The organism is Comamonas sp. MYb21 (genome assembly GCF_037479395.1).
In the GTDB taxonomy this organism is placed as follows: Bacteria; Pseudomonadota; Gammaproteobacteria; order Burkholderiales; family Burkholderiaceae_C; genus Comamonas.
The window spans coordinates 1-111,952 of the sequence record NZ_JBBGZC010000012.1 but is presented as its reverse complement, the minus strand read 5'-3'; the positions used below and the strand labels follow the sequence as shown (position 1 = coordinate 111,952).

Genomic DNA, 111,952 nt, shown 5'->3' with positions numbered 1-111,952 from the left:
AGGCTCTTGGTGATGGGTTGCTGGGGACGGGTGAAGACATCGATGACCGAGCCCATCTCGACGACCTTGCCAGCCTCCATCACCGCCACGCGGTCGGCGATCTGCTTGACCACCTGCATCTGGTGCGTGATCAGCACCACGGTCAGGCCCATGTCCTTGTTGATCTGCTTGAGCAGCGCCAACACCGAGCGGGTGGTTTCCGGGTCCAGCGCCGAGGTCGCCTCGTCGCTCAGCAGCACCTTGGGCTCGCTGGTCAATGCACGGGCAATGCCCACGCGCTGCTTTTGGCCGCCCGACAATTGCGCGGGGTAGCGGTCGCTCAGCGCAGCCAGGCCCACCAGGTCCAAGAGCGGGTCCACGCGCTTTTTGATGGCGGCCTTGCTCATGCCGGCCAGCTCCAGCGGCAGCGCGGCATTGTCAAACACCGTGCGCGAGGACAGCAGGTTGAAGTGCTGGAACACCATGCCGATCTCACGGCGCGCCGCACGCAGCTGCGCATCGTCCATCGCCGTCAGCTCCTTGCCATTGACCACCACCTGGCCGGTGGTCGGGCGGTTGAGCAGGTTGATATTGCGCACCAGCGAGCTCTTGCCCGCACCACTGCGTCCGATGATGCCAAACACTTCACCAGCGGCAATGCTCAGATCGACACCGCGCAGCGCATGGACCGGGCCGTTTTTGCCCGGGTAGGTTTGGGTGATACCCCGTAGTTCAATCATTGGAATAAAGAAAGCGCCCTGCAGCTTGAGGCGGGCGCTCGAAAAACCGTGAATAGCCGTACTGTAAGCGATGCGACAGACAGCCGCAAAGAACGAAATTTTAGTTCTTTACAACCGCCGGTTATTTCACCAGGTCTTTTTTGTCATCAAAAAGCAGATGAGCCGATGAGCGGAAGGCTAGCGTGGCGGGTTCTGGCTCTCGCGCAAAATGCGGGCCACCGCATCGGCCACCGCCTCGCGGATGGTGCTGTCAATCTCCAGCTGCAGCGACGATTGCAGCAAGGCCGTCTGCTGCTCCACCACCTTCAGCACGGCTGCCGACAGGCGCGTGTCCAAGGTCTCTTGCACACGCCGGGTGACGCGGCGGGTGATCGCGTCTTCCAGCGCCTGCGCCGTCTCGGCCGCGGACTCGACCAAGTGGCTGGTCGCATCCGACACGGCCATGCCCTCTCCGCCCAGCGCGTTTTGCACCAGGCCGGGGTTGCCCTGGCCATCGCTGTCATCCACCACCGCCCCAGCGCCTGCGGGCGGCAAGGCGGCCGCTGGGCCCACGCCCTGCACCATGTTGGGAAGGCTGTTGCTGTCCGCTGCAGGCGGATTGGGGGCAGCAACAGCTTGCGCGCCGCTGCCCAGGGGCAGTGCTGCATCGGCCTGCTGCGCCCAGCCGCTGTAGGTGGGCAGGTCGGCAATATCGGCAGCGGGCTGCGCCCACGCGCCCGAGGCCGGCACATCCACATCGCGGCGCCTGCGCAGCACATCCAGGCCAGGCGGTGTGCTGTCGGGCACCACCTGGGGCAGTGCGTCAGCGGCGTCCTGTGCGGCTTCCTCGGTCAGGGTGGGCACAAACTTGGGGGGGATTCTGGACTCGGTCATGGCTCAGTCCTCCGACTTCATCACCAGATCGCGGCGCTCGATGGCATAGCCCATGGCGGCATAGGCACGCCAGCGCGCCCTGGCCTGCTGCCGGTCCTGCTCGTCATCGGCGCTGACCACTTCAATCACCCGCTCGAAGCGGGTGACATCGGCGGGCATCTCCGCGCCCAGGTTCAGCAGCACACGGGTATGCGGCAGGCTGCCGGCCAGCTCGCTCAGCAGCACCGTGGGCGAGCGCTGCAGCACCTCGGGCTCTGCATCCCCCCGGCAGTGGGCCAGAAACTGGCTGGCACCGCCAAAGGACCACAGCGCCTCGTCGAGTTGGGCCACCATGGCCGGCTCGCCGAGCACCACCAGCGGAATATCCATGCGCTGGAGCTTGCGCGCCAGCTTGCAGGCATAGGCCAGCTTGCTGGGCGCGTTGAAGTGAAAGGCTACCGTCGTGGAGGTCGTCATAAGGCAGGCTGTGCTTACTGGGCGTCCGCCTTATCAGCGCCGTCCACATTGACTGCCGCCTTGCCGGGCTTGGCCGCTGCGGCAGGCTTGTCGGCCTTGCTGGCCTTGGCCGGCTTGACCGTCTTGGCCTGCTCGGCAGGTGCTGCGCCTTGGGCGCTGCCAAGCAGGTACTGCAGCAGCAAGCCCACGGGGCGGCCGGTGGCGCCCTTCTTGGCGCCGCTGCGCCAGGCGGTGCCGGCGATATCCAGGTGCGCCCAGGCCATGCTGCCGACAAAGCGTTGCAGGAACTTGGCGGCCGTGATGGCGCCGGCCGGCCGGCCGCCGACATTGGCCACATCGGCAAAGTTGGTCTTCAGGCCTTCGGCGTATTCGTCATCGAGCGGCATGCGCCAGCAAGTGTCTTGCGCCTGCTCGCCAGCGGCTTGCAAGGCCTGGGCCAGCGCGTCGTTGTTCGAGAACAGGCCGCTGCGCTGCGCGCCCAGCGCAATCACGCAGGCACCGGTCAAGGTCGCGATATCGACCACGGCGCTGGGCGAGAAACGCTCGGCATAGGTCAGCGCATCGCAGAGCACGAGGCGGCCTTCAGCGTCGGTGTTCAGGATCTCGATGGTCTGGCCGCTCATGCTGGTGACCACATCACCGGGCTTGACCGCGCCGCCATCGGGCATGTTTTCGCAGGCGGGGATCAGGCCGACCACATTGATCTCGGGCTTGAGTTCAGCCAGCGCACGGAAGGTGCCCAGCACGCTGGCAGCGCCCCCCATGTCGTACTTCATCTCGTCCATGTCGCCCGCAGGCTTGATGGAGATGCCACCGGTGTCGAAGGTGATGCCCTTGCCCACCAGCACCACCGGTTGGCTGTCCTTGTCGGCGCCGTGGTAGTGCAGCTCGATAAAGCGCAGCGGCTCCTTGGAGCCCTGTGCCACGGCGATGAAGGCGCCCATGCCCAGCTTGGCCACATCTTCGGGCTTGTGGATCTTGCACTTGATGCGCTTGTGCTCTTCGGCCAGCGATTCGGCCGCATCGGCCAGCAGCTTGGGCGTGGCGTAGTTCGCAGGGCGGTTGGCCCATTCACGGGCAAAGGCCACGCCCTGGGCGGTGGCCTTTGCCACCTCAAAAGCGCGCTCCAGCTCTGGTGCATTGGGCGCGCCCAGCACCACGGACTTGAGCGCCACGGCCTTGGCCGATGGCTTGGTGGTGCGGTAGAGGTAGGCGCTGTCGGCCAGGCATTGCAGCAGCGCATGCAGGGAGGCGCCCGCCAGCGGCTGGGCGCTCACAACGGCTGCGCGCTCGATGCCCTCGCGCGTCAGCGGGCCAGAGACGGCCGCCAGCGCCTGGCGCACCGCCTGCGGCGAGCCATCCCCAATGCCCAGCAGCAACAAATGCCGGGCTTCGATGGCGGGCACCGCATACATGGCCAGCAACTTGCCGGTTTTTGCCTCAAAATCACCATTTTTCTGCGCGTGCGCAATCAGGGTGGACAATGCATCACTGGTTTTGGGCTGCTTGTCAGCCACCAAGACGACCAGCAGGTCGCCAGACTGCAATGCGGCCGAAGCCAAATCCAGAGTTTTGAGTTCAAAGTTCATAATCGGTGCTTTCCTTCTCGCCAATGTTATTCGATTCCTCGATCCGTAAAGAGCTATCCCGCAGCTTTGGTGCCACCTTGGTGGTGCTGGTGACTGTGGTGATGACGATGATGCTCATCAAAGTGCTGGGCCAGGCCTCGCGTGGCAGCGTCAACCCTTCCGATGTGTTGCTGGTGATGGGCTACACCGTGCTGGGCCAGCTGCCCACCATTTTGAGCCTCTGCCTTTTCATTGCGGTGGTGGCGACTTTGTCGCGCATGTACCGCGACAGTGAAATGGCCGTGTGGTTCAGCAGTGGTCAAAGTCTGCTGAGCTTTCTGCGCCCGCTGATGCGCTTTTCCTGGCCCATCATGGTCGTCATTGCCGTGCTGGCCTTGCTGGTATGGCCCTGGGCCAACCAGCAGATTGTGCAGCTTCGCGCGCAATATGAACAGCGCGGTGACGTCGACCGCATCGCACCGGGGGAATTTCAGGAGTCGTCCGACGGCTCGCGCGTGTTCTTCATCGACCGCGACCGCAACTCGGACCTAGAAGCAAGCAATGTCTTTATCGTGACCAACGAAGAGAAGAAGGACACCGTGACCAGCGCCAAGAGCGCCCACCTTGAAGTGCAGGAAAACGCCCGCGTTGCCGTGCTCAATGACGGCCAGCGCATCGAAAAAACCAAGGACAACCCCGGCCTGAAGGTCAGCGACTTCAAGGAATACGGCACCCGTATCGGCAGCGCCGCCACGATTGACCCGAATGACATGGGCGCGGTGAAGAACATCCCCACGCGCCAGCTGATGGCCAGTGCAGAGCCCCGCCTGCTGGGCGAGCTGGGTTACCGCCTGGGCCTGGCGATTGCCGCGATCAATTTTGTCGTGTTGGGCCTGGCCATGGCCAGCGTCAACCCGCGCGCAGGCCGCAGCAGCAGCCTGGTGTTCGCCCTGTTTGCCTTTATCGTCTATTACAACCTCATGACCTTTGCCCAGAACTGGGTGTCTTCGGGCAAAGCCTCGCTGCCGCTCTCCTTCGTCCTGATCCACGGCTTGACGGCGCTGCTCGCCTGGACCTTGCTGCTCAGCCGCAACCAGCAGTTCTCGCTGCTGCAATGGGCACGCCGCCAGGGGAGCCGCGCATGAAGACCTTTCGCAAAATGATCTACCGGGACATTGCCGTGACCGTCGGCTTTGTCACCCTCGCCTTTCTGGCGCTGTTCTTTTTCTTTGACCTGGTCGACGAGTTCCGCTGGATCGGCACCGGCACCTATGAGCTCAAGGATGCGCTGTTGAGCGTGGCGCTCAACATCCCCAACCATATCTATGAGCTGCTGCCCATCACCGTGCTGATCGGCACCATCTTTGTGATGGCGCGCATGGCGCAGACTTCCGAGTTCACTATTTTGCGCACCAGTGGCCTGGGCCCCTGGCAGGCGCTGGGCAGCCTGCTGAGCATTGGCCTGGCCTTTGTCGTGCTGACCTTTGCGATTGGCGACTATGTGGCGCCTGCCGGTGAGCAGGCCAGCCAGCTGGTGCGCGCGCAGCGCTTTGGCCAGCTGAGCACGGGCCGCACTGGCGCCTGGCTGCGCGAGAAGCGCGAGGACGGCATGGCCGCGATCAATGTGCGCGCCATCTCGCCCGAAGGCGATCTGCAGCGCGTGCGGGTCTACAACTTCGACGACCAGGGCCGCATCCAGATGCAGCTCACCGCCGCTGGCGGCAAATTTGGCAATGGCGTCTGGCACCTGCACCATATCCAGGAGCAGCGCTACTACCTGGGCGACCAGCGCCAGGCGCGTGTCGAGGTCAAGAACCTGGAGACCCTGGACTGGCCCACTGCGGTGACCAGCAGCATGGTCGCTGCCGCCGTGCTCAAGCCCGACCAGATGAGCACCTACGACCTCTTCCTCTACGTGAGCCATTTGCAGGCCAATGGCCAAAGCGCACAGCGCTACGAGATCGAGCTGTGGCGCAAGGTGTTCTACCCCATCAGCTGCCTGGTGATGGTCGTGCTCGCCCTGCCCTTTGCCTACCTGCATTTCCGCTCGGGCGGCATCACCGGCTATGTGTTTGGCGGCGTGATGGCCGGTATCAGCTTCTTCCTGCTCAACAACGTGTTTGGCTTTGCCGGCAACCTGCAGAACTGGCACCCGATGCTGACCGCTGCGGCGCCGGGGCTGATCTACTCACTGCTGTCGCTGGGCGCCTTCAGCTGGCTGGTGCTGCGAAGGTAGCGGGGCCACGCGCCCCGCTCCACACCCAGGACGGCTCTACGCATCCTGAAGCACAAAGCCCTGCTGTCGCAGGGCTTTGTTTTGGGCCATGCCCATCACCCAACGTTCGCCTCAGGTGTCTTCGTGCGGCAGCGACAGCGCCGCTGCCATCTCGCGCACCAGGTCAGTCTGGGAGATGATTCCCACCAGCTTGCCCTGCCGATTGACAACGGGTACATGGTGAAGCTTGGCGCGCGAGAAGATCGCAATCAGGTCAACCAGGCGGTCATAGCTGCCCACCTTGGAGACCTCGGCCGTCATCAGCTCGCCCACCAACTGGCCGGCGTCCTTCTTGCGCAGCACCCAGTGCTTGAGCTTGCTGCTGAGGGCAGCCGGGGTGGCGGTCAGCGCATGGTTGAGCAGATCGGTGGCGGTGATGATGCCCACCACCCGCTGCGCCTCATCGACCACTGGCAAGGCCTTGACCCCATGCTGCTGCATCAGGGCCCAGGCATCCTTGACGCTGCTCTGCGGCCGCGTCGCATGCACCGGGTGGGACATCACATCCTCGCAGCGCACATTGCCCAAGGTGCGCTTGAAGGCCGCCTGGCTTGCGCCTTGCAGCAGCGCTTCCAGATCGGCGCGGCTGACATCGAGCACGCCGTTGAAGCGCTCCAGCGCCTCATCCAGATCGCTGCCCTCGATGCGTGCGCTGGATTCGCGCGAGGCTTGCGCGGCCTGCGCCTTCTGGCTGTGCTGGGGTGCGGGGTAGCGCTTGCCGGTCATGCGGTTGTAGGCCGTGGCCAACAGCACCAGAACGACCAGGTTCAGCGCCACGGGGTTGAGCAGCACCGATACATCGTGCCAGCCCTGAATCGCCATCCACATGGCCAGCGCAGCGCCCGGTGGGTGCAGGCAGCGCAGCACCACCATCACCATGATGGCCAGGCCCACCGCCACGGCGGCAGCCAGCAGCGGATCGGGAAACACCAGCACGGCCACCCAGCCCGCCAGCGCCGACAGCATCGAGCCGCCGATCACCGGCCAGGGCTGGGCCATGGGGCTCGACGGCGTGCCGATCAGCAGCAGGGCACTGGCGCCCATCGCGGCAAACAGCCAGGGGCTGTGGTCATGCTGACCCCAGGTCTGGCTGGCCATGCCTGTGAGCCAAAGCACGACCATCGCGCCCACGACCATGCGCGCCAGCTCCAGCCCGTTGACATGCGCGGCCGACGGCAGAAAGTTGCGCAACCACAGCTGCAGCCGGGCGCGGCGGCTGACTGTGCCTGGCGCAGATGCTGGTTGGGACGGAGGACGTGCTGGAGACATGGCGAGACAGAAGGCGAGCTGAAAGCTGGAGGTCCGTCATCATAATCAGGCGCCGGACTACAAGCACAGCTGCCACTGTCGCCCCTGCTGGCAGCATCGGCATCCAAGCCCAGGCATTTGGCGACAAATTGTCAGCATATGGCCGACAAAAGCTGCATTTCACAACGCAATTTGTCATGGGTACGACACAGTGTCGATAGAATCGGCGGTTTACTGTGACGGCCCTGACCATGCGCGATCGAATTGCTGTTTTGCCCCAATACCTGCTGCCCAAGAAATGGATGACCGCGCTGGCCGGCACATTGGCATCGGCAGAGCTGGGCGGCGCAACCACCCGCTTTATCCGCTGGTTTGTTGGCAAGTACCAGGTCAACATGGATGAAGCGGCGCAGCCCGATATTGCGCAGTACAAGAGCTTCAACGACTTCTTCACCCGCGAGTTGCGCGCCGGCGTGCGCCCCATGGCCCAGGCCGACCTGGTCTGCCCCGTCGATGGCGCCATCAGCCAGTGCGGTGCGATTGCGCAGGACCAGATCTTCCAGGCCAAGGGCCACAGCTACAGCACCGCCGCCTTGCTCGGCGGCGATGCGCAGCTGGCCGCGCAGTTCAACAACGGCCAGTTCGCCACCATCTACCTCAGCCCGCGCGACTACCACCGCATCCACATGCCCTTGCGCGCCAAGCTGCAAAAGATGGTCTATGTGCCCGGTGACCTGTTCTCCGTGAACCCGCTGACCGCGCGCGGCGTGCCCGGCCTGTTTGCCCGCAATGAGCGCGTGGTCTGCGTGTTTGAATCGCGCATTGGCCCCGTCGTGATGGTGCTAGTGGGCGCAACGATTGTCGGCAGCATGTCCACCACCTGGCACGGCCAGGTGAACCCGCCCCGCTCGCGCAAGATTCGCAGCTGGGACTACCAGACCCAGCCCATTGTGCTGGAGCAAGGCGATGAGATGGGCCGCTTTTTGCTGGGCTCGACCATCGTGCTGCTGCTGCCCGAAGGCAAAAGCGCCTTTAATGCCGACTGGGCCGCGGCCAAGCCGGTGCAATTGGGCGAGGCCATGGGGTCGTTCAGCCGCTAAGGCCAACTACCCTACCCTTACCACAAGCCGCCGCTGGGCGGCTTGGTTGCTGCTAGTCAGCCAGGGGCAGCAACTGGCGCCGGCTGCGAAACACATGCGCCTGCCCCGTGACCGGATCGCTAAAGCGCAGCTCACGCGCGAGCAGCTGCAAGGGCCGCGAGAAGTCGCCCTCGGGCGGGTCATTGACCTCGGGGTAGAACGCATCGTTGCGGATCGGCAGACCCAGGGCCGCCATGTGCACGCGCAGCTGGTGGCGTTTGCCGCTGACGGGTTTCAAGGCATAACGCGCCCAGGCGCCCTGCTGCTCCAGCAGCGCCATATGGCTGTGGCTGTTGGGCTCGCCTGGCACCTCATGCATCAGAAAAAAACGCTGGCTCTCTTCCATGCGGCTGCGGTGCTCACGCGGAAACACCAGGTCCGCCCGCCAGGGCGCCACCGCCTCATAGCGCTTGTCCATCGCCCGGTCACGAAACAGGGCCTGGTACTGGCCACGCGTGGCCGCATCCTTGGACAGCAGCAGCAGGCCGGCGGTATCGCGGTCGATGCGGTGCAGCGGTGAGAGATGGGCATTGCCGGTCGCATTTTTCAGCCGCACCAGCAAGGAGTTCTGCACATATTTGCCCGTCGGCAGCACCGGCAGAAAATGCGGCTTGTCCACCAGCAGCAGGCGCTCGTCCTCGTACAGCACCTCGGCATCGAAAGGAATGGGCAGCTCCTGCTCGACCTTGCGCCAGTAGTACACCCGCATGCCGGGCACATAGACCTGCGCCGGCCCCAAGGTCTGGCGTGCGCCATCGACCACATCGCCCGCCTGCAGGCGTTCGAGCCACTGCGCAGCGCTGACCAGCGGCAGGCGCTGGGCCAGAAAGTCCAGCAGCAGGCCCTCTCCGCGCGAGGGCAGCACCACGCAGCTGGGGCTCACGCCGTCGCGCATCCAGGTAGAAGGGTCCGTCTGTATCGTCATCTCGCAGGCGATTGTAGTCATCTCTTTAGGGGCATGAAGGCTGGGCACAATAGCCGCACTTGCAGGCGCCCGGACTGCCTTGCACTGCAACCTAACTACAAGCACTTCAAACAATAACAGGCCATGACCGCCAACGCTTCTTCCGCCTCCAACTTCGCCCTCCATCCCGTCGCTCAAGAGGAGCGTGTTTTCAACGGCTGGCATCTGGCCTCGCTGTGGTTCAGCCTGGGCGTGGGCCTGCTGGTGATGCAGGTGGGTGCCTATTTGATGCCAGCGCTGTCCACGTCTGAGGCACTGATGGCCATTGTGGGCGGCTCGGTCGTGGGGGCGGGTCTGCTCGCCTGGGTGGGCAAGATCGGCTGCGACACGGGGCTGTCGAGCGCCGGACTGATCCACCATGTCTATGGCCGCCACTTTGCCAAGCTGCCGGTGCTGCTCAATATCGTGCAGCTGCTGGGCTGGGGCGCGTTCGAGCTGGTGGTGATGCGCGAATCGACCGTGGCCATTGGCCGCCAGGCCGGTGGCATGCAGGCCGCGTACTGGCCCTGGCTGGCCACCTTGCTCTGGGGTGGCCTGCTGGTGGCACTGATGACGGGCTCCATGGTGCGGCTGGTGCGCCAGCTGATCGCGCGCGTCGCGCTGCCGCTGGTGGTGCTGTCGCTGCTGTGGCTGAGCTGGCAGTTTGTCGGCATGGCCTTGCAGCAAGGCCTGCCTGCGTTGTGGAGCCGGCCAGGAGCGGGCGGCATGGGCGTGATGCCCGCGCTCGACCTGGTGGTGGCCATGCCCATCTCCTGGCTGCCGCTGGTGGCCGACTATGCCCGCTACGGGCGCAATGGCCGCAGCGCCATGGCCGGCACCTGGATTGGTTTTGGCATTGCCAATATCTGGTGCTATGCACTGGGCGTGCTGGTGGCTCTGGTGCTGCCCAGCACCGACCTGGTCGCCGCCTTGCTGCTGGCCCAGGGCGGTTTGATCGCACTATCACTGGTGCTGCTGGACGAAGTGGACAATGCCTATGGCGATGCCTACTCGGGCGCGGTATCGGCCCACAGCCTGCTGCCGCGCTGGGGTGTGCGCGGCTGGGGCATTGCGATGGCGGTGTGCAGCACGGCGCTCGCCATGGTGCTGCCGATGCACAGCCTCGAGCCCTTTTTGCTGATCCTGAGTTCCGTCTTTGTGCCGCTGTTTGGCGTGATTTTGGGCCGGCTGTCCTGGGGCGGTTACCAGCCCGCCCGCACGCAGGCCGGCGTGCACCTGCTGCCGCTGGCCCTGTGGCTGGGCGGCATCGCGCTCTACCACGGCCTGGCCGCCTGGGCGCCGCAAGCGGGATCGGCCTTGCCAACCCTGGCGCTGAGCTTTGTGCTGGCCTTTGCCACCCGCCCCAAGGCATGAACGCCAGCCCGAAAAAGGTTTAGACGGAATCCTCGTCAAACAGCGAGGCCTCAAAGCTGGAATTGACAAAGCCGTCTGTCGACTCCAACACCGCGGCCACCAGCTGCGCGGTGGTCTTCGCTGCGCCCCGGTGCGCCTGGGCGAACTGCAGTGCCGCGCGGCGCATGCGGCTGTGGCGGCTCGTATCACTGGCAATGGCCACGGCCTGCTGCAGGCCCTCGTCCATGCCTGGCACGCGCAAGCTGGCACCGGCCTGCACGCTGCTGTCCGCCGCCTGCGCAAAATTGAAGGTATGCGGCCCCATGACGACCGGGCAGCCGCAAGCGGCCGCCTCAATCAGGTTCTGGCCGCCCAGCGGCGCAAAGCTGCCGCCCAGCAAGGCCACATCGGCCAGTCCGTAGTACAGCTGCATCTCGCCCATGCTGTCGCCCAGCCAGACATCGGCGGGCTCGGGCCCGCTCTGCCACTGGCTGCGGCGCGATACCTGCAAACCGGCGCCCTGCAGCAGCTGCACAATCTCGTCAAAACGCTGCGGGTGGCGCGGCACCAGCAGCCATTGCACGCTTGCGGCGGCTTGCGGGTCGCTGCCGCGCAGCTGCGCCAGTGCCTCTAACCACAAGGCCTCTTCGCCCTCACGGCTGCTGGCCAGCATCACCACCGGTTTGCCCGCCGCCTGGTGCCAGGCCTGGCCCTGGGCCAGTTGCGCCGCATCGGGCTCGACATCGAATTTAAGATTGCCCAGCACCGCAGTCACCTCGGCGCCAGCGGCGCGCAGCCGGCCGGCATCGGCCTCGGTCTGCGCGATCACCGAGCGCAGGCTGCGGTAGGCCGGGCGCGCGAGCCAAGCCAGGCGCTGGGCGCCGCGCAGCGATTTCTCATTGAGTCGGGCATTGGCCAGCACCAGCGGTACATGTTCGCGCTGGCAGCCAGCGGCCAGCCCCGGCCACATCTCCGTCTCCATGAGGATGCCGATGGTGGGGCGGAAATGGCGCAAAAAGGCGCTGACACTGGCACGGTCATCCCAGGGCTGCCAGACCTGGATATCGCCAGGCAGCAGCAGCTTTTGCCCCTCTTCACGGCCGGTGGCCGTGCCATTGGTCAAAAGCAGGCGCAAGGCCGGTATCTGCAGCCGCAGCTCGCGCAGCAAGATGGCAGCCGCCCGCGTCTCGCCCAGCGATACCGCATGGATCCAGACCAGCGGCATCTCAGGCACGGCCTGGTAGCGCGGCAGGTCGCCGTAATCGCCAAAGCGCTGCTCCACCATCTGGGCGTAGCCGGGCTCCTGCACCGCGCGGCGCGCCAGCTTGCGCCGCACCAGCGGGCGGGCAAGCCTTGCGACCCAGCCGTAGAGCGTCAGGCTCAGACCCATGGATGCGGCCGCGCCTTAGTGCGACGCACTGCCAATGACGGCATCGGGCTTGACCTTGAGCAGCAGCGCCTTCATCTCGTTCTGGATGCGGTGCAGCGCTGCCTGGGTATGGCCTTCAAAGCGCAGCACCAGCACGGGCGTGGTGTTGCTGGCACGGATCAGGCCAAAACCATCGGGCCAGTCCACGCGCAGGCCATCAATGGTGTTGATCTGGGCCGGCGCACTGAACACATCGGCCGCCATCTCCTGGAGCTGGGCGCTCAGCTTGTGCGGCTCGCCCTCCTGGCATTCCACATTGAGCTCAGGCGTGCTGTAGCTGCTGGGCAGCGCATGCAGCAGCGCGCAAGGGTTCTGGGCCTTGCTCAGAATCTCCAGCAGGCGGCAGCCGGCGTAGGTACCGTCATCAAAGCCGTACCAGCGCTCCTTGAAGAAGATATGGCCGCTCATCTCGCCGCCCAAGGGCGCATTGGTCTCGCGCATGCGCGCCTTGATGAGCGAATGCCCGGTCTTGTACATCACCGGTTTGCCGCCGGCCGCCTCAATGGCCGGCGCCAGGCGCTGCGAGCACTTGACGTCATAGACAATCTCACCACCGGGCACGCGCGATAGCACGTCCTGGGCAAACAGCATCATCTGGCGATCGGGGAAAATATTCTGCCCATCCTTGGTCACGATGCCCAGGCGGTCGCCATCGCCATCAAACGCCAGGCCCAGTTCCGCATCACCGGTCTGCAGTGACTCGATCAGGTCACGCAGGTTCTCGGGCTTGCTGGGGTCGGGATGGTGGTTGGGGAAGTTGCCATCGACCTCGGAGAACAGCTCGGTCACCTCGCAGCCCAGCGCGCGGAAGATGCCCGGCGCGGTGGCACCGGCAATGCCGTTGCCACTGTCCACGACGATCTTCATCGGGCGCGCCAGCTTGATGTCCGAGACGATGCGCTCGACATAGGCGGCCGTCACATCGGCCTGGCGCAGCTTGCCGCCACCCTGGAAGCGCCAGCATTCCTTCTCCATGATCTGGCGCAGTTTCTGGATCTCTTCGCCATAGATGGCGCGGCCGGCCAGCACCATTTTGAAGCCGTTGTAGTCCTTGGGGTTGTGGCTTCCGGTCACCTGGATGCCGCTGTGGCACAAGGTGCTGGCGGCAAAGTACAGCATCGGCGTGGTCACGCGCCCCACATCGATGACCTCGATACCGGCTTCCACCAGGCCTTGCATCAGCGCGCGGCTGAGCGCATCGCCTGACAGGCGTCCATCACGCCCCACGGCGACCACCAGCTCGCCAGCGGCAATCGCCTGCTGGCCAAAGGCCCGGCCCAGCTTCAGTGCCACGCTCTCGTTGAGCGTGCTCGGCACAACGCCGCGGATGTCATAGGCTTTGAAGATTGCAGAAGAAATCGGCACAGAACTCACCTTGTTGTTGGCGCAAAACAGGCATGAAAAACGGCCTCTGTCAGAAGCCGCGCCTTTGCTGCGAGACAGCTATTGTAGGCACGCTCGAGGCGATGGCCGGCCAGTTGTCCATATGGCGACCAGGGCGCCGCGCTGCCAGACGCACAATGGGACCCAGCCAGACGCGGGTTTGCCGCGCCGACGCTGCGCTTTCACGGCTCCTTGCACGGCGCGCATCAATACACCGCAAGAATGTCACCAATGGCAAGCACGGTGCCCGCTAGCATGCTGTCTGCCCTTGCGAGATCCTATGCGCCCCACCCCATCCTCTGCTGCTGCGTCTGTCCCTAGCCCCACCCTTGCCTCGGCTGCGCCGAGCGCCAGCCGCTGGCTACCCCCCTTTGTGCTGCTGGCGGTGCTCTGGGGCGCGTCCTTTCTGTTCATGCGCCTGGGCGCCTCGCAGTTTGGCGCGGTGCCCACGGCCGGCTTGCGCGTCATCCTGGCTGCGCTGTTTTTGCTACCGCTGATGCTGCTGCGCGGCGAATGGCCCGCGCTGCGCCAGCACTGGAAGCCGGTGCTGTTCTCGGGCATCATCAATTCGGCCATTCCTTTCTCGCTGTTCGCCTATGCGGTGGTCTATATGCCCACGGGCATGGCCTCGGTGCTCAATGCCTGCGCCCCGCTGTTTGGCGCCTTGGTGGCCTGGCTCTGGCTGGGCGACCGCATCACCGGCCTGCGCGTCACCGGCCTGCTGATCGGCTTTACGGGCGTGGCCCTGCTCGCGCTGCATGACAAGCCCGCCACCGCAGGCGCGGCCAGCTGGAGCGCCTATGCCGCGATCGCCGCCTGCCTCTGTGCATCACTGAGCTATGGCGTGGCTGCCAGTTTCGCCAAGCGCTACCTGGTGGGCGTGCCGCCCCTGGCCACTGCCACCGGCAGCATGGTCGGCGCCAGCCTCTGCCTGCTGATCCCGACGATTGTGATGTGGCCCAGCCAGACGCCGTCCTGGGGCTCGTGGTTGGCCGTCGCGGCCCTGGCGCTGCTGTGCACCAGCGTGGCCTATATCCTGTATTTCCACATCATCCAGACGGCCGGCCCCAGCCGCGCGATTGCGGTCACCTTTTTGGCGCCAGTGTTTGCGCTGGTCTATGGCAACTGGTTTTTGGCAGAACCCATCACCGCCTGGATGCTGGGCTGCGGCGCCGTCGTGATTGGCGGCACCATGCTGTCAACGGGGCTTATTGGCCGCAAGCGGGCCTGAGCGGAGATCAGGATTTTTTGGGGTCGTGCTTGCAGTCGGCGCACAGGCCCTGCAGGCGCAGCTCGGTCTGCTCCGGCGCCAGGCCCTGCTCCTGCAGCACCTGCAGGTACTGCGCCATCGCCTGGTTGACCTGGGCCGTGGCAGCGTCGCCGGCACGCTCCTCCAGGCTTTGCACCGAATGGCAGTCGGTGCATTCATAGCGCACCTGCAGCGGCTCCTGCGCATCGGCGCGCAGCGCATAGCGCGTCAGGCGCTCGGCATCCACACTTTTGACCAGCTTGCCGGCAGCGGCCAGGCGGTCGAGCAGGCGGTAGCTGGTGACCCGGTTGACGTCGACGCCCATCTTCTGCAGCCGGGCCTGCACCTCGGCCACGGACCACTGCATGCCCGGCTGGCTGCCGACCAGAGCCAGCAAGGCCTTGGTGGCGCGCGTGGCACGCATGCCGGGCGGCAGGGACTGCACGCTCAAAGCGGCAGTGGCGGGGGATGGAGTGCGGGCGGACATCGGTGGCTGGGAGCAATGGCTTTGATGCAATTGTGTTGCATTATGCCCATCGCCCGCGCCCGGCAGCCAGGTGGCCCTACTTCAACCAGTCTGCAAAGCGGGTTTCCAGCTTGTCGACCTTGGGCGCCACCACATAGGTGCAATAGGGTTGGCGCGGGTTGTTGTCGAAATAGTCTTGGTGGTAGGCCTCGGCGTTCCAGAAATGCTGCAGCGGCTCCACCTCGGTGACCACCGGCGCGCCCATCTGGCCGGAGGCATTGAGCTTGTCGACAAAGGCTTGGGCCTGGGCCAGCTGCTCGGGCGTCGTGGTGTAGATGCCGCTGCGGTACTGCGGGCCCACATCGTTGCCCTGGCGATTGAGCGTGGTCGGGTCATGCGTCGCAAAGAAGATATGCAGCACCTTGTCCAGCGGCAGCACCTGCGGCTCGAAAGTCAGCTCCACGCATTCGGCATGGCCCGTCGTTCCCGTGCAGACCTGCTCGTACGTGGGATTGGCGATCTGGCCATTGGCATAGCCGCTGACGACCTTGACAACGCCACGCACCCGCCCGAACACGGCCTCGGTGCACCAAAAACAACCACCGGCGAGATAGATTTTTTCCACGGGGGACTGGGCTTCATTTGACATCATGACTCCGGCAACAAAAGGGCCAAACATTCAGGGGCAGGCGCGCAAAAACTGCCGCTGGCTGGTTTCATTTTTAACAGAGAAAAAGACAGCCATATGCCAATGCGTTCTCTATTTGTATCACCACGTTGTGCTTGACTTGTCGCGGGCAGCCGCCTACATTACTAACCCACTGGTCATTAACTGTTAAATTGCGCTGCCCACCGTGTCCACCCCGCCTCCCCCCCCTGCTTTGGCTACGCCTGCGCCCCGCCGCAGCCGCCGCAAAGAGGCCCGGCCCGGCGAGCTGCTGGATGCGGCGCTGGACCTGTTTGTCAGCAAAGGCTATTCGGCCACCAAGGTCGAAGAAGTGGCCCGGCAGGCCGGCGTCTCCAAGGGCACGCTGTTTTTGTATTTTCCGAGCAAACAAGAGCTGTTCGAGGCCGTGGTGCGCCATGTGCTCAGCAGCCGCTTTGCCGAGTGGGATCTGGAGCTCGACAGCTACCAGCACGACACTGCCACCCTGATCCACTACTGCTACGAGGTCTGGTGGCAGCGCATTGGCTCGACCAAGGCCTGCGGCCTGCCGCACCTGGTGATGGCCGAGGCGCACAACTTTCCCGAGATCGCGGCCTTCTACCGCCAGGAAGTGGTGCTGCCCGGCAACCGCCTGATCGAGCGCGTGCTGCGCCGGGGCATGGAGCGCGGTGAGCTCGCCCCGCTGGACCTGGACTATGGCGTGACCCTGGTGCTGGCCCCGCTGATCTTTTGCGCCAGCGTCAAAAGCACCGGCGGCTTTTGCCTGCCCAACCCGGATTTTGATGTGCCCCGCTTTTTGCAGATGCAGGCCGATGCACTGATGCATGGCCTGGGCTGCCGACGCCAGGGTGGCGCAACATGAAGCGCGTACTGCCCTGGCTGGCGGCCGCCGTTGTCATCGCCCTGCTCACCAGCGGGCTGTGGCGTGGCCTCCAAACCCAGCAGCAGCGCCAGCAAGCCCTCGCCCAGGCCGAGCAGGCCAAGGCGCAGGCGGTCTACCAGCTGGCCGCCAGCGACGCGATCACCGTGGCGCCGCAGACCCTGGTGCTGAGCCTGCCCATCAGCGGCACGGTGCAGGCGGTGCACACCGCCATCATCAAGGCCCGCATTGCCGGCGAGCTGCAGCAGCTGCAACTGCGCGAGGGCGACCCGGTGCAGGCCGGCCAGGTGGTCGCCCGGGTCGACAGCACCGAGAGCCAGGCCCGCCTGGCCCAGGCCCAGCAACAGGCCGATGCGGCGCGCGCGCAGCAAGATATTCAGCAGCGCCAGTACGACAACAACCGCGCCTTGGCCAACCAGGGCTTTATCTCGGCCACCGCTTTGGAGTCGTCGCAGTCGCAATGGCAGGCCGCACAGGCCAATTACCAGGCGGCACGCTCGGCCGCCGATGTGCTACGCAAAAACCTGAGCGACACCGTGCTGCGCAGCCCGATCCAGGGCCAGGTGGCCCGCAAATGGGTCAGCAATGGCGAAAAGGTCGGGCCGGACGCCAATGTGCTGGAGATTGTCGACCTGCGTGAATTGGAGCTGCAGGCCCAGATGCCGGCGGCCGATTCGCTGCAGCTGCGTCTGGGCCAGACGGCGCAATTGCAGGTTGACGGCAGCGGCCAGACCGTCATCGCAGAGGTGGTGCGCATCAACCCGCAGGCCGATGCCAACAGCCGCAGCGTGACGGTGTATTTGCGTATTGCGCCGCCAGCGGCATCCGCAGGCGCTGCCGCACCTGCGCTGCGCCAGGGGCTGTACCTGCAGGGACAACTGGCCACCGGCGAGCTGCAGACGCTTGCCGTGCCGCTGGCCGCCGTGCGCACCGACAAGCCCGAGCCTTATGTGCAGTTGCTGAGCCCAAACGCCGGATCGGGCGAACCAGGCGATACTCTGCGGGTACAGCACCAGCCCGTGGTGCTGGGCGCGCGCAGCCAACTCCAGGGCAAGACCTGGGTGGCCATCCGCCAGGGTCTGCAGGCCGGCCAGCGCATTCTCGGCGGCCAGGTTGGCCAGCTGCGCGAGGCCACGCCCGTCCGCTTGGCGCCCGAGGCCGCACCCGCCAAAGCCGCATCGCCCGCGTCCTGATCCATGTGGTTCACCCGCCTCAGCCTGAACAACCCGGTGCTGGCCACGATGATAATGGCCGCACTGGTGGTGCTGGGCCTGTTCTCACTGCAGCGCCTCAAGGTCGACCAGTTCCCGAATATCGATTTCCCGGTGGTCGTCATCACGGTGGACTACCCCGGCGCCGCGCCGGAGATTGTCGAGAGCGAAGTCACCAAGAAGATCGAGGAAGCGGTCAACGCCGTGGCCGGCATCAGCGCCCTCACCTCGCGCAGCTACGAGGGCACGGCCGTCATCATCATGGAGTTCCAGATCTATGTGGACGGGCGCCGCGCGGCTGAGGATGTGCGCGAGAAGATCGCTGCCGTGCGCCCCTTGCTGCGCGACGAGGTCAAAGACCCGCGCGTGATCCGCTTTGACCCGGCAGACGCCGCCGTCTGGTCGTTAGCCCTGCTGCCTGACCCGAGCCGAGGCACGCCGCCCAGCGCGATTGCGATGACCTCCTGGGCCGACCAGGTGCTCAAGAAGCGCCTCGAGAATGTACGCGGCGTGGGGGCCGTGAGCCTGGTGGGTGGCACGCCACGCGAGATCAATGTCTACCTGAACCCGCAGCAGATGGAGGCGCTGTCCATCTCGGCGAGCGAAGTGGCCGATGCCGTGCGCCGCGAGAACCAGGATCTGCCGCTGGGCTCGGTGCGCTCGCGCGAGCAGGACCGGCTGGTGCAGATCGACTCGCGCATGAAGCGGCCCGAGGACTTCAACCAGATCATCGTGGCCCGCCGCAATGGCGCGCCCATCTACCTGCACCAGGTAGCGCGCGTGCAGGATGGCGCGCAGGAGCTGAAGAACCTGGCCTTGTACAACGGCACGCGCACCCTGCTGCTGTCGATCCAGAAATCGCAGGAGGAAAACACCATCGAGGTGGTGGACGGCCTGCGCCGCGCAGTGGCCGAGATCACGCCCGAGCTGCCGCCGGGCCTGCGGCTGGAGCCGATTGCCGATGCCTCGCGCCCGATCCGCGTGGCCGTCGACAACGTGCGCCAGACCCTGGTCGAGGGGGCGGTGCTCACCGTGCTGATCGTGTTTCTGTTCCTGCACTCCTGGCGCTCGACGGTCATCACCGGCCTGACCCTGCCGATCTCCATCATCGGCACCTTCTTTTTCATGTATGCCTTTGGTTTCACCATCAATATGGTGACCCTGATGGCCTTGTCGCTGTGCGTGGGCCTGCTGATCGATGACGCCATCGTCGTGCGGGAGAACATCGTGCGCCACCTGCAGATGGGCAAATCCGCCTACCGCGCGGCGCTGGAAGGCACGCAGGAGATTGGCCTGGCCGTGCTGGCCACCACCTTGTCGATCGTCGCGGTGTTTCTGCCCATTGGTTTTATGGGCGGCATCATCGGCAAGTTCTTCCATGAGTTTGGCCTGACCATTGTGGTCGCCGTGCTGCTGTCGATGTTTGTCAGCTTTACCTTGGACCCGATGCTCTCCAGCGTCTGGCATGACCCCAGCGTGCACAAGGGCGGCAAGCCCGCACGCAACGGGCTTGCACGGGCGCTCGACCGGGCGCTGGCTGGCTTTGAGGCCGCCACCGAGCAGCTGAGCGCCGGCTACCAGCGCCTGCTGGCCTGGGCGCTGCGCCACCGCTTGACCAGCCTGCTGGTGGCGCTGGCGATCTTTATCCTCAGCCTGCTGCTGCTGCCACTGCTGGGCACCGAGTTTGTGCCGCGCGCCGATTTCTCCGAGACCCAGATCCGCTTCAATGTGCCGGTGGGCGCGTCGGTCGAAGCGACCGAGGCCCGCGCCCGCCAGGTCGAGGACGTCGTGCGCCGCAACCCGGCCGTGCGCTACACGCTGACGACGATCAACACCGGCAATGCCAACGGCAAGAACTACGCCAGCATGTATGTGCGCCTGGTGGACCGCAGCGAACGCAGCCAGGATGTGCAGCAGATATCGGCCAGCCTGCGCGCGGAGCTCAACCAGATCGCCGGCATCCAGGTGACGCACGTGGGCCTGCTCGAAGCGGTGGGCGGCCAAAAGCAGGTGGAGTTCTCGCTGCAAGGCCCGGATCTGCAGGAGCTGGAACGTCTGGCACGCCAGGTGAGCGAGCGCCTGCAGCATATCCCCGGCCTGGTGGACCTGGACAGCAGCGTGCTGGAGCGCGAGCCCATCGTGCAGCTGCAGTTCAACCGCGATGCCGCGTCCGACCTGGGCCTGCCGATGGGCCAGGTGGCCACCGCATTGCGCACCCTGGTCGAAGGCGACACGGTGGGCAACTGGCGCGCGGGCGACAACCAGACCTATGACGTGCGGGTGCGCCTGGCGCCCGAGGCGCGCGAAAACCCGCAGATGCTGGCCCAGCTGCCACTCACCGCCATGGGCGCCAATGGCCAGCCCCATACGGTGCGCCTGAGCCAGCTGGCCACCTTGACCGAAACCACCGGCCCCAACCGCATCAACCGCCGGGCGATGAACCGCGAAGTCGCCTTCAATGCCAACGCCAACCAGCGCAGCGCCGGCGAAGTGGCCGCCGATATCCGCGCGGTGCTGGCGCAGACCACCTTCCCGCCCGGCTACCGCTATGAATTTGCCGGCAGCACCAAGAACATGCAGGAGTCCTTTGGCTACGCGCTGTCGGCACTGGCCTTGGCGGTGATCTTTATCTACATGATTCTGGCCAGCCAGTTCCGCAGCTTCTTGCAGCCGCTGGCGCTGATGACCTCGCTGCCACTGACCTTGATTGGCGTGGTGCTCACCTTGATGATGTTTGGCACCACCTTGTCGATGTTCTCCATCATCGGCGTCATCTTGCTGATGGGCCTGGTCACCAAGAATGCGATCTTGCTGGTGGACTTTGCGATACGCGCCCGCCAGCCCCAGCCTGGCGAAGACGGCCAGATGGTGCCCGGCCTGCCCCGTGAGCAGGCACTGCTGCTGGCCGCCCAGGTGCGGCTGCGCCCCATCTTGATGACCACCCTGGCCATGGTGTTTGGCATGGTGCCGCTGGCCTTTGCGATGAGCGAAGGGGCCGAGCAGCGCGCGCCACTGGGCCAGGCGGTGATTGGCGGGGTGATCACCTCGTCGCTGTTGACCCTGGTGGTGGTGCCCGTGGTGTACTGCTACCTCGATGATTTTGCGAAATGGGCCGCCCAAAAGTGGCGGCGTCCCGCTATGGAACCCTAAGCGGCCTAAAATAAGGGGTTTTTTCTTGCCCCACCCCCAACAAGCCAACCGGAGTCTGCAATGAGTTTGCCACTGAACATGTCCCCCAGCACGGATGATAAATACCGCGCAGCACGCTACAACATGGTCGAGCAGCAGGTTCGCCCCTGGAGCCTGGGCGACGAACAGGTGCTGGCGCTGATCGGCACGCTGCGCCGTGAAGAATTTGTACCCGATGGCCTGCAGGACATGGCGTTCATGGACATCCAGCTGCCACTGCTGGGCGATGACGGCGAAGAAGCCGTTGCCAATGGCCACTGCATGCTGCCTCCCCGCGTCGAAGCACGCGTGCTGCAGGATCTGAAGCTGCAAGCCCATGAAAACGTGCTGGAAATCGGCACCGGCTCGGGCTACATGGCCGCGCTCATGTCGCGCCTGGCCAAGCAGGTCACCTCGCTGGAGATCGAGCCTGCGCTGGTCGAGCTGGCCCGCGCCAACCTGCACCGCGCCCAGATCAAGAATGTCGATGTGGTGCTGGAAGACGGCTCCAACGCCCAGGCCATCGGCGGCAGCTATGACGTGATCGTGCTGAGCGGCTCGGTCTACGAAGTGCCAGCGGCGCTGCTCGACAAGCTCAAGGAAGGCGGCCGTCTGATCGCTTTTGTGGGCACCGAGCCGATGATGCGCACCACCGTCTACACCCGCACGCAAGGCAAGCTGACGATCAGCCAGCCTTGGGACACCGTGGTGGCACGCCTCAAGGGCTTTGCCGAGGCACCCCGCTTCAAGTTCTGATGACCCCCGCAGCGCGGCGGCCTGGGGGCCGGCTGCGCTGCAGAAAGTGATGTATGGAGCAAATCCGCCCCGCGCAACTCAATGAATGGCTGGCCCAGCATGCTGACCAGAACCCCCTGGTGCTGGATGTGCGCGAGCCCTGGGAGCTGCAGACTGCCTCGGTCAAGCCCGAAGGTTTTGAGCTGCTGAATATCCCGATGCAGCAGATTCCCGCGTCGCTCAACCTGCTCGATGAAGACCGCCCCATCGCCTGCCTCTGCCACCACGGCATGCGCAGCATGCAGGTTGCCGTGTTCCTGGAGCGCCAGGGCTACAGCCAGATCAGCAACCTGACCGGCGGCATCGACCTCTGGACGGCTGAGCGCGACCCCTCGGTGCCGCGCTACTGACCTGCGGCCCGCGCCGTTTGCGGCGCGGCATCGGCCTCTGCCCTGGCCGCGCCTCCCCTTGTACCACCCCCTTCTGCACCATGCGCCAAGCCCCTGCCCTGCCTCGTCTGAGAACAACCTGCGCCGCAGCTGCTGCGCTGCTGCTGGGCCTGGCCCAGTGGCCGGCCCAGGCCCAGAGCCTGATGCAGATGGTGGAGCAGGCCAGCGGCTATGACGCGCAGTGGCAATCGGCCCGCGCCAACCTGGATGCGGCCATTTCCCGGGGCGAGCAGGCACGCGCCGGTTTGCTGCCCCAGGTGGGCCTGCAGGCGCAGTCGCAGTACAGCCACACGGCCATCAACAACCCCGAGCTGCACCTGAACGGCCCCGACCACCAGATCGGCATCACGGCCAGCCAGCCGCTCTACCGCCCGGCCAACCGCATTGCGCTGGAACAAGGCAAATTGGGCGGCGATATCGCCCGGCTGCAGCTCGATGCCGCGAGCCAGGATTTGCTGGTGCGGGTGGCCCAGGCCTACTTCGATGTGCTGGCCGCGCAGGACAGCATGGTGTTTGTGCAGGCCCAAAAGGCTGCCGTCAAAGAGCAGCTGGCCGCTGCCAAGCGCAACTTTGATGTGGGCACGGCCACCATCACCGATTCGCGCGAAGCCGAGGCCCGTTTTGACCTGGTGCGCGCGCAGGAGATCGCCGCCGAGAATGACCTGACCGTCAAACGCCTTGCGCTGGACAACGCCGTGGGCACACCCGGCAACCAGCCCTGGCCGCTGAAGCAGCCGGTGCTGCTGCCGGCGACCACGCCCGACAATGTGCTGATGTGGGTGGACCAGGCCCAGAGCGAGCAACCCCAGATCCGCATTGCCCAGCTGGCTACCAACAATGCCCGGCTGGACACCAAGAAGGCCGAAACCGGCCACCTGCCCACCGTGGACCTGCAGGCCACCGTGGGCCGCCAGCTCTACCCCAAGGGCAGCATCACCATGCCCACCCATGGCTACAACGCCAACCAGGCGACCGTCGGCGTGGTGCTCAATGTGCCGCTGTTTGCCGGTTTTTCCGTGCAGAACCGGGTCAAGGAAACGCTGGCACTGGAGAGCAAGGCCGAGGCTGACCTGGACAATGCCCGCCGCACCGTAGCGCAGAACGTGCGCAGCGCCTTCTTTGGCCTGCAGTCCAACGCCAGCCAAGTCAAGGCATTGGAAGCCGCCGAGGCATCGAGCCAGCTCGCGCTCGATGCCAACCTGACCGGCTACCAGGTGGGTGTGCGCATCAATATCGATGTGCTCAATGCCCAAAGCCAGCTCTACCAGACCAAGCGCGACCTGGCCCTTGCCCGCTACAACACCTTGCTCGGCCAGCTCAAGCTCAAGCAGGCGGCCGGCACCTTGGCGCTGAACGATATCGAGGTGCTGGACCGCAGCATGCTGACCAGCACGGCGCCCGCCGCCGCAGCTCCCGGCGCGTTGCCTGCGACCCAGCCCGCCCCCTCATCCGCACGCTAAAGCGCTCCACGCGCCTGGGCAGGGCCGCACTGCGCGCCATCAAGGCAGGTTGCCAAACAAGGCCGGCCGCGCTGCATCAGAGGGCAGCACACAGGCGACATCATGGGCGCAGCCCGGCACGATGGACAGCGGCTGCGGGCGCGCTGGCTGCAGCACCTGGGCCACATAGGCGGCATAGCCCTCCCCTCGCTGGCGGCGAAACGGCCCTTGCAGCATGGCGGCGCAGGATTTATCGAGCGCGCCATAGCTCGTGCCCTTGCCGGCATGGTTGTCGAGGGCGCCTTCCAGATAGTGAATATCCGCCTGGCGGTAGCGCTCGCGCGCCTGCGCAGCGGTGGACCTCAGGTTGGACGGCAGCGCCTGCGTGCCGTATTTCCAGTCGTGGTAGCCCGGGCAGGATGCCTCTTGAGGCAGTTGCATGCGGTAGTCGCAACCACCATCGCTGCAGGCAGCCCAGTCCACATCGCGGCCCGCGCGCTGGGGCTGCGGGCGCGGTGGATCGAAATACAGCCAGGTGCCGGGGTCGGCGACGACATAGCGCAGCGATACAGCGGCAGGCGGCTGCTGGGCAAAGCCGATGCTGCGCTGGAGCATCTGCCCACCGGCAGAAAAGCCCGCTAAGGTGATGTGGCGCACGCTGGGCCAGCGCTGGTGGATATGGGCAACCAAGGCATCGAGCGCGGCAATCGCGTTGATCGGGGTCCTGCCAGCACCGGCCTGGGAGTTTTGCCCGGCCAGCCAGCTGCCGCAGGTCCACAGCGCATCACCCGGCTCCGGCGCAGGCGTGCCCTTGGTGCGGCAGCGCTCGGCCTTGTCGCTGGCCACCTGGTAGAGCGGCGCAATGACCAGGGTCTTGTCCAAGCGCCCTGCCCTGCGTGCGGCATCCAGCGCGGCATTGAAGCTGCGGTTGGCATCGCGCGGGTGCCCATGCATGATCAAGAGCGCCGTTTGCGGCCCGCCAGATCCATCGGCATTTTCGGCTTGCGGCGCTTGCGAGGCATAGAAATGCATGCGCCCGGCCTGGCCTGGCAGCGCAAAGCCTTGGTAACAGGCGTCTGAAGCCTGTTCGGTACAGGTCTGTGGCGCCGATGCTGGGGTGGATGGCGGGCTTGAAGCTGCCCAGCCACTGCCAGCCAGCAAGGCGGCCAGGCCAACACCAAAAGCGAGTGTGCGAGCGGTCATATCGGTACCGTGGTAGTCCCAAGACCTGCCATCCTAGGCCTTTGTGGCCCAGCGGTGCAGCACCGGGGCGGGATTTACCTGGCAGCGACAGGCCCGATACATGAACGGCGTGGTGGACTGCGCTGCAGCCTGCGCAGCGCATGCACAAGCGCGCAAAAACAAAAAACCTCTTGAACATCACATTCAAGAGGCTTGTTGTTTGGTGGGTGATACATGGATCGAACATGTGACCCCTGCCGTGTGAAGGCAGTGCTCTACCGCTGAGCTAATCACCCCAGGCACGCCCCAAAGAGGCCTACCGAATCTAAATTGTGGTGGGTGATACATGGATCGAACATGTGACCCCTGCCGTGTGAAGGCAGTGCTCTACCGCTGAGCTAATCACCCCAAGCATGCCCCAAGGGACATACCGCAACGACGATGGATTGGTGGGTGATACATGGATCGAACATGTGACCCCTGCCGTGTGAAGGCAGTGCTCTACCGCTGAGCTAATCACCCAAAATCTCTCGCCGTCAAGCCCTCTATTATGACAGCAAATATTTGCTGGCTGTGAGAATTAGGCCAATTTTCTCCAAATAGTTTTGCCGCCGCTGGATTTGTCCAGCTGCGTCAGCACCTCGTCATGGGCAGCGAGCTCCGCGTCCGACGGCTGGATCACCGGCAGATCGAACTGCGCAAAATCCACTTTCTTGACCACCATCGCCGCGTTGGACTTGCTGTTCGACGCCATGCTGTCGGACGACAGCAGCTGCTCCTGGCCGCGCGTCATGTTGATGTAGACGTCAGCGAGCAGCTCGGCATCGAGCAAGGCGCCATGCAGGTCGCGGCCGGAATTGTCCACTTCCAGGCGGTCGCACAGCGCATCGAGCGAGTTGCGCTTGCCCGGGAACAGGTCGCGCGCCATCAAGAGCGAATCGAGCACACCGCTCACCATGCTGACCAGAGGCGGCATGCCCACCCGTTCGAACTCCTTGTTCAGGAAGCCCATGTCGAATGGCGCATTGTGGATGATCAGCTCAGCGCCTTCGAGGTAGGCGCGGATCTCTTCGGCTTTCTCGTGGAAACGCGGCTTGTCGGCCAGAAACTCGCTGGTGATGCCGTGCACGCGCAGCGCGTCTTCATGGCTTTCCCGGTCGGCATTGAAGTACAGGTGCAGGTTGTTGCCGGTGAGCTTGCGGTTGAGCAGCTCGACGCAGCCGAGCTCAATGACACGGTCACCATCAACGACTGACAGACCCGTGGTTTCCGTATCCAGAACAATTTGGCGCGACATCTACAGCTTCCTCGACTCAAAACACCGATTGTAAAAGCCGGTCGCACCTGCGCGCCCGGCCCGGCCCACGCTCAGTGGTTTTCCTTGGCGTGGTTGATCGAGTACTTGGGGATCTCCACGGTCACATCCTCGCGCGCCAAAATGGCCTGGCAGGACAGGCGCGACTGCGGCTCCAGGCCCCAGGCGCGGTCGAGCAGATCGTCCTCTTCCTCCTCGGAAGGGTCCATGGAGTCGAAACCCTGGCGCACGATCACGTGGCAGGTGGTGCAGGCCCGGCTCATGTCGCAGGCGTGTTCGATGTTGATGCCATTGTCCAGCAGCGCCTCGCAGATCGACGTTCCGGTGGGCGCCTTGATCTCGGCGCCTTGGGGACAGTATTCGGCATGGGGCAGGATTTTGATGATAGGCATGGGAATGTGGTTCTTCTTGCTGTAGTCGGTTAAATGGATTGCACGTTCTTGCCAGCCAGGGCCTGGCGGATGCCACGGTTCATGCGCTCGGCGGCAAAGGCCTCGGTGCCCTTGGCCAGAGCATCGGTGCTGGCCTCGATCTCGGCGGCACTCTCGCTGCTGGACAGGGCCCGGCGCAGCTGGTCCATCAGCGCGTCGACCTGGCTGCGCTCGGCGTCAGTCAGCAGGTCGCCATCGGCATCGAGCGCGCTTTGGGTGGCAATCAGCAGGCGGTCGCCATCCACGCGCGCTTCGACCAGCGCACGGGCCTGCATATCGGCCTGGGCGGTGCTGAAGCTGTCGCGCAGCATATGGGCAATCTGGTCGTCCGAGAGGCCGTACGAGGGCTTCACATCGATATGCGCTTCGACACCGCTCACCAGCTCTTGCGCGCCTACGCTCAGCAGGCCATCGGCATCGATGGTGAAGGACACGCGGATGCGTGCAGCGCCCGCTGCCATTGGCGGGATGCCCCGCAGCTCAAAGCGCGCCAGGCTGCGGCAGTCAGCCACCAGATCGCGCTCGCCCTGCACCACGTGGATGGCCAAGGCCGTCTGGCCATCCTTGTAGGTGGTGAAGTCCTGGCCGCGTGCGGTCGGAATGGTTTCGTTGCGGCTGACAATGCGCTCGACCAGGCCGCCCATGGTCTCGATGCCCAGCGACAGCGGGATTACATCGAGCAGCAGCAGGTCGCCATTGGTGTCGTTGCCGGCGAGCTGGTTGGCCTGGATCGCAGCTCCCAGGGCCACCACCTCGTCGGGGTTCAGGTTGGTCAGCGGGGGCTTGCCAAAGAAGTTGCCGACTGCAGTCTGTACCTGGGGCATGCGCGTCGAGCCGCCCACCATCACCACGCCTTGCACCTCGTCCTTGGCCAGCTGGGCATCAGCCAGCGCGCGGCGCACGGCCGTCAGGGTGCGGGCCGTCAAGGCCTGCGTGGCCGCATCAAAATCGGCCCGGCTCAGCGGCAGCGCAATATCCTGGCCCGACAGCTGCGCGGAGAACGTCACCTGGTCGGCATCGGTCAGCGCCTCTTTGGCGGCCTTGGCAGCGAGGCGCAATACCGCCTTGTCCTGCGCGCTCTGCACCGCGCCGCCGGTCTTCTCCAGCACCCACTGGCCCAGTGCGGCGTCATAGTCGTCACCGCCCAGTGCCGAGTCACCGCCGGTGGCGATCACTTCAAACACACCGCGCGTCAGGCGCAGCACGGAAATATCAAAGGTGCCGCCGCCCAGGTCGTAAACGGCGTAGATGCCTTCGGACGCATTATCGAGACCATAGGCAATCGCCGCAGCGGTGGGCTCGTTGATCAGGCGCAGCAGCTTGATGCCGGCGAGCTGGGCCGCATCCTTGGTGGCCTGGCGCTGCGCATCGTCAAAGTAGGCTGGCACGGTGATCACCGCGCCGTACAGGTCATTGTCGAAGGTGTCTTCTGCGCGGTAGCGCAAGGTGGCCAGAATCTCGGCGCTGATCTCCACCGGGGTCTTGAGGCCGGCCACGGTCTCGATGGCCACCATGCCGCTGCCCTCGGGCTGCACCAGTGCATAGGCCAGTTGCTCGGGCGCATGGATATCGGCCAGGTTGCGGCCCATCAGGCGCTTGGCCGAGGCAATGGTGTTGGCAGCATCCACGCCGGGATGGGCGAGCGCCGCATAGCCGATATCGCGCTTGCCATTGGCGTGGTAATGCACCACCGATGGCAGCAGCACCCGGCCTTCGTCATCCGGCAGGCATTCGGCCACGCCGTTGCGCACGGCAGCGACCAGCGAGTGCGTGGTGCCCAGATCAATGCCCACCGCAATACGGCGCTGGTGCGGATCAGGAGATTGGCCAGGTTCTGAAATTTGGAGCAGTGCCATGGATGCGATCTATCTTGTGTTCTCTTGCCTGCGGCCCGCGCGGGCGCGCGGAGGCAGCGGTCTCAATGGGGGTGTCGCCAAGGCATGCTGTGCGGCCTGGTGGGCCGCCCTGCCTTGGTCAAAAGCCTATTGTCCCAGTTGCTCGCGGCGGCGGTCGATGTCGCCGCTAAATCGCGCAACAAACATGAGGGCTCTCACCTGCTGGGCCGCTTGCGCGTAGTCGCGCTCCACATCCAGCAGCTGCTGGCAGCGGGCCAGCATCGTGCGGCGCGCGCTGCCGACCTGGTCATCCAAGGCATCAACGTCGGTCTGGCTCTGCGCGTCTTCCAGTGCCTCGCGCCACTCCATCTGCTCCATCAGAAAAGCAGTGGGCATGGCGGTGTTGTCCTCGGCGCGGATGGGCGCGTCATGCATCTCGCACAGGTAGGCAGCGCGCTTGAGCGGGTCCTTCAAGCGCTGGTAGGCCTCATTGATGCGCACCGACCACTGCATGGCCACGCGCTGGGCGGCAGCCCCTTGCGACGCAAAGCGGTCCGGATGGGCCTGCTTTTGCAAGGCCTTCCAGCGCTCAGCCAATTGCTGGGCATCTTGCGCAAACTGCAGCGGCACGGCGAACAGTTCAAAATCGTTGGATTGCAGATTCATCATGAAAAAACCGCCTGGCAAAAGCACAGGCGGTTTGCAGTTTTGGCATCAGCGATGCCGACAAACAAGGCCGGGTCAGCCCATGAAGGCCAACCGGGCGCCTGAACCTGAGGCCTCAGATCCTGAAGCTCTCGCCACAACCGCAGCGATCACGCTCGTTGGGGTTGTGGAACTTGAAGCCCTCATTGAGGCCTTCGCGCACAAAGTCCAGCTCGGTGCCGTCGATGTAGGCCATGCTTTTGGGATCGACCAGCACCTTGACGCCATGGTCTTCAAACACCACGTCCTCAGGCGCTGCCTCGTCCACATACTCGAGCTTGTAGGCCAGACCCGAGCAGCCGGTGGTCTTCACGCCCAGGCGCACACCCACGCCATGGCCGCGACGCGACAGGTAGCGGTTGATGTGGCGCGCAGCCGACTCAGAAAGCGTGACAGCCATGGCGTTTTAAGCCTCCGCCTTGGCGCTGTGCTTGGCCTTGTAGTCGTTGACTGCCGCCTTGATCGCGTCTTCAGCCAGGATCGAGCAGTGGATCTTCACCGGTGGCAGCGCCAGCTCTTCAGCGATCTGCGCGTTCTTCAGCGCGGCGGCTTCGTCCAGGGTCTTGCCCTTGACCCATTCGGTCACCAGCGACGACGAGGCAATCGCCGAGCCGCAGCCGTAGGTCTTGAAGCGTGCGTCTTCGATCACGCCGGTGTCGGCATTGACCTTGATCTGCAGCTTCATCACGTCGCCGCAAGCCGGAGCGCCGACCATGCCGGTGCCCACCGATTCATCACCCTTGTCGAACGAGCCCACGTTGCGGGGGTTTTCGTAATGATCAATCACTTTGTCGGAATATGCCATCTTGGTACCTCTTTACAGTTAGCGGCTGCGCCGGCTTTAGTGGGCAGCCCACTGGATGGTGCTCAGATCAACACCGTCTTTGTACATTTCCCACAGGGGGCTCAACTCGCGCAGCTTGGTCACGTTTTCACGGATCGATGCCACGGCGTAGTCGATGTCTTCATTCGTCGTGAAGCGGCCAAACGTCATGCGCAGGCTGCTGTGGGCGAGCTCATCGCTGCGGCCCAGCGCGCGCAGCACATAGCTGGGCTCCAGGCTGGCGGAGGTGCAGGCCGAACCCGAGGACACGGCCAGACCCTTGATGCCCATGATCAGCGATTCGCCTTCGACGAAGTTGAAGCTGATGTTCAGGTTGTGCGGCACGCGGTGGTTCAGGTCACCGTTGACGAACACTTGTTCGATGTCCATCAGACCGTCCAGCATGCGCTGCTGCAGCGCCTTGGCATGGGCGTAGTCCTTGGCCATGTCTTCCTTGGCGATGCGGAAAGCCTCGCCCATACCGACGATCTGGTGCGTCGCCAGGGTGCCCGAACGCATGCCGCGTTCATGGCCACCGCCGTGCATCTGCGCTTCGATGCGCACACGGGGCTTGCGGCGCACGTACAGCGCGCCAATGCCCTTGGGACCATAGGTCTTGTGCGAGGCCAGGCTCATCAGGTCGACCTTCAGCGCGGTCACATCGATCTCGACCTTGCCGGTGGCCTGGGCCGCATCGACGTGGAAAATGATGCCCTTTTCGCGGCAGATGTTCCCGATGGTGTCGATGTCCTGGATCACGCCGGTTTCGTTGTTCACGAACATGACGCTGACCAGGATGGTGTCGGGGCGAATCGCCGCCTTGAACACGTCCAGATCCAGCAGACCGTCTTCCTTGACGTCCAGGTAGGTGACCTCGAAGCCTTCACGCTCCAGCGCACGCATCGTGTCCAGCACGGCCTTGTGCTCGGTCTTGACGGTGATCAGGTGCTTGCCCTTGCCCTTGTAGAACTGCGCAGCGCCCTTGAGCGCCAGGTTGTCCGACTCGGTGGCACCGCTGGTCCAGACGATTTCACGCGAATCGGCATTGATCAGCGCGGCGACTTGCGCACGGGCCTTTTCAACCGCCTCTTCCGCCGTCCAGCCCCAGGCATGGCTGCGCGATGCAGGGTTGCCGTAGTTCTCGGACAACCAGGGAATCATCGCTTCAACCACGCGGGGGTCCACGGGCGTGGTGGCGCCGTAATCAAGGTAAATAGGGAAGTGTGGGGTCGTGTCCATATCTGGCTCTACTGGCGCGTGCTGGTGGGCACCCGCAAAAACTCAAAACGCAATCATCGAATGAACTTGCCGCACCCGGTTCAGGGCGTAACAAGGCCTCCCGGCACCGCGAAAGGCACCGGGGGATGCGGCGACCAGCGCCGCATCAACAATCAGGATTTGGCAAACACATTGCCCAGTGCAAACACCGAGTTCGGTGCGGTGACACGGATGGGCTTGACAACCGGCGTGGTCGAGATAGCGCGGCGCACGATGGGCTTGTCTTCGATCTGGATACCCTTGGCCAGTTGGTCATCGACCAGCTTTTGCAAGGTGACTGAATCGAGAAACTCGACCATGCGCTGGTTCAGCGATGCCCAGAGTTCGTGCGTCATGCAGCGACCGGCCTCACCCATACAGTTTTCCTTGCCGCCACACTGCGTGGCGTCAATAGGTTCATCTACCGAGACAATGATGTCGGCAACTGTGATCTCAGCGGCCTTGCGGGCCAGGGTGTAGCCGCCACCGGGACCACGGGTGGACTCCACCAGTTCATGGCGGCGCAGCTTGCCAAACAGCTGCTCCAGATACGACAGCGAGATCTGCTGACGCTGGCTGATCGCAGCCAAAGTTACCGGGCCATTGTTCTGGCGCAAAGCCAGATCAATCATTGCAGTCACTGCAAATCGGCCTTTGGTGGTGAGACGCATAATCGTTCCTTAGAGGTCAGGCTTGATAACCATAGACGCCCAATGCAAGCAAGCCACCCGCAATGACATCGTCGTAGCCTGTCGCTCCACCCTGCATGCAGGGTAGGTCCCATTCATCGATAGGCTTTTTTCTTGTTGTTGAGTAATTTGTGTCAGTATAGCACAATGCCCCCTGAATTCGCTCGGGTAAGCAAAGATTACTTACAGAAACTGACATCCCTAGAGGCTGCGGGTATTCCCTGCCTCTGGAGAGGCCCCACCAAAAGCCCTTTGTTTCAATATGGTTAATTGGTCGCGCGCCTGGGCTGCGGCCTCGAATTCGAGGTTGCGCGCCGCCTCCAGCATCTGCTTTTCCAGGCGCTTGATTTCCTTGGCAATCTCTTTCTCGGACATGTCCTCGACCTGGGCGCGGCTCATCGCCACCTGCTGGGCGCGGTCCATGTCGTCGCTGGCCTTGGTGCTGTAGACGCCATCGATCAAATCACGCACTTGCTTGACAATGCTGCGCGGCACGATGCCATGCTCCGCATTGAAGGCCATCTGCTTCTCGCGGCGGCGACTGGTCTCGTCCATCGCCTTGCGCATCGAGTCGGTGATGCGATCGGCATACAAAATCGCCTTGCCATTCATGTTCCGTGCCGCACGGCCAATGGTCTGGATCAGGCTGCGCTCGGCACGCAGAAAGCCTTCCTTGTCGGCGTCCAGGATGGCCACCAGCGAGACCTCGGGGATATCGAGGCCTTCGCGCAGCAGGTTGATGCCCACCAGCACATCAAAGGTGCCCAGGCGCAGGTCGCGGATGATCTCGACGCGCTCGACGGTCTCCACATCGGAGTGCAGGTAGCGCACCTTCACGCCGTTGTCGGTCAGGTACTCGGTCAGCTGCTCGGCCATGCGCTTGGTCAGCGTGGTAATCAGCACCCGCTCCTGCACCTTCACCCGGGCATGGATTTCCTGCAGCACATCGTCGACCTGGTGGGTCGCAGGGCGCACTTCCACCTCGGGATCGACCAGGCCGGTGGGCCGCACCACCTGCTCGACGATCTTGCCCGCATGGGTCTTCTCGTACTCGGCCGGCGTGGCCGAGACAAACACCACCTGGCGCATGCGCTGCTCGAACTCGCCAAACTTGAGCGGGCGGTTGTCCAAGGCGCTGGGCAGGCGAAAGCCATACTCGACCAGGGTGGTCTTGCGCGCCTTGTCGCCGTTGTACATGGCATTGAGCTGGCCGATCATCTGGTGGCTCTCGTCAAGAAACATCAGCGCGTCCTTGGGCATGTAGTCCGTCATCGTCGGCGGCGGATCGCCCGGCGCCGCGCCCGAGAGGTGGCGGCTGTAGTTCTCAATACCCTTGCAGTGCCCCACCTCGGTCAGCATCTCCAGGTCGAACCGGGTGCGCTGCTCCAGGCGCTGGGCTTCCACCAGCTTGCCCTCGCCCACCAGCTGCTTGAGGCGCAGCGCCAGCTCTTCCTTGATGGTCTCGACGGCCACCAGCACCTGGTCGCGCGGGGTCACATAGTGGCTGCTGGGGTAGATGGTGAAGCGCGGCACTTTCTGGCGCACGCGGCCGGTGAGCGGGTCAAACAGCTGCAGGCTCTCGACCTCGTCGTCAAACAGCTCGATACGCACCGCCATCTCGCTGTGCTCGGACGGAAACACATCGATGGTGTCGCCCCGCACGCGGAAGGTACCGCGCGAGAAATCTGCATCATTGCGCTTGTACTGCATGCGCACCAGCTGGCCAATCGCATCGCGCTGGCTCAGCTCATCACCCACGCGCAGGATAAAGCGCATCTTGGTATAGGACTCGGGCGAGCCGATGCCGTAGATGGCCGAGACGGTGGCCACGACGATGGTGTCGCGGCGCTCGAGCACGCTCTTGGTGGCCGACAGCCGCATCTGCTCGATGTGCTCGTTGATGGCGCTGTCCTTTTCGATGAACAGGTCGCGCTGGGGTACATAGGCCTCGGGCTGGTAGTAGTCGTAGTAGCTGACGAAGTACTCCACCGCGTTCTTCGGAAAGAACTCGCGGAACTCGCTGTACAGCTGCGCGGCCAGCGTCTTGTTGGGCGCAAACACGATGGCCGGGCGCCCGGTGCGCGCGATCACATTGGCCATCGTGAAGGTCTTGCCCGAGCCCGTGACGCCCAGCAAGGTCTGAAAGGCCTCACCGTCATCAATGCCTTCCACCAGCGCATCGATGGCCGCCGGCTGGTCGCCCGCAGGCGGATACGGCTGGAACAAGGTGAAGGGCGAGCCCGGATATTGGATGAATTCCCCCTCGCGGGGTGCCTCTGGAGTGACTTCGTGCATAGGTCGGGTATGCCACGCGCGAGCGGGCGTCGCTAGAATACGGGGTTAACCCCAAAGCGTACTGCAAAATTGCGGTGGAGGCGATGGCCTCTTGTTTGGCATTTGGGGGTACAAAGCCAGATTTCTACCTACCAAGGACTACACATGTCTCTTTTCTCTTCCGTCGAAATGGCCCCACGCGACCCCATCCTGGGTCTCAATGAGCAGTATGCCGCCGACACCAACCCGCAAAAAGTGAACCTGGGCGTGGGTGTGTATTTCGACGACAACGGCAAGCTGCCGCTGCTGCAGTGCGTGCAGGCCGCAGAGAAAGCCATGATGGACAAGCCCACGCCCCGTGGCTACCTGCCTATCGACGGTATCGCTGCCTATGACAACGCCGTCAAGGCCCTGGTGTTCGGCGCGGATTCCGAAGTCGTGGCTTCCGGCCGCGTGGCCACCGTGCAAGCCGTGGGCGGCACTGGCGGCCTGAAGATTGGTGCGGACTTCCTCAAGCGCCTGAACCCCCAAGCCAAGGTGCTGATCTCGGACCCCAGCTGGGAAAACCACCGCGCGATCTTCCAGAACGCCGGTTTTGAAGTGGCCAGCTACCGCTACTACGACGCGGCCAACCGCGCCATCGATTTCGACGGCATGATCGCCGACCTGAACGCCGCCGCCGCTGGCACCGTGGTGGTGCTGCACGCCTGCTGCCACAACCCCACCGGCTACGACATCAGCGCCGCCCAGTGGGACAAGGTCATCGAAGTCGTCAAGGCCAAGAACCTGGTCGCCTTCCTGGACATGGCCTACCAAGGCTTTGGCCACGGCATCGCCGAAGACGGCGCCGTGATCGGCAAGTTCATCGCTGCGGGCCTGAACATTTTTGTGTCCACCTCATTCTCCAAGAGCTTCTCGCTCTACGGTGAGCGCGTGGGCGCGCTGTCCGTGGTTGCCACCGACAAGGAAGAAGCCAGCCGCGTGCTGAGCCAGCTCAAGGTCGTCATCCGCACCAACTACTCCAACCCACCGACCCACGGTGGTGCCGTGGTGGCCGCCGTGCTGAACAACCCCGAGCTGCGCGCGCTGTGGGAAAAGGAACTGGGCGAAATGCGCGTGCGCATCAAGGAAATGCGCCAGAAGCTGGTGGACGGCCTCAAGGCCGCTGGCGTGAAGCAAGACATGGGCTTTATCACCACCCAGATCGGCATGTTCTCGTACTCGGGTCTGAGCAAGGACCAGATGGTGCGCCTGCGCTCCGAGTTCGGCGTGTACGGCACGGACACCGGCCGCATGTGCGTGGCTGCGCTCAACAGCAAGAACATCGAGCACGTCTGCGCATCGATCGCCAAGGTCGTCGCTTAATTCTCTGACCGCCTTCCGGACTGGGCCCTTCGCGGCCCGGCTCGGCCAAAAGCAGCCCGCGCCGGCAACGGCACCGGCTGCTTTTTTCATACGCATGACAGCGCCAGTTCACCGTTGTTTATGACGTAAAGCCGCAGGATTTGAAGCCTTCTCCTACAAACAGCCTTAAAGTGCCTTGGTACGCTTCAGGGCGTATTGGCCAGGGCCGCCTCAACCCGAGGCACTGGCGTTCACAGCTCAACGGAGAACCACGCATGTCCATCATTGGAACCATTTTCATCGGCCTGATTGTTGGCCTCATTGCACGCGCCATCAAGCCCGGGGACGACAAGATGGGCTGGATCATGACCATCCTGCTGGGCATTGCCGGCTCGCTGCTGGCCACCTACGCCGGCGTGGCGATGGGCTGGTACCAGGAAGGCCAGGCAGCAGGATGGATCGCCTCCATCGTCGGCGCCATCATCTTGCTGGTGCTCTACGGCCTGGTCCGCAAGCGCTAAGCACCCGGCAGCCTGCGCCAGCCGGGGCCACCCGCTGCCGCAGGTTTTTTTCCGCTTTTGACCTCACTTCCTGACCCCCATGAAACTTGGACGCAAGCCCCGCCCCCTCTCCGCACTGCAACTGGCCGCCCAGACCGGCAACCCTGCGCTGCTGGAGGCGGTTGAGCAGTCCCAAAAGCTGCTGCACCGCAAAGCCCTGATGGCCGCTCTGGCCAGCGCCACGCCGGTGCCCGGGCTCGACATGGCGGTGGATGCCGCCTTGCTGTCGCGGCTGATTCCGCAAATCAGCAATTACTTTGGCCTGAGCGACGAGCAGATTGCGCGCCTGACCCCTGCCAAACGCGCCAAGGTGCAAAACACCGTCAACATGCTCGGCGGCGTTCTGGTGGGCAAGCTGATCACCAAGGATGTGATCATGCGCGGCGCCAAGGCACTGGGCATGCGCCTGACGGTGCAGCAGGCCAGCAAGTATGTGCCGATTGCCGGCCAGGCCGTATCGGCCGCCCTGGGCTACGCCACCTTGCGCTACCTGGGCGAGCAGCACCTGCGCGACTGCGTGCGCGTGGCGCATGAAGCGGGGATTGTGCTGCCGGTGGTCTATGCGCCTGCGCTGGACCAGGACAAGCGCTAAATCTGCGCCAGGCTGGCTCGGTGCTGCGCCGCGCGCCAGTGCATTTCTCCCTCCCCTCCCACGCCTGCGCCACGCCGCCACAGCAGCCGCTCGCCGCCACAGGTAAAATGCCGCATGCTTATAGATTTTGAAGAATCCCAGCTGGTGCTGGTTGACTACCAGGAAAAACTGATGCCCGCCATTTTTGATGGCGCGCAGGTGTTGAAGAACGCCACCCTGCTGGCCCAGGTAGCCCAGCAGCTGCAGGTGCCCGTGTTCGGCACCGAGCAAAACCCCAGCAAGCTCGGCCCCAATGCGGCGCAGCTGCGCGGCCTGTGCAACAAGACCTTGGCCAAGATGTTCTTCAGCGCCGTGCCAGAGGGCCTGAACGAATGGCTGCGCCCTCCCGCCAAACCCCAGGGCGGCAATGCCCGCAGCCTGCCCAAGCACCTACAAAAACCGCAGCAAGCCGCGCCTGAGCGCAACAGCATCATCATTGCCGGCTGCGAGGCCCATGTCTGCCTGCTGCAAACCGCGCTGGAGTTGCTCGAAGACGAGTTCGATGTCTGCGTGGTCACCGATGCCTGCAGCAGCCGCACCGAGCGCAACCGCGATGCCGCCTTTGACCGCCTGGCCGGCGCCGGCGCCGAGCTGGTCACCACCGAGATGGTCATCTTCGAATGGCTGCGCAGTTGCGAGCACGAAGACTTCCGCGAAATCTTGCAGATGGTCAAGTAAGACCTTGCTGGATCCTGTCCAGCCAGTCGCCCACCCAGGCTGTCCCAGAGACAGCCTTTTTTTCGCCGGTACTTCGTGCCGTTTCTATATATAGAGGGGTGCAGGACTGAGGCCCTCCCCCCCACGACGCAGACCAGCCAACCGCACCGCGCAGGCCACAAAAAAGCTTCCCGAAGGAAGCTTGGTTCGTTTGCAGCGCCTGCTGCAGATGACTTGGCGCTCAGTTCACGCGCATATTGGCTTTGGACATCACGCGGCCGATCAGGTCCTGCGCTTCCGCACCATCGAGGTTGACCTGCTGCATCAGCTTGGTGCGCGCCTCGTCGCTCAGCTCCACACGGCGGGCGCCGTCAAAGCGCTTTTCCCAGTAGGCAATATCCATGCTCTCGACCCGAACGGTCTTGCCGGTGCGGGGTGAGTGGATGAACTTGCCATCCCCCATATAGATCCCCACATGGCTGAAAGCCCGGCGCATGGTGTTGAAGAACACCAGATCACCGGGCTTGAGCTCCGCTTTTTCAATCTTGTCGGTCGCAGCCGCCTGCTCTTCTGCGCGGCGCGGCAGGATCTTGCCCCAGCTCTCCGCATACACAGCGCGTACCAGACCACTGCAGTCAAAACCCGTCTCTGCGCTGTTACCGCCACGGCGGTAAGGCACACCAATGAGGCTCAGCGCATTGCTGATCAGCACATTGGCCTGGTCCTTGACCTGGTGATGCACCGAATCGAGCTTGGACAGACTGCTTTGGCCAATGCCCAGCAGCAAATCCAGATCGGATGGCTTGTGTTCGCTCTCGGGGGCGGCATGTGCGCTGACAGACGCGGCGACGATGAGGGTGCAAATCCATTTCGGTGACATAGCGGGCGACTTTAGCACGGTTTATTTTGAAGACAATTCATAAATATGTAACAAAATCCAAACCAGTTATTCCCCAAATTACCGGGGTTTTCCCGTGGAATTTTGTGAAATTATGCATGAGCTTTGGCTTAACCACTCCATAACCAATTGTTTTTATTGATTTTCCGCAATTCATCAAGCTTTCACACAGAACCCTTGGTTGTTTCTATATGCAACCATAGTTACTACGCCAAAGACTGTAAAGATATTCCTACAGGCCTGCCTGCTCAGCGCCCGCTTTCGCTTGTTGACAGTTATGCAAGACTCATGCCACCCAGGCGCACACGGGGGAGCTGTGATGCAGTACAGCGACAGCTCCCCTCGCCCACTTCCTTCCAGGTCCTGCCCATGCTCATCCACGGCACATGCCATTGCCAGGCGGTTCGCTTTACCGCCTTGATCGACCCCAGCCAGGGATGCTCTGCAAAACCCTCGCCAAGCGGGATGGGCGCGGATCGGGATGAGCCGCAAGGCGTCTTTTGCAGTCAATAGCGAGCTATTGACAAGGAAGACAACGCAGCGGATCGCCCGAGCCCGCGTTCAGACCACGGCAGGGAGTTTTGCAGAGGATCCCTGGGTCAGCGTATGCCATTGCAGCGACTGCCAGGTGCTCTCGGGCGCACCGATGCGGGCGATTGCCAAAGCCGCGATCACCGATTTCTCGCTGCAAGGCGCCGTACAGACCTATACCAAGACCGCGCAAAGCGGCCAGCGCCGCGACCAGGTCTTCTGCCCGGTTTGCGCAACGCCGCTGTATGGCTGCGCCGCACAGAACCCGGAGTTCGTGGTCATCCGCCTGGGCTGCGTGGAAGAGCGCGCGCAGCTGCCGCCACAGCGGCAGATCTGGACCGCATCAGCGATGCCCTGGCTGGCTGATTGCGTGGCGCCATCCGGGGCTGCATGATCGCAGCAGATCTGCTGCAGATCTGCTGCAGGCCGCAGCCTGGGTCTGCGACAATCGCCAAATGCCTCGCCAGTTTGAATTTGCCGACTCCGAAATCAGCCGCATCCACCCCACTGCGGGAGGCTGCAGCATCGAATTCTCAGCAGCGCTGATCAGCGAGCGCCAAGGGAGCGAGACCCAGCGCTGCTACAGCAATGGCCTGCGCCTGGTGCTGACCCCCTGCCCGCCCACACTCGCACACGAAACGCAAGCCTTTGGCTTGCTGGCCGGCGGCTGGCTGCAGTTGGGCCAGCAACGGCTCAGCACGCTGCCAGTGCCCAGCGATTACCAGGCAGAGGCGCTCAGCCTGCAGCTGCAATTTGCCAATGGTCTGCAATTGCAGCTGAGCGGCAGCAGCCTGCGCTGCGAGGCCAGCGCGCAGGCACAGCAGGTGGAGCTGCTGGCATGCTGAGGCCCGCGCTCCCCAAGGTGCTGGTCAGCGGCTGCCTGCTGGGCCAGCCCGTGCGCTATGACGGCAGCCACAAATGGGCGCAGCATGCGGTGCTTGACCGCTGGCTGGCACAGCAGCAGGTGGTGAGCCTCTGCCCCGAGATGGCGGCTGGCCTGCCCACGCCCCGCTTGCCCGCCGAAATCGTTGGCGGCACCAGCATCGCGGTGCTGCGCCATGCCGCCCAGGTGCGCGACAGCGCGGGCAACGATGTGACCGACGCCTTTGTGCATGGTGCGCACCTGGCGCTGCAACTGGTGCAGCGCCATGGCATCCGCGTGGCGGTGCTCAAGGAGTTCAGCCCGACCTGCGGCTCCAGCCAGATCTATGACGGGCAGTTTGCCGGCCGCACCGTGCCCGGCGAAGGCCTGGCCTGCAGCCTGCTGCGCCAAGCGGGTGTTGCCGTTTTCAGCGAGAACCAATGGGAAGAAGCCGCTGCGCAGCTGGAGGCCTATGCTGCTTGAAGGCACCCTGCAATCCTGGAACGATGAGCGCGGCTTTGGCTTTATCGCCCCCGATGGCGGCGGCCCCCAGGTGTTTGTGCATATCTCCGCCTTCCAAAACCCTGCCGCCCGGCCCCAAGCCCGCCAGCGGCTGAGCTATGTGCTGGACAAGCCCGCAGGCGACAAACCCCGGGCCAGCCGCGCCCGCGTGCTGGGCGCCAGCACACCGGGTGCATCAGCATCGCAGTCACCACATGCCACTCGCCCACGGGCCGCAGCGACGCGCCCTCAGCGCCAGGCTGCCAGCACCGCCAGACCAGGCCCATCCGGCGGCGCAGCCCTGCTGTTCATCCCCGCATTGGCCGCGCTGCTGCTGGTCCTCGGCCTGAGCTTTGGCTCCACCTGGCGCGCTGCAGGCTGGTATCTGCTGGCTTCGCTGGTCACCTTTGCCTGGTATGCCTGGGACAAGGCTGCCGCGCAGCAAGGGCATTGGCGCACCCCGGAGAAGCATTTGTGGCTGCTGGGTTTGCTGGGCGGCTGGCCGGGCGCCTTGCTGGCCCAGCGCTGGCTGCGCCACAAATCCAGCAAGCGGGATTTTCTGCAGGTGTTCTGGCTGACGGTGCTGCTCAACCTGGTGGCGCTGTGCCTGCTGTTTTCGCCACTGGGCCAGCGGCTGGGGCTGCCAACGTTCTAAAGCCGCAGGCCTAAACAGCCAGCTGCCGGATCTGCGCGGCCAACTCGCCAATGCGCGCATCCGACAGGTCATCGGTCTGCAGGCTCTGGCGCGCGGCCCAGCGGGCAAAATTGCGCGCCTGGCTGCGCTCGTAATGCGGGTCGTAGTGCAGGTCCATCAACTCGGCAAACAGCGGCGCGAGCTCGCCTTGCGCTGCCCAGCCTTGCCAGCGGCCCACGACTTCCTTGCCTTGCAGCTCCTTGAGGTAACCGAGCTTGGTGGCCAGCACACCGGCATCGGCACCCAGGTAGGCATAGTCGCGCAGCAAATAGGCCAGGCGGGCTTGTGCGGATGCCTGCACCTCAATGACCGGCGCTTGGCGCATATGCTCGACCAGGGCCATCGGCACGGAAATGCGGCCAATCTTGGCGCTTTCGCCTTCGATAAACACCGGGCGCTCCAGATCGAACTGGCCGATCTGCGTGGCCAGCAAGGTCTCAAAGTGCTTCTGGCTCGGCTGCTCCACGCCAGGCAGCTGGCCCAGCAGCGAGCCCTTGTGGCTGGCATAGCCTTCCAGGTCAATCACCTGCGCGCCCTGCTCGGCCAGCGCATGCAGCACCCGGGTCTTGGCGCTGCCGGTAGCGCCGCAGAGCACCTGCAGGCGCAGGCGCGGCACCAGTGACTCCAACCGCCCGATCACATGGCCGCGAAAGCCCTTGTAGCCGCCGGCCAGCTGCTGCGCATCCCAGCCCACCAGGCGCAGCCAGGTCACCATCGAGCCGCTGCGCAGGCCACCGCGCCAGCAATAGACCAGCGGCTTCCAGTTCGCGGGCCGGTCGTGGAAGGTATCGTGCAGGTGGCGGGCCAGATTGGCGCTCACATAGGCAGCGCCCAGGCGCTTGGCCTCAAACGGACTGACTTGCTTGTAGATGGTGCCGATCTGGGCGCGTTCTTCGTTGCTGAGCACCGGGCAGTTGATCGCTCCGGGAATGCGGTCCAGCGCGAATTCGGCAGGGGAGCGGGCGTCGACAATGGTGTCGAACTTGTGGATGTCGCTGATGCGAACAGGCTGGCGATGGGACATAAGGCAGATGCTGGCAGCGAAGTGCCATTCCAAGGATCAGGGCAAGTGCCGCGGGCAACCCAGAGGTTGCGCGGCCACTGCGCAGAGTGATCGAGCCTCGATACAGCCATCGCAAGCCGGTGCGGTCGATTGACCAGCGCCGGGCCTGCGCTGCGCGAAAAAAGTGATTATCCCATGGCAGCGTGGGCTGCTGTGGGTGGCGCACGGCTAGTGGTGCACGGCCAGTGGCGCACGGCGAGTGGCGCACGGCCAGTGGCGCACGGCCAGTGGCGCGCGGCAAGCGGCGCGCGGCTAGCGGTGCACGGCCAGCGGCGCGCGGCCAGCAGTGCGCGCCCAGCAGCCTCAGCCGTCTACCGGATTCGCCGGCGTTTGCAGCAGCAACTGGTACAAGGCCAGGTCCAGCCAACGCCCAAATTTAAAGCCCACCTGGGGCATCAGGCCGACGGACTTGAAACCCAGCCGCTCATGCAAGGCGATCGAGCCGGCGTTGTCCGCATCGATCGCGCCCACCAGTGCATGCACATCCTGCTTGCGCGCCTCGTCGATGATGGCCTCCATCAGCTGCAGGCCCAGGCCCTGGCCGCGCTGGTCGGCGCGCACATAGACCGAATGCTCCATCGTGTACTTGTAGGCTGGGTAGGCGCGGAAGGCGCCATAGCTGGCAAAGCCCAACAGCTCGCCGGCGGCATCCTCAACACCAATCACCGGGTAGCCGCCCTTGAGCTTGGCGTCAAACCAGCTACGCATATTGCCCGCATTGCGGGGCTGGTAGTCATACAGCGCCGTGCTGTTGACGATGGCGTCGTTCAGAATCGCCAAAATTGCCGGCGCATGCCGGTCGTGGGTGCAGCGCACCCAGTGTCTCTCAGTCATCCATCTCTCCAGGAAAAACCACAGGCAAGGCCGGCAGGCTATCACCCAGCGCCGCTAGCGCCAGCAAATAGCGGGCGGGCTCGGGGCCGGGATTGCTAAATACCAGGGTTTGGTCGAGCACCATGGCCAGGCAATCGCCTGCCTGCAAATGCCAGCTTTGCGTGCCCAGGCTCAGCTGCAGCTCGCCTTGCAGCAGCCACAGCTGCTGGTGCAAGGGCTGGCTGCGCAGGCCGTTGTCAAAAGCCACGCGCTGGCCGGGCGGGAACACCACCTCCACCATCTCAAACGGCGCAGGAAACCCCACCGGGCTCAGCTGCCGGCGCTCATAACCGGTCGCAGGGTCGCGCCAGCGCGGCTGCGCATCTGCGCGCGCCAAGGGCTGCGGCGGCTGTGCCTGGCGGTCATCGGCAAACAGCGCTGCCAGCGGCACCTGCAAGGCCTGGGCCAGCTTGCCCAGCACTGCGGCGGTGGCACTGGTCTGCCCGCGCTCGATCAAAGAAATCATCGAGCGGCTGACACCGCTGCGCTGCGCCAGCACCTCCAAGGTGTGGCCACGCTGTTTGCGCAGGGCACGCACCTTGGCAGAGAGCAATTCGTCAACCGTCATGCATCCATTTTAACAGAAATTAATTCCTGTATATTGGATTTTTGAAACCGCGCACGACTCTTGCCGTATCGTTAATGGCGCGACGGACAAGAGAAATATGAGGGGAGTGTCAGGGAATCTGGCGACGAAGTGCCTCAAAGAACAGCGTCGACTGCAGGCGCTCGCCATTGGCCTGCTCGGCCACGCGCGCGGCCAGTGCCGGATCGCAGGGCGCCAGCGGCACACCGGTCGACTGCGCCAGCACCTGGGACTGGCAGGCACGCTCCAGGTAGTACAGATCGTCAAACGCATAGTCCATGCGTTCACCGCAAACGATGATGCCGTGGTTGCCCAAAAAGCTGATGTCCGCACCCTGCATGGCCTGTGCAATGCGCGCGCCCTCGCTGTCGTCCAACGCAAAGCCGTTGTACTGCGCGTCAATGGCCAGGCGGCCGTGGAAGCGCATGGCGTTCTGGCTCAGGGTGGTGTCCAGCGCGCGCTGCGTCGTCAGAGTCAAGGCGGTGGCATAGGGCATATGGGTGTGCAGCACACAGGTCTTGCGTGCAATGCGGTGCACGGCGGCATGGATGAACATTGCGGTCGGCTCAACCACATGGCCGCCAGCAACCACGCTGCCCTGGGCATCGACCATCACCACATCGTCCGCCTGGATCTCGCTCCACATCAGGCCGCGCGGGTTCAACAGAAAATGCTGGCCATCAGGCAGCGCCATGCTGAAATGGTTGCACACGCCCTCCCCCAGGCCAAAATGCGCAGCAGCCCGCAAGGCCAGCGCCATGTCTTCGCGCATGCGCAGCACATCGGGGCGGATAAACAAAGGGTGGGAGAGATCGGCGGGCGCGAAGGGAGCGTTCATGGGGCTGAAGATTCTTTGCAGGGATATGCGCAGTATGTCGTCTGCGCCCTGGCCCGGCAATGGGGAAAGCGACAGCCGCTGCCCGCCCATGAAAAAAGCCCGCCATCGGTCGATGGGCGGGCCCGCTCGTGCTGTGCCAGCCCGCAAGGGCTGGGCGGCTGCGCTTACTGGATCAGGCTGACGCCGGTCTTGGACTGCACGTCGTCAAAGCTGACTTCGGGAGCCAGCTCGACCACCTTCAGGCCTTCGGGCACCACATCGAACACACCCAGATCGGTGATGATGCGGTCCACCACGCCCACGCCGGTCAATGGCAGGGTGCAGTCCTTCAGGATCTTCAAGTCGGTGGTGCCGTCCTTCTTCTTGGCTACGTGTTCCATCAGAACAATCACGCGCTTGACGCCGGCCACCAGGTCCATCGCGCCGCCCATGCCCTTGACCATCTTGCCTGGAATCATCCAGTTGGCCAGGTCACCCTTTTCAGACACCTGCATGGCGCCCAGGATGGACAGGTTGATCTTGCCGCCACGGATCATCGCAAAGGACTGGTCCGAGCTAAAGATGGACGAGCCGGCAATCGTCGTCACCGTCTGCTTGCCGGCATTGATCAGGTCGGCGTCGATGGCTTCTTCCGTTGGGAAGGGGCCGATGCCCAGCATGCCGTTTTCCGATTGCAGCCACACTTCCTTGTCACCGGTGTGGTTGGCCACCAAGGTAGGAATGCCGATACCGAGGTTCACATAGAAGCCGTCTTCCAGCTCTTGCGCCGCACGTGCGGCCATTTGGTCTTGGGTCCAAGGCATGACTGGCTCCTTAGTGCTTTTCGGTAATGGTGCGCTTTTCGATGCGCTTCTCGGGAGTGGCGTTGAGCACCAGGCGGTGCACATAGATGCCCGGCAGATGGATCTCGTCGGGCTTCAGGGCACCGACTTCAACAATCTCCTCGACCTCGACGATGCAGACTTTGCCGCAGGTCGCTGCTGCCGGGTTGAAGTTGCGTGCCGTCAGGCGGAACTGCAGGTTGCCGCTCTTGTCCGCGCGCCAGGCCTTGACCAGCGATACGTCCGCGACGATGGAGCGCTCCATCACATAGGTCTCGCCATCAAACTCGCGCAGCTCCTTGCCCTCGGCCACTTGCGTGCCCACACCGGTCTTGGTGAAGAAGGCGGGGATGCCGGCGCCGCCAGCGCGCATCTTCTCGGCCAGGGTGCCCTGGGGGGTGAACTCCAGCTCCAGCTCGCCGGCCAGGTACTGGCGCTCGAACTCCTTGTTCTCGCCCACATAGGACGCGATCATCTTCTTGATCTGGCGCGTCTCCAGCAGCTTGCCCAGGCCAAAACCGTCCACACCGGCATTGTTCGATGCCACCGTCAGGTCCTTCACACCGCTGTCGCGCAGCGCTTCGATCAAGGCCTCGGGAATCCCGCAAAGGCCAAAGCCGCCCACGGCCATTAACTGCTTGTCTGCCACCACGCCTTTGAGCGCGTCCGCAGCACTGGGGTAGATCTTATTCACACTTGTCTCCTGATAAGAAGGGCTTGTTTCGCCAATCAAGCATACTACGTATTAGGATACGTAGTATTTCGTAAAGGGGACAATTTTTGCCATGGCAGTGACACCACTCGACTACCGACAAGCCTTCGAAATGGCGCCTGTGGGCCTGGTGGTGTCCCACCGGCGGGTCATGATCGACTGCAATGAGCAGGTCTGCGATATGTTCCGCACCTCGCGCGAGCTGATGATGGGCCAGTCCTTCCAGATCCTCTACCCCAGTGCCGACGAGTTCGAGCGCCTGGGCCGGCGCATCGCGCCCATCATGGGCGCGCACGGCCTGTACTCGGACAACCGCATCATGAAGCGCGCCAATGGCGAGATGTTCTGGTGCCATGTGATGGGCCGCGCCTTCAACCGCGAGGACCCGCATGAAGGCGGCGTCTGGAGCTTTGAGGACCTGAGCGCGCTGCGCCCGGTGCGTGCCGAGCTCACGGCCCGCGAACGCGAGGTGGCCGCCCATCTGCTCGAAGGCATGACCAGCAAGGAGATTGGCCGGGGCCTGGGTATCAGCCACCGCACGGTCGAAATCTACCGCACCCGGCTGATGCGCAAATATGGCGCCGATTCATCGGCCGAGCTGGTGCAAAAGCTGCTGGCTGGCGGCAGCTCGCTCGATATCGTGCTCGGGCCGGACGATATCTGAACGCCACGCAAAAAACTGCCTGGACCTGCCAGGCAGTTCTGCATCAATGCAGCTTCATGCGGCCCGATACGCGTTGCTGCAGCAAACGGGCCAACGCCAGCACCGCCGTCTTGCCGGTGCCCAATATGGCGCGGTGGTGCATCAGGTGCAGGGACATATACATCCACTTGGCAATGAGGCCCTGCACAAAGAAGTTCTTGCCCGAGAGCCCGCCCATCAGATTGCCCACGCCCTTGTTGTCGCCCAGCGAGACCAGCGAACCAAAGTCCTGGTAGACAAACACTTCGTTGAACGAGCGCTCCTTGAGCGCGGCAAACAGCAGCTTGCACAAATAGCTGCCCTGCTGGTGCGCCGCCTGCGCGCGGGCGGGCACGGTCTTGCCTTCAGTCCAGGTGGCAGCGGCGCAATCGCCCATCGCATAGATGCGGCTGGCACTGGTGCGCAGGTGGTCGTCCACGACAAACTGGTTGATGCGGTTGACCTCCAGCCCCAGGCGGGCATTGCTGTCGGCGGCCTTGATGCCCGCGGCCCAGACGATCAGATCGGCCGGCACCTCGCCGTTGGAGGTGATCACCTGGCCCTGCGCCAGCGACTGCACGCGCGTACCGGTCATCACCCGCACGCCCTTGCGCTCCAGCGCCACACGGGCCTGCTCCGAGATGCGGGGCGGCAGCCCGCCCAGAATCCGCTCGCCGCCTTCGATCAGGCTGATATCGAGCCTAAAGCGCTGGCTGTCCGACAGGCTCTCGAGCAGCATCTGGTGCGCCTCGATCAACTCGGCCGACAGCTCCACGCCGGTGGCACCGGCGCCCACAATGGCGACGGCCAGCGAGCGCGGCTCGGCATACGAGGCATGGGCGCAGGCGCCAAGCCAGTCGGCATGGAAGCGCTGCGCGTCGCGCACGCTCTCGAGCAAATAGGCATGCTCAATGCCAGGCGTACCAAAAGAATTGGAGCCGCTGCCCATCGCCAGCACCAAATGCTGGTAGCTGATGACGCGCTCGGGCACCACCTGCTTGCCGGCATCGTTGATCACCGGTGCCAGCACAATGCTTTGCTTGGCGGCATCGAGCCCCATGCATTCGCCCATCGCAAAACTGAAATGGTTGCGGCGCGCCAGCACGGTGTAGGACAGGCCTTCCTGGTGCGCATCCAGCGTGCCAGCGGCCACTTCGTGCAAGGTGGGCTTCCAGATGTGGAAAGGCATCTTGTCCACCAGCAAGACGCGCTCGCGCCCTTCGCGCGCGCCCAGTTTGCGCCCCAGTTGTGCGGCCAGTTCCAGTCCGCCTGCACCGCCGCCCACAATCACCACGTCATAGTGCATGTACGATTCCTCAAAAGATGGCTGCCATTGTTGACCATTGCCAGATTTTCTGCACCTGCGCGCCCGGATTCACAATGAAAATCCAAGGCATTCCCCTCCACTGCAACCAGGCCCACCATGCTTGAACGGATCACCGACGACCTCTGGAGCGCCACCCAACAGATCAGCGTGCACGGCCTGCCGGTACGCACGCGCATGACCGTTGTGCGCCTGCCCGGTGGCGCGCTGTGGCTGCATTCGCCCATTGCGCCCACGCCCACGCTGCGCGCAGCGCTGGATGCCCTGGGCGATGTGCGCTGGATCGTTGCGCCCAACCGCATGCACAATCTGTTTGCCGGTGCATGGCAGGCGCATTACCCGCTGGCAGCGCTATGGGGCGCAGCGGGCCTGGCGGCCAAACGTCCCGACCTGCCCCAGCTGCAAAGCCTGGACCAGGCATTGCCCGCAGCCTGGCAGCCCGCTTTGCAGATGCAGGCGTTTGCAGGCCTGCCCATCCTGAATGAATGCGTCTGGCTGCACCAGCCCAGCGCCAGCCTGATCGTGACCGATGTGCTGCAGTACTACCCGCAGGATCTGTCGCTGTCGGCGCGCCTGTTCAACAGCCTCAATGGCACGCGCAGCCGCCTGGCGATGCCGCGTGCGCTGCGCTTTGCGATCCGGGACCGTGCCGCTGCCAGCGCAGCCGCCGCCCACATCTGCGCCTGGCCGGTGCAGCGCCTGGTGCTGGCCCATGATGCGCTCATCACTGAAGACGCTCAGCAGCAACTGCATCAGGCGCTGGCATTTTTGCTGAGCGACAAGCCCTGAACAGAAGATCGCTCAGGACACCCGAAAACTCTCCAGGTGGATGCTGGTCTCGCTGTTGCTGATGCCCTTGATCAGCCGGATGCGTTCGAGCACCTGGGACAGCGCCTCCAGGCTGGCCACCTGCAGCTCGGCGAGCAGATCCCAGCGGCCATTGGTGCTGTGCAGCGCGGCGACGCCGGGCTCTCCAAGCAAGGACGCCATCACGCGCCGCGTGTCATTGCCGGTGATCTCGATGCTCATCCAGGCGCGCAGCACGTCGGGCTGCACGTCGGGGCGCAGGCGCACGCTGTAGCCCACGATCAGGCCCTCGCGCTCCAGGCGGTCCATGCGGTTGGTAACGGTGCCGCGCGACACGCCCAGCTTGCCCGCCAAGGTGGCCACGCTCTCGCGCGCATTCTGGCGCAGCAGGCTGATCAAGGCTTGGTCAATATTATCGATATGCACAACGAGGCCTGACAAATTGCTCTGAATACTGTCATTTTCTACCATTTTTTGCACTTTGCTTTATGGCCACTTGGACAGACACTGTTTGCAGACACTGCGGCACCGCCTTGGGGCTTGCGCAGCGGGTCGCGATAACGACAAACCAGGAGCCATCACCATGACAACCCACCCCGGCCAAGTTGACTTTCTTAGCACCGATGCCGCTGCTGCGCTGGTGCAGCGCGTGGGCCTGACCGAACTGCTGCGCGGCTTGGTCAGCGCGCTGGAGCAGGATTTTTCTCGTTGGGAGGATTTTGACAAGACTGCGCGCCTGGCCCAGCACACCCCCGACGGCGTGATGGAGTTGATGCCCGTGGCCGATGCCAGCCACTTCGCGTTCAAGTATGTCAACGGCCACCCCAAGAATCCGCAGCTGGGCATTCCGTCGATCATGGCCTTTGGCGCGCTGATGCGGGCCGACACCGGCGCGCCCATTTTGCTCAGCGAACTGACCTTGACGACCGCCTTGCGCACCGCCGCCACCTCGGTGATGGCCGCCAAGCTGCTGGCGCGGCGCAGCAGCCGAACCATGGCGCTGATCGGCAATGGCTCGCAGAGCGAATTCCAGGCGCTGGCCTTTGTAGGCCTGCTGGGCATCCAGTGCCTGCGCCTGTTTGACATTGACCCTGCCGCCACCGACAAGCTCATCCACAACCTCAGGACGCAAATCCCCGGCGTGCAGCTGCAGCGCTGCAAGAGCGCGGCCGAGGCGGTGCAAGGGGCCGACATCGTCACCACGGTCACGGCCGACAAAGCCAATGCGACCATCGTCAGCCGTGCGATGGTGCAGCCCGGCATGCACCTGAATGCGGTGGGGGGCGACTGCCCCGGCAAGACCGAGCTCGATGCCGCGATCCTGCCCGACGCCAAGGTCTTCGTTGAATTTGCGCCGCAAAGCCGTATCGAAGGCGAGATCCAGCATATGCCCGAGGACTTTGCCGTGACCGAGCTGTGGCAGGTGCTGCGCGGCGAGCAAGCGGGCCGCCAGCACGAGGACGAGATAACGGTGTTCGACTCGGTCGGCTTTGCGCTGGAGGACTACACCGCGCTGCGCTATATGCATGCGCTGGCCCGTGAGCACCAGCTGTTGCAACCGCTGGCGCTGCTGCCACAATTGCGCAATCCGAAAAACCTGTTTGAGCTGCTGCTGCCGCCCGCCCGCCCCAACGACCCTGCCCCCACCCAAGCCCACCGCCATGCCATCCCTGCCTGACCTGAGCGCCGCTCCGCTGCACACCCCCGCCACCCCCATCAGCCTGATCGGCGTGCCCACCGACATCGGTGCCGGGCGCCTGGGCGCCGCGATGGGGCCCGATGCCTTGCGCGTGGCGCAGCTGGGGCCCGCCTTGACGGAGCTGGGTTACGAGGTGCGCGACCTGGGCAACCTGGCGGGCCCGGCCAACCAGCGCAAGCCGCGCGATGCCGGGCATGGCGATCTGCGCAACTTTGCCGAAGCCGTTGCCTGGAACCAGGCGGTGCACGACGCCGTGCATGGTCAACTAGCCGCAGGCCGCATGCCCTTGATGCTGGGCGGCGACCACAGCCTGGCGGTCGGCTCGATCAGCGCCGTGGCGCGCCACTGCCGCGACACCGGCAAGCGCCTCTTTGTGCTCTGGCTCGATGCCCATGCGGACTTCAACACGCCCGAGACTTCTCCCTCGGGCAATATCCATGGCATTCCGGTGGCCTGCCTCTCGGGCCTGGGCCCGCGCGAGCTCACCCACCTGGCCGGTTTTGCACCGGCGCTGGGCCCGCAGTCGCTGTGCCAGATCGGGCTGCGCAGCGTGGATGCGCAGGAAAAGCATTTGATCAAGACCCACAACATCGATGTGTTCGACATGCGCGCCATCGATGAGCTGGGCATGCGCGAAACCATGCTGCGCGCACTGGCGCCGCTGGCCGGCTGTGACCCGAGCCAGACCCATCTGCACCTGAGCTTTGATGTGGATTTTCTCGACCCCGAGATTGCCCCCGGCACCGGCACCACCGTGCGCGGCGGCCCCAACTACCGCGAAGCGCAGCTGTGCATGGAGATGATTGCCGACACCGGCCTCCTGGGCTCCATCGATATCGTCGAGCTCAACCCGGCGCTCGACCTGCGCAACCAGACTGCCGAGCTGGTGGTGGACCTGGTGCAGAGCCTGTTTGGCAAAAGCACCCTGGTCAAGGATGTGCGCGGCTGAGCACTGACGGCGCGGGCCTCTGCCCGCGCATACCGCCTGATCGGCGCGAACGCTTGTAGGCATTGTCTGACGGCCATGGCTTGGGAAGCAATGCTGTAATGGCCCCTGTCTGCCTTCTCTTGCGCCCGTCCGCACCGCGCGCCTGCGGTGTGTGTGATTTTTCTCAATCACCGCGTTGCGGATATTCAATCGGCGCAAGCGTGCTGGGCAGACCCAAGGCGTTCATAATAAAAAACCATGGAAACCGGTGCATTCATCGGAATTTCCTTATTTCGGATACCCGCGCGGTATCTGGCGTCCCGTCAGCTTGAACCGGAGAACCCCACATGACCACAGAATCCAAGTGCCCCTTTCACAGCGCCACTGCACGCAACAGCGAGACGGCTGCCCAAGGCAATGGGACGACCAGCCAAAGCTGGTGGCCCAACCAGCTGCGTGTGGACCTGCTCAGCCAGCACCATCCTGACAACAACCCACTGGGCGCAGACTTCAACTACGCCGACGAATTCAAGAAGCTCGATTACGAAGCCGTCAAGCGCGACCTGCGCGCCGTCATGACCGACTCGCAGGACTGGTGGCCGGCCGACTTTGGCCACTATGGCCCGCAGTTCATCCGCATGGCCTGGCATGCCGCTGGCACCTACCGCGTGCAGGATGGCCGGGGCGGCGCAGGCCGGGCGCAGCAGCGCTTTGCACCGCTCAACAGCTGGCCGGACAACGTCAATATCGACAAGTCGCGCCGCCTGCTGTGGCCCATCAAGCAAAAATACGGCAACCAACTCTCCTGGGGCGATCTGATGATCCTGTGCGGCAACGTCGCACTGGAAACCATGGGCTTTCGCACCTTTGGTTTTGCCGGTGGCCGCGTCGACACTTGGGCACCCGACCAGGATGTGTACTGGGGCGCCGAGAAGGAATGGCTGGCCACCAGCGACAAGGCCAATAGCCGCTACAGCGGTGAGCGCGACCTGGAAAACCCGCTCGCTGCCGTGCAGATGGGCCTGATCTATGTGAACCCCGAAGGCCCGGATGGCAACGGCGACCCGATCTCGGCGGCACGCGACATCCGCGAGACCTTTGCCCGCATGGCGATGGACGATGAAGAAACCGTGGCCCTGATCGCCGGCGGCCACACCTTTGGCAAGACCCATGGCGCTGGGGAAGCGAGCCATGTGGGCGCCGAGCCCGAGGCCGATGGCATCGAAGCCCAGGGCCTGGGCTGGACCAGCAGCTTTGGCTCCGGCTCGGGGCGCGATGCGATCACCTCGGGCCTCGAAGTGACCTGGACGCAGACCCCCGCGCAGTGGAGCAATTTCTTCTTCGAGAACCTGTTCAAGTACGAATGGGTGCAGGAGAAAAGCCCTGCCGGCGCGATCCAATGGGTGGCCAAGGATGCGCCCGATGTCATCCCCGATGCGCATGGCGGCCCGAACAAAAAGCCCACCATGCTGACCACCGACCTGTCGCTGCGCCAGGACCCGGCTTATGAAAAGATCTCGCGCCGTTTTCTGGAAAATCCCCAGGCCTTTGCCGAAGCCTTTGCCCGCGCCTGGTTCAAGCTGACCCACCGCGACATGGGCCCGCGCAGCCGCTACCTGGGCCCGGAAGTGCCAAAGGAAGAGCTGGTCTGGCAAGACCCGATCCCAGCTGTCAACCACCCGCTGGTCAATACCGATGATGTGGCCAGCCTCAAGGCGCAGGTGCTGGCATCGGGCCTGACGGTGCAGGAGCTGGTGGGCACGGCCTGGGCCTCGGCCTCGACCTACCGCGGCTCGGACATGCGCGGTGGCGCCAATGGTGCCCGCATCCGCCTGGCCCCGCAAAAGGACTGGGAGGTGAACCAACCCGAGCAGCTGGCCAAGGTGCTGGGCGTGCTCGAAGGCATTCAGCGCAGCTTCAACAAGGCCGCCGATGGCGACAAGCGCATCTCGCTGGCCGACCTGATCGTGCTGGCGGGCAATGCCGGTGTCGAAAAGGCCGCTGCCAATGCCGGTGTGCCTGCCACCGTGCCCTTCCACGCTGGCCGCAGCGATGCCACGGCCGAGCAGACCGATGCCGCATCCTTCCAGTACCTGGAGCCCAAGGCAGACGGTTTCCGCAACCACCTGCAAGGCCGCTTTGCCGCGCCGGCCGAGGCGCTGCTGATCGACAAGGCCCAGCTGCTGACCTTGACCGCGCCGGAGCTCACGGTGCTGGTCGGCGGGCTGCGCGCCATCAACATCAACACCGCAGGCAACCAGCAAGGCGTGCTGACGGCCAAGCCCGGCACCTTGAGCAATGACTTCTTTGTGCACCTGCTGGACATGGGCACGCAGTGGAAGCCTCAGGAGGACGGCAGCTTTGTCGGCGTGGACCGCAAGAGCGGTGCCCAGCGCTGGACGGCCAGCCGCGCCGACCTGGTCTTTGGCTCCAACGCCATCCTGCGCGCCGTGGCCGAGGTCTATGCCCAGACCGGCGCCAAGGAAAAAATGGTCAAGGACTTTGTCTCCGCCTGGACCAAGGTGATGGAGCTGGACCGCTTTGACCTGAAGTAAGCCTCCCTGCCCCACCCAAAGGCGCCCGCCCATCCCTGCCGCAGGGATGGGCGGGCATTTTTCATGGTGGGCTCGCCTTTGCCGCTGCAGCGCCCAGCCATTTGCCGCTGGGCCAGCCGCCCGAGGCAACGGCCGCCGCCAAAATCTCGCGCAGCACCGCCAAGGTGGCGCGCACCGGCCTGGTCATGCTGCGGTTGGCCGCGTAGGCCAGCGCAATTACCCGCTTGAGCTCGGGCTCGGTCAAGGGCGCGCCCTCCAGCCTGCCGGCTGCCAGGTCGCTGACCACCGCAATCGGCGGCAAGATGGTGTAGCCCAGGCCATCGATCACCACGCTGCGCTGCACCGGCAGCGCATCGGTCTCCACGCAGATGTTGAGCTGCAGGTTCTCCAGTGCGCAGGCATGCTCGACCAGCAGGCGGATGCCATGCGGGTTGCTGGGCAGCACCAGCGCGCGGCGCGCCATATCGGCCATGGGCACGGCCTTGGCGCCGGCCATGCCGCAGCCCTTGGGCCCCAGGCCCCACAGCTCTTCTTCGATCAACGGCTCCAGCACCAGGTCGGGATGCTTCTCGGCCGCATACAGCAAGGCCACATCGACCTGGCCGTTGGCCAGCCAAGGCCGCAGCGTGCCCGCATAGGCCACGGTCAAGCGCAGCTTGATGCCCGGGTAGCGGCTGGCCATCGCCGCCACCAGCGCGCTGGAGACCACATCGCAGGTGCTGGGCAAGAGGCCAATGGTGACGAGACCCGTCACCTCTTCTTGCGTGCCGGCCAGCTGCAGCCGCGCTTTTTCCAGCTCGCCAAAGGCGCGGCGCGCATAGCTGGCCAGCTCCTGGCCCTGCTCGGTCAGCACCATGCCATGGCGCTCGCGCTCAAACAGCGCGCAGCCCAGGTCTTCCTCCAGCAACTTCAGCTGGCGCGACACCGCCGGCTGCACCACATGCAGCAGCTCCGATGCGCGGGTCACGCTGCCGGTGTCGGCGACGGTCAGGAAGGCCTTGAGTTGCTTGAAATCCATGCTGCAGCCTCGATCAGATTGCGTGATAGTGGTATCAAAAATGGTGATTATTCAAATCACATCATCACATTTTATGATGCCTTCACTGGTTCACAAAACGGAAAGCAGATGAACGCAAACCCCAACCCACCACCCTGGCAAAAAGACATTTTTCAGGCCATCAAGGATGCCGGCGTGCAGCAAGTGGCCTATGTGCCCGATGCGGGCCACTCCTATGTCATCAAGAGCGCGATCGCCGATCCCGAGATCACCGATGTGGCGCTGACCACCGAAGAAGAAGGCGTGGCCGTGGCAGCCGGCGCCTGGCTGGGCGGCCAGCGCGCCGTGCTGCTGATGCAAAGCAGCGGTGTCGGTAACTGCATCAACATGTTCTCGCTGCTCAGCGCCGCCGACATCCCCTTTGTCACCATCGTCACGATGCGCGGCGAGTACGCCGAGTTCAACCCCTGGCAAGCGCCGATGGGCCGGGCCACGCAGGCGGCGATGGAGCTGATGGGCATCCATGTGATGCGCGTGCGCCGCCCCGAAGATGCGCAAGAGGTCGTTAGCGCAGCGCTTGATGGCGCCTTCATGGCCGGCGCCCGCATCGCCGTGCTGATTGGCCAGGACGTGATCGGCCGCAAGAAATGGGAGAGAAAGTAATGCAGACCCGCGAGAATTCCGCCGCCATGGACCGCCGCCTGTTTGTGGCGCGCCTGCTGGCCAAGACCCCCGAGGCGCTGGTCGTCACCGGCCTGGGCTCGGCCTCCTACGATGTGTTTGCCGCCGGTGACCGCGACCACAACTACTACTTGTGGGGCGCGATGGGCGGTGCCTCGTCGGTGGCGCTGGGCATTGCGCTGGCCCAGCCCGCACGCCCGGTGGTGGTCATCACCGGCGACGGCGAGCAGATGATGGGCATTGGCAGCCTGGCCACGATTGCCGCCAAGTCGCCTGCCAACCTCAGCATCGTCGTGCTGGACAACGGCCACTACGGCGAGACCGGCATGCAAAAAAGCCATAGCAGCCTGGGCACCGACCTGGTGGCCGTGGCGCGCGGCTTTGGCATTGCCCAGGTGCAGCAGCTGCGCACCTTGGACGAAGCCGATGCGCTGGCCGCGCATATCAACGCCCGCAAGGCCACCACCTTTGTGCAGGCGCTGATCCATGCCGATGAGCCGCCCCGCGCGCTGCCGCCGCGCGATGGCCCCTTCATCAAGAACCGCTTTCGCAGCGCGCTGGGCCTGCAGCCGTTCTAGCCTTTGGCAGGGATGCCGGCCGGCGTCCCTTCTCAGCTCTCTCCAGCACCGCCCCGATCTGCCCGCAGCCCTTGAATGCCCTTTGCCATGAAACGCTACTCCCTTCAGATTGCCGGCCAGGCCCAGCCCCCCGCCAGCGGCCAATGGATTGCCAGCCTCAACCCCTACACGGGCGAGGCCTGGGCCGAAATACCCGATGGCAGCGCCGCCGATGTCGAGGCGGCCGTGCAGGCGGCGCACACCGCGTTCAGCAGTGGTGCCTGGCCGCAGCTGAGCGCGACCGAGCGCGGCGCACTGCTGCGCAAGCTCGCCAGCTTGATCGAGCGCGATGCCGAGAAGCTCGCCCGCACCGAAGTGATGGACAACGGCAAGCTGTTCGCCGAGATGCGCGGCCAGCTGCAGTACATCCCGCAGTGGTTCCACTACTACGGCGGCCTGGCCGACAAGGTGCAAGGGGCCACCTTGCCGCTGGACAAGAAAGGCTATTTCGCCTTTACCCGCCATGAGCCGCTGGGCGTGGTGGCTGCCATCACGCCCTGGAACTCCCCGCTATTCCTGCTCGCCTGGAAGATTGCGCCGGCGCTGGCAGCTGGCTGCACGGTGGTGGTCAAGCCGTCCGAGTTCACCTCGGCCTCGACCCTGGAGTTTGCCGAGCTGTTCAACGAGGCTGGCTTTCCGCCCGGCGTGTTCAATGTGGTCACCGGCTATGGCGCGCAGGTCGGCAGCGCCCTGGTGGCCCACCCACTGGTCGCCAAGGTCAGTTTCACCGGCTCCGATGTGACGGGCCGCGCCATCAACCAGGCGGCCGCCGGCCAGCTCAAGCACGCCTCGATGGAGCTGGGCGGCAAATCGCCCAACATCGTGTTTGCCGATGCCGACCTGGAGCAGGCCATGTATGGCGCCATCTCGGGCATCTTTGCCGCCACGGGCCAGACCTGCATTGCCGGCTCGCGCCTGCTGGTACAGCGCAGCATCCACGATGCCTTTGTCGAGCGCCTGGTGGCCTTTGCCGCCACCGCCCGCATGGGCGACCCGATGAGCCTGGAGACCCAGGTGGGACCGGTCACCACCCTGCCCCAATACGAGAAAGTGCTGTCCTATATCGACATTGCCAAGGCCGAAGGGGCCCGGGTGGTGCTGGGCGGCGCCAAGGCCACGCGCGCCGAATGCGGCAAGGGCTGGTTCATCGAGCCCACCATCCTCACTGGCGTACACAACGGCATGCGCATTGCGCAGGAAGAGGTGTTTGGCCCGGTGCTGTCGGTGATCCCCTTTGACGACGAGGCCGATGCGCTGCGCATTGCCAACGATGTGCGCTTTGGCCTGGCCGCAGCCGTCTGGACCAGCGACATCGGCCGCGCGCTGCGCATGTCCGAGCGCCTGCAGGCGGGTACGGTCTGGGTCAACACCTACCGGGCCGTCAGCTTTATGGCGCCCTTTGGCGGCTACAAGGATTCGGGCCTGGGCCGTGAAAACGGCCAGAGCGCGATCTATGAATACCTGCAGACCAAGTCGGTCTGGATCAACAGCGGAGCGACCACCAGCAACCCCTTTGTACTGCGTTAGTTCCCGCGCCTAGCAGGTGACACAGAGCACCGCAGGCCCTTCGTCCAACAGCTCTAGGAGACAAAACCATGAGAAAAGCACAAGGACCCCTGACCGCCGCCGCCCTGGCCGTGGCCGCCCTGCTCGCCAGCGGCGCCCAGGCCGCGCCCGACAAGGTCAAGATCGCCTTCATCACCGACATGTCGGGCCTGTACTCGGACTTTGACGGGCCCGGTGGCCTGGACGCGATCCGCATGGCCGTGGCCGATTTTGGCGGCGAGGTGCTGGGGCGCAAGATCGAGATCATCTCAGCCGACCACCAGAACAAGGCCGACATCGCCGCATCGAAGGCGCGCCAATGGTGGGACAACGACAATGTCGACCTGATCATCGGAGGCTCCAACTCGGCCGTGTCGCTGGCGATCAGCAACCTGTCCAAGGACAAGAAAAAGGTTTTCATCAGCGCCGGCGCCGGTGCCGATTCGCTGACCGAAGAGGCCTGCCAGCCCTATATGGTGCGCTACACCTACTCCACCTCAGCCCAGGCACGCGGCACGGCCGCTGCACTGGTGGGCCAGGGCTACAAGGACTGGTACTTCCTTACCTCGGACTACGCCTTTGGCCACTCGATGGAGCAGGCCGCGATCAATGTCGTCAAGCAAACCGGCGGCAATGTGGTGGGCGCGATCCGCCATCCGCTCAGCACCTCCGATTTCTCGTCCTATGTGATGAAGGCGCAAAGCTCGGGCGCCAAGGTAATGGGCCTGGCCAATGGCGGCGGCGACACCATCAACGCCATCAAGACAGCCAAAGAGTTTGGCATCGACAAGAAGATGAACGTGGCAGCGCTGATGGCCTTCATCACCGACATCCACAGCCTGGGCCTGGGCACCACCGGCGGCATGTACCTGACCGAAGGCTGGTACTGGGACATGAGCGATGCCTCGCGCGCATTCTCGCAGCGCTTCTACGACAAGAACAAGAAGATGCCCACCACCTTCCAGGCGGGCGACTACTCGGCCACCACCACCTACCTGAAGGCCGTGCAAAAGGCCGGCAGCACCGAGCCCGACCAGGTGATGGCCGCGCTCAAGTCGCTGCCCATCGACGATATGTTTGCCAAGGGCTACATCCGTGCCGATGGCGCCATGGTGCATGACATGTACCTGATGCAGGTGAAAAAGCCGGCCGAATCGACCAAGCCCTGGGACTACTACAAGGTGGTCAGCACCATCCCGGGCGACAAGGCCTATGCACCATCGAAGGAAGGTGCCTGCCCGCTGCTCAAGCCTGCGGCCTGAAGCCCGCTGGCTCCCGCTTTCCGACTGACTGCGCTGCGCGCCCACCATGCGCGCAGCGCCACCTATTGCCTTGAGAGTGAGACATGAACGAGAACCTGATCAATGGCCAGTGGCTGGCGGGCGCGAGCACCATCCAGAGCTGGAACCCCTCCGACACGCGAGACCTGGTGGGCGAGTATGCGGCGGCCGACGCCCAGCAGATGCAGCAGGCCGTGGCCGCTGCGCGCGCCGCCTTTGGGCGCTGGCAGCACACCACGACGCAGATGCGCTCGGACTTTTTGCAGCGCGTGGCCAACCAGATGATGGCGCAAAAGGACAGCCTGGGCCTGCTGGTCTCGCGCGAAGCGGGCAAGACCTTGGCCGAAGGCCTGGGCGAGGTGGTGCGCGCGGCGCAGATCTTCCAGTTCTTTGCCGGCGAATGCCTGCGCTATGGCGGCGAGAGCCTGCCGTCGGTGCGGCCGGACATCGGCGTGCAGATCAGCCGCCATGCGCTGGGCGTCGTGAGCCTGATCACGCCCTGGAACTTTCCGATCGCCATCCCCGCCTGGAAGATTGCCCCGGCGCTGGCCTTTGGCAACACCGTGGTGCTCAAGCCCTCGGAATACACGCCCGGCGTAGCCCATGCGCTCTTTCGCATTCTGGATGAGCAAGGCCTGCTGCCTGGCGTGGCCAACCTGGTCAACGGCAGCGGCAAGCACGCGGCGCAAGGCTTGCTCAGCGGCGTCGATGCGGTGTCCTTTACCGGCAGCGTGCATGTGGGCCAGAGCATTGCGCAGACCGCCATCGGCGAGATGATCCGCCTGCAGCTGGAGATGGGCGGCAAGAACCCGCTGGTGGTGCTCGATGATGCCGATCTGGATGTAGCCGTGGAATGCGCGCTCAACGGCGCCTTCTTCTCGGCCGGCCAGCGCTGCACAGCATCGAGCCGCCTGATCGTCACCGAACGGATCCATGACCGCTTTGTCGAGGCGCTGACGGCGCGCATGCGTGCCATGGTCGTCGGCAACAGCCTGGACAAGGCCACGCAGATCGGCCCGGTCATCAACCAATCGCAGTTCGACAAGATCCAGCACTACCTGGACCTGGGCAAGCGCGAAGGCGCCGAGCTGGTCGAAGGCGGCACGCCGGTGCAGGCGGCGACCCCGGGCTACTTTGTGCGGCCCGCCCTGCTCACCGCAACCCACAACGCGATGCGCATCAACCAGGAAGAGATTTTTGGCCCGGTCGCCAGCGTCATCAAGGTGGCCGACTACGACGAGGCACTGGCCACCGCCAACGACACGCGCTTTGGCCTCTCGGCCGGCATCTGCACCACCTCGCTGCGCGCAGCCAACCACTTCCGCCTGCATGTGCGCAGCGGGCTGGCCATGGTCAACCTGCCCACCGCCGGGCTGGACTACCACGTGCCCTTTGGCGGCACGCGCGCCTCCAGCTACGGGCCGCGCGAGCAAGGGCGCTACGCAGTCGATTTCTACACCAGTACCAAGACGGCCTACATCGCGTACTGAGCCCTCTTTCCATTCCCCATCCCACTTAGAACATTTCGCAGGAGACCTTCAGCATGACAGACAGCATCGGTTTTATCGGCCTGGGACGCATGGGCCGTTCCATGGCCGCCAATCTGCAGAAAAAAGGCTTCAGCCTGTTGGTGGCCGACCTCAACCCCGAGGCCGTGCAGGCCCTGGTAGCACTGGGCGCAGAGGCCGCCACGGTGCCAGAGATTGCACGCCGCTGCTCGGTGGTCATCACCATGCTGCCGTCCTCGGTCGAGGTCGAGCAGATCGCCCAGGGCGCCGATGGCATCTTTGCCAATGCGCTGCCAGGCACCATTCTGCTGGACATGAGCACCATTGACCCGCTCGCCACCGACCGGCTCAGCAAAGCAGCCGCCGGCCGCCAGATGACCGTGGTGGACGCGCCCGTGGGGCGCCTGGCCGAGCATGCCGACCGGGGCGAGAGCCTGTTCATGGTGGGCGCGAGCGAGGCCGATTTTGCGAAGGTCAAGCCCCTGCTCGATGCGATGGGCACCACCACCTACCACTGCGGTCCGGTCGGCGCGGGCGGGCGCACCAAGCTGGTCAACAACTATGTGGCCATCACCTTGTGCCAGGTCAATGCCGAGGCGCTGGCCCTGTCGCAGCGCTTTGGCCTCGACATCAGCAAAACTCTGCAGGTGCTGTTGGGCACCTCGGCCAATAACGGCCAGCTGCGCATGAACTTTCCCAACAAGGTGCTGGCTGGCGACACCTCGCCGGGCTTTACCATCGATCTGGCGCACAAGGATTTGTCGCTGGTCATCAGCGCCGCACATGCCGCGCGCGTGCCGATGCCCGTCGCCGCTGCCGTGCATGAATCCTTCAGCCTGGCGCGTGCCAGCCAGTTTGGCGGCATTGATTTCTCGGGCATCGCCGATGTGGTCTGTGAGCTGGCCAAGATCGAGCGGCCCCGCGTGCCCGAAGGTTGGAAGCCCAGCTGATCGCCAAACAGCTGCAAGCCGCCCAAGAACAAACGCCCCCAGGGGCGTTTTTCCGCATCGGGACGTTGGCTCAGAGCATCGAGGCACGGTGCGCGGCCACCCCGGCCATCGCCCCATCCGCGACCGACAGCGCAATGCTGCCCGCTGCACGCGCGGCATCGCCGCAGGCAAACACATTGGCCACACTGGTCTGCTGCATGGCATCGACCTGCACATAGGGGCCCATCGGGCCATCGGCCAGCACACAACCGAGCTGCTGCGCCACCGGGCTCGCGGGTGTGGTGCGGGGCTGCGTGAACAGGCCCTGCATAGCCAAGGTCCGGCCATCGGCCAGCACCACATCCGCAAAGCCATCAATGCGCAGCACCGGCGTGTCCTCGATCTGGGTGCCGCGCCGCGCGAAATCCGCCAGATCCGCCTGCGTCGGCGCATAGACGCCGTTGAGGAACAAGGTGGTCGGGCCCCAATCGGGCAGCATCAGTGCATGGTGCTGGGCCAGCGGTGAGGCAGCAATCACACCAATCGCGCCGCCACCCACCTCATAGCCATGGCAATACGGGCAATGGAACACGCTGCGGCCCCAGCGCTCGGCGAGGCCCGGCACGGCGGGCAGTCCATCGCGCACCCCAGTGGCCAGCACCAGGCGGCGCGCCACCAACAACTGGCCACCCACCTCCAAGGCCAGCTCGCCGCTGGGAAGCACACGGGCTTGCCGTGCCTCACCTTCGATCCAGCGCACGGTCGGGTACTGCAGCAATTGCGCACGCGCCTCTTGCCACAGCTGGCCTGGCGCCACGCCGTCGCGCGACAAAAAGCCATGCGAAGTGCTGCCCGCCTCGTCCACAAAGCGGTTACGGCGCAGGCCTGCATCGATGACGGTGACCTGGCGGCGCGCCCGTGCCAGTTGCAAGGCGGCCGACATGCCTGCGTAGCTGCCGCCGACGATGGCGAAATCAGTGTGAATGTCCATGGTGGTCCTCTATACGGTGGGGGGTGGATGTTTTGGCCAGCCGGTGCGCGCGCAGCGAAGCGCCGATCTGGGCAGAGAGCTGGGCCAGGGTGATGCTGCCCAGCTGGGCCAGCAGCGAGGCCTCGGCCTGCTGCATGGCGCTGCGCAGCGAGCTGTTGACCACCTGCGCAACCAGGCATTCGGGGTGGTCCTCACGAAAGCCCAGCGACACCAGCGCCGGCGCGCCCAGCGCCCGGTGGATATCGCGCAGCGTCGTCTCGCCCCAGCCGGGCGCAATCAGCCAGCCGCCCCCATGGCCCTTGCCGGACGAAACCATGCCCGCATCGCGCAAGCCGGCCATCAGGCGCCGCAGCACCACCGGGTTGGTGTCCATGGTCTGCGCCAGAACCTCGGAGGTCAGCGGCGCCTGCGCCTCGGCCAGATGCAGCAGCACATGCAGAACATCGGAAAACTGGCTGTTGTGTTTCATGCAACTATTGTAGTTACATGAAATGAATCCGTGCCAGCGGCTCCGCAAAGAACCATTACCCCCGCTAAGGTCAAGCGCTTGTTGTAATTTCTATCAACCTTGCAAGTTTTTGTCGGCTCTCCATGGGTTTTGAATTTTTCTCACGGAAGTTTGAACTCGGAGTGTTTTGAGCTCAGCCAGAGGGTGTGCAGGGGCTGAGGATTGAAAACGAGGATCGCGGTCTTGCTATCGCGCTACGTGGTGTAGCCAAGCCGCTGGTCAATGGCTTCACCGAAGGCCTTCGGCCCCTTCCAAAACTTGCACGCTGCGATGAAGGCGTTGCGGTCGCCCTCGCGCAGGAGAATATCGGTCTTGCCCGTCCTATGGAAGGTCTCGCCCGTCACCTTGCCCTGCAAGGCCTGCGGCTACTGCGCTGCCAAATGGTTCAACAAAGCCTTGGCCGCCGACGACAGCAAGGCCGCGTCCCGGTAGCTGATCGCAAACTGCCGCTTCGCCCAGCTGTCCGCCAGCGGAATCACCCGAACATCCGTGTTGGCGGCAAAGCTCAGTGCCACTTCGCGCGGCACCACACTGATCGCCAGGTTGGCCTGGACCACGCGCAGCGCAGCATCAAAGTTGGAGACGTGCACCCGGTGGCGCAGCGCCTTTCCTTCTTGAGCGGCGGCGCGGGTGAGCAAAATTTGCACTGCGCTCAACGCCGGCATGCTGACATGTTCGTAGTCCAGTACGTCAGAGAAGTGCACCGCTGCGCTTTGCGCCATGCGTGCGATGGGGTGGCTTTTGTGGGCCGCAATGGCCAGGTGGTCGCTGCTATAGGGCTGGGTCTGCAGGCCGCTCAAATCGGCTGCGTCCCAGCAAATCCCCATGGCCGCACGCCCTTCGCGCACGCCGCGCACCACATCCGGGCTCACGCACTCCTCCAAGGTCACACGGATACTGGCGTGCGCGGGTTGCTGCAAAAAACTTGCGACATGGTCGGCCAAGGATTCGGCCATCACCGACGCCGTGACCAATACCCGTACCTGCCCCTGTACGCCTTTGCTATAGGCCGCCATCTCTTGCTGCATATGGTTGGCGGCGGCCAGCATGGTGCGCGCATGCTCCAGCAAAGTCTCACCCGCTGCCGTGGGGCGCAGGCCGCGCCGCTCGCGGATGAACAAGGGCGCGCCCATCTGGTGCTCAAGCTGCGCCAGGCGCTTGCTGATGGCGGATGCCACCAGCGCCTCGGCCTGCGCCACACGGGCAATGCTGCGCTGCTCACAGACCTGCACAAACAGCCGCAGGTTCAGCAGACTCAGGTCATACATGATTTTCCTTTTTGGAACGAAACTGCTTCCGTATTGGATTATTGCTGATGCTTTGGAAAATCTAAAATCAGAGCCAACGACAAAAGCCAGGAGACACGATGACCACAACCTCAACCCTTGCTACACCGCGCGCCAGCATTCGCGAAGTTGGCCTGCGCGATGGCCTGCAAAGCCTGGCCAGCATCGTCAGCACCGCCGACAAATGCGCCTGGATTGACGCCGCCTACGACGCCGGTATGCGCGAGATGGAGGTGGGATCGATGGTGCCCGCGCACCTGCTGCCTCAGCTGGCCGATACCGAAGCCGTTCTCTCCCATGCCTGCAGCAAACCGGGCTTGCTCGCCTCTGTCCTGGTGCCCAACCTCAAAGGCGCCGAGCGCGCCTTGGCAGCGGGCGCGCAGTCCATGGTCGTGCCCTTGTCGGCCAGCCATGCGCACAGCCTGGCCAACCTGCGCAAAACACCTGACGATGTCGTGGCGGAAGTCGCCCGCATCCGCGCAGTGCGCGACGCAGCGGGCAGCCGCGCCCACATTGAAGGCGGCGTGGGTACGGCCTTTGGCTGCACCCTGCAAGGCGATGTGGCCGAAAGCGAGGTGCTGCGCCTGATGCAGGCCTTGCTGGACGCAGGCGCCGACCATGTAAGCCTGGCCGATACCGTGGGCTATGCCGACCCCGACAGCGTGCGCCGTTTGTTTGAAAAAGCCCGGCGCCTGGTGGGCGACCGGCTGCGCACCGCCCATTTTCACGACACCCGCGGCATGGGTCTGGCCAACGCCTATGCGGCCTGGCAAACCGGCATCACCCACTTTGACGCCTGCCTGGGCGGCATTGGCGGCTGCCCGCATGCACCGGGTGCCAGTGGCAATGTGACCACCGAAGACCTGGCCTATATGCTGCAGCGCATGGGCATTGATTCGGGTCTGGATGTTCCCGCCCTTTTGCAGCTGCGCCAACGCATGCACGCCTGGCTGCCCAACGAGCGGCTGCACGGCAGCCTGTGGCAAGCCGGCGTGATTGCAGCACCCCGGGCTTCTACCGCCATTTGCGCTTAAGTTTTAAACCAAATCAACTGCTGGCGCTTACCCCATGCATGCTGGTGGCCATCAAAATATGAGTACCCCATCTCTCTCCCCATCGCTCCCACTCGCCGGAATCCGCATGGTCGAATTCACCCACATGGTCATGGGCCCCACCTGCGGCATGGTGCTGGCCGACCTGGGTGCCGAAGTCATCAAGGTTGAACCTGTCGAGGGCGACCGCACGCGCTACTTGCTGGGTGCGGGCGCCGGTTTTTTCCCCATGTTCAATCGCAACAAAAAAAGCATTGCGCTGGACCTGCGCCAGCCCCAGGGACTGGAAGCTGCCATTCGCCTGGCCAGCACTGCCGATGTGGTGGCGCAAAACTTCAAGCCCGGCGTGATGACCAAATACGGCCTGGATTATGCCGCGCTGTCCAAGCTGAACGAGCGCCTGATCTATGTGAACCACACCGGCTTTTTGCCCGGGCCGTACGAGCACCGCACCGCGCTGGACGAGGTCGTCCAGATGATGGGGGGCCTGGCCTACATGACGGGCCGCCCCGGCGACCCGCTGCGCGCGGGCACCAGCGTGAACGACATCATGGGCGGCATGTTTGGCGCGATCGGCGCCATGGCAGCGCTGATGCAGCGCGCCCAAACCGGCAAGGGGCAAGAGATTGACTCGGCGCTGTTCGAGAACAACGTCTTCCTCGTCGGCCAGCACATGATGCAGTACGCCGTGACGGGCGAGGCGGCCGAGCCCATGCCCAACCGCATCTCGGCCTGGTCGGTGTACGACGTGTTCACCGTCCAAGACGGCGAGCAGATCTTTTTGGCCGCCGTGAGCGATGCCCAATGGCGCACCATGTGCCAGGCCTTTGGCTGGGCCGATCTACTGGCCAACCCGCGCTACACCACCAACAACGAACGCGTACGTGAGCGCCCGGCCCTGCTCGCCGATCTGCGCGCGCGTCTGATCCGCATGGATGTCGCACAGGTCGCCAAAATCTTTGAAGACAACGCTCTGCCCTACGCCCCCATCAGTAAGCCAGAACAACTGCTGGACGACCCGCACCTGCAGGCCTCCGGCGGTTTGGCAGAGGTAACGCTGACCGACGGCGAACGCGCCGGCCAAACCGCACAGACCGCCTTGCTGCCGCTGCGCATGGCAGGTGAGCGCCTGGTCGTACGCAAAAACCCGCCGCGCCTGGGCGAGCACACCGCCCAGTTGCTGGCCAGCCTGGGCTACGACGCCGCGCAGATCAGCGCCATGCAGGCCGCCCAGGCAGCTGCATAATGCTACTAATATAAGAGCATACAATCCTTTATAGACAGGCACAAAGCCGCAATCAGGAGACAAACATGCACCCCACCCGCCCATTCACCCGCCGCACCGCACTGGCCATGGCGCTGGCCAGCCTCACTAGTGGCGCCTTGCCCGCGCTGGCGCAAACCAAGCCGGCAGTGCACGACAAAGCGCTGCGCGTCATCTTGCCGCTATCGGCGGGCTCGGGGGCCGACGGCGCCATTCGCGCCATCAGCACGCCCATCAGCAAAGTCCTGGGCCAGACCCTGGTGATTGAGAACCTGCCTGGCGCAGGCGGCATCACCGGCACGGCGCAGATTGTGCGGGCGTCCAAAGATGGGGACACCATCGGCATCGTCAGCAACAACCACGTCGTCAACCCCAGCCTGTACAAAAACATGCCCTTTGATTCGATCAAGGACATCGCGCCCATCACCATCATCGGCACCACGCCCTTTGTGCTGGTGGCCAACCCCAAGGTGCCCGCACGTACCGTGCAGGAGCTGATTGCCCACGCCAAGGCCCATCCCGGCACGCTCAATTACGGCTCGTCGGGCAATGGAACCATCCTGCATTTGGGCGCTGCCATGTTTGTCGAGCAGGCACAGATCGATGTGCCCCACATCCCCTACAAAGGCACGGGCCAGCTGATGAATGACTTGCTCAGCGGCCAGGTGCAGCTGGGCGTGGTGGCGGTCGCACCCGCCATGGCCCACATCAAGGCCGGGAACCTGCGCGCCATCGGCATCACCAGCGCCAAACGCAGCGTCAGCCTGCCCGATGTACCCACCATTGCCGAACAAGGCCTGCCGCAGTACGAGCTGGACGGCTGGATCGCCGCCATTGCCCCAGCGGGTGTACCCAAGGCCGAAATGGACCGCCTCTACCAAGGCTTTGTGCAAGGCATTGCCTCCCCAGAAGCCCGCGAAGCGCTCATCGCCCAGGGCTACGAGATCCAGCTCACACCGCCGGATGTGGCGACCCGTTTTATGGCGAGCGAAAAGCTGCGCATGCAGGCGGCGGTGAAAGCCGCACAAGTCAAAATGGATTGAGCCCGCAGATGGATCGAACTCCTCCAACAAAAGGCAGATTCAGACCGCTCTACACTTTGGAGACTGTCTTTTCGCACGGAGTTGCCACTATGAAACTTTGGATCGCCACCGCTGCCCTGGGTGTTTGGCCCCGGCGTTTGATGGATCGGATTCATCTTGAATCGTTCGAGCTCGGATGACGAAAGCGAGGACGGCAATCGCTGCGCTGCTGTAGTTCAGCTTTGTGAAGCGGCCCGCTGCAACGGGTTGTGAATTCAACCGGTCAATGCAACACAATATCTGCCTAAGGCTGAATGAGTGTTTGTATAAAGCAAACACCGCGGATGTACTGCACCGAAGCTCACGCCCCGCTGCGCCATGCCACAATCGCGCAGCCCACCACCTCCCCCCAAAGCAACGGAAATGGCCTTGTTCAAGAAGCTGGAGTCTGTCGTATTGTTTGTCGCCGATATCGATGCGGCGGCCGCCTGGTATGCGCAGCTTTTGGGCACGGAGGTGCAGCACGAGAACGCGCACTATGCCTTTGTGCAAGGCCCGGGCCTGTTGATCGGCTTTCACCCCGCCGATGGCAAATGCCCGGGAGGCGTGGGTGGCACCACGGTGTACTGGGAAGTCGCCGATCTGGGCGCTGCCGTTGAACGTCTGCAGGCGCATGGCGCCCGGCTCTACCGGGGGCCGATGACGACCAGCCTGGGGGCCACAGCGGCCATGCTGCTGGACCCCTTTGGTTGCAGCCTGGGCTTGCATTGCCCAGCGGGCAGCTAGGCGCGGACCGCCAGTCGCCAGCGGCTAGCTGCGGACGGCCAGTTGCGGGCGGCTAGCTGCGGGCGGCGAGCCTTTACTGCAGCGCCTGGTCCGGGTTCTGCACCACCTGCAGATGCAGGATGCTGAAGTACAGCGTGATATCGCCTTGCTGGTCGATAAAGGTACCGATCGCGCGCTGCAGCCGGGCGGCAATGCAGAGGCATTCGGTTGCCTCGGGCCGGCCGCCGGGGATGCTTGCGGTGGTCAGCAAGGCCAGCTGGTGCTCACGGCCAAAGTCGTGCACCACCTCCAAGGCCTGGCCATGCTGGGCGGGGATATTGGCATTGGCCCAGCTCCACACAAAGCTGCCTTCGCTCTCGCTGCTGGTACCCACCAGGCAGACGGTGCCCTGCACCTCATGCAAGGGTGCCTGCAGCACCAGGCTGGCGGTTTGCAGATCCCAGTGGTAGTGCGGCGCGCTGTGCAGGCCAAACTGGCGGGGCCACTCGGTATTGCGGGCCATCATGGTCTCAACGGCCTCGCGGCTCCAGGCGGCCCAGTCGGTCTCGCCCCCTTTGGGGCTGGTGGTGGTGTCGTTCATAGCGCTAACGGTTCAAAATGCAGCCGCCATTGTCGGCCAATCCAAGAGCCTGTTCAAAGTCTCTACGCAGCCGCGTTGGAGTGCAATCGGGATGAGTTCGAAGGAATGGAACGCAGCTTGCACCAGGGTGCAAGCAAGGGCCAGCTCGCAGAAATCGCACGATTTCACTCCAATTCAATCGCTGACGCGCCACCCTCAGACGGTGTTAGCTCATTCAATGTGCACGGCAATACCGGTAGGGACAAGCGAGAAGAGGTCGACTATCTCGTCATTTCTCATACGTATGCATCCATGCGAAACCGGTCTTCCAATTAAATGCTCGTCGGCTGTGCCATGGATGTAGATGAATCTTCTCAAGGTGTCCACACTGCTTGCGCGATTGATGCCGTATTGCAGCCCTTCTAACCAGAGGATGCGTGTCAAGATCCAATCGTGGTCCGGAAAGCGTTCTGCGAGTTCCGGATTAAATATCTCGCCGGTGGGTCTTCGCCGCCGAAACACTGCGCCCTTAGGATACCCCTCTCCTATCTTTAACCGAATGCGGTGGTCGCCGGTAGGCGTGCAATAGCTACCAGTTTCGCAACCCGTTCCGTTCGCTGCCGTCGATACATCGTAATGACGTTCAACGCCATTGGCCAACGCTAAATGAAGCGACTGCCGTTCGACCGAAACGTGTATACGCGCGGGCATTTCGATGGAGGAAAGCACTTGTACAAGCATCGTTCGGCGACCCAGTAGGAAGTTGAACCGAGAGCAGCATATCGCCAACTCTGAAATTGTTCCAGCCAGCGCCGTCATTGGTAAGCCTGCCGTATCTGGCTTCAAGGTAGTCCAGCGACATGCGGCACTGAAGTCATCATGGAATAAAAAAACCGCCCCTTGCACAGGGGCGGTCCATCGTTCAGCAAGCTGAGGGCACGATCAGTTCAGGCCGAGCATGCCGCGCAGCTTGGACAGGTCTTCGGCCAGCGTGTTCACGCGGCCGGCCAGGATCTTGCGGTCGGCCTCGTTCAGCTTGGTGTACAGCTCAAAGCTGCCATCGGGCTTGCGGTACTTGGCCAGGATGTCGAACACGGTCTTGAAGTTCGACGCGGTCTTCTCGACAAAGGCCTTGTCCTTTTTCTCGACCAGGGGGCGCAGCAGTTCAAAAATCTTGTCCGCACCTTCGAAGTTGGCCTGGAAGTCGTCCAGGTCGGTGTGGCTGTAGCGCTCTTCTTCGCCCGAGATCTTGGTGGCAGCCACCTCCTCCATCAGCACGGCAGCGCCGCCCACGACCTTTTCTGGCGGGAAGGTCAGGCCGCTCACGCGCTTTTGCAGCTCCTTGGCATCGGCCAGCAGCTTGTCGGCAAAGGGAGTCAGGCCCTTGGTGCTTTTTTCAACCCAGAGGCCGTACTCGATGCGGTGAAAGCCGGTGAAGCCCGGGTCCTTCTCGGCCTTTTCATGGTCATCGGCGCGCGAGTCCATGCTCTTGTCCAGATCGGCAAACAGCTCGGCAATCGGCTCGATGCGCTCGTAAGGGCGGCGCACGGTGGCGTACATCTTCTTGGCCTCTTCGACCTTGCCGGCCTTGACCGCATCGGTGAAGGCCTGCACGCCCTTGACCAGCTCGCGCAAGTTGTTGTTGACGTACAGCTTGTACTCCGTGAGGGGCTTGACCAGCTCCAGCGCAGACACGCCTTCTGCCGCCCAGCTGGACAGGGGAATGACGCTGGCACTGCCGGCCAGCAGCAGGCCTTGCAAGAATTGGCGACGCATGGACATACGAGAACTCCTAGATACTGTTAGATTGATAATTTTTGGCTTCCAGTATCCCAATGCCAAACCCAGGCTGGCGTCCTTCATGAAGATGGACGCGCCCAGGCCTTGCAGTACAGACACCAGTGGCTGGTTAGGAAACGGGATCAGGCCTGCTTGGCGGCAGCAGCCAGCAGGCTGCGGCCCAGCCAGTCATGGGCATCGGCCACGCCGGGCAACACATAGAAAAAGCCGCCGCCAATGGGCTTGATGTATTCTTCGAGCGGCTCGCCGTCGAGCCGCTTTTGCACCGTGACAAAGCCCTTTTCCAGGTCGGCCTGGTAGCAGATGAACAGCAGGCCCATCTCCAGCTGGCCCGACTTGGTCACGCCATTCGAGTAGTTGAAGGGGCGGCGCAGGATCAGGTTGGCCTCGCTGCCATGGTTGCGCGGGTTGGCCAGGCGGATATGCGCATCCATCGGCGTCTTCTTGCCTTCGGGATCGGCCGCATAGTCTGGCGTGTCGTGCTCGGTCTTCTGGCGTGCATCCAGCGGCGCACCACTGTCCTTGTCGCGGCCCATGATGGCCTCTTGCTCGCCCAGCGGCGTGCGGTCCCAGCGCTCGACAAAATTGCGGATGATGCGCACCGCCTGGTAGCTGCCGCCAGCGGCCCAGGCGGGCTCGCCCGACTCGGGCTGCACCCAGACAATGCGGCGCATCATCGCGTCGTCATCGGACTGGGGGTTGGCCGAGCCATCGCGGAAGCCCAGGAAGTTGCGCGCGCTCTCTGCGGGCTGGCCCACGGCGGCTGGGATCGGCGGCACCGAGCCCTCCTGCTTCCAGCGCACCATCAGCAGATCGGGCAGGTTCTTGATGATGTCGCGCAGCGCATGGATATTGGTGTCGGGCGTGTTGGCGCAGAACTGGATCGACAGATCGCCATGGCAGAGCGCGGCCTGCAGCGCGTCATTGGGGTGCTGCTGCATGGGGGTCAGGCGCTTGGGGCACTGGTCCTTCAGACCAAAGCGGCTATCAAACAGGCTGTGGCCCACAGCCACGGTCACCGTCAGCGCATCGGGCTGCACCACCGGGCCGAGAATGCCCGAGCCCGCAGGCGGCAGCTTGGGGTCGAGCACCGGCTGGGTGCCACCCTGGGTCAGAAAGTGGATGCGCTCGGTCAGGGTCTTGAACAGGCGCACGAGCTCCGCCTGGTTGCTGGCCAGCACATCAAAGCTGACCAACATGCCGGCTAGCGGCCGGGGCGTGACGATACCGGCCTGGTGCTTGCCGTAGAACGGCACGCGCTGCTGCGACACACTGGTATGCGGGGCATCGGCCACCTGGGTGTTGCCGGGCGAGGCATCTTCCGCAGCCAGCGCCTGGCGCGCGGGCATGCCGGCCAGCACACCGGCGCCCATGACGCCTGCGGCCTCACCCAGCCAGCGCCGCCTGGCGGGGTCGGTGCTGCCCGGCACGACGGATTGAGACGCGTTCCTGTTCTTGAATAAAGACATGTGGTGCTTTCTGTGTGTTATTTGTAGAAATAGAAGGCGGAAAGTTTAGGGCTGCAAGCCCAGCGCTGCATTGACCTTGGCCATGCTTTGCGATGCCTGGTAGAGCGCCTGGGCCAGGTTCTGGCACTGCACCGGGTTCAACGCGGTGCCGGCGGTGCCCGGCACCTGGCTGTCATCGGCGGGCACGCCCAGCTCTTGCATGCGCTGGCGCAGCTTGGCCAGGCTGTCTTGCAGCTGCTGGTTCAGGCCCGGGTTGGCATTGGCCAGCACGGGGCCCAGCACTTGCTGGGCCTTGTTGGCCGCAGCCCAGCTGCCGTAGACAAACTGCAGCACGGCCAGGCCCTGCTCGGGCGTGGTCGCCTCGCCAGGAATCAAGGTGGAGGCGCGCTCGAGCGCCTTGGCCGCAGCGGCAGCAATCGACTGGGGTTGCAGAGCCGCATCACCCAGGCGCTGGGCCAGTTGCTGCACATCCTGCTGCAAGCTGGTGGCCAGCGGCAGCAGCTGGTCCGCTGCCTCGCCCGCTTGCAGGCCAGCAGCAATGCGCTGCAGGCCCACAAAGGCCGGGTCCTTGTCGCGCAGCGCAAAGTCTGCGGCACGCGCATCGATACGTGCATTCAAATCGCCGTACTGCACGGCCAGTGGCGCCAGCTTTTGGTACTGGCCACGCGCCAGCGCTGCCAGCTGCTGTGCATCGGCAGGGTAGCCGTCCTGCGGCGTCGCACCGGCGTCGACTGGGTGGGCCAGGCGCTGCTGCAGCGCATCGACCATCTCTTGCAGGCTGGCCGTCTCGGTCAGCATATAGACCTGGTACTCGGCCAGTGCGCCCAGGAAGGCGGTCACCGGCGGCTTGGCCGCCTCGGCCTTGAAGGCGTCCGAGGTCGTCACCGTCAGGCTGCCGCGCGCAGCATTGAGCAGGCCGCAGGTCATCTCGTAGTTGCCGGGCACCAGGCGTGCGCTCAGCTGCTGCGTCATGCCCGGCAGAATGTTCTCGCGCTCTTCGAGCACCATCACGCCGTCCAGAATTTCCCACTCCAGCGCGCGCTGCGATTGGTTGACGATGCGGAAAATCACCTTGCCGGCCGGCACCGTCACCGCATTGGGGGTGCAAGTGCCCTGGTTGATTTCGATGGTCACCACCGGCACGCCATCGGCCGAGGTGGCGCTACCCGCAGCAGCACCGCTGGCATGCGGCGCCGTCGATGCCTGCCAGAAGGCTGCGGCGCCCAGCAGGAACACGACCACACTGCCCAGCACCACCGGGCCCAGACGGGGCGCAGATTCGGCAGCGGGCATGGGGGTCGGTGCAGCGGCGGGGGTGGATGCGGCAGGCGCGCCGGCCACCGCAGGCGCCGCCTTGACTGGCCAGAAGAACATCACCAAGGTCACGGCCAGGTACAACGCCCAGGCCAGCACTTCGCCGACGACCGGCGCATGCATATAGCCCAGCAAGCCGCCCAGAATCACGCCCAGCGGGCTGTCTTCGGGCAGCACAGCACTGCTGTCGAACACCACTTGCTGCAGCTGGTTCCAGACACCGGCCTCATGCAGGCGGCGCACGGCGCCAGCCAGCAGGCCAGCGGCCACGACCAGGATAAAGATGCCGGTGTAGCGGAAGAACTGGCGCAGATTGATGCGCACGCCGCCTTTGTAGAGTCCAATGCCTAGCAGCACCGACAGTGCCACGCCGAGGAAGGCGCCAGCAGCGGCACTCCAGCCCGAACTTTGCTGGAAGATGGCGAGCAAGAAGAAGACGGATTCGACGCCTTCGCGGGCCACGGCCAAAAAGACCATGCCGATCAGCGCCCAGCTGGCACTGCCCGAGGTGCTGAGCGCCTTGTCGACCGAGGCCTGCAACTCGCCCTTGATCGAGCGCGAGGCCTTGCGCATCCAGAACACCATGCCCGTCAGCATGCCCACCGCGATAAAACCGACCAGGCCCTCAAACAGCTCCTGCTGCTTTTGCGGAAACTCGGCGGCCATCCACTGCAGGCCAGCGCCCACAAAAAGCGACAGGCCCAGCGCGAGAAACACCCCGGCCCAGACGGCGGGCATCAGGCGTGCGCGGCCCGTGTGGCGAAGGAAACTGGCAATGATGCCAACGATCAGCGCGGCCTCGATGCCCTCGCGCAACATAATCAAAAATGGAACCAGCATGTAATGTGTTGCTCAAGCCGGCGCGCAGGCCAAGGGCCGCGCCGCCCGCTGATCTTTCTCAGTTCTGTCGATAAATGCCCAACCGTGCCGAACGGCCCAGGGCCTGCCGCAGGCAGACAATGCGGCGATGCAGCAAAGGCAGGTGCAGCATGTTAAGACCAAACCGCCGTCGCAGTCAGCGCATCCGCAGGCCGCCTACACGCGGGCACAGCATTTACAAGCAAAAACGTATATCTTATCATCGCGCACATGGCTTTGAAGCTATCAATTAGATAGCAACCACCATTCGCAAAACACCCCTGCCGCCAACATGGCGTAAGGCTGCCTTCAGAGTCAGCTGGCCCAAGGCCAGCGGCAGGCGCTGCGACAAGCCACTACAGGCCGAGCTTTTCGGTGAACCGCACCAGATCAGCCAACGAGCTCAGCTGCAGCTTGCGCATCGCATTGCCACGCCGCACTTTGACCGTCACCTCACTCAGCTGCAGCTGGTGGGCAATCTGCTTGTTGAGCAGGCCCTGCACCACCAGCCGCACCACTTCGCGCTCGCCATCAGAGAGCGACTGCCAGCGGCCATGGCTCTCGGCGCGGTCGGCATCCTGCAGGCGCCGGGCGCGGTCTTGTGCAATGCCGTGGTGGATGGCGTCGAGCAGATCCTGGTCGCGAAAAGGCTTTGCGAGAAAGTCAATCGCGCCCTGCTTGATGGCCTTGACGCCCATCGCAATATCGCCGTGCCCGGTGATGAAGACCACGGGCAGCAGCAGGCCCAGGCTCTGCATCTGGCGCTGGAACTCCATGCCGCTTTGCCCGGGCATGCGCACATCGAGCACCAGGCAGGCGGGCGCATCAGCGGGCGGATGCGCCAGAAATTCGGCAGCCGATGCAAAAGCGCGCACCGGCAGACCGACAGAGGCGAGCAGATCCTCCAGCGCGGCGCGCACCGAGTGGTCGTCATCAACCACATAGACCATGGCAGGCGCCGTCATGCCGCGCCCTCCTCCTGCGCCACCGGAAGGCTGAAAGCAAACACCGCCCCGGCTGGTGCATGGGGCTGCGCCCAGATATGGCCGCCATTGGCCTCGACAATGCTGCGGCTGATGCTCAGCCCCACCCCAATGCCCTCGTGCTTGGTGGTCCAGAAAGGTTCAAACACCTGCTCCTGCGCGCCAGCGGGCAGGCCCGGGCCGCCATCCGATACCCGAAACACCAGCTTGTCCTGCTGCTGCAGCGATTCCACCAGGATGGTGCGGCGCGCGACATCGACCAAGGCCGTGGCCTCCATCGCATTGAGCACCAGATTGCCGATGACCTGCTGGACCTGCACCGGATCGGCCAGCGCCAGCGGCAGGCCGGGCGCCAGATCGGCACGCATCGCGATGTTCAGGCGCTGCATCTCGGCCTGCGACAGCGCCAGCACTTCGCGCACGGCGGCATTGAAGACAAAGGGCCTGGGGCTGGCAGGCTCGCCCTTGCTGAGCTTGCGCACCCGGCCAATGATGGCGCTGGCCCGGTCCGCATCGCCCAGGATGCGCAGGAGCGCCTGCCGGGCCTTGTCCAGGTTGGGCGGGTCTTGGTCCATCCAGCGCTGGCAGGCATGGCCGCTGGTGACGATCGCGGCCAAGGGCTGGTTGAGCTCATGCGCAATCGAGGTGGTCAGGCCCTCCAGGCTGTGGATGCGCGAGATGCGCAAGAGCCTGGCCTGGGCCTCATGGGCGGCAGCGCGTGCCAGTTCCGCCCTGCAGGCCAGGTAGCCGGTGATCAGAATCGCCACCGTGCTGATGAGCATATTGATCCGGCCTGCTTGCTGGTCGCCATAGCTGGTGATGAAAAAGCTCAGCCAGGTCAGGGCAACGCAGCTGCCGGTGAGCGCCATGAGCCCGCGCAAGGCCAGCACATGGGCCATCGCGACAATGACCACGGTGTAGAACACCGACACCGCCACTTCATACCGGGTTGCCGTGTCGATCAGAAACAGCAGCGCCAGCGCAAGCCCCATGCCCATGACATGCAGGCCTGGGCGGCGCCAGAGTTGGGGTGGCAGGAACGGGATCTTCATCAGAAACACGCAGACAAAGCGGCGCTGGGTAGCAGGGACCGCAAAAGGCTACCACGCCAGGCGCCATGGGGCGCAAAAGCCCACCCCATCAAAAACGGGTGTTCAGCCCAAAAGCCAGCTGGCTCACCGAGGGCTGGCTGGCATCCAAGGCCACATCCATCGCGTAAGCCCGGCCATGGGCAGCAAAGGCATAGACACTGGTGCGCAGCGACAACGGGTAGATGTAGCCCAGCGACACCACCTGGCTGGTCCGGGCGCGCGCGCCGCTGTCCTGCCAATCCCAGTTGGGCCGCGCCTGGGACCACTGCATCTGGAACTCGCCACGACCCAAGGGAATGGACGCAGCCAGATAGAGCGCATCCAGGCGGCCTCCATCGATGAACTCGATGGGCCCCAAACCCTTGAGCCCGGCCGCCTGCAACTGCGCCGGCCCATCGCCGCCATTGCGCCCGACAAATCCATTGCGCTGGCGACTCCAGCCCGCCGCCAGGCGTGCCACGCCAAAGTTGTAGCTGGCGCCCAGCTGCGCGGCGCTGGGGCGCCGGCCAGCCAAGGCGGCGTCCCAACGGACGGCACTGGCTTGCTCCCAGCTCGCAGCCAGCAGCCAGGGGCCGTCCTCATAGCGCAGTGCCAAGCTGTAGAGCTTGTAGGTGGCGCTGCCCGTCGTAGCTGCGGCTGGCGCGTCGCCCGCGTCAAAGCTGTAACTGGCGCCCAGCTGCACACCGCCCCACTCCGGGCTGCGCCAGCTGAGCTGCTTGGACACCTGGTAGTTGTCCGAGGCCCGCAACAAGGCACCCACGCCAAAGTCGCGCCAGGCCCCCACCTCGATCGCGCTGACAAAGGCCTGGCCCACGGTGTACTGGCGCCCCAGGCGCAGCTCGCCCAGGCTCGCATTGCCCACCCCCACCCAGGACTGGTAGTTGAACGGCCTTGCCGGGTCATCGGGCGCGCCATGGGCGGCATCCAGGCCGCCTTCCAGCGCAAAGGCGGCGTAGCTGTCACCACCCAGCGCCTCACGGCTTTGCAAGCCCCAGAGCGAATCGGACAGGCCGCCGCTCAGCAGGCTCTTTTGCGTTGGCGCCCCGCTCACCCGGGTTGCGCTGATGGCGGCATCGACGGTGCCATACAGGCGCACGCTCGTCTGCGCCTGGGCCGGCATCGCCACCATGGCGGCCAGCAAAGCTGCACACAAGGGCCATATGCGGGCCCGAGGCTGGTGCCGCAGAGGCTGCCGGGGCTCGGTGGAGCGAGGGTGGGAGAGGATTGGAAAAAGCAGCATGGGATTGTCACAGCGGCAGCACGCCGCCAAGGACCCTCTCATGCATTCAGCGGCGAGATGGCCTTGGCGCGGCAGCCCAGGAGGAGGTGGTGGTTGTGTACGGCAAAGCAAGGCAGCGCTTGCAGCAGCGCATGGCAGGCTCAGGATCGGGGTCCATGGCTTTTCTCCTGCGAAGAATTTGGAGGGATACCCATGCCCTGCTTCAACAACTGAAGCGCACATCGGCGGCAATCGCCGAGACGGAACAGGGCGCAGCGTCATCGCTTTTTATGCAGGCCATGCCTTCGGCGACGACAGAGCGGATTCTCGCAGGCCGATCGCTGCTTTGCCAGTGGCCCTAGGCATGCATGTCACCGCCATTGGGATGGCATGCATATACCTTGGTATAGATGGCAGACAACAGGCCTGGACAAGGCTTGCGTGAACCGCCTGCCCAGCCTCTGCCCGCCGCTCGCCGCGTCCAGACCCAGCCATAGGCTTGGATTCGCATAGAACCTGTTCAATGTCTCCTCGCGCCGCGACAGTGTCTTTGCGGGATGGGATGCTAGGCGCAATACCGCAGCAATAGCCCAGCTATTGCGAGGATTTGCAACAACGCAGACCGCCCGGAAAGACACTGTCCCTGTGGGTTGGAGTGAAATCGGGCGATTTCTGCGCGCTGGCCCTTGCTTGCACCCCGGTGCAAGCTGCGGACCACACCCCTTCGAACTCATCCCGATTGCACTCCAACGCGGCTGCGTAGAGACTTTGAACAGGTTCTTAGGCAAAGACATGGCTGAACAGCCAGTACAGGCTACCCGAGAGCAGCATCGCGCATGGCAGGGTCAGCACCCAGGCCAGCGCAATGTTGCGCAAGGTGGAGGCCTGCAGGCCCGATCCATTGGCGGTCATCACGCCGGCAATGCCCGATGACAGCACATGGGTGGTGGAGACCGGCAGGCCAAAGGCATCGGCTGCGCCGATGGTGGTCATCGCGACCAGTTCAGCCGCCGCCCCCTGGCCATAGGTCAGATGGGTCTTGCCAATCTTTTCGCCAACGGTCTTCACAATGCGCTTCCAGCCCACCATCGTGCCCAGCCCCAAGGCAATGGCCACCACCACCTTGACCCAGACAGGGATGAACTTGGTGGAGGTGTTCAACTCGGCCTGAAAGGCCTTGAGCTGTGCCTTGCTGGCATCGTTCAGTGCCATCGCATCGCTCTTGGTCAGCACGGAAATGGTCTCTGAGGCCAGGAACATGTCGTTGCGCACATTGCCCACCGCCGTGGCGGGCACCTTGGCCAGCGATCCGTATTCCTGCACCTGCTTGCCAATGCTGCCGGCCAGCTCGGCCAGGGCGGGAACCACCTCGGGCTTGGCCTCCTTGGTGCGGATGAACTCGGACACGGTGCTGCGCGCCAGCGCATCGGTCGCAGGCGCTGGCAGGGTCGAGACCTTGGCCAGATTGGCCTGCGTGGCATAGGCAACCTCGACAAACTGGGGCGTGTGCTGCTCGGTCACGGCATGGTTCAAGCCATAGGCCATCGGCACCACACCCACCAAGATCAGCATGATCAAGCCCATGCCCTTTTGCCCATCGTTGGAGCCGTGGGCAAATGAGACACCGGTGCAGGTGAAGATCAGCAAAATGCGGATCCACAGCGGAGGCGCGCTGCCGGTGGGCTCTTCGTACAGGGTGCGGTTCTTGACCAGCGCCTTCATGGCCAGCAGCAGCAACGCGGCGCAGACAAAGCCCACCACCGGCGAGACCAGCAAGGCCTTGAAGACGCCCCAGACCTGGTGGCCGTCCACACCGCTCATCGCGTCACGCCCGCGCATCAGCGCATTGGCCACGCCCACGCCAATCACCGAGCCCACCATGGTGTGCGAGGACGACGCGGGCAGACCCAGCCACCAGGTGCCCAGGTTCCAGATGATCGCGGCAATGAGCAGCGCAAACACCATCGCAAAGCCCGCGCCGGACGTGACTTGCAAGATCAGCTCGACCGGCAGCAGCGAGATGATGCCGTAGGCCACGGCGCCGCTGGAGGTGAGCACGCCCAGAAAGTTAAACAGGCCCGACCAGACCACCGCCACATTGGGTGGCATCGAATGGGTGTAGATAACGGTGGCTACGGCGTTGGCCGTGTCGTGGAAGCCGTTGACAAACTCAAAGCCCAGCGCAATCAGCAGCGCCACCGCCAGCAGCAGGAATGCCACCATGGTGATGCTGTTGCCGCCCGGCGAGCCGGTGACGTCCGTCACCAAGGCCCAGGCCATATAGCCCAGGCCAATGCCCAGCAAACCCAGAAAGATCACGACCTGCACGGGGCTGGTTCTTTGATCGAAATTTGGTTTGACAGCGCCCGCTGACAAACCTGCCGAAGAGGCCATGGAACTGCTCATGTCGTTTATGTGCCGGTGGCACTGTGTTGTGTTTAGACATTTGCAATTTTGTTCAACGTGTGTGACAAGATCATTACCATAAGATAATGTTTGCCAATGCTTGATTGCTTTTGCAAATCATCCATTAGTATTTCATCTTGTTAAAAAATACCCGTAAATGCTTCACTTCGGCCCAGCCGCCGCTGCCAAGGATGGCGCTGATCGCGTCTCCCCAGAACCCAGCGGTGCCTGCCAGGCGCACTTCCGCACGCTGCGATAAAACACACGCAAAAAAACCGGCAGCCCTCACGGGTCTGCCGGTTTTACTTGGATGATCGCAACCCGGGCGGCATCAGCCAGCCCAGGCCTGGGCTTTATCAGCCCAGTGCAGCCACCGCTGCGTTGAAGGTGCTGCTGGGGCGCATCACGGCGTCCAGCTTGGCTGCGTCAGGCTGGTAGTAGCCGCCGATGTCGGCAGGCTTGCCTTGCACGTCCTTGAGCTCGCCGACGATCTTGGCTTCGTTCTCGGCGAGGCTCTTGGCCAGGGGCGCAAACTTGGCTGCCAGTTCGGCATCGGTGGTTTGCGCGGCCAGCGCCTGGGCCCAGTACAGCGCGATGTAGAACTGCGAGCCACGGTTGTCCAGCTCACCGGTGCGGCGCGATGGCGACTTGTTCTCATCAAGCAGCTTGCCGGTGGCCTGGTCCAGGGTCTGGGCCAGCAGCTTGGCGCGCTCGTTGTTGTTCTTGATGCCCAGCTCTTCGAAGGACACGGCCAGCGCCAGGAACTCGCCCAGCGAATCCCAGCGCAGGTGGTTTTCTTCCACCAGCTGCTCGACATGCTTGGGGGCCGAGCCGCCAGCGCCGGTTTCGTACAGACCGCCGCCTTGCATCAGTGGCACCACCGACAGCATCTTGGCCGAGGTACCCAGCTCCAGGATCGGGAACAGGTCGGTCAGGTAGTCACGCAGGATGTTGCCGGTCACCGAGATGGTGTCCAGGCCACGGGCTGCGCGCTCCAGCGTGAAGCGCATAGCGCGCACTTGCGACAGGATGTGGATGTCCAGGCCGTTCGTGTCGTGGTCCTTCAGGTAGGTTTGCACCTTCTTGATCAGCTCGGCTTCGTGTGGGCGGTAGGGATCCAGCCAGAACACGGCAGGCATGCCGGAGTTGCGGGCGCGGGTGACAGCCAGCTTGACCCAGTCGCGGATTGGGGCATCCTTGACTTGGCACATGCGCCAGATGTCGCCCTGCTCCACGTTCTGGCTCATCAGCACTTCGCCGGTGGCGATGTCGACGATGTTGGCCACGCCGTCTTCGCTGATCTCGAAGGTCTTGTCGTGCGAGCCGTATTCCTCAGCCTTTTGCGCCATCAGACCCACGTTGGGCACGGTGCCCATGGTCTTGGGGTCAAAGTTGCCGTGCCACTTGCAGAAGTTGATCACTTCCTGGTAGATGCGGGCAAAGGTCGACTCAGGCATCACGGCCTTGCAGTCGTAAGGCTTGCCATCGGCGCCCCACATCTTGCCGCCGGCGCGGATCATCGCAGGCATCGATGCGTCCACGATCACGTCGTTGGGCGAATGGAAGTTGGTGATGCCCTTGGCAGAGTCCACCATGGCCAGCGCGGGGCGGCCTTCCTGGCACTTGTGCAGATCGCGGATGATTTCTTCGCGTTGCGAGGCAGGCAGGGTTTCAATCTTTTCGTACAGATTGGCCATGCCGTTGTTCACGTTCACGCCCAGCTGATCGAACAGCTTGCCGTGCTTCTCGAACGCTTCCTTGTAGAAAATGCGCACGCAGTGACCGAACACGATGGGGTGGGACACCTTCATCATCGTGGCCTTGACGTGCAGCGAGAACAAAATGCCCGACTGCTTGCAGTCTTCGATTTCCTTTTCGTAGAAAGCCAGCAGGGCCTTCTTGCTCATGAACATCGAGTCGACCACTTCGGCGTCCTGCAGCTTGACCTTGTCCTTGAGCACCACGGTCTTGCCGGACTTGGTCTCCAGCACCATCTTCACTTCGCGGGCCTTGTCCAGCGTCATGGACTTTTCGCCGTGGTAGAAGTCGCCCTCTTCCATGTGCGAGACATGGGTTTGCGACCACTGCTTCCACTCGCCCATCGAATGGGGGTGCTTCTTGGCGTAGTTCTTCACAGCCAGCGGTGCGCGGCGGTCCGAGTTGCCTTCGCGCAGCACGGGGTTCACGGCCGAGCCGATGCACTTGCTGTAGCGGGCCTTGATGTCTTTTTCTGCATCGTTGGCAGGGCTGTCTGGGTAGTCAGGCAGCTTGTAGCCGTGGTCTTGCAGCTCCTTGATCGCTTCTTGCAGCTGGCCCACCGACGCGGAAATATTGGGCAGCTTGATGATGTTGGCATCGGGCGTCAAGGTCAGCTTGCCCAGGTCGGCCAGGTTGTTGGGCACGCGCTGTGCTTCGGTCAGAAACTCGGGGAATTCACCCAGAATGCGGGCTGCCAGCGAAATATCACTCTCGGCCACATTGATGCCAGCGGCGCTCGCAAAGCTGCGAACAACCGGCAAGAACGCTGCGGTCGCCAGACGAGGCGCTTCGTCGGTCAGGGTGTAGATGATGGTGGGTTGCTGGGTAGTCATCTGGTCTTTCAAGTGGCAAAAGTTCTGATGTGCGTCGCGCCTTGGCCGGTCTCCACAGCCCAGGGCGCGCCCGCGTAAACTCCGTCATGATGTACTGCTCGCCTGCCGTTGGGAAGCCTGTCCCTCAAATGCTGCAATGCAATATCACAATACGGAATTCAACGCCAAGGATTGTCGCTGCTTTTTAAGTCTTATACAAGAGTTGGCCCAGCGATTTGTTGAGGCATCTGAGCCTGCTGACACAAAATACGGGGCTAGCTGCCGTTATGCCAGCGCTGCACGACAGCGCTGTGAAACCCCAATCCGCCTCCGATCCACCGCCTTGCAGCTCTTTTCACCGCGACACGCCTGCCGACATGACCACGCCCCTGCCCTCCGCCCTCACCTTGCATGAAGCCGATGTGCAGTGGACGGCCATCCGCGCCCAGGGGCCCGGCGGGCAGAACGTCAACAAGGTCAGCTGCGCCATCCACCTGCGCTTTGATGTGCGTGCATCACGCCTGCCCGAGCCCGTGCAGACCCGCTTGCTCGCGCTGGCCGATTCACGCATCACCCAGGAAGGCGTGGTCGTCATCAAGGCGCAGAGCTACCGCACCCAGGAGCAAAACCTGTGGGATGCGCTCGAGCGCCTCAACGCCTTGGTGGCCAGCGTGGCGGTGGAGCCGCGCAAGCGCCGCGCCACCAAGCCGACCTGGGGCTCGCAGCAGCGCCGCCTGCAAAGCAAGAGCCTGCGTGCCAATGTCAAAGCCCAACGCGGCAAGGTGCGGGATTGACCATGCACCGCGCCCACTGGCAGAGGGCCGGTGATAATAAGAAGTAATCTCATTTGCCAACGCCTGAATTTCAATGAACGTGCGACGCAGCATCCTGATCGTCGATGACCACCAAAGCATCCGCGACCCTCTTGCCACTTTCATGCGCCGCTATGACTTCGATGTCGACACCGCCGGTGATGGCATCGCCATGCGGCAACTGCTCAAAGACCACCGCTACGACCTCATCATCCTGGACGTGATGCTGCCCGGCGAGGACGGCCTGTCGCTGTGCGGCTTTGTTGCCGAGCACATCGGCACCCCCGTCATCTTGCTGACCGCGATGACCGACCAGGCCGACCGGGTGGCAGGCCTGGAGATTGGCGCCGACGACTATGTGCTCAAGCCCTTTGACCCGCGCGAGCTGGTGGCGCGGGTGCGCAGCGTGCTGCGGCGCGGCGCGCGCAGGCGGGCGGACGATGCGGCGCAATCGCCCCCTGCGCAAGAATCCTTGGCAGAAAAGCGCTACACCTTTGAAGGCTGGTCCTTTGACCTGACCACGCGCGAGCTGCAGGATCCTGGCCTCAGCCCCGTGCCACTGACCACCGCGGAGTTCCACCTGCTGCGCGCGCTGCTGGAGAACCCCAACCGCGTGCTCAGCCGCCAGCAATTGATGGACCTGACCCAGCGCGAAGGCGCCGCGTTTTTTGACCGCAGCATCGACACCCAGATCAGCCGCCTGCGCAAAAAGCTCGAATCTGACCCGCGCCAGCCCCGCATGCTCAAGACCGTGCGCGGCGACGGCTACCTGCTGGCGGCCAGAAACATCCGCCTCGCACCATGAAGCTGCTGCCGCGCACCTTGGCCGGCCAGTTGCTCGCGCTGTTGCTGCTGGCCCTGGTCGTCGCCCACCTGGCCGCCGTCTTGCTGCTCACCTGGCTGCGCCAGGACAGTGACGTGGTCCACCCGTTGTCGGCCCACACCATCGAGACCCGGGTGGCCGCCGCCTACCGCGCGCTGGAGAGCAGCCCCGAATCCGCCCAGCGCCTGGTGCAAAGCATCAGCCTGCCCGATTCGCAGTTCCGCATCCGCCCGCGCCCTTTTGATGACGGCCAGCCCGTCACCGAGCAGGAAGCCAAGCTCACCGCCAGGCTGCAAGAGCGCCTGGGCCTGGATGCGGGCGCCAACGCTGCAGACCCACCGGTGCGCATCCATCTGCGCCTGCGCTCGCCCTTGGCAGCCAGCCAGGCCGGCGATGTGGACCAGGACATCCTCGCGCTGCTGAGCCCGGCGTTTGAAGAAGATGGCAGCTGGATGCTGCATGTCGATGTACGCCTGCCCGATGGCCAATGGCTCAGCAGCTGGCACCTGCCCACCATGCTGCTCAGCCACTGGAGCCGGGTGCTGAGTTTTTCCATCCCCGTGGGCATGCTGCCCATCATCGTCATTGCGGTGCTGTTTGGCCGGCGCATCATGCAGCCGCTGCGCATGCTTACCGAGGCGGCCCAGCGCATCAGCCGGGGCGAGCGCTCCGCGCACCTGCCGCTGTCCGGCCCCGAAGGCGTGCGCGAAATCATCGAGGCCTTCAACGAGATGCAAGACCGCTTGCTCGGCGTCGTCAACGACCGCACCCGCATGGTCGCCGCCATTGGCCACGACCTGCGCACCCCCCTCACCTCGCTGCGCATCCGCGCCGAGCTGGTGGACGATGACGAGCTGCGCCAGGCGATGGTGAGCACCATCAACGAGATGCACAGCATGGTCGAAGAGATCCTGCACTTTGCCCAGGACGATGCGATGCGCGAAACCACCCAGCCGGTAGACCTGGATGCGCTGGTCGGTGAGGTCGTCGAGCAGCAGCGCAGCCTGGGCCGCCAGGTGGACTGGACGCCGCCCCCCAGCATCAGCTACCGCTGCCGCCCGGCCCACCTCAAGCGCGCCCTCGCCAACCTGATCGACAATGCCGCGCGCTATGGCCGTGTGCAAGTCCGGCTGACCGTGCCGGATGCTGCTGACCCGGGCACTGCCGGCACGCTGCGCATGGAGATCGAAGACGAAGGCCCCGGCATTGCGCCCCAGGACATGGAGCGGGCCTTTCGGCCCTTTAGCCGGCTGGAGGTCGCCCGCAACGGGGAGACCGGTGGCTTTGGGTTGGGGCTGGCGATTGCGCGCTCATGCGTGCGGGCGCATGGAGGAGAGCTGAAGCTGCATAACCGCAGCGAAGGTGGGCTAAGGGCGGTGATTGAGTTGCCGGCTTGAATGCATCTGGATGCCAGATTTCAAGGCATTTGTGCAGCAGGCCATACAGCCAATGCCAGCCGCTAAACTGCTCCAGTATCAAGCCCAGACTATTTTTCGCCGCGCATTGAATACTGTGAACGACTCCGTACTTGAAAACTTCTTGGAGAAAATTGCCTCTTTGCCTGAATTCATCGGCATCGCAAGCATTGCTGTTCACACCCGTGGTAACTGGAACTCCACACCACTGCACATAGCCGCCACCCAAGGCGATATTGCAGCCATCGCCGCACTGCTGGATGCTGGAGCCGATATCCACAGCCCCGGTGAGCACGGTTATAGCCCCTTACATGAAGCGGTAGAGCAATGCCATATTGACGCAGTCCAGCTGCTGCTGGAGCGTGGGGCTTCGGCCCATGCCAAAAACGATGACGGCGACACGCCCATTCGATCCGCAGTAATTCATGGCCATCAGGAAATCATAAAACTGCTTCAAGCCGACGCTGGCTCAGCTTGCGCTCAACGGTAGCCCAAAATCAGCCCACTCCATATGCTCAGCCTCCCTCCATCCATTGAGCAGCTCTTCCTCACGGCAGGATGGCGGCCGCATCCCACGTCCAAGTCTGTGGATGCTGACAATGCAAACTCAGAGGGGCTAGCAACAGCAATACTGCGACAGTTCGCAGCGCTTCATGTAGGCGAAATTGGCTCAGGAGTAGAGCAAGCCAAAAGCGATATCAGTTTTTATTCCCAGCTCCGCCCGACCGTCAGCGCTGTGACCTCGCCGTGGCGACTCCAGGTCGGCAATTGCGCTGCCTTTGCAACTGCACACAACGACCACATGATCCTGTTTGTCAACGACCAGGGTCGGTACTTCGTATTCACGGACCCGGACAGTTGCCTTTACCCATTGGGAGATTCGTTTGGCAACGCCATGCTCACCTTGCTTCTGGGTTACAAATTTGCGTCACCGCTAGCTCGAGATTCTTAGTCAATATGCACCTCCACTTGGTGCTTCGCTGCAAAGTACATTCGTGGACGGCTGCCAGAAGCCAGAGGTCTTGCAGTCAAGTCACAAACTGACACAAACAGGCAAACGCCAGCCACATGCATCGCAAATGATTCTGATTGCGAATTCATTTGCTCACCCAGCCAACGTGATCGGCTCTGCGCCGCGTCCACGCCAGCCAGCTCCGCTCTGCATACCTTTGGCCCGCCCGGCAATGCCCAGGGCTGCGCCGCCTGCAGGCTGTCTTACTGCCCTTGTTTGTTGTCATGTCCCATCCCGCTGCTTCATTCCCCCTTCTTCCCATTGCGCTGGCCGCAGGCCTGTGCCTGTCATCGGCCGCATCGGCGCAAAGCAACACGGAGCCCGGCACCACGCTGGACACGATCACCGTGACGGCGGCTGCGACGGCCACGGCCGTCAAGGACGCACCCGCCAGCCTGACGGTGCTGACCGCCGAAGACATAGCGCGCGTGCCTGCCACTGATTTGAACGAGGTACTGCGCCGCGTGCCGGGCCTCACGCAAGCCACCACGCCCGATGGCGGCACCAGCATCCAGATTCGCGGCCTGCCCCAGCAGTACACCCTGATCCTGGTCGATGGCGTGCGCGTAGGCAGCTCCAGCGAGACCTTTGACCGCTACACCCGCAATGAGCTCAACTGGATTGCGCCCGAGGCGATCGAGCGCATCGAAGTGGTGCGCGGCCCCATGTCCTCGCTCTACGGCTCGGACGCAATGGGCGGCGTGATCAACATCATCACCAAAAAAGGCGGCGATACATGGAGCGGCCAGATCTCGGCCGGTGCCGAGATCAATCCCGAATCCATCCGTGGCAATGACTACAGCGGTGGCTTCAACATCAGCGGCCCACTGGGCAAGGGCTTCAAGCTGCAGCTCAATGGCCAGCAAACCTACCGCCAGGCCGACAGTGGCCTGGAAGACGGCACCACCGCCTTCCGCTGGGGTGGCGGGCGGGAAGGCGCCAAGCGCCAGTCGCTGGGCGCGCGCCTCGATTGGGACATCAACGACAGCCACAAGCTGAGCCTGGATGTGCAGCGCGCCGAGTGGAAGACCCTGGGTGGCCCCTCGCCCTCTACCAGCAACCCGGGCGGCTTTGCGGCGGCTGCCACCACCCGTGGGCCATCGAACATGGAGCGCGAAAGCACCAGCCTGACCCACCAGGGCAAATACCGCTTTGGTACGTCCAAGCTCTCGCTCAGCCACAGCAAATACAGCAACGAGACGACCGCCCCGCGCATTGAAAACGGCCAGTTTGTGCCCGTGCCCGGCGGCACTGCCACCCAGACCTACAGCACGCATTCGGTCTCGGAAGACCTGATCCTCGACGGCTCGGTGACCATGCCCTTCAAATGGGGCTTTGACCAGATGCTGACCGTGGGCGCGCAGTGGCAGCGCCAGGAGCTGGACAACCCGAACTCGGTGGGCTCGGTCGCCAATGAAGCGGGCGTGGTCGGCCTCAGCTACAAGCAGGCCAAGTCGCAGGCGCTGTTTGTCGAAGACCAGATCTTTTTGCGCGACAACCTGACCCTGACCCTGGGACTGCGCGGTGACCGCCATGACGATTACGGCTCGCACATCAGCCCGCGTGCCTACCTGGTCTACCACCCCAGCGCTGCCTGGACCTTGCGTGGCGGCTACTCCGAAGGCTTCCGCGCGCCCAACCTGCGCCAGTCGAACGAGAACTTTGTGAGCCAGTCGCAAGGCGCGGGCTGCGGCTTTGCCGGCTACGCCGGCGGCGGTTGCAGCATCCGGGGCAACTCCGACCTCAAGCCCGAGACCTCGCAGAACTGGGAGCTGGGCGCCGCCTGGGAGCATGAAGGCTGGCAAGCGGGCCTGACCTTCTTCAACACCGATTTCAAGGACAAGATCGATTCGCAAGGCATTGGCTACTTGCCGGGCGGAACCAACTACTGGGCCCAGTATGTGAACATCGACGCGGCCATCACGCGCGGGCTCGAAGCCAATCTGCGCGTGCCGCTGAGCCGCAGCATCAGCTGGAACAACAGCCTGACCCATATGCTCAATGCCGAGAACAAGACCACCGGCGTGGCGCTGACCACCGTCTCCAAATGGAGCGGCTCCTCGGTGCTGGACTGGCAGGTCAACACTGCCCTGGGCCTGAGCCTGGGCGCCGAGCTGGTGGGCAAGCAAATGGGCCTGGCCCAGCGCCTGGCCGACAACTCCAAATTTGGCGAGCAGCGCATCCAGAACAGCTATGTGCTGTACGACCTGGCTGCCAACTACCGCATCAACCAGGCGCTGCGCATCAACGCCGGCGTGAAGAACCTGTTTGACCGCAATGCCAGCGGCAACCGCGATGTGGGCAACAATTTCTACCTGCCCGGCCGCCGTTTCTTTGCGACTTTGACGGCCAGCTTCTAAGCCGGTTCAGGCTCTAAAAATCCAGGCGCTGAGTGTCACATCTCAGCGCCTTTTTCCATCTGTAGCGCTGTCAGAGCTGGGCCGCTGCAAAGCCATGGCGCTTGGCCATCAGCACGACCGCCAGGCTCAGCAGCATCAGCATGACTACTGCTGGCGAGAAGGCCGCCACACCCCACTGGGCCAGCAATACACCACCGGCCATGCCGCCCCCGGCAATGGCCAGGTTCCAAGAGGTCACCAGCATCGACTGCGCCACATCGGCTGCCGGCCCTGCGTTCTTGGCCAAGGCCGTTTGCAGCAGCGGCGGCAGCCCACCAAAGCCCAGGCCCCAGACGGCCACGGCCAGGTAAACGGCAGCGGGTAGCTCCATCGCCAGCGCCAGCAGCACAGCGCCCAACAGAAACAGCCCCGTGCTCGCCAAACTCAGCGCGCGCAGATGGCGGTCAATCAGCAGGCCGGTGATCCAGATGCTGAGCACCGACATCAGCCCAAACACCAGCAGCACGCGGTCGATCTGCGCGCCCAGGTTGGCAGGGGCCAGCAAGGGCGCGATATAGGTGTAGAGCAGGTTGTGCGCCAGCACATAGGCCAGCACCACCAGCAGCACCGGCCGCACCCCTGGAAGGCGGAACACCTGGCCCAGACCAAAGGCCTGGCCAGCGGGCTGGCCGGCAAAATCGGGAAGGCGCAGTTGCACCCAGGCCATCAGCAGCAGCGCCAGCACGCTCATGCTGGCAAAGCACAGGCGCCAGCCCAGGTGCTGGCCCATCCAGGTGCCCAGCGGCAGGCCCAGCGAAAGCGCCAGCGGCGCGCCCAGCATCGCAATCGCGATGGCGCGCCCGCTTTGGTGCGGCGGCACCATGCGCGTGGCATAGCCGGCCAGCAAGGCCCAAAGCAGGCCTGCCGCCACGCCCGCCACAAAGCGCGCCAGCAAGGTGAGCGCATAGCTGCCCGACACCGTCGTGATGCTGTTGGCCAGCACAAAACCGGCCAAGGCCGCCAGTAGCAAGGGCTTGCGGCGCATGCGCTGGGTGGCCGCCGTCAGCGGTATCGCCGCCACCAAGGAGCCGATCGCATACAGGCTGACCAGTTGCCCCGCCATCGCCTGCGACACCCCCAGCCCGGCACTGATCTGCGGCAGCAAACCGGCAGGCAAGGCCTCCGTCAGGATGGTGACAAAGCCCGCCAGCGCAAGCGCCAGCAGCGATGCCAGCGGCAGGCCCCCGCTCTGGGGTGTACAGCTGGGTTCAAGATGGGGGGATGGATGGGAAGAAAGCGAAGAAGAATCTGCCATGGCGCTAAGCGAAGGTCCTGTGCAAACCCGCGCAGGCCAATAGGCCGCTGGCGGGTGAAAAACAACAGCCGCCATGGTGCAGCGATTGCCGCAGCAAGACAATCAGGCCGAGATGCAGAACATATCGGACAGAAATGTCCGCAATCTAGCATCCGTCAGCAGCTACCACGGCCATACAGGCTGCTGATCTACGCCGGTCTCCCTACCGCCGCTGGCTATACTGCCCGCTGCACCTCATCCGCCCTCACCCCAACCGCAGCTTGAAAGGCAAACCATGGGCCTCCGTGAACAGCTCCAGCACGACGGCTATGCGCTGCTGCGCCAGGCCATTCCGGCCGACTGGCTGCCGGGTTTGCGCGAGGTTTTTGATGCGGGTATCACCAGCCACTGGCCCGTGCCCCGGGGCTGGGATTGGCGCCATGCACTGGTCGATGACAACCCCCAGATACTCGCCGTGTGCCAGCTGCCGCAGCTATTGGCCGCAGCGGGCGTGCTGATTGGCGAGCGCTTTTTTCTGTCGCAAGTGGAAGGGCGCGAGCCCATTGGAGGCGGCGGCTACCAGCGCCTGCACCGCGATCTGTCCAACCAGCGCCCGGGCGATACCGTGGGCGCGCTGGCGTTTTTGGATGACTTTGGGCCGGACAACGGCGCTACCCGCTTGATTCCGGCCAGCCACCGCCCCAACGCCGAAGAAGCGGCGCGCGGCGAGCATGACGAATCGCAGGCGATTCAGATCTCTGGCCAGGCCGGCGATATTCTGGTGTTCGATGTCGACTTGCTGCATGCCGCCAGCCTCAACCCCAGCGGCGCGCACCGCCGCAGCCTGTTGATCAACTATGCCGCCGAGGGGCTGTACGACGCGTACCAGCAAACGACTGCGCTGCGCCAGGTACGCATGGATACCAGCGCACGCTATGCGCCTGGCGATTATGTGCTGGCATCTGCCTGATGCCAGCTTGATACCCGCTTGGTGCCCGGCTGAACCCAAGCTGCGCGAGCCGCGTTACAGTGGCGCGTCGCCTGTGCTGATCGGCTCGCCTTCTGCGTCTTTCGCATCTTTGGCAATGTGCGGCGCATGCCAGCCCATCTTTTGCGAGATCGCCGCACTGGCGGTTTTCAGCAAGCTGCGGTAGTAGTGCGGCGTATCGGCGCCGCAGCGCATGACCGGAAAGGACACCGACAGCGCGGCAATCACATGGCCAAAGCGGTCAAACACGGGCACCGCAATGCAGCGCAGGCCGGGTTCAGCTTCCTCATCGTCTTCGGCCACCTCTTGGGCATGCACGCGGGGCAGGATGTCCATCACGGCATCGACAGAGCTCAGGGTGCGGGGCGTGAACAGCTTGAGCGGCTGCGACGACAGCAGCTCGCGCGCCTGGTCCGCCGGCATAAAGGCCAGCAGCACCTTGCCAATGGCGGTGCTGTGCAAGGGCTTGCGCCGGCCAATGCGCGATTGCATGCGCAGCCCAAAATCCGATTCGATCTTGTGGATGTAGATGATCGCGTCCTCATCGAGCGCGCCCAGGTGGATGGTCTCCCGGGTGAGCGCACCCAGGCGCCGCATTTCCTCATCGGCCTCGCGCACCAGGTCGGTGTTCTCCAGCGCCTTGCCGCCCAGCTCAAACAGCCGCAAGGTGGCGCGGTAGAGCTCGGACTCGCCATCCTGCGCCACATAGCCCAGGGCCTTCAAGGTTTGCAGCAGCCGGTGCACGGAGGACTTGGACAGCGCCAGCTGCTGGGCCAGCGCGGTCACGCTGACATCGCGCTGGTTGCCCAGGCACTCCAGAATGGCAAAGGCTTTCTCCACCGCGGCGACGGTGTCGGTCTTGTCCATGGCTGCGGGGCTCTCGCTCATCGGTCCGTCCTTCTGTGTTGGGCTGTGGTGGATGGCCTCGATTATCGGGCCAGCCAGCCGCCATCGACAGCCAGGGTATGGCCATGCACATAGTCGGCCGCGCTGGAGGCCAAAAATACCGCCGCACCACCCAGGTCCGCCGGCTGGCCCCAGCGGCCCGCGGGGATGCGCTGCAGGATCTCGCCGGCGCGGCCTGCGTCCTGGCGCAGCGCCTCGGTGTTGTTGGTCTGGATATAGCCGGGCGCAATCGCATTCACATTGATGCCCTTGGAGGCCCATTCATTGGCCATCAGCCGGGTCAAACCCAGCACACCGCTCTTGGCTGCGGTGTATGACGGCACACGCACCCCTCCCTGGAACGACAGCAGCGATGCGATATGGATGATCTTGCCGCCCTGCCACTGCGCACCTTGCTGCGCGGCACAGTCCAGCATATGGCGCGCCACAGCCTGCGACAGAAAGAACAGGCTTTTGAGGTTGGTGTTCATCACCGCATCCCAGTCCTCTTCGCTGAAGTCCAAGGCATCCGCTCGGCGAATGATGCCGGCATTGTTCACCAGGATATCGACCCGCCCGCAGGCTGCCAGCACCTGGGCCAGCACATCGCCTATGGCCGCCGTGTCAGACAGATCTGCCTGTATCGGCACAAATCTGCGCCCCAGCGCCTGCACCTGCGCAGCCGTCTGGCGGGCATCGCTGCGGTTGAGCCCGACGATATCGGCCCCCGCCTGCGCCAGCGCCACCGCAATCCCCGCCCCGATGCCGGTATTGCAGCCGGTCACCAGCGCCACCCGCCCCTGCAGATCAAAAGGGTGGCGGGGGCCGGCTGGGGCAGCGACAGGCGCTGGGGCAAGGGATGAATCGGACATGGTTGGTGAATGCAAGGGGTACAAAAGCGGCCAGCCGAAACGCGGGCTGACCGGGAGATATGGCAACCATTGGAACACATTCTTAATTTTTCAGAACACTGTTCCGTAAATTTTTATGAATGGCAAAAGACAAAGGGTTTACCAGCTATTTTTAGATTTTGAATTTATGGAACACTGTCCCGGTTGCTCCGGTAGTCATCGGACAACACCTCTACAAGCGATAACAAATTCACCACCAAAGTGTGAGGAGCGAGACATGGAAATCCAGAAAACCATTGAGCGTGTGCCCGGCGGGCTCATGCTGATTCCCCTGCTGCTGGGCGCCTGCGTGCACACCTTTGCAGCAGATGCCGGCAAGTACTTTGGCTCGTTCACCAACGGGCTGATGACCGGCACCGTGCCCATCCTCGCGGTCTGGTTCTTTTGCATGGGGGCAACGATCAATCTCAAGGCCACCGGCGTGGTGCTGAAAAAATCCGGCACCCTGGTGCTGACCAAGATCCTGGTCGCCTGGGTGGTGGCGATGGTAGCCACGCGCTTCTTGCCGGCCGGCGGCATTCAGACAGGGCTGTTCACCGGCCTGTCGGTGCTCGCGCTGGTCACCGCGATGGACATGACCAATGGGGGGCTGTATGCCGCGCTGATGCAGCAATACGGCACGCAAGAGGAGGCCGGCGCCTTTGTGCTCACCTCCATCGAGTCGGGCCCGCTGGTCAGCATGCTGATCCTGGGCGCCACCGGCGTGGCGGTGTTTGAGCCGCGCTTGTTTGCCGGCGCGGTGCTGCCGTTTCTGATCGGCTTTGCGCTGGGCAACCTGGATGCGAACCTGCGCGAGTTCTTTGGCCGCTGCGTGCATCCGCTGATTCCGTTCTTCGGCTTTGCGCTGGGCTGCTCGATTGACCTGGGCGTCATCGCCAAGAGCGGCTTTACCGGCGTCTTTGTCGGCGTGGCCGTCATCATCGTCACCGGCATCCCGCTGATCCTGGCGGATAAATACATTGGCGGCGGCAATGGCACTGCGGGGCTGGCCGCCTCGTCCACCGCGGGTGCAGCTGTTGCCAATCCGCAAATCATCGGCACCATGGTGCCCGAGCTCAAGTCCATGGCCGATTCGGCCACCGCGATTACCGCCACCGCCTGCCTGTTGACCGCCATCCTGGTGCCTATCCTCACCGCCATGTGGGCACGCAAGTATGGCCGCCGACCGCAGGCAACGGTGGCAGCGCCCACCCCGCCAACCAGCGCCGCTGGCAGTCCGCCCAAGCTGGCGCAGGACGGGCACTTCTAAGCGCACTCAGCTTTACCCCCTCGCCTGGCGCGCTGGTCCATAGCGCGCCCAGGCATCTTTCACAGGACTGACTCCATGACCCATTCTTCCGTCTCCACCGGCCGCCTGGCAGGCAAGGTGGCCCTGGTGACCGCAGCGGCGCAAGGCATTGGCCGCGCCAGCGCCGAGCGCCTGGCAGCCGAAGGCGCCCGTGTGATTGCCACCGATTTGCATATCGGCCCGCTGGCAGGCTCGGGCCTCGATGCGCGCCAGCTCGATGTGCGCGACAGCGCCCAGATCCAGACACTGGCTGAAGTGCTCGGCCCCATCGACATCCTCTTTAACTGCGCGGGCTTTGTGCATGCCGGCAGCGTGCTCGAATGCAGCGAAGAGGACTGGGACTTTGCCTTTGACCTCAATGTCAAAGCCATGTACCGCAGCATCCGCGCCTTTTTGCCGGGCATGCTGCAGCGCGGCCGGGGCAGCATCATCAATATGTCCTCGGCCGCCTCCAGCATCAAGGGCGTGCCCAACCGCTTTGCCTACAGTGCGTCGAAGGCAGCCGTCATCGGCATGACCAAGTCCATCGCTGCCGATTACTGCACCCGGGGCGTGCGCTGCAATGCCATCTGCCCGGGCACCGTCGATTCGCCATCGCTTGGCCAGCGCATCGCCACCCAGGCGGCGCACGATGGCCTCTCGGTGGACGCCGTGCGCGCCGCCTTTGTGGCCCGCCAGCCGATGGGCCGCGTCGGCAAGCCGGAAGAGATTGCCGCGCTGGTGGCCTATCTGGCATCGGACGAGGCAGCCTTTACCACCGGCCAGGCCCATGTGATTGATGGCGGCTGGTCCAACTAAAGCCCGCCAGCCCCCACTTTTACCGCTGCGCGACAGCATCCCTAGCTGCAGGCACCTAGACTGGCGCCTGCATGCAATTTGATCCATTGGAGATGACATGAAATTACTGCGTTACGGCCCGGTGGGCCAGGAAAAGCCCGGCCTGCTCGACAGCAGCAATACCCTGCGCGACCTCTCCGGCGTGCTCAGCGATATCGAAGGCCAGCACCTGGGCGATGCCGCGCTGGCCCGCCTGCGTGCGATCGATCCGGCCACGCTGCCAGCGGTGCCTGGCCAGCCCCGCATCGGCCCTTGCGTGGCGCGTGTGGGCAAGTTCATCTGCATCGGCCTCAACTACGCCGACCATGCCGCTGAATCGGGCGCCGCCATCCCCACCGAGCCGGTGATCTTCAACAAATGGACCAGCGCCATCTGCGGCCCCAATGACGCGGTCGAGATCCCCCGTGGATCCACCAAGACCGACTGGGAAGTCGAGCTGGGCGTGGTGATCGGCAAGGCCACCAAGTACATCACCGAAGCGCAGGCGCTGGAGCATGTGGCCGGCTACTGCGTGGTCAATGATGTGTCCGAGCGCGAATGGCAGATCGAGCGCGGCGGCACCTGGGACAAGGGCAAGGGCTTTGACACCTTTGGCCCCATTGGCCCCTGGCTGGTGACGCGCGATGAAGTGCCGGACCCGCAAAACCTGTCGATGTGGCTGGATGTGGATGGCAAGCGTTTTCAAAACGGCAACACCAAGACGATGATCTTCACAGTCGCGCAGATCGTTGCCTATGTCAGCCAGTGCATGAGCCTGCAGCCGGGCGACATCATCTCGACCGGCACGCCTCCCGGCGTGGGCCTGGGCATCAAGCCCAATCCTGTCTACCTAAAGGCCGGCCAAACGATGCGCCTGGGTATTGAAGGCCTGGGTGAGCAGCAGCAAACCACCGTCAACGCCTGATGACACGTAGCACCCGGCGCCAGCGCGGCAACGGGTGCTTACAGGTGGAAAAATCGTAGCTGCCATCGCCATAGATTTCAACCATCAAAACAGTCGCAACAGCTGATGTACAAAGCAACCATTGCTCATCTTTTGATACAGGATTTTCCGCTAAGCTGCCAGCATCCACCACAACTCCAACCCCTGCCATGAACCGTTTGTTGACCCCTTTGCTCACTGCGCTGGCACTGTCCTGCCTGGCCGATGCCAGCTGGGCCCACGGTGGCGGCCACCGCCACCACCACCGCAAGGAACACAAGGAGCAGTTCTGGGACGGCAACTGCAAGGTGGAGCGCAAGTGGAAGCGCAATGGCGAATACAAGGAAAAGCGCCGCTGCCATGACCGCCCGGCCGCCTACTACGCCCCGCAGCCCGCCTACGCAGCCCCGGTGCTGGTGGCGCCCCGCACCCCCGATGCGATTGTCATCAGCCCGCAGATCGTCATCCGCCCCTGATCGGCTGGCACTCGCACCTCCATCGCACCCTCTCCTCGGGCTGTCAGACACCTGTTTGACAGCCCGCTGCTTTTGCCTGCACAGCAACCAGCCCAGTTGGCCCACAATCGGGCCATGTCCTCCTCCCCCCTCCCCATGGCTCCGGCCGGCTCCATCACCTTGGTGCAAGGCATCGAAGTGGGCCACTTCACCGACACGCGCCGCCCCACCGGCTGCACGGCCATCCTGGCCAAGGCCGGGGCGGTGGGCGGCGTCGATGTGCGCGGCGCCGCACCCGGCACGCGCGAAACCGACTTGCTCCACCCCACCAACCTGGTCGAGCGCGTGCACGCCATCATGCTGGCGGGCGGCAGCGCCTGGGGCCTGGATGCCGCCAGCGGCGCCATGCGCTGGCTGGAAGAGCAAGGCGTAGGCCTCGATATCTCCGTGGGCCGCATTCCGCTGGTGCCTGCGGCCGTGCTGTTTGATGTGCTGGTGGGCGATATGCGCATCCGCCCTGATGCCCAGGCCGGCTATGCCGCCTGCCAGGCCGCCAGCAGCGCCATGCCCGCCCAAGGCAATGTGGGCGCGGGGGCCGGTGCCGCCGTAGGCAAGATCTTTGGCATCCAACGGGCGATGAAAGGCGGCATCGGCACGGCCTCCGTCACTGTCGATGGCGTCACCGTGGGCGCCATCATTGCCTGCAATGCACTGGGCGATGTGCTGCACCCGGACACCGCCCAGGTGGTGGCCGGCGCGCGCACCCGCGATGGCCTGGGCCTCATCGACACGCGCCGCGCGCTGCTGCGCGGCGAGCCGCCCCAGCCCCTGCTGGCGGGCACCAACACCACCATTGGTGTGATCGCCACCGATGCCATCATCACCAAGGCGCAGGCCAGCCGCCTGGCCACCGTGGGCCACGATGGGCTGGCGCGCGCCATCAACCCGGTGCACACCATGTCCGACGGCGACACCTTGTTCTGCCTGGGTACTGGCGCCGCCGGGCGCAGCCTGGGCATGATGGTGCTGGCCACGATGGCCGCCGAAGCGGTGGCCCAGGCCACCTTGCAGGCGGTGCTGCATGCCAATCGTTTACAAATCGATGCCGGAGAAAACCACAAGGCCTTGCACCTGCCCTGCGCCGCTGATTTACAGTAGGCGCCATTCCAACTGCGCTGCGCAGGCAGCCCGCCACACACCATGGGTGACCGCTCCACGTCGATGCGCCAAAAAGCCTACGGGCTGCGCCAAACCCTGATCACCCTGGTGCTCAATATCCGCGATGCGCTGGTCTCCGGCGGCCCACTGGTCATCCTGGCCGTGGCCTTGATCGTGGGGGCCTACTGGTGGCTCAAGCCCAACCCGCCCTCGCAGGTCAAGCTGGCCACCGGCCCGGCCCAAAGCGCCTACGCCAGCTTTGGCGAGCAGTACCGCACCCCCCTGGCCAGGAACAAGATCCGCGTCGACCTCGTCGGCAGCGAAGGCTCCTTCGACAACCTGCAGCTGCTGCGCGAGGGCAAGGTCGATCTGGCCTTTGTGCAAGGCGGCACCGCCGAGCTGACCGAGGACGACCTCGACAGCCTCACCTCGCTGGGCGCGCTGTTTGTCGAGCCCGTCTGGCTGTTCTACCGCAGCGATGCTGCGCAGCGCCTGACCAAGCGCGCCCACCTCAGCAATCTGACGCAACTGGCGGGTTGGCGTGTCAATGTCGGCACCGCCGGTAGCGGCGTGCCCAATCTGTTCAACCAATTGCTGGAGGCCAACCGCCTGAATCTGGCCCAGCTGCGCGTATCGCACCTGGCCGAAACGCCGGCAACGGTGGAGTTTCTGGCCGGCAAGATCGATGCGCTGGTGCTGGTGTCGGCGCCTGAATCGCCGATGGTGCAAATGCTGCTGAAAACACCCGGCGTGCAGCTGATGGATTTTCCGCAAAACGAGGCCTATGGCCGCAAGTTCAGGTTCCTGAGCCCCGTCACCCTGCCGCGCGGCATTGTCGACCTCGCCGCCAATGTGCCGCCGCAAAATGTGCACCTGCTGGCCTCCACCACGTCCCTGCTGGCCCGCGACGACACCCACCCCGCCATCAAGCAGCTGTTCGCCCAGGCCTCGCAAGGCATCCATAGCCAGGCCGGCTGGTTCAACCGGGCACGCGACTTTCCCAACACCCGCAGCAGCGAACTGGCCGTCGCCCCCGAAGGCGTGCGCGCCATCAACGAGCCCGCCCCCTTGCTGCAGCGCTACCTGCCCTTCTGGCTCGCCAACCTGGTCGAGCGCATGTGGCTGGTGCTGGGTGTCCTGCTGGCCTTCATGCTGCCGCTATCCCGTGTCGTGCCGCCCCTCTACCAGTTCCGCGTGCGCTCACGCGTCTTCAAGTGGTACGGCCAGCTGCGCGCCATCGAGCACGAGATGGAGCAACCCGAGCCCGACCGCGCGAGCATCCAGGCCGAGCTGCTGGCGCTGAGCCGCAAGGTCGAGAAAATTACTGTGCCGCTGTCGTATGCGGATGAGTTGTATGCGCTGCGTAGCCATATTCATTGGGTGCTGCAGAAGCTGGAGCAGCAGGGACGCGAAGACGGCTTAGGGACTGAAGGCGTTTCAAAAAATGCAGATTAGCAGGCAAATTCATCGGTATTGAACCGTCATCGCCATTGCCCGGCCCTTCTCCCGTCCCGCTTGAATTCAATTCCTGCACTATTCATCATCTACGTACAACAAAAATTCTTGTATATCCGAAATTGGCAAGGTCCACTCTGACACCCTGCTGAATTCTTCGACAGTGCCCTGCATCCTATCGGGCATATACCGCTCTACCATCATGGGCGAGATCATAAATTTCTCATAATTTTCACGAATAAATCTTTCTTGAAAATAAACAAAATGCCAGTCTCTGAATAAGGCCCAATACGTAATTCCGTAACTGACAGATTCCGGCTGAATGCATGTGATAAGAGCACATCGGCTCGAACGGGATGCAGCAAGAAATTTAAGCGCCGCCACCCATTGTTTTTTATATATCTCAGGAGACCATCTGGTGGTGATGAGCGGGACCACCTCACGATGCTCATCAATGTGTATTTCGCAGAAAAATTCATTTTGACACCGCGTGCCTTTTGATATTTCGATGTTGAATGCCATCCGAATAATTAGTCCATCTCTATTTAAAAAACAGTCAAGCCACTCAAGAACCGATGATTCTACTAGCTGCTTGATGCGTGTAAATCAATAGATGAAAACATGGCGCACATGATTTTTCATGCCATTGAACTAAATAATCACTTTGACTTTAAATATTCAACACGCAATTTCTGCAAAATTTCACGCACTGCATTATATTCATTGTCATATCCAACCAGGCAGCGCACATTTGCTTCACCAGGAATCGCTGCATTCAGCAAAAACGATGCTATTTCTTCGGCAGACTCATCGTTGTGAACAGCAGTAGGCGTACCACAATACCCTAAATCGCAATCATCAATTGCATCATCCAAAGCGTCATGCACGTCCTCCGCTGCATGCCCCAAGATCATAAAGTATTGACATCCTGCGGGGATTAGGGTTCGCACCAAACCTTTGAAATCCATGGCTGGAGATATAGCGTCACTGACCAACAAACATACGCTAGGGTGCGGGGTCAACACAATCGATCCGATGGATTGCAAATCGATCATTTGCAAATTGAATGCTGCCATTCTATTCCCAGCCCAATCTCTAAATCACAATCTAAAAAAATCTGTTAGCGCTCTGCACACCATTAGACAGATACTTATGATCTGCAACGTTTTGCGAATGCGTTTTGGCTTGTTCTTAAGTGTGGGGACCAGACCCTATCCACTCATGTATTTATCACTTCACAAAGCAGCCCGACCCCAATGATAGATTTTTATTATAAAAGCACGCATTTATAATGAAATATTTCATATTCAGGCAAAAAATCCCCATGAAAAAAAGGTGCTAAGACTTCAATTTGATAAATGTTTGCAGAGCAAACGATGGTAAACACTTCACCTAAGTTATTGCTGACCTGAAGGCCACTTTCCGCTGTGAAATCAGCGTCTACCACCAGCATTTTTTCAATGCCCGCGATATCCCTCCAGGCTTGCGGCAAAGGCACTATTTCGGGCACATTCTCATCTTTTCCAACAAGTCGGAAAACAAGCGTGCCGACCTCATTCCAACCTACCGTATCGTGCATCCTTGTATATATTTTCAGCAGGGCGTTATTGGCAAGGAAAAGCCATACAGTTGATATACCGCGCGGAGTAGGAATGTCATTGGCATAGCCAACTATTCCTTGGCGAAGCAGGCTTGAAATAGAACATATGCCTTCAGTGTCAAACTCAAGTAGTTGCACTATTATGAATCTCCATTTTTAGCAGCATAGCACCTCAAGGTCAGGCCAAAATTTCCCACAGGAGTGTCTTTGCCTGCCTCAGTTGTCTAGTTCAGTCGCAGTACAAATTTATAAGAGCCAAAATACTCCAACGCCAATGTGTCAACGACACAAATTATCAGCAGAGGTTTTTAGCTGATCGATAAATTCAGACAGGGGTACACGTGCACCTAACATTCCGTCTTGCTGAGGAAACGCTACACAGAGGCAGTCATTCCATTGCTCACGGTCTAAAAGCAATAAAAATTGACCATCATAGCTAACTTCCGCAACTAGATTTTGGTAATTAATATCACTCAAAATGAGCGTCTTCCATTTATCACAAGTCATAAATCCCTTACAAACTTAATCTAAAATCTCCCAATAATAAATCCCCAAGAGACCTTCAACATATTCAGCAACTTAACCAGGGATGGGACGGGGTAAATCAATATAAATAAACGCATCAAACGAGATTATTTGCAAACGACTTTAAGATTTCGATTGACGCTATCGAATCCGGCCATGCATACACAATCAATCGATCATCCAACTGCTCAAGTTCAAAAGTGGAACCAACCAAACCACCTTCTCCAGTGACTTTCACAGCAACCCCAGAAGCAAGCGACACCTCTTCCGCCCAAGGCTCCAATACCAATAACATAGCACTGGATGAAGAATTTGTATAAATAAAACTACAAACATATTTCATTTTGCGAAGTCATTTAATTATTTGAATGTGATCAACATAGTTCAAGGCAGTCAGATCGCTTAAGTTAAAACTCCGACCCAATCAATTTAGCACACCTTCGCAGGTTTTCGCAACCCATCTGCCTCTAAAGAATTTATTGCTTCACAAACCCTTGAGCAAAGATTTGACATCCATTGACATTGCAGCCCCTAGACACTCAATCAAGTTAAGAGCCTTAGAACTAATAGACTTCTTTTCCTCCAAATAAATCGCTATTACCGTTTCTAATGCTAAGCCATATTCGGCAACATCAATAAATTTTTGAATTTCATTCAATTCAACTTCGGAGAATATTGTTTTAAGCTCCGCAATCAATTGAAATAAAAGATCTTCAACTTTTCCAAAAACCACCAATTTATCGCCACAGGTGTAAGTTGTTGTCTTCATTTTCTCAGTTAACACGGATATTACAGCAGGCCCCTGCTCTAGCACATGAAGGCGACATTACCACCAAAACTTCGTGATACACATATCCAACAGGCCCCAACTCCTCCTGTTGACTCTCGCTTATAGTAAGCGCTACGGATATTCTATTGACATTCATAGAATCTATAAGCCTCGATATATTCTGCATTCTCTTTCTAGAGATCTCAGCTAATTTTTTACTAGCCGCTGGATACATTGAAACAATGTCAATTTCATCATAGGATCTGACATCTCTTTGGCGTGTAAACCATTGAGCAAGAGCCACTGCTTCTTCTTTACCTAAAGTGGGCTCATCACCATCGAATTTCACCTCATGCTGCAGCCCAGTCAATGAGCAGGCATGTGTAGAACTTGATATCCCGAAAATAAACAATAAAACAAATACTGAATTTCTAAGTAAATTATTTAATTTAAACATTAATAAATTCCTTATCTAGACCACTCCTTAGATTTGCGAGGCAGAACTATTTAAGTTTGAACGAACACCACGATCTCCAATGAATTTAATAGATTTAAAAGCACTAGAAAAATTTTCATGAACGAAATCTTTCGCTTGCGACGATCGCAAACTCAGAATCTCAAACAAAACCAGCAACCTCATAAAGTCTAATTTATTCTTCAATTCCGACAATTCGAGATAATCATAGTTCTGATAAATATTCCTATCAGAGTAGCCTGTCCAACAAAGAATGTGAAGATTTTGGGTAGCAGAGGTGATTCGCCAAGTAGCAGGGGCCCCTCACCATCCAGTCTTGTTGTGTGAAGGCCTAGAGATTGCGCTTAGTACAACGGCCAGATGAACGTCACTGAACTACTGAACTCGTAACCGTCCCGCTGTACAAACCCTCTGTCTTTCCACAGCCAGCAGCTTTCAGAGCTTTGGGCCTATCTGCCGCTTGGTTTCCAAGAGCAATGCCTACCGCATTCTGGAATGCTCGACACCCATCCCCGAACAGCCAGACCTCGCCTGACCGCAGCTGAATACATCTCCCTGTTTTTGCCAGTCAGCAGCAATTCCAGTCGCCCCCCAACAACGCCCCATCTCTCCCAGCCCACCCCCTAGGGAGAACCCGCGCTGTTCTTGACTTACAGCAAGCTCTGTTCACACTCTAGGCAACACAATCGGCTCAAGCTCTTGGCAAAGCGGGCCCGAAACACCGTGCTGCAGCCAGGACTGAAAGCTCTTTGGACTGCAGAAATTTCTGCTTTATCTAGTTTTTTAGGGCCTTGAGTGCTCTGAATTTAGTAGCAATCTGCGCATTTGCGCTGACAGACAAGGGCCACACCTTCGTCGAAGGTAGTTCGTATCAGGTATTCGATAAATTGAATTAATGAGTATATTGGATATACAATAGTTTCAAGAATTTCTGAAAATTAAAAACTTACCCCATGCCATCCACCCGCGCCACCTCCTCCACCAGCAGCCCTGCTGTGGCAACGCGCCCCTCTGCGAAGGGCGCGTGGTGGCAGGTGCTGGCAGCCTTGCTGTGGTTGCCGCAGGCGGCAGTGATTGCCTGGGGGATTGAGGCGATCCACCAGCAAGCGGCCTGGTCGACATTGGCCAAAGCTTGCGTCCTGTTCCTGGCGCTGGGCTTGCTGCGGGCCCTGGTCGATGGCTATGGCCTGCGCCGGGCTTTTGCCGCAGCGCGCGCCCATACGCAGCAGCTGCGGCTGCAGGCGCTGCAGGCATTGGCGCTGCACTCGCCCCTGCACCCACATCGCCCATCGGCCGGGCTGGCGGCCAGTGTGCTCAACGAGCAGGCCGACCACATCACGCCCTACTGGGCCCGCTACACCACGGCACGCACCAAGGTCATGGTGGTGCCGCTGGTCATCCTGGTCTGTGTGTTCTGCCTGTCCTGGGTGGCGGGCCTGGTGCTGCTGGTGGCAGCGCCCTTGATTCCGATCTTTATGGCGCTGGTGGGCTGGCGGGCCGAGGCGGCCAGCAAAAAACATTTGCAGGATGTCGGCAACCTGAACCAGTTTTTGCTCGATCGCCTGCAGGGCCTGGCCAGTATTCGCGGGCTGGGTGCCGCCGGGCAGGTGGCGCAACAGCTGGCCGGTGCGGCCGAGCAACTGCGCGCCAACACCATGGCCGTGCTCAAGATTGCGTTTCTGTCCTCTGCGGTGCTGGAGCTGTTCTCCGCGCTGGGCGTGGCCCTGGTCGCTGTGTATGTCGGTTTTCATCTGCTGGGCCAGATCCCGTTTGGCAGCTGGGGCGGCACCTTAGGGCTGGCACAAGCCATGTTTGTGCTGCTGCTGGCCCCGGCATTTTTTGAGCCGCTGCGCGAACTCTCGGCCGTGTGGCATGACAAGGCCGCCGGTGTGGCGGCCGAGCAGGCACTGCAAGCGCTGCAGCAGCCTGGCCCGCAGCTGGTGGGTGGCAGCGATAGCGACCAAGCCCGCGTTGCCAGCGCCAACACGGCAGCAGCTGCCGCGCTGACGATCAACGATCTCAGCTTTCAATACACTGCCAACAGCCCGCTGGTGGTCAAGTCCTTCAGCGCCGAGATTGCCGGTGGCGAGCGCATCGCGCTGTGGGGCGAAAGCGGCAGCGGCAAATCCACGGTGATGGCACTGATCGCGGGCCTGGCAGCCCCCAGCGCAGGCAGCATCCACATCGATGGACGGCCCATGGATGCAGCCCACGCCGCCGGCCTGCGCAGCGGCATGGCCTGGGTCGCGCAAAAGCCCCATGTGCTGGCCGCCAGCCTGGTGGACAACATTCGCCTGGGCCGCGATATCGACGAGGCCGCACTGCAGCGAGCGGTACAGAGCGCGGCCCTGGGCCCCGTGCTGGCCTTGCGCGGCAATGCCGTGGTGGGCGACGGGGGCCTGGGCCTGTCGGGTGGCGAGGCCTTGCGCCTGACCCTGGCACGCGCAGCCGCCACGCCCGGCTGCCGCCTGGTGCTGGCCGATGAGCCCACGGCCCACCTCGATGCCGAGACCGCCCAGTTTGTACGCCAGGGCCTGCTGGCCTTGGCAGCGCGCGGCGCGACCTTGGTGGTCGCTACCCATGATCCGTTGCTGGCCGCCTGCATGGACCGGGTGCTGTCGCTCGATGGCAGCCAACCACCCATTGCCGCTGGCCTGCCCGCCGCCATGAGGAGCATCGCATGAAGGCCTGGAACGCGCTGCGCCCCATCGTCCAGCTGTTTGCGCAATCGCCCTACCGCCGGCGCATGCTGCTGGGCAGTGTGCTCGCTGCAATCACCGTGTGCGCCGGCATGGCGCTGCTGGGCCTGTCGGGCTGGTTCCTCACCGCTGCCTATGTGGCGGGTCTGTCTACCGCCACGGCCGTGGTGTTTGATGTGTTTGCGCCCGGCGCGGGTGTGCGCTTTTTCTCGATGCTGCGCACCGGCGCGCGCTACAGCGAGCGGGTCGTCACGCATGACGCCACCTTGCGCGTACTGGCCGCCCTGCGGGTGCAGCTGTTCTCGCGCCTCGCGGCCGCTGATACCGCATTGGCGCTGCGCCAGCGCCCTGCCCGCCTGCTGCACCGCCTCACTGCCGATATCGATGCGCTGGATGCCGTCTACCTGCGCCTGCTCACGCCCGCCGTCTCGCTGCTGGTCAGCGCCTGCGTGACTGCCTTGGCTTTGACGATCTTCCTGAACTGGCAAAGCGGTCTGCTGGTGGGCGCCATGGTGCTGGCCGGTGGCCTGGCCTGCGTGGCCTGGTGTGTGCGCCAGGGCTTTGTGACTGCGCTGCGCCGCAGTTTTGCCGGCGAGCAACTGCGGGCCCAGGTGATTGATGCGGTGGGCGCGCAGACCGAGCTGGTGATGGCCGGCAGCCTGCAGCGCCAGATGGCCCGCATTGCTGCGGCAGAGCGCCAGCAGTGGGCTGCCGATATCCGCCTCAACCGGCTGGAATCGCAGGTGGCCGTTGCGATGGCGATGCTGGGCCACTGCGCCACCGCTGCTGCGCTGCTTTGCGCGGCCTGGCTGGCGCAGAAGGGCGAGATTGGCGCGCCTATAGCCGCGCTAGCCACCTTGCTGCTGCTCGCGGCGCTGGAGCCCCTCGTCCACATCCGCCGTGGCGCGATGGAAGCGGGCCGCACCTTGCTCGCTGCCCGCCGCATTGCCCCGCTGCTCGATACCCCGGCCCACACCGCCGCCACAGAAGACCGCGCACCGGCAGCCGGCCTGGCCGTGGACATGCAGGCCGTGGGCCTGCAACACCCCGGCAGCGCCCGCGCCTTGCTGCAGCAGATCGATCTGCAAGTGGCCGATGGCGAATGGCTGGTGCTGGCAGGGCCCAGCGGCGCGGGCAAATCCAGTTTGATGGCGCTGATCGCTGGCGACCTGGCACCCAGTGCCGGCCAGGTGCTGCGCAAGCCTTGCGCCAGCCTGCCCCAGCGCACGGAGCTGTTCCAGGCCAGCGTGGCCGCCAACCTGCGCCTGGGCCGCCCCGATGCCAGTGATGCCGAGCTCTGGGCCGCACTGCAAACGGCAGGCCTGGCCGATGTCATCGACGCTCTGCCGGGGCAACTGAACACGCCCCTGGGCAGCCAGGGCGCGGGCCTGTCGGGGGGTGAATCACGCCGCCTGGCGCTGGCCCGCCTGCTGCTGCACCCAGCAGCCTTGAGCTTGCTGGACGAACCCACCGAAGGCCTGGACCGCCAGACCGCCGCCCAGGTGATGCACGCGATTGCGCAATGGCATGCAAAGCGGGCCGCCAGCGGCCAGGGCGCCATCGTGATGGCCAGCCATTTGCAGCGCGAGGCGCGCCACGCCGACCGCATTGTCTGGATCGCCCCCTTGCAAGAAGGCATGGCGCAAGCGCGCAAGGGCACGGCAGAGTTTGAAGCGCTGTTGCAGCGATTGCGGCCTGGCTAGGCCGGCTCATGCAACACAGGTATTTGTCAGTTTGGAACCCACGTAGTTTTTCTACCAGATCGAGCACTTACAACACGGAAGGACCAGTTCATGGATCTCGACATCGTCGGGCTATCAAGATTGCAGTTTGCACTCACAGCCCTGTACCACTTTCTCTTCGTTCCCCTGACCCTGGGGCTGTCCATGCTGATCGCCATCATGGAGACGGTCTATGTGATGACGCGGCGTGTCATCTGGCGCCAGATGACCAAGTTCTGGGGCGTGCTCTTTGGCATCAACTTCGCCATCGGCGTGGCGACCGGTCTGGTGATGGAGTTCCAGTTCGGCATGAACTGGAGCTACTACAGCCACTATGTGGGCGACATCTTTGGCGCCCCGCTGGCCATCGAAGGGCTGATGGCCTTCTTCCTGGAGGCGACCTTTGTCGGTCTGTTCTTCTTTGGCTGGGACAAGCTCTCGCCGGTCAAGCACTTGATCGTCACCTGGCTCACGGCCCTGGGCACCAACCTGTCGGCGCTGTGGATTCTGATCGCCAACGGCTGGATGCAGAACCCCGTGGGTGCCGTATTCAACCCGCAGACCATGCGCATGGAGGTCAATGACTTCGCTGCCGTGCTCACCAACCCGGTGGCGCAGGCCAAGTTTGTGCACACCGTCTCTGCCGGTTATGTCTGCGCGGCCATCTTTGTGCTGGGCGTGTCGGCCTGGTACCTGCTCAAGGGCCGCCATGTGGCCTTGGCCAAGCGTTCGATGACCGTGGCTGCCGCCTTTGGCCTGGCCGGTTCGCTGTCGGTGGTGGTGCTGGGTGACGAGTCCGGCTACCTGTCGGGCGAACACCAGAAGATGAAGCTCGCCGCGATCGAAGCCATGTGGGAGACCGAGCCTGCGCCGGCCGCCTTCACCGCCATCGGCTTTCCTGACCAGGAGGCGCGCGAGACCCATTACGCGATCCATATCCCATGGGCGATGGGCCTGATCGGCACGCGCTCGCTCGATACCGAGCTGCAGGGCATCAACGACCTGGTCAAGCACGCCGAGGTGCTGATCCGCGACGGTATCAAGGCCTATGACGCGCTGGAAAAAATCCGCGATGCCGGCTCAACGACCACGATCTCGCCCGAGCTCAAGGAACAGTTCGAGGCCAATGGCAAGTCGCTGGGCTATGCCTTGCTGCTCAAGCGCTATGTCGATGACCCGCGCCAGGCGACCGATGCGCAGATCGCCAAGGCGGCTTGGGATACGGTTCCGCAGGTGGCTCCGCTGTTCTGGACCTTCCGCATCATGGTTGCGCTGGGTATGTTCTTCATCGTGCTGACGGCTGTCTTCTTCTACCTCGCCTCGCGCCACCAGCTGGAAAACCGCCGCTGGCTGCTGTGGGTAGCAGTATGGTCCATCCCGCTGCCCTGGGTTGCGATCGAGTGCGGCTGGTTCGTCGCCGAGTTTGGCCGCCAGCCCTGGATCATCGAAGGCGTGCTGCCCACCGCTGTGGCCGCGTCCAACCTGGGCGTCACCACCTTGCTGATCACGATCCTGGGCTTTGTGGCGCTGTACACGGTGCTGCTGATCATCGAGATGAAGCTGATGCTCAAGGCCATCCAAAAGGGCCCCGAGCTCGAGCCCGAGCAGCGCGATCCGCAGCCGCTGAGCTATGCCTCGATCGCCACGGCGCAACCCACCTATTCGGGAAAGTAACACCATGATCTTGCATACACTTTTGAACTACGACACCCTGCGTGTCATCTGGTGGGTCCTGCTGGGCGTGCTGCTGATCGGCTTTGCCGTGATGGATGGCTTTGACCTGGGCACCGGCATGCTGCTGCCCTTCCTGGGCAAGAACGACCTGGAGCGCCGCGTCATCATCAATGCCGTGGGCCCCACCTGGGAAGGCAACCAGGTCTGGCTGGTGCTGGGCGGTGGCGCCATCTTTGCCGCCTGGCCACAGCTCTATGCGGTGTCCTTCTCGGGCTTTTACCTGGCCATGTTCGTGATCCTGATCGGTCTGATCCTGCGCCCGGTCGCCTTCAAGTACCGCAGCAAGAACGAGTCCCCCGCCTGGCGCAGCCGCTGGGACTGGGCGCTGTTTGCTGGCAGCTTTATCCCTGCGCTGATCTGCGGCGTGGCCATGGGCAATGTGCTCCAAGGCGTGCCCTTCCGCCTGACGCCCGAGCTCTACATCCACTATGACGGCAGCTTCTTTGGCCTGCTCAACCCCTTCGCGATCCTCGCTGGCCTCATCTCCGTCACCATGCTGCTGATGCATGGCGCGGCCTGGCTGTGCATCAAGACCGAAGGCGCCATTGCCGCCCGTGCCCGCACCGTGGGCAGCATCTCGGCGGTTGTGACTGCCGTGCTGTTCGTGCTCGCCGGCATCGTGCTGTGGAAGTTTGTTGACGGCTACAGCATCACTTCGGCGCTGAACACCACCGGCCCGTCGAACCCGCTGTTCAAGACCGCCGCCCACGCGCCCGGCGCCTGGATGCAGAACTACCAGCAGCACCCCTGGACGATGGCTGCACCGATCCTCGGCGTGCTCGGCTGCCTGATCGCAGCGGTGCTGATCCGTGCCCGCAAGGATGGCCTGGCGATGATCACCAGCGGCCTGGGCATTGCCGGCATCATCCTGACCGTGGGCGCTTCGATGTTCCCGATGATCCTGCCTTCGTCCGTCGATCCGCGCTTTAGCCTCACGGTCTGGGATTCGTCGTCCAGCCACATGACCTTGTTCATCATGCTGGTCTGCACCCTCATCTTCATGCCGCTGATCCTGGCCTACACCAGCTGGGTCTACTCGGTCCTCTGGGGCAAGGTCAATGCCAAGGACATCAACGACGGCAACGGCCACGCTTACTGAGCGCCGCTGCACACAGAAAGGATTCGACTATGTGGTATTTCTCCTGGATTCTCGGCCTGCCGCTGGCCGCCGCCTTTGCGGTGCTCAACGCCATGTGGTTTGAGATGACCGAAGACCAGAAGCTGCGCCAGCAGCTGCTGGACGACCCGGACTCGCAGCACTGAGCTGCGGCACAAGCCCCTGAGCCTGGCACAGCGCCAAGGCTCTCAACGCACAAAGGCCCAAACCTAGGTTTGGGCCTTTTGCTATGGATGGAGCCGCATCAGCTTTGGTTTTGCAAATCTTCAGAGAACAGCCGCCAGTCCTTGCCCACCTTACGCCAGTACTGGCGCAGCGACAAGGGCTGGGCCTGTTCGCGGCTCTTGAGTTTCAGGTTGGCGACGCGAATCTCGCCCTTGTCGTCTTTCCAGCCGTAGGTGGAGATGTCCTGCAGCTCCACACTGCGGCCCTTGAACAGCGCGGCCATGCGTGTCTGCCAGGCCTGGCCTTCGGGCGAGGCCGTCCATTGCGGCGTGGCCAGCTGCAAGGCGCCCTGGGGATCGTCCTGCATCCAGGCCTGGTGCCACTGCTGCAGCACGGCCGTGAAAGCGTCGGTGCTCTGGCGGTGCGAGGCATCGCTTGGCGCCACCCACTGCAGCTTCTCGCGGATCAGCACCGGCGTCAGCTTGTCCACCGTGCGCATCAGCGCAATCAGATCGGGGTTGGCCAGCACCACGCAGCCATCGCTGGCCTGGGGCAGGCGGGCAAACTGGTCCGGCGGCGCACCATGCAGCCAGATGCCACTGCCCGAGCGGCCCATGGCCTTGTCCCAGTCATTGGGGTAGTTCAAGGTCAGGGCACCCTTGCCATAAAACTCGGGCAGGCGCTGACCGGCAATCTGGCGGCCGATAAAGTAAATGCCCTCGGGCGTGCGCTGGTCGCCCTCTTCGAGCTTGCCCACTCCCAGCTTGCCAACGGAGACATAGAAGCTGTCGACCAGCTGCAGCTGGCCTTGGTCATGGCGCAGCAGGTAGAGGCGCGACTGGCTGGCATCAATGGCGATGACCTGGCGCACCGATGGTGACAGCGACAGAAACTCCGCAGGCACCTGGCCGGCGGCCGGCAGCGATTGGGCGCCCTGCATGCGGCGGCGGATCTCGTCCTGCAGGCCCTGGAGCTGCTCGAGGCTCTGCGCGCCCTGGGCGTTGGCCGCGGGCGTGGGCGGCGCAGCTGCGTCGGCCTGCGGCAGGGGTATATGTTTAACGGGCAGCACCATGGCGCGCTGGGCCACCGCAGCGGGCGTCAATGCGCCGGGCTGGCCCGAGCGAAAACGCAGCAGATCGGCATACACCAGCTGCGCGGCCTGAAAATGCGGCACATCGGCCGTCAGACTGGCGGCGGCCTTGAGGGCCTGGTCCAGCTGCTGGTTTTGCACCAGCGCAATGATCTGCACCAGGCGCTCTTCGGCATCGGGCTGGCGGGCCTTGGCGGCAGCGGCCGTCTTTGCCTGGGCAGCAGCGCGCGGCGTGGCCGGGGAGCCAGCGGCCAGCGCCGCACCTGCGGCTGCCACCACGGCTGCACCAACGCCCGAGCGCCAAAACTGCTTGCAAAAAGGCATAGCCTGTGATTCCTTCAACTGACTTCTGTGCGGACCAGCGCCGATCATAGCCTGTGCAGCGCGGAGCGATCAGCCGCCCGTGGTCTCGCGTGTGATGCGCCAATGGCCTTTTTCCAGGCGCATCACCAAGGTCTTGCGGGTGGTGGTCTTGAGCGCGCCAGCCGCATAGTACTGGCGGAACTTGGCCGTTGCCTGCTCGCCCTCGACGCTGACCTGCAGATTGCGCACATTCACCACAATCGCCTGTTTGCCGACAATGCGTTGGCGCCGCTCTTCCTTCCAGGCGCTGAGGCTGCCGCCACCGGCTGGGCTGAAATGGTCGCTGTAGGCGGCCAGGTAGCCGGGCATGTCCTTCTTCTCCCAGGCCGTGGCCCAGGTGTTGACGGCGCGCTCCACATCCAGCTTGGCGGTGTCGCGCGCCGGCTTGGGCTTGGTCTCGGCCACAGGTGCTGCCGGTTTGGCGGCTGGGGCGGCTGGGGCGGCTGCCACAGCATTGGCTGCCACAGCATTGGCTGCCACAGCATTGGCTGCCACAGCCTTGGCTGCCACAGCCTTGACGGGCTCAGCAGGCACAGGCGCCGGAGCGGCTGCTGGCGTGGGCGCAGGTGCCGGAGCCGCCTTGGGGGCCGGGGCCGGCGTGGGTGCAGGCGCTGGCGTTGGAGCGGGCGCCGCGGCCG

General features: G+C 63.3%; 108 protein-coding genes and 3 tRNA genes (1 of these 111 cut by a window edge). 52 read left to right on the top strand and 59 right to left on the bottom strand.

Annotated features, from left to right (window positions below):
- The 4 genes from WH367_RS18625 to WH367_RS18610 form a co-directional block, all read right to left on the bottom strand.
- Positions 1-719, bottom strand: partial view of a methionine ABC transporter ATP-binding protein gene (locus tag WH367_RS18625; protein ID WP_021025823.1) — the 5' portion only. The gene continues 334 nt to the left of window position 1, outside the view; the window shows 719 of its 1,053 coding nt (coding positions 1-719); the start codon lies at positions 717-719; the stop codon falls past the left edge of the window.
- A 177-nt stretch (positions 720-896) separates the two neighbouring features.
- Positions 897-1,592: a hypothetical protein gene (locus WH367_RS18620; protein WP_339537176.1), complete on the bottom strand. Its 696-nt coding sequence runs from the start codon at positions 1,590-1,592 to the stop codon at positions 897-899.
- Positions 1,593-1,595: 3 nt separating this feature from the next.
- Positions 1,596-2,048, bottom strand: coding sequence for a DNA polymerase III subunit chi (locus WH367_RS18615; RefSeq protein WP_339537175.1), 453 nt, complete (start codon positions 2,046-2,048; stop codon positions 1,596-1,598).
- 14 nt (positions 2,049-2,062) lie between these two features.
- On the bottom strand, positions 2,063-3,637 hold the full coding sequence (locus tag WH367_RS18610) for a leucyl aminopeptidase (RefSeq protein WP_312990280.1): 1,575 nt from the start codon (positions 3,635-3,637) through the stop codon (positions 2,063-2,065).
- A gap of 23 nt (positions 3,638-3,660) precedes the next feature.
- Between WH367_RS18610 and lptF the strand changes: the two genes are divergently transcribed.
- Both lptF and lptG read left to right on the top strand, forming a co-directional pair.
- A complete protein-coding gene (gene lptF, locus WH367_RS18605; protein WP_339537174.1) occupies positions 3,661-4,761 on the top strand; it encodes an LPS export ABC transporter permease LptF in 1,101 nt (366 codons plus the stop codon).
- Complete coding sequence (gene lptG, locus WH367_RS18600) at positions 4,758-5,852, top strand: LPS export ABC transporter permease LptG (RefSeq protein ID WP_021025827.1); 1,095 nt, start codon at positions 4,758-4,760, stop codon at positions 5,850-5,852. The genes lptF and lptG overlap by 4 nt, the downstream gene beginning before the upstream one ends.
- A gap of 111 nt (positions 5,853-5,963) precedes the next feature.
- On the opposite strand, the gene WH367_RS18595 is transcribed toward lptG, so the two are convergent.
- The gene (locus WH367_RS18595) at positions 5,964-7,082 is read right to left on the bottom strand and encodes an HPP family protein (RefSeq protein WP_312990283.1); all 1,119 of its coding nucleotides are present in this window, start codon (positions 7,080-7,082) and stop codon (positions 5,964-5,966) included.
- A gap of 308 nt (positions 7,083-7,390) precedes the next feature.
- On the opposite strand from WH367_RS18595, the gene asd reads away from it, so the two are divergent.
- A complete protein-coding gene (gene asd, locus WH367_RS18590; protein ID WP_339537173.1) occupies positions 7,391-8,239 on the top strand; it encodes an archaetidylserine decarboxylase in 849 nt (282 codons plus the stop codon).
- Positions 8,240-8,291: 52 nt separating this feature from the next.
- On the opposite strand, the gene WH367_RS18585 is transcribed toward asd, so the two are convergent.
- On the bottom strand, positions 8,292-9,224 hold the full coding sequence (locus WH367_RS18585; RefSeq protein WP_339537172.1) for a pseudouridine synthase: 933 nt from the start codon (positions 9,222-9,224) through the stop codon (positions 8,292-8,294).
- Positions 9,225-9,326: 102 nt separating this feature from the next.
- Between WH367_RS18585 and WH367_RS18580 the strand changes: the two genes are divergently transcribed.
- On the top strand, positions 9,327-10,595 hold the full coding sequence (locus WH367_RS18580; RefSeq protein WP_339537171.1) for a purine-cytosine permease family protein: 1,269 nt from the start codon (positions 9,327-9,329) through the stop codon (positions 10,593-10,595).
- A gap of 19 nt (positions 10,596-10,614) precedes the next feature.
- Here WH367_RS18580 and WH367_RS18575 read toward each other — a convergent pair whose 3' ends face one another.
- On the bottom strand, positions 10,615-11,964 hold the full coding sequence (locus tag WH367_RS18575; protein ID WP_339537170.1) for a 3-deoxy-D-manno-octulosonic acid transferase: 1,350 nt from the start codon (positions 11,962-11,964) through the stop codon (positions 10,615-10,617).
- Between the two features lie 15 nt (positions 11,965-11,979).
- The gene (locus tag WH367_RS18570; protein WP_339521229.1) at positions 11,980-13,368 is read right to left on the bottom strand and encodes a phosphomannomutase/phosphoglucomutase; all 1,389 of its coding nucleotides are present in this window, start codon (positions 13,366-13,368) and stop codon (positions 11,980-11,982) included.
- A gap of 298 nt (positions 13,369-13,666) precedes the next feature.
- On the opposite strand from WH367_RS18570, the gene WH367_RS18565 reads away from it, so the two are divergent.
- Positions 13,667-14,617 carry a DMT family transporter gene (locus WH367_RS18565; RefSeq protein WP_339537169.1) on the top strand — a complete coding sequence of 317 codons (951 nt, stop codon included), beginning with the start codon at positions 13,667-13,669 and terminating at the stop codon, positions 14,615-14,617.
- A 7-nt stretch (positions 14,618-14,624) separates the two neighbouring features.
- Here WH367_RS18565 and WH367_RS18560 read toward each other — a convergent pair whose 3' ends face one another.
- A complete protein-coding gene (locus tag WH367_RS18560; RefSeq protein WP_158400492.1) occupies positions 14,625-15,122 on the bottom strand; it encodes a Fur family transcriptional regulator in 498 nt (165 codons plus the stop codon).
- Positions 15,123-15,198: 76 nt separating this feature from the next.
- Complete coding sequence (gene msrA / locus WH367_RS18555; RefSeq protein ID WP_312990161.1) at positions 15,199-15,750, bottom strand: peptide-methionine (S)-S-oxide reductase MsrA; 552 nt, start codon at positions 15,748-15,750, stop codon at positions 15,199-15,201.
- Positions 15,751-15,955: 205 nt separating this feature from the next.
- Between msrA and WH367_RS18550 the strand changes: the two genes are divergently transcribed.
- From WH367_RS18550 to WH367_RS18525, 6 genes are all read left to right on the top strand, one after another.
- Positions 15,956-16,630, top strand: coding sequence for a TetR/AcrR family transcriptional regulator (locus WH367_RS18550; RefSeq protein WP_339537168.1), 675 nt, complete (start codon positions 15,956-15,958; stop codon positions 16,628-16,630).
- Positions 16,627-17,841 (top strand): efflux RND transporter periplasmic adaptor subunit, encoded by a 1,215-nt coding sequence (locus tag WH367_RS18545; protein ID WP_339537167.1) that lies wholly within the window; start codon positions 16,627-16,629, stop codon positions 17,839-17,841. Before WH367_RS18550 ends, WH367_RS18545 begins: the two co-directional genes overlap by 4 nt.
- A 3-nt stretch (positions 17,842-17,844) precedes the next feature.
- Positions 17,845-21,009, top strand: a complete 3,165-nt coding sequence (locus tag WH367_RS18540) for an efflux RND transporter permease subunit (RefSeq protein ID WP_339537166.1) — start codon at positions 17,845-17,847, stop codon at positions 21,007-21,009.
- A gap of 60 nt (positions 21,010-21,069) precedes the next feature.
- On the top strand, positions 21,070-21,783 hold the full coding sequence (locus tag WH367_RS18535; RefSeq protein ID WP_021025840.1) for a protein-L-isoaspartate O-methyltransferase family protein: 714 nt from the start codon (positions 21,070-21,072) through the stop codon (positions 21,781-21,783).
- Between the two features lie 53 nt (positions 21,784-21,836).
- On the top strand, positions 21,837-22,172 hold the full coding sequence (locus WH367_RS18530) for a rhodanese-like domain-containing protein (RefSeq protein ID WP_021025841.1): 336 nt from the start codon (positions 21,837-21,839) through the stop codon (positions 22,170-22,172).
- An 80-nt stretch (positions 22,173-22,252) separates the two neighbouring features.
- Positions 22,253-23,671: a TolC family outer membrane protein gene (locus tag WH367_RS18525; protein WP_339537165.1), complete on the top strand. Its 1,419-nt coding sequence runs from the start codon at positions 22,253-22,255 to the stop codon at positions 23,669-23,671.
- 39 nt (positions 23,672-23,710) lie between these two features.
- On the opposite strand, the gene WH367_RS18520 is transcribed toward WH367_RS18525, so the two are convergent.
- From WH367_RS18520 to uvrB, 13 genes are all read right to left on the bottom strand, one after another.
- The gene (locus WH367_RS18520; protein ID WP_339537164.1) at positions 23,711-24,853 is read right to left on the bottom strand and encodes a hypothetical protein; all 1,143 of its coding nucleotides are present in this window, start codon (positions 24,851-24,853) and stop codon (positions 23,711-23,713) included.
- 200 nt (positions 24,854-25,053) lie between these two features.
- Positions 25,054-25,128: transfer RNA gene (locus tag WH367_RS18515), tRNA-Val, on the bottom strand.
- 37 nt (positions 25,129-25,165) lie between these two features.
- A tRNA-Val gene (locus WH367_RS18510) sits at positions 25,166-25,240 on the bottom strand.
- A 39-nt stretch (positions 25,241-25,279) separates the two neighbouring features.
- Positions 25,280-25,354 (bottom strand) — tRNA-Val (locus WH367_RS18505).
- Between the two features lie 58 nt (positions 25,355-25,412).
- The gene (gene dnaQ, locus WH367_RS18500; protein WP_339537163.1) at positions 25,413-26,129 is read right to left on the bottom strand and encodes a DNA polymerase III subunit epsilon; all 717 of its coding nucleotides are present in this window, start codon (positions 26,127-26,129) and stop codon (positions 25,413-25,415) included.
- Between the two features lie 71 nt (positions 26,130-26,200).
- On the bottom strand, positions 26,201-26,539 hold the full coding sequence (gene fdx / locus WH367_RS18495; RefSeq protein ID WP_021025845.1) for an ISC system 2Fe-2S type ferredoxin: 339 nt from the start codon (positions 26,537-26,539) through the stop codon (positions 26,201-26,203).
- A gap of 29 nt (positions 26,540-26,568) precedes the next feature.
- Positions 26,569-28,434, bottom strand: coding sequence for a Fe-S protein assembly chaperone HscA (gene hscA / locus WH367_RS18490; protein ID WP_339537162.1), 1,866 nt, complete (start codon positions 28,432-28,434; stop codon positions 26,569-26,571).
- Between the two features lie 126 nt (positions 28,435-28,560).
- Positions 28,561-29,079: a Fe-S protein assembly co-chaperone HscB gene (hscB, locus tag WH367_RS18485; RefSeq protein ID WP_339537220.1), complete on the bottom strand. Its 519-nt coding sequence runs from the start codon at positions 29,077-29,079 to the stop codon at positions 28,561-28,563.
- A 115-nt stretch (positions 29,080-29,194) separates the two neighbouring features.
- On the bottom strand, positions 29,195-29,518 hold the full coding sequence (gene iscA / locus WH367_RS18480) for an iron-sulfur cluster assembly protein IscA (protein WP_021025848.1): 324 nt from the start codon (positions 29,516-29,518) through the stop codon (positions 29,195-29,197).
- Between the two features lie 6 nt (positions 29,519-29,524).
- The gene (iscU, locus tag WH367_RS18475) at positions 29,525-29,923 is read right to left on the bottom strand and encodes a Fe-S cluster assembly scaffold IscU (RefSeq protein ID WP_133856012.1); all 399 of its coding nucleotides are present in this window, start codon (positions 29,921-29,923) and stop codon (positions 29,525-29,527) included.
- A gap of 36 nt (positions 29,924-29,959) precedes the next feature.
- The gene (locus WH367_RS18470; RefSeq protein WP_339537161.1) at positions 29,960-31,180 is read right to left on the bottom strand and encodes an IscS subfamily cysteine desulfurase; all 1,221 of its coding nucleotides are present in this window, start codon (positions 31,178-31,180) and stop codon (positions 29,960-29,962) included.
- A 152-nt stretch (positions 31,181-31,332) separates the two neighbouring features.
- Complete coding sequence (gene iscR, locus WH367_RS18465; protein WP_021025851.1) at positions 31,333-31,869, bottom strand: Fe-S cluster assembly transcriptional regulator IscR; 537 nt, start codon at positions 31,867-31,869, stop codon at positions 31,333-31,335.
- Positions 31,870-32,088: 219 nt separating this feature from the next.
- Positions 32,089-34,182, bottom strand: a complete 2,094-nt coding sequence (gene uvrB, locus WH367_RS18460; protein ID WP_339521217.1) for an excinuclease ABC subunit UvrB — start codon at positions 34,180-34,182, stop codon at positions 32,089-32,091.
- A 144-nt stretch (positions 34,183-34,326) separates the two neighbouring features.
- On the opposite strand from uvrB, the gene WH367_RS18455 reads away from it, so the two are divergent.
- The 4 genes from WH367_RS18455 to WH367_RS18440 all read left to right on the top strand — a co-directional run bounded on the left by WH367_RS18455 (position 34,327) and on the right by WH367_RS18440 (position 37,374).
- Complete coding sequence (locus tag WH367_RS18455; RefSeq protein ID WP_021025853.1) at positions 34,327-35,526, top strand: amino acid aminotransferase; 1,200 nt, start codon at positions 34,327-34,329, stop codon at positions 35,524-35,526.
- 254 nt (positions 35,527-35,780) lie between these two features.
- Positions 35,781-36,026: a GlsB/YeaQ/YmgE family stress response membrane protein gene (locus WH367_RS18450; RefSeq protein ID WP_021025854.1), complete on the top strand. Its 246-nt coding sequence runs from the start codon at positions 35,781-35,783 to the stop codon at positions 36,024-36,026.
- A 79-nt stretch (positions 36,027-36,105) separates the two neighbouring features.
- Positions 36,106-36,657: a hypothetical protein gene (locus WH367_RS18445; protein ID WP_021025855.1), complete on the top strand. Its 552-nt coding sequence runs from the start codon at positions 36,106-36,108 to the stop codon at positions 36,655-36,657.
- A 114-nt stretch (positions 36,658-36,771) separates the two neighbouring features.
- Positions 36,772-37,374: an isochorismatase family protein gene (locus WH367_RS18440; RefSeq protein WP_021025856.1), complete on the top strand. Its 603-nt coding sequence runs from the start codon at positions 36,772-36,774 to the stop codon at positions 37,372-37,374.
- Positions 37,375-37,594: 220 nt separating this feature from the next.
- Here the strand turns inward: WH367_RS18440 and WH367_RS18435 are convergent, their stop codons facing one another.
- Positions 37,595-38,233: a C40 family peptidase gene (locus WH367_RS18435; RefSeq protein WP_021025857.1), complete on the bottom strand. Its 639-nt coding sequence runs from the start codon at positions 38,231-38,233 to the stop codon at positions 37,595-37,597.
- A 499-nt stretch (positions 38,234-38,732) separates the two neighbouring features.
- Between WH367_RS18435 and WH367_RS18430 the strand changes: the two genes are divergently transcribed.
- The 4 genes from WH367_RS18430 to WH367_RS18415 all read left to right on the top strand — a co-directional run bounded on the left by WH367_RS18430 (position 38,733) and on the right by WH367_RS18415 (position 40,800).
- Positions 38,733-39,176 (top strand): GFA family protein, encoded by a 444-nt coding sequence (locus tag WH367_RS18430; protein ID WP_339537160.1) that lies wholly within the window; start codon positions 38,733-38,735, stop codon positions 39,174-39,176.
- Positions 39,177-39,237: 61 nt separating this feature from the next.
- Positions 39,238-39,627: a hypothetical protein gene (locus WH367_RS18425; RefSeq protein WP_339537159.1), complete on the top strand. Its 390-nt coding sequence runs from the start codon at positions 39,238-39,240 to the stop codon at positions 39,625-39,627.
- A complete protein-coding gene (locus WH367_RS18420) occupies positions 39,621-40,127 on the top strand; it encodes a DUF523 domain-containing protein (protein WP_339521213.1) in 507 nt (168 codons plus the stop codon). The genes WH367_RS18425 and WH367_RS18420 overlap by 7 nt, the downstream gene beginning before the upstream one ends.
- Entirely contained in the window at positions 40,117-40,800 is a 684-nt protein-coding gene (locus WH367_RS18415; protein ID WP_339537158.1) for a DUF1294 domain-containing protein, read from the top strand. Before WH367_RS18420 ends, WH367_RS18415 begins: the two co-directional genes overlap by 11 nt.
- A gap of 10 nt (positions 40,801-40,810) precedes the next feature.
- Here WH367_RS18415 and mnmH read toward each other — a convergent pair whose 3' ends face one another.
- The 6 genes from mnmH to WH367_RS18385 all read right to left on the bottom strand — a co-directional run bounded on the left by mnmH (position 40,811) and on the right by WH367_RS18385 (position 45,714).
- Positions 40,811-41,863, bottom strand: coding sequence for a tRNA 2-selenouridine(34) synthase MnmH (gene mnmH, locus WH367_RS18410; protein ID WP_339537157.1), 1,053 nt, complete (start codon positions 41,861-41,863; stop codon positions 40,811-40,813).
- A gap of 342 nt (positions 41,864-42,205) precedes the next feature.
- Positions 42,206-42,736: a GNAT family N-acetyltransferase gene (locus WH367_RS18405; protein ID WP_027010647.1), complete on the bottom strand. Its 531-nt coding sequence runs from the start codon at positions 42,734-42,736 to the stop codon at positions 42,206-42,208.
- A complete protein-coding gene (locus WH367_RS18400) occupies positions 42,729-43,343 on the bottom strand; it encodes a helix-turn-helix domain-containing protein (RefSeq protein ID WP_339537156.1) in 615 nt (204 codons plus the stop codon). Before WH367_RS18400 ends, WH367_RS18405 begins: the two co-directional genes overlap by 8 nt.
- A 109-nt stretch (positions 43,344-43,452) precedes the next feature.
- Positions 43,453-44,199 (bottom strand): aldolase, encoded by a 747-nt coding sequence (locus WH367_RS18395; protein ID WP_339537155.1) that lies wholly within the window; start codon positions 44,197-44,199, stop codon positions 43,453-43,455.
- A gap of 164 nt (positions 44,200-44,363) precedes the next feature.
- A complete protein-coding gene (locus WH367_RS18390) occupies positions 44,364-45,002 on the bottom strand; it encodes a 3-oxoacid CoA-transferase subunit B (protein ID WP_021025866.1) in 639 nt (212 codons plus the stop codon).
- 10 nt (positions 45,003-45,012) lie between these two features.
- Entirely contained in the window at positions 45,013-45,714 is a 702-nt protein-coding gene (locus tag WH367_RS18385) for a CoA transferase subunit A (RefSeq protein WP_021025867.1), read from the bottom strand.
- Positions 45,715-45,805: 91 nt separating this feature from the next.
- Between WH367_RS18385 and WH367_RS18380 the strand changes: the two genes are divergently transcribed.
- Positions 45,806-46,396: a PAS and helix-turn-helix domain-containing protein gene (locus tag WH367_RS18380; protein WP_021025868.1), complete on the top strand. Its 591-nt coding sequence runs from the start codon at positions 45,806-45,808 to the stop codon at positions 46,394-46,396.
- A 43-nt stretch (positions 46,397-46,439) separates the two neighbouring features.
- On the opposite strand, the gene WH367_RS18375 is transcribed toward WH367_RS18380, so the two are convergent.
- Positions 46,440-47,720, bottom strand: coding sequence for an NAD(P)/FAD-dependent oxidoreductase (locus WH367_RS18375; RefSeq protein ID WP_230776782.1), 1,281 nt, complete (start codon positions 47,718-47,720; stop codon positions 46,440-46,442).
- Positions 47,721-47,837: 117 nt separating this feature from the next.
- On the opposite strand from WH367_RS18375, the gene WH367_RS18370 reads away from it, so the two are divergent.
- Entirely contained in the window at positions 47,838-48,527 is a 690-nt protein-coding gene (locus WH367_RS18370) for a DUF4336 domain-containing protein (RefSeq protein WP_339537154.1), read from the top strand.
- 12 nt (positions 48,528-48,539) lie between these two features.
- Here WH367_RS18370 and WH367_RS18365 read toward each other — a convergent pair whose 3' ends face one another.
- Positions 48,540-48,965 (bottom strand): Lrp/AsnC family transcriptional regulator, encoded by a 426-nt coding sequence (locus tag WH367_RS18365; RefSeq protein WP_116924455.1) that lies wholly within the window; start codon positions 48,963-48,965, stop codon positions 48,540-48,542.
- Between the two features lie 163 nt (positions 48,966-49,128).
- Between WH367_RS18365 and WH367_RS18360 the strand changes: the two genes are divergently transcribed.
- The 3 genes from WH367_RS18360 (at position 49,129) to katG (ending at position 53,727) form a co-directional block, all read left to right on the top strand.
- Entirely contained in the window at positions 49,129-50,223 is a 1,095-nt protein-coding gene (locus WH367_RS18360) for an ornithine cyclodeaminase (protein WP_339537153.1), read from the top strand.
- The gene (gene rocF / locus WH367_RS18355) at positions 50,207-51,193 is read left to right on the top strand and encodes an arginase (protein WP_339537152.1); all 987 of its coding nucleotides are present in this window, start codon (positions 50,207-50,209) and stop codon (positions 51,191-51,193) included. The genes WH367_RS18360 and rocF overlap by 17 nt, the downstream gene beginning before the upstream one ends.
- Positions 51,194-51,519: 326 nt before the next feature.
- Positions 51,520-53,727 (top strand): catalase/peroxidase HPI, encoded by a 2,208-nt coding sequence (katG, locus tag WH367_RS18350; RefSeq protein ID WP_339537151.1) that lies wholly within the window; start codon positions 51,520-51,522, stop codon positions 53,725-53,727.
- Positions 53,728-53,788: 61 nt separating this feature from the next.
- Here the strand turns inward: katG and WH367_RS18345 are convergent, their stop codons facing one another.
- Positions 53,789-54,745, bottom strand: coding sequence for a LysR family transcriptional regulator (locus tag WH367_RS18345; RefSeq protein WP_021025875.1), 957 nt, complete (start codon positions 54,743-54,745; stop codon positions 53,789-53,791).
- Positions 54,746-54,853: 108 nt separating this feature from the next.
- On the opposite strand from WH367_RS18345, the gene WH367_RS18340 reads away from it, so the two are divergent.
- The 6 genes from WH367_RS18340 to WH367_RS18315 all read left to right on the top strand — a co-directional run bounded on the left by WH367_RS18340 (position 54,854) and on the right by WH367_RS18315 (position 61,305).
- The gene (locus WH367_RS18340) at positions 54,854-55,387 is read left to right on the top strand and encodes a thiamine pyrophosphate-binding protein (protein ID WP_021025876.1); all 534 of its coding nucleotides are present in this window, start codon (positions 54,854-54,856) and stop codon (positions 55,385-55,387) included.
- Positions 55,372-55,983, top strand: a complete 612-nt coding sequence (locus WH367_RS18335; protein WP_339537150.1) for a thiamine pyrophosphate-dependent enzyme — start codon at positions 55,372-55,374, stop codon at positions 55,981-55,983. Before WH367_RS18340 ends, WH367_RS18335 begins: the two co-directional genes overlap by 16 nt.
- Before the next feature lie 87 nt (positions 55,984-56,070).
- Complete coding sequence (locus tag WH367_RS18330; RefSeq protein WP_339537149.1) at positions 56,071-57,549, top strand: aldehyde dehydrogenase; 1,479 nt, start codon at positions 56,071-56,073, stop codon at positions 57,547-57,549.
- A gap of 68 nt (positions 57,550-57,617) precedes the next feature.
- Complete coding sequence (locus tag WH367_RS18325) at positions 57,618-58,829, top strand: ABC transporter substrate-binding protein (protein ID WP_021025879.1); 1,212 nt, start codon at positions 57,618-57,620, stop codon at positions 58,827-58,829.
- An 83-nt stretch (positions 58,830-58,912) separates the two neighbouring features.
- Positions 58,913-60,337, top strand: coding sequence for an aldehyde dehydrogenase family protein (locus tag WH367_RS18320; protein ID WP_339537148.1), 1,425 nt, complete (start codon positions 58,913-58,915; stop codon positions 60,335-60,337).
- A 53-nt stretch (positions 60,338-60,390) separates the two neighbouring features.
- On the top strand, positions 60,391-61,305 hold the full coding sequence (locus WH367_RS18315; RefSeq protein WP_339537147.1) for an NAD(P)-dependent oxidoreductase: 915 nt from the start codon (positions 60,391-60,393) through the stop codon (positions 61,303-61,305).
- Between the two features lie 70 nt (positions 61,306-61,375).
- Here WH367_RS18315 and WH367_RS18310 read toward each other — a convergent pair whose 3' ends face one another.
- The 4 genes from WH367_RS18310 to WH367_RS18295 all read right to left on the bottom strand — a co-directional run bounded on the left by WH367_RS18310 (position 61,376) and on the right by WH367_RS18295 (position 64,051).
- Positions 61,376-62,275, bottom strand: coding sequence for an NAD(P)/FAD-dependent oxidoreductase (locus WH367_RS18310; RefSeq protein WP_339537146.1), 900 nt, complete (start codon positions 62,273-62,275; stop codon positions 61,376-61,378).
- Entirely contained in the window at positions 62,259-62,744 is a 486-nt protein-coding gene (locus tag WH367_RS18305; RefSeq protein WP_339518494.1) for an Rrf2 family transcriptional regulator, read from the bottom strand. The genes WH367_RS18310 and WH367_RS18305 overlap by 17 nt, the downstream gene beginning before the upstream one ends.
- Positions 62,745-62,977: 233 nt before the next feature.
- The gene (locus WH367_RS18300) at positions 62,978-63,127 is read right to left on the bottom strand and encodes a hypothetical protein (RefSeq protein WP_339537145.1); all 150 of its coding nucleotides are present in this window, start codon (positions 63,125-63,127) and stop codon (positions 62,978-62,980) included.
- A 21-nt stretch (positions 63,128-63,148) separates the two neighbouring features.
- Positions 63,149-64,051 (bottom strand): LysR family transcriptional regulator, encoded by a 903-nt coding sequence (locus WH367_RS18295; protein ID WP_312988289.1) that lies wholly within the window; start codon positions 64,049-64,051, stop codon positions 63,149-63,151.
- A 98-nt stretch (positions 64,052-64,149) separates the two neighbouring features.
- Here WH367_RS18295 and WH367_RS18290 point away from each other — a divergent pair, with 98 nt between their 5' ends.
- The 4 genes from WH367_RS18290 to WH367_RS18275 all read left to right on the top strand — a co-directional run bounded on the left by WH367_RS18290 (position 64,150) and on the right by WH367_RS18275 (position 68,193).
- Positions 64,150-65,103: a hydroxymethylglutaryl-CoA lyase gene (locus tag WH367_RS18290; RefSeq protein ID WP_339537144.1), complete on the top strand. Its 954-nt coding sequence runs from the start codon at positions 64,150-64,152 to the stop codon at positions 65,101-65,103.
- Positions 65,104-65,209: 106 nt separating this feature from the next.
- Positions 65,210-66,367, top strand: coding sequence for a CaiB/BaiF CoA transferase family protein (locus tag WH367_RS18285; protein WP_445228130.1), 1,158 nt, complete (start codon positions 65,210-65,212; stop codon positions 66,365-66,367).
- A gap of 65 nt (positions 66,368-66,432) precedes the next feature.
- Positions 66,433-67,428: a Bug family tripartite tricarboxylate transporter substrate binding protein gene (locus tag WH367_RS18280; RefSeq protein ID WP_339537142.1), complete on the top strand. Its 996-nt coding sequence runs from the start codon at positions 66,433-66,435 to the stop codon at positions 67,426-67,428.
- A gap of 402 nt (positions 67,429-67,830) precedes the next feature.
- Positions 67,831-68,193 (top strand): VOC family protein, encoded by a 363-nt coding sequence (locus WH367_RS18275; RefSeq protein ID WP_021025889.1) that lies wholly within the window; start codon positions 67,831-67,833, stop codon positions 68,191-68,193.
- 73 nt (positions 68,194-68,266) lie between these two features.
- Here WH367_RS18275 and WH367_RS18270 read toward each other — a convergent pair whose 3' ends face one another.
- The 10 genes from WH367_RS18270 to WH367_RS18225 all read right to left on the bottom strand — a co-directional run bounded on the left by WH367_RS18270 (position 68,267) and on the right by WH367_RS18225 (position 82,483).
- A complete protein-coding gene (locus WH367_RS18270; protein ID WP_021025890.1) occupies positions 68,267-68,773 on the bottom strand; it encodes a DUF6882 domain-containing protein in 507 nt (168 codons plus the stop codon).
- 210 nt (positions 68,774-68,983) lie between these two features.
- Positions 68,984-69,598: a L,D-transpeptidase gene (locus WH367_RS18265; protein WP_339537141.1), complete on the bottom strand. Its 615-nt coding sequence runs from the start codon at positions 69,596-69,598 to the stop codon at positions 68,984-68,986.
- A 96-nt stretch (positions 69,599-69,694) separates the two neighbouring features.
- Positions 69,695-70,534, bottom strand: coding sequence for an iron uptake system protein EfeO (gene efeO / locus WH367_RS18260; RefSeq protein WP_339518502.1), 840 nt, complete (start codon positions 70,532-70,534; stop codon positions 69,695-69,697).
- A gap of 140 nt (positions 70,535-70,674) precedes the next feature.
- On the bottom strand, positions 70,675-72,021 hold the full coding sequence (efeB, locus tag WH367_RS18255; RefSeq protein ID WP_339537140.1) for an iron uptake transporter deferrochelatase/peroxidase subunit: 1,347 nt from the start codon (positions 72,019-72,021) through the stop codon (positions 70,675-70,677).
- A 45-nt stretch (positions 72,022-72,066) separates the two neighbouring features.
- Positions 72,067-74,175 (bottom strand): iron uptake transporter permease EfeU, encoded by a 2,109-nt coding sequence (efeU, locus tag WH367_RS18250; protein ID WP_339537139.1) that lies wholly within the window; start codon positions 74,173-74,175, stop codon positions 72,067-72,069.
- A gap of 374 nt (positions 74,176-74,549) precedes the next feature.
- Positions 74,550-75,158, bottom strand: coding sequence for a response regulator transcription factor (locus WH367_RS18245; protein WP_312988278.1), 609 nt, complete (start codon positions 75,156-75,158; stop codon positions 74,550-74,552).
- The gene (locus WH367_RS18240) at positions 75,155-76,228 is read right to left on the bottom strand and encodes a sensor histidine kinase (RefSeq protein WP_339518508.1); all 1,074 of its coding nucleotides are present in this window, start codon (positions 76,226-76,228) and stop codon (positions 75,155-75,157) included. The genes WH367_RS18245 and WH367_RS18240 overlap by 4 nt, the downstream gene beginning before the upstream one ends.
- Positions 76,229-76,316: 88 nt before the next feature.
- Positions 76,317-77,420 carry a porin gene (locus WH367_RS18235; RefSeq protein ID WP_339537138.1) on the bottom strand — a complete coding sequence of 368 codons (1,104 nt, stop codon included), beginning with the start codon at positions 77,418-77,420 and terminating at the stop codon, positions 76,317-76,319.
- A gap of 846 nt (positions 77,421-78,266) precedes the next feature.
- A complete protein-coding gene (locus tag WH367_RS18230) occupies positions 78,267-79,892 on the bottom strand; it encodes an inorganic phosphate transporter (RefSeq protein ID WP_027010656.1) in 1,626 nt (541 codons plus the stop codon).
- Positions 79,893-80,248: 356 nt separating this feature from the next.
- Complete coding sequence (locus tag WH367_RS18225) at positions 80,249-82,483, bottom strand: NADP-dependent isocitrate dehydrogenase (protein ID WP_027010657.1); 2,235 nt, start codon at positions 82,481-82,483, stop codon at positions 80,249-80,251.
- Between the two features lie 356 nt (positions 82,484-82,839).
- On the opposite strand from WH367_RS18225, the gene arfB reads away from it, so the two are divergent.
- From arfB to WH367_RS18200, 6 genes are all read left to right on the top strand, one after another.
- Entirely contained in the window at positions 82,840-83,256 is a 417-nt protein-coding gene (gene arfB, locus WH367_RS18220) for an alternative ribosome rescue aminoacyl-tRNA hydrolase ArfB (RefSeq protein ID WP_133858423.1), read from the top strand.
- A 73-nt stretch (positions 83,257-83,329) separates the two neighbouring features.
- Positions 83,330-84,079, top strand: coding sequence for a response regulator transcription factor (locus WH367_RS18215; protein WP_339518510.1), 750 nt, complete (start codon positions 83,330-83,332; stop codon positions 84,077-84,079).
- Entirely contained in the window at positions 84,076-85,494 is a 1,419-nt protein-coding gene (locus WH367_RS18210) for an ATP-binding protein (protein WP_339537137.1), read from the top strand. The genes WH367_RS18215 and WH367_RS18210 overlap by 4 nt, the downstream gene beginning before the upstream one ends.
- A gap of 10 nt (positions 85,495-85,504) precedes the next feature.
- Positions 85,505-86,002: an ankyrin repeat domain-containing protein gene (locus WH367_RS18205; protein WP_339537136.1), complete on the top strand. Its 498-nt coding sequence runs from the start codon at positions 85,505-85,507 to the stop codon at positions 86,000-86,002.
- A 21-nt stretch (positions 86,003-86,023) separates the two neighbouring features.
- Positions 86,024-86,464, top strand: a complete 441-nt coding sequence (locus WH367_RS24370; RefSeq protein ID WP_445228129.1) for an SUKH-3 domain-containing protein — start codon at positions 86,024-86,026, stop codon at positions 86,462-86,464.
- Between the two features lie 284 nt (positions 86,465-86,748).
- The gene (locus WH367_RS18200; RefSeq protein WP_339537135.1) at positions 86,749-88,884 is read left to right on the top strand and encodes a TonB-dependent receptor domain-containing protein; all 2,136 of its coding nucleotides are present in this window, start codon (positions 86,749-86,751) and stop codon (positions 88,882-88,884) included.
- Positions 88,885-88,954: 70 nt separating this feature from the next.
- Here the strand turns inward: WH367_RS18200 and WH367_RS18195 are convergent, their stop codons facing one another.
- The gene (locus WH367_RS18195; RefSeq protein ID WP_339537134.1) at positions 88,955-90,178 is read right to left on the bottom strand and encodes an MFS transporter; all 1,224 of its coding nucleotides are present in this window, start codon (positions 90,176-90,178) and stop codon (positions 88,955-88,957) included.
- A 274-nt stretch (positions 90,179-90,452) separates the two neighbouring features.
- On the opposite strand from WH367_RS18195, the gene WH367_RS18190 reads away from it, so the two are divergent.
- Complete coding sequence (locus tag WH367_RS18190) at positions 90,453-91,127, top strand: phytanoyl-CoA dioxygenase family protein (protein WP_339537133.1); 675 nt, start codon at positions 90,453-90,455, stop codon at positions 91,125-91,127.
- 54 nt (positions 91,128-91,181) lie between these two features.
- Here WH367_RS18190 and kdgR read toward each other — a convergent pair whose 3' ends face one another.
- Together kdgR and kduD are read right to left on the bottom strand one after the other, a co-directional pair.
- Positions 91,182-92,033, bottom strand: coding sequence for a DNA-binding transcriptional regulator KdgR (kdgR, locus tag WH367_RS18185; protein WP_339537132.1), 852 nt, complete (start codon positions 92,031-92,033; stop codon positions 91,182-91,184).
- A 41-nt stretch (positions 92,034-92,074) separates the two neighbouring features.
- Positions 92,075-92,902, bottom strand: coding sequence for a 2-dehydro-3-deoxy-D-gluconate 5-dehydrogenase KduD (kduD, locus tag WH367_RS18180; protein WP_339537131.1), 828 nt, complete (start codon positions 92,900-92,902; stop codon positions 92,075-92,077).
- Between the two features lie 256 nt (positions 92,903-93,158).
- Here kduD and kdgT point away from each other — a divergent pair, with 256 nt between their 5' ends.
- The 6 genes from kdgT (at position 93,159) to WH367_RS18150 (ending at position 99,056) form a co-directional block, all read left to right on the top strand.
- Positions 93,159-94,190: a 2-keto-3-deoxygluconate transporter gene (gene kdgT, locus WH367_RS18175; RefSeq protein WP_339537130.1), complete on the top strand. Its 1,032-nt coding sequence runs from the start codon at positions 93,159-93,161 to the stop codon at positions 94,188-94,190.
- A gap of 75 nt (positions 94,191-94,265) precedes the next feature.
- Complete coding sequence (locus WH367_RS18170; RefSeq protein WP_021025908.1) at positions 94,266-95,027, top strand: SDR family oxidoreductase; 762 nt, start codon at positions 94,266-94,268, stop codon at positions 95,025-95,027.
- Between the two features lie 97 nt (positions 95,028-95,124).
- Positions 95,125-95,970: an ureidoglycolate lyase gene (locus tag WH367_RS18165; protein ID WP_339537129.1), complete on the top strand. Its 846-nt coding sequence runs from the start codon at positions 95,125-95,127 to the stop codon at positions 95,968-95,970.
- 188 nt (positions 95,971-96,158) lie between these two features.
- Positions 96,159-96,464, top strand: coding sequence for a hypothetical protein (locus tag WH367_RS18160; protein WP_133858436.1), 306 nt, complete (start codon positions 96,159-96,161; stop codon positions 96,462-96,464).
- A 114-nt stretch (positions 96,465-96,578) separates the two neighbouring features.
- Positions 96,579-97,601 carry a P1 family peptidase gene (locus tag WH367_RS18155; protein ID WP_339537128.1) on the top strand — a complete coding sequence of 341 codons (1,023 nt, stop codon included), beginning with the start codon at positions 96,579-96,581 and terminating at the stop codon, positions 97,599-97,601.
- A 42-nt stretch (positions 97,602-97,643) separates the two neighbouring features.
- Positions 97,644-99,056 (top strand): TAXI family TRAP transporter solute-binding subunit, encoded by a 1,413-nt coding sequence (locus WH367_RS18150; RefSeq protein WP_339537127.1) that lies wholly within the window; start codon positions 97,644-97,646, stop codon positions 99,054-99,056.
- A 78-nt stretch (positions 99,057-99,134) separates the two neighbouring features.
- On the opposite strand, the gene WH367_RS18145 is transcribed toward WH367_RS18150, so the two are convergent.
- From WH367_RS18145 to WH367_RS18115, 7 genes are all read right to left on the bottom strand, one after another.
- A complete protein-coding gene (locus WH367_RS18145) occupies positions 99,135-99,578 on the bottom strand; it encodes a hypothetical protein (protein ID WP_339537126.1) in 444 nt (147 codons plus the stop codon).
- Between the two features lie 137 nt (positions 99,579-99,715).
- A complete protein-coding gene (locus WH367_RS18140) occupies positions 99,716-100,111 on the bottom strand; it encodes a DUF7684 family protein (protein ID WP_339537125.1) in 396 nt (131 codons plus the stop codon).
- Between the two features lie 215 nt (positions 100,112-100,326).
- The gene (locus tag WH367_RS18135; RefSeq protein ID WP_339537124.1) at positions 100,327-100,794 is read right to left on the bottom strand and encodes a hypothetical protein; all 468 of its coding nucleotides are present in this window, start codon (positions 100,792-100,794) and stop codon (positions 100,327-100,329) included.
- Between the two features lie 141 nt (positions 100,795-100,935).
- Complete coding sequence (locus WH367_RS18130) at positions 100,936-101,133, bottom strand: hypothetical protein (protein WP_339537123.1); 198 nt, start codon at positions 101,131-101,133, stop codon at positions 100,936-100,938.
- A gap of 145 nt (positions 101,134-101,278) precedes the next feature.
- Entirely contained in the window at positions 101,279-101,524 is a 246-nt protein-coding gene (locus tag WH367_RS18125; protein ID WP_148293085.1) for a hypothetical protein, read from the bottom strand.
- 141 nt (positions 101,525-101,665) lie between these two features.
- The gene (locus WH367_RS18120) at positions 101,666-101,950 is read right to left on the bottom strand and encodes a MafI family immunity protein (protein ID WP_339518536.1); all 285 of its coding nucleotides are present in this window, start codon (positions 101,948-101,950) and stop codon (positions 101,666-101,668) included.
- A gap of 4 nt (positions 101,951-101,954) precedes the next feature.
- Positions 101,955-102,407, bottom strand: a complete 453-nt coding sequence (locus WH367_RS18115) for a hypothetical protein (RefSeq protein ID WP_339537122.1) — start codon at positions 102,405-102,407, stop codon at positions 101,955-101,957.
- 971 nt (positions 102,408-103,378) lie between these two features.
- Between WH367_RS18115 and cydD the strand changes: the two genes are divergently transcribed.
- The 5 genes from cydD (at position 103,379) to cydX (ending at position 109,842) form a co-directional block, all read left to right on the top strand.
- Positions 103,379-105,109, top strand: coding sequence for a thiol reductant ABC exporter subunit CydD (gene cydD / locus WH367_RS18110; RefSeq protein ID WP_339537121.1), 1,731 nt, complete (start codon positions 103,379-103,381; stop codon positions 105,107-105,109).
- Positions 105,106-106,827 carry an amino acid ABC transporter ATP-binding/permease protein gene (locus WH367_RS18105; RefSeq protein WP_339537120.1) on the top strand — a complete coding sequence of 574 codons (1,722 nt, stop codon included), beginning with the start codon at positions 105,106-105,108 and terminating at the stop codon, positions 106,825-106,827. Before cydD ends, WH367_RS18105 begins: the two co-directional genes overlap by 4 nt.
- A gap of 90 nt (positions 106,828-106,917) precedes the next feature.
- Positions 106,918-108,519, top strand: coding sequence for a cytochrome ubiquinol oxidase subunit I (locus WH367_RS18100; RefSeq protein ID WP_312989266.1), 1,602 nt, complete (start codon positions 106,918-106,920; stop codon positions 108,517-108,519).
- Positions 108,520-108,523: 4 nt separating this feature from the next.
- The gene (gene cydB / locus WH367_RS18095; RefSeq protein ID WP_021025678.1) at positions 108,524-109,678 is read left to right on the top strand and encodes a cytochrome d ubiquinol oxidase subunit II; all 1,155 of its coding nucleotides are present in this window, start codon (positions 108,524-108,526) and stop codon (positions 109,676-109,678) included.
- 29 nt (positions 109,679-109,707) lie between these two features.
- Positions 109,708-109,842 carry a cytochrome bd-I oxidase subunit CydX gene (cydX, locus tag WH367_RS18090; RefSeq protein WP_021025677.1) on the top strand — a complete coding sequence of 45 codons (135 nt, stop codon included), beginning with the start codon at positions 109,708-109,710 and terminating at the stop codon, positions 109,840-109,842.
- Positions 109,843-109,940: 98 nt separating this feature from the next.
- Here the strand turns inward: cydX and WH367_RS18085 are convergent, their stop codons facing one another.
- Together WH367_RS18085 and WH367_RS18080 are read right to left on the bottom strand one after the other, a co-directional pair.
- On the bottom strand, positions 109,941-111,275 hold the full coding sequence (locus WH367_RS18085) for a L,D-transpeptidase family protein (RefSeq protein WP_312989268.1): 1,335 nt from the start codon (positions 111,273-111,275) through the stop codon (positions 109,941-109,943).
- 69 nt (positions 111,276-111,344) lie between these two features.
- Positions 111,345-111,952: L,D-transpeptidase Cds6 family protein (locus tag WH367_RS18080; RefSeq protein WP_339537119.1), on the bottom strand; the 608-nt coding region annotated here is incomplete at its 5' end.

What these genes read in the sequence shown, in the direction of transcription:
- WH367_RS18325 (WP_021025879.1), top strand. Translation starts at nt 57,618, where the DNA reads ATGAGAAAAGCACAAGGACCCCTGACCGCCGCCGCCCTGGCCGTGGCC.
- WH367_RS18170 (WP_021025908.1), top strand. Translation starts at nt 94,266, where the DNA reads ATGACCCATTCTTCCGTCTCCACCGGCCGCCTGGCAGGCAAGGTGGCC.
- WH367_RS18455 (WP_021025853.1), top strand. Translation starts at nt 34,327, where the DNA reads ATGTCTCTTTTCTCTTCCGTCGAAATGGCCCCACGCGACCCCATCCTG.
- WH367_RS18520 (WP_339537164.1), bottom strand. Translation starts at nt 24,853, where the DNA reads ATGACCGCTCGCACACTCGCTTTTGGTGTTGGCCTGGCCGCCTTGCTG.
- WH367_RS18225 (WP_027010657.1), bottom strand. Translation starts at nt 82,483, where the DNA reads ATGACTACCCAGCAACCCACCATCATCTACACCCTGACCGACGAAGCG.
- WH367_RS18545 (WP_339537167.1), top strand. Translation starts at nt 16,627, where the DNA reads ATGAAGCGCGTACTGCCCTGGCTGGCGGCCGCCGTTGTCATCGCCCTG.
- WH367_RS18195 (WP_339537134.1), bottom strand. Translation starts at nt 90,178, where the DNA reads ATGGCAGATTCTTCTTCGCTTTCTTCCCATCCATCCCCCCATCTTGAA.
- WH367_RS18375 (WP_230776782.1), bottom strand. Translation starts at nt 47,720, where the DNA reads ATGCACTATGACGTGGTGATTGTGGGCGGCGGTGCAGGCGGACTGGAA.
- WH367_RS18305 (WP_339518494.1), bottom strand. Translation starts at nt 62,744, where the DNA reads ATGAAACACAACAGCCAGTTTTCCGATGTTCTGCATGTGCTGCTGCAT.
- WH367_RS18530 (WP_021025841.1), top strand. Translation starts at nt 21,837, where the DNA reads ATGGAGCAAATCCGCCCCGCGCAACTCAATGAATGGCTGGCCCAGCAT.
- WH367_RS18435 (WP_021025857.1), bottom strand. Translation starts at nt 38,233, where the DNA reads ATGTCACCGAAATGGATTTGCACCCTCATCGTCGCCGCGTCTGTCAGC.
- WH367_RS18290 (WP_339537144.1), top strand. Translation starts at nt 64,150, where the DNA reads ATGACCACAACCTCAACCCTTGCTACACCGCGCGCCAGCATTCGCGAA.
- asd (WP_339537173.1), top strand. Translation starts at nt 7,391, where the DNA reads ATGCGCGATCGAATTGCTGTTTTGCCCCAATACCTGCTGCCCAAGAAA.
- WH367_RS18145 (WP_339537126.1), bottom strand. Translation starts at nt 99,578, where the DNA reads ATGGCATTCAACATCGAAATATCAAAAGGCACGCGGTGTCAAAATGAA.
- WH367_RS18280 (WP_339537142.1), top strand. Translation starts at nt 66,433, where the DNA reads ATGCACCCCACCCGCCCATTCACCCGCCGCACCGCACTGGCCATGGCG.
- WH367_RS18575 (WP_339537170.1), bottom strand. Translation starts at nt 11,964, where the DNA reads ATGGGTCTGAGCCTGACGCTCTACGGCTGGGTCGCAAGGCTTGCCCGC.
- kdgR (WP_339537132.1), bottom strand. Translation starts at nt 92,033, where the DNA reads ATGAGCGAGAGCCCCGCAGCCATGGACAAGACCGACACCGTCGCCGCG.
- WH367_RS18440 (WP_021025856.1), top strand. Translation starts at nt 36,772, where the DNA reads ATGCTTATAGATTTTGAAGAATCCCAGCTGGTGCTGGTTGACTACCAG.
- WH367_RS18270 (WP_021025890.1), bottom strand. Translation starts at nt 68,773, where the DNA reads ATGAACGACACCACCACCAGCCCCAAAGGGGGCGAGACCGACTGGGCC.
- WH367_RS18370 (WP_339537154.1), top strand. Translation starts at nt 47,838, where the DNA reads ATGCTTGAACGGATCACCGACGACCTCTGGAGCGCCACCCAACAGATC.
- WH367_RS18470 (WP_339537161.1), bottom strand. Translation starts at nt 31,180, where the DNA reads ATGGACACGACCCCACACTTCCCTATTTACCTTGATTACGGCGCCACC.
- WH367_RS18115 (WP_339537122.1), bottom strand. Translation starts at nt 102,407, where the DNA reads ATGTTTAAATTAAATAATTTACTTAGAAATTCAGTATTTGTTTTATTG.
- WH367_RS18615 (WP_339537175.1), bottom strand. Translation starts at nt 2,048, where the DNA reads ATGACGACCTCCACGACGGTAGCCTTTCACTTCAACGCGCCCAGCAAG.
- WH367_RS18565 (WP_339537169.1), top strand. Translation starts at nt 13,667, where the DNA reads ATGCGCCCCACCCCATCCTCTGCTGCTGCGTCTGTCCCTAGCCCCACC.
- WH367_RS18525 (WP_339537165.1), top strand. Translation starts at nt 22,253, where the DNA reads ATGCGCCAAGCCCCTGCCCTGCCTCGTCTGAGAACAACCTGCGCCGCA.
- WH367_RS18430 (WP_339537160.1), top strand. Translation starts at nt 38,733, where the DNA reads ATGAGCCGCAAGGCGTCTTTTGCAGTCAATAGCGAGCTATTGACAAGG.
- WH367_RS18230 (WP_027010656.1), bottom strand. Translation starts at nt 79,892, where the DNA reads ATGAGCAGTTCCATGGCCTCTTCGGCAGGTTTGTCAGCGGGCGCTGTC.
- kduD (WP_339537131.1), bottom strand. Translation starts at nt 92,902, where the DNA reads ATGTCCGATTCATCCCTTGCCCCAGCGCCTGTCGCTGCCCCAGCCGGC.
- fdx (WP_021025845.1), bottom strand. Translation starts at nt 26,539, where the DNA reads ATGCCTATCATCAAAATCCTGCCCCATGCCGAATACTGTCCCCAAGGC.
- efeU (WP_339537139.1), bottom strand. Translation starts at nt 74,175, where the DNA reads ATGCTGGTTCCATTTTTGATTATGTTGCGCGAGGGCATCGAGGCCGCG.
- katG (WP_339537151.1), top strand. Translation starts at nt 51,520, where the DNA reads ATGACCACAGAATCCAAGTGCCCCTTTCACAGCGCCACTGCACGCAAC.
- hscB (WP_339537220.1), bottom strand. Translation starts at nt 29,079, where the DNA reads ATGAATCTGCAATCCAACGATTTTGAACTGTTCGCCGTGCCGCTGCAG.
- WH367_RS18165 (WP_339537129.1), top strand. Translation starts at nt 95,125, where the DNA reads ATGAAATTACTGCGTTACGGCCCGGTGGGCCAGGAAAAGCCCGGCCTG.
- WH367_RS18315 (WP_339537147.1), top strand. Translation starts at nt 60,391, where the DNA reads ATGACAGACAGCATCGGTTTTATCGGCCTGGGACGCATGGGCCGTTCC.
- iscU (WP_133856012.1), bottom strand. Translation starts at nt 29,923, where the DNA reads ATGGCATATTCCGACAAAGTGATTGATCATTACGAAAACCCCCGCAAC.
- WH367_RS18105 (WP_339537120.1), top strand. Translation starts at nt 105,106, where the DNA reads ATGAAGGCCTGGAACGCGCTGCGCCCCATCGTCCAGCTGTTTGCGCAA.
- WH367_RS18415 (WP_339537158.1), top strand. Translation starts at nt 40,117, where the DNA reads ATGCTGCTTGAAGGCACCCTGCAATCCTGGAACGATGAGCGCGGCTTT.
- WH367_RS18380 (WP_021025868.1), top strand. Translation starts at nt 45,806, where the DNA reads ATGGCAGTGACACCACTCGACTACCGACAAGCCTTCGAAATGGCGCCT.
- uvrB (WP_339521217.1), bottom strand. Translation starts at nt 34,182, where the DNA reads ATGCACGAAGTCACTCCAGAGGCACCCCGCGAGGGGGAATTCATCCAA.
- WH367_RS18295 (WP_312988289.1), bottom strand. Translation starts at nt 64,051, where the DNA reads ATGTATGACCTGAGTCTGCTGAACCTGCGGCTGTTTGTGCAGGTCTGT.
- WH367_RS18390 (WP_021025866.1), bottom strand. Translation starts at nt 45,002, where the DNA reads ATGCCTTGGACCCAAGACCAAATGGCCGCACGTGCGGCGCAAGAGCTG.
- WH367_RS18155 (WP_339537128.1), top strand. Translation starts at nt 96,579, where the DNA reads ATGTCCTCCTCCCCCCTCCCCATGGCTCCGGCCGGCTCCATCACCTTG.
- WH367_RS18445 (WP_021025855.1), top strand. Translation starts at nt 36,106, where the DNA reads ATGAAACTTGGACGCAAGCCCCGCCCCCTCTCCGCACTGCAACTGGCC.
- WH367_RS18400 (WP_339537156.1), bottom strand. Translation starts at nt 43,343, where the DNA reads ATGACGGTTGACGAATTGCTCTCTGCCAAGGTGCGTGCCCTGCGCAAA.
- WH367_RS18125 (WP_148293085.1), bottom strand. Translation starts at nt 101,524, where the DNA reads ATGAAATATGTTTGTAGTTTTATTTATACAAATTCTTCATCCAGTGCT.
- WH367_RS18240 (WP_339518508.1), bottom strand. Translation starts at nt 76,228, where the DNA reads ATGAAGATCCCGTTCCTGCCACCCCAACTCTGGCGCCGCCCAGGCCTG.
- msrA (WP_312990161.1), bottom strand. Translation starts at nt 15,750, where the DNA reads ATGTCAAATGAAGCCCAGTCCCCCGTGGAAAAAATCTATCTCGCCGGT.
- lptF (WP_339537174.1), top strand. Translation starts at nt 3,661, where the DNA reads ATGTTATTCGATTCCTCGATCCGTAAAGAGCTATCCCGCAGCTTTGGT.
- dnaQ (WP_339537163.1), bottom strand. Translation starts at nt 26,129, where the DNA reads ATGTCGCGCCAAATTGTTCTGGATACGGAAACCACGGGTCTGTCAGTC.
- WH367_RS18610 (WP_312990280.1), bottom strand. Translation starts at nt 3,637, where the DNA reads ATGAACTTTGAACTCAAAACTCTGGATTTGGCTTCGGCCGCATTGCAG.
- WH367_RS18535 (WP_021025840.1), top strand. Translation starts at nt 21,070, where the DNA reads ATGAGTTTGCCACTGAACATGTCCCCCAGCACGGATGATAAATACCGC.
- WH367_RS18275 (WP_021025889.1), top strand. Translation starts at nt 67,831, where the DNA reads ATGGCCTTGTTCAAGAAGCTGGAGTCTGTCGTATTGTTTGTCGCCGAT.
- WH367_RS18215 (WP_339518510.1), top strand. Translation starts at nt 83,330, where the DNA reads ATGAACGTGCGACGCAGCATCCTGATCGTCGATGACCACCAAAGCATC.
- WH367_RS18345 (WP_021025875.1), bottom strand. Translation starts at nt 54,745, where the DNA reads ATGGATTTCAAGCAACTCAAGGCCTTCCTGACCGTCGCCGACACCGGC.
- WH367_RS18425 (WP_339537159.1), top strand. Translation starts at nt 39,238, where the DNA reads ATGCCTCGCCAGTTTGAATTTGCCGACTCCGAAATCAGCCGCATCCAC.
- WH367_RS18085 (WP_312989268.1), bottom strand. Translation starts at nt 111,275, where the DNA reads ATGCCTTTTTGCAAGCAGTTTTGGCGCTCGGGCGTTGGTGCAGCCGTG.
- cydD (WP_339537121.1), top strand. Translation starts at nt 103,379, where the DNA reads ATGCCATCCACCCGCGCCACCTCCTCCACCAGCAGCCCTGCTGTGGCA.
- arfB (WP_133858423.1), top strand. Translation starts at nt 82,840, where the DNA reads ATGACCACGCCCCTGCCCTCCGCCCTCACCTTGCATGAAGCCGATGTG.
- WH367_RS18320 (WP_339537148.1), top strand. Translation starts at nt 58,913, where the DNA reads ATGAACGAGAACCTGATCAATGGCCAGTGGCTGGCGGGCGCGAGCACC.
- WH367_RS18210 (WP_339537137.1), top strand. Translation starts at nt 84,076, where the DNA reads ATGAAGCTGCTGCCGCGCACCTTGGCCGGCCAGTTGCTCGCGCTGTTG.
- rocF (WP_339537152.1), top strand. Translation starts at nt 50,207, where the DNA reads ATGCCATCCCTGCCTGACCTGAGCGCCGCTCCGCTGCACACCCCCGCC.
- cydB (WP_021025678.1), top strand. Translation starts at nt 108,524, where the DNA reads ATGATCTTGCATACACTTTTGAACTACGACACCCTGCGTGTCATCTGG.
- WH367_RS18245 (WP_312988278.1), bottom strand. Translation starts at nt 75,158, where the DNA reads ATGACGGCGCCTGCCATGGTCTATGTGGTTGATGACGACCACTCGGTG.
- WH367_RS18395 (WP_339537155.1), bottom strand. Translation starts at nt 44,199, where the DNA reads ATGAACGCTCCCTTCGCGCCCGCCGATCTCTCCCACCCTTTGTTTATC.
- WH367_RS18285 (WP_445228130.1), top strand. Translation starts at nt 65,210, where the DNA reads ATGGTCGAATTCACCCACATGGTCATGGGCCCCACCTGCGGCATGGTG.
- WH367_RS18335 (WP_339537150.1), top strand. Translation starts at nt 55,372, where the DNA reads ATGGGAGAGAAAGTAATGCAGACCCGCGAGAATTCCGCCGCCATGGAC.
- WH367_RS18420 (WP_339521213.1), top strand. Translation starts at nt 39,621, where the DNA reads ATGCTGAGGCCCGCGCTCCCCAAGGTGCTGGTCAGCGGCTGCCTGCTG.
- WH367_RS18140 (WP_339537125.1), bottom strand. Translation starts at nt 100,111, where the DNA reads ATGATCGATTTGCAATCCATCGGATCGATTGTGTTGACCCCGCACCCT.
- iscA (WP_021025848.1), bottom strand. Translation starts at nt 29,518, where the DNA reads ATGGCTGTCACGCTTTCTGAGTCGGCTGCGCGCCACATCAACCGCTAC.
- WH367_RS18160 (WP_133858436.1), top strand. Translation starts at nt 96,159, where the DNA reads ATGAACCGTTTGTTGACCCCTTTGCTCACTGCGCTGGCACTGTCCTGC.
- WH367_RS18100 (WP_312989266.1), top strand. Translation starts at nt 106,918, where the DNA reads ATGGATCTCGACATCGTCGGGCTATCAAGATTGCAGTTTGCACTCACA.
- WH367_RS18205 (WP_339537136.1), top strand. Translation starts at nt 85,505, where the DNA reads ATGCCAGATTTCAAGGCATTTGTGCAGCAGGCCATACAGCCAATGCCA.
- efeO (WP_339518502.1), bottom strand. Translation starts at nt 70,534, where the DNA reads ATGTCCATGCGTCGCCAATTCTTGCAAGGCCTGCTGCTGGCCGGCAGT.
- WH367_RS18200 (WP_339537135.1), top strand. Translation starts at nt 86,749, where the DNA reads ATGTCCCATCCCGCTGCTTCATTCCCCCTTCTTCCCATTGCGCTGGCC.
- WH367_RS18310 (WP_339537146.1), bottom strand. Translation starts at nt 62,275, where the DNA reads ATGGACATTCACACTGATTTCGCCATCGTCGGCGGCAGCTACGCAGGC.
- lptG (WP_021025827.1), top strand. Translation starts at nt 4,758, where the DNA reads ATGAAGACCTTTCGCAAAATGATCTACCGGGACATTGCCGTGACCGTC.
- WH367_RS18330 (WP_339537149.1), top strand. Translation starts at nt 56,071, where the DNA reads ATGAAACGCTACTCCCTTCAGATTGCCGGCCAGGCCCAGCCCCCCGCC.
- WH367_RS18540 (WP_339537166.1), top strand. Translation starts at nt 17,845, where the DNA reads ATGTGGTTCACCCGCCTCAGCCTGAACAACCCGGTGCTGGCCACGATG.
- mnmH (WP_339537157.1), bottom strand. Translation starts at nt 41,863, where the DNA reads ATGTCCCATCGCCAGCCTGTTCGCATCAGCGACATCCACAAGTTCGAC.
- cydX (WP_021025677.1), top strand. Translation starts at nt 109,708, where the DNA reads ATGTGGTATTTCTCCTGGATTCTCGGCCTGCCGCTGGCCGCCGCCTTT.
- WH367_RS18620 (WP_339537176.1), bottom strand. Translation starts at nt 1,592, where the DNA reads ATGACCGAGTCCAGAATCCCCCCCAAGTTTGTGCCCACCCTGACCGAG.
- WH367_RS18580 (WP_339537171.1), top strand. Translation starts at nt 9,327, where the DNA reads ATGACCGCCAACGCTTCTTCCGCCTCCAACTTCGCCCTCCATCCCGTC.
- efeB (WP_339537140.1), bottom strand. Translation starts at nt 72,021, where the DNA reads ATGTCTTTATTCAAGAACAGGAACGCGTCTCAATCCGTCGTGCCGGGC.
- WH367_RS18405 (WP_027010647.1), bottom strand. Translation starts at nt 42,736, where the DNA reads ATGACTGAGAGACACTGGGTGCGCTGCACCCACGACCGGCATGCGCCG.
- WH367_RS18585 (WP_339537172.1), bottom strand. Translation starts at nt 9,224, where the DNA reads ATGACTACAATCGCCTGCGAGATGACGATACAGACGGACCCTTCTACC.
- kdgT (WP_339537130.1), top strand. Translation starts at nt 93,159, where the DNA reads ATGGAAATCCAGAAAACCATTGAGCGTGTGCCCGGCGGGCTCATGCTG.
- iscR (WP_021025851.1), bottom strand. Translation starts at nt 31,869, where the DNA reads ATGCGTCTCACCACCAAAGGCCGATTTGCAGTGACTGCAATGATTGAT.
- WH367_RS18120 (WP_339518536.1), bottom strand. Translation starts at nt 101,950, where the DNA reads ATGAAGACAACAACTTACACCTGTGGCGATAAATTGGTGGTTTTTGGA.
- WH367_RS24370 (WP_445228129.1), top strand. Translation starts at nt 86,024, where the DNA reads ATGCTCAGCCTCCCTCCATCCATTGAGCAGCTCTTCCTCACGGCAGGA.
- WH367_RS18150 (WP_339537127.1), top strand. Translation starts at nt 97,644, where the DNA reads ATGGGTGACCGCTCCACGTCGATGCGCCAAAAAGCCTACGGGCTGCGC.
- hscA (WP_339537162.1), bottom strand. Translation starts at nt 28,434, where the DNA reads ATGGCACTGCTCCAAATTTCAGAACCTGGCCAATCTCCTGATCCGCAC.
- WH367_RS18190 (WP_339537133.1), top strand. Translation starts at nt 90,453, where the DNA reads ATGGGCCTCCGTGAACAGCTCCAGCACGACGGCTATGCGCTGCTGCGC.
- WH367_RS18560 (WP_158400492.1), bottom strand. Translation starts at nt 15,122, where the DNA reads ATGTCCGCCCGCACTCCATCCCCCGCCACTGCCGCTTTGAGCGTGCAG.
- WH367_RS18360 (WP_339537153.1), top strand. Translation starts at nt 49,129, where the DNA reads ATGACAACCCACCCCGGCCAAGTTGACTTTCTTAGCACCGATGCCGCT.
- WH367_RS18340 (WP_021025876.1), top strand. Translation starts at nt 54,854, where the DNA reads ATGAACGCAAACCCCAACCCACCACCCTGGCAAAAAGACATTTTTCAG.
- WH367_RS18450 (WP_021025854.1), top strand. Translation starts at nt 35,781, where the DNA reads ATGTCCATCATTGGAACCATTTTCATCGGCCTGATTGTTGGCCTCATT.